This window comes from Devosia riboflavina (genome assembly GCF_000743575.1).
Lineage (GTDB): Bacteria > Pseudomonadota > Alphaproteobacteria > Rhizobiales > Devosiaceae > Devosia > Devosia riboflavina.
In genome coordinates, this window is the sequence record NZ_JQGC01000009.1 from 1 (window position 1) to 111,897 (window position 111,897).

The 111,897-nt window shown below is 62.0% G+C and carries 114 protein-coding genes, 2 tRNA genes, 1 other RNA gene and 4 pseudogenes (1 of these 121 only partly in view); 51 read left to right on the forward strand and 70 right to left on the reverse strand.

The features are described 5' to 3' along the window. Positions 1-162: pseudogene (locus JP75_RS27355) on the forward strand (IS110 family transposase); the annotation flags it as partial. A gap of 90 nt (positions 163-252) precedes the next feature. On the opposite strand, the gene JP75_RS10800 reads toward JP75_RS27355, so the two are convergent. The 3 genes from JP75_RS10800 to uxaC form a co-directional block, all read right to left on the reverse strand. Beyond that, positions 253-762, reverse strand: a complete 510-nt coding sequence (locus JP75_RS10800) for a CAP domain-containing protein (protein ID WP_051960599.1) — start codon at positions 760-762, stop codon at positions 253-255. 19 nt (positions 763-781) lie between these two features. Next, positions 782-1,633 (reverse strand): aminoglycoside phosphotransferase family protein, encoded by an 852-nt coding sequence (locus JP75_RS10805; protein ID WP_160194670.1) that lies wholly within the window; start codon positions 1,631-1,633, stop codon positions 782-784. Between the two features lie 234 nt (positions 1,634-1,867). Further along, positions 1,868-3,286: a glucuronate isomerase gene (gene uxaC / locus JP75_RS10810; RefSeq protein WP_035082643.1), complete on the reverse strand. Its 1,419-nt coding sequence runs from the start codon at positions 3,284-3,286 to the stop codon at positions 1,868-1,870. Positions 3,287-3,504: 218 nt separating this feature from the next. Here uxaC and JP75_RS26535 point away from each other — a divergent pair, with 218 nt between their 5' ends. From JP75_RS26535 to JP75_RS10845, 8 genes are all read left to right on the forward strand, one after another. Continuing rightward, positions 3,505-3,666 carry a hypothetical protein gene (locus JP75_RS26535; protein WP_160194671.1) on the forward strand — a complete coding sequence of 54 codons (162 nt, stop codon included), beginning with the start codon at positions 3,505-3,507 and terminating at the stop codon, positions 3,664-3,666. A gap of 58 nt (positions 3,667-3,724) precedes the next feature. Next, on the forward strand, positions 3,725-4,396 hold the full coding sequence (locus tag JP75_RS10815; protein WP_035082644.1) for a response regulator transcription factor: 672 nt from the start codon (positions 3,725-3,727) through the stop codon (positions 4,394-4,396). A 155-nt stretch (positions 4,397-4,551) separates the two neighbouring features. Next, on the forward strand, positions 4,552-7,005 hold the full coding sequence (locus tag JP75_RS10820; RefSeq protein WP_035082645.1) for a sensor histidine kinase: 2,454 nt from the start codon (positions 4,552-4,554) through the stop codon (positions 7,003-7,005). Positions 7,006-7,209: 204 nt separating this feature from the next. Next, a complete protein-coding gene (dapD, locus tag JP75_RS10825; protein WP_035082646.1) occupies positions 7,210-8,052 on the forward strand; it encodes a 2,3,4,5-tetrahydropyridine-2,6-dicarboxylate N-succinyltransferase in 843 nt (280 codons plus the stop codon). A 104-nt stretch (positions 8,053-8,156) separates the two neighbouring features. After that, a complete protein-coding gene (locus JP75_RS10830; protein ID WP_035082648.1) occupies positions 8,157-8,636 on the forward strand; it encodes a DUF805 domain-containing protein in 480 nt (159 codons plus the stop codon). An 18-nt stretch (positions 8,637-8,654) separates the two neighbouring features. Next, a complete protein-coding gene (gene dapE, locus JP75_RS10835) occupies positions 8,655-9,809 on the forward strand; it encodes a succinyl-diaminopimelate desuccinylase (protein WP_035082650.1) in 1,155 nt (384 codons plus the stop codon). Continuing rightward, positions 9,806-10,351: a hypothetical protein gene (locus JP75_RS10840; protein WP_035082652.1), complete on the forward strand. Its 546-nt coding sequence runs from the start codon at positions 9,806-9,808 to the stop codon at positions 10,349-10,351. Before dapE ends, JP75_RS10840 begins: the two co-directional genes overlap by 4 nt. A gap of 16 nt (positions 10,352-10,367) precedes the next feature. After that, entirely contained in the window at positions 10,368-10,931 is a 564-nt protein-coding gene (locus tag JP75_RS10845) for a hypothetical protein (protein ID WP_035082654.1), read from the forward strand. A 152-nt stretch (positions 10,932-11,083) separates the two neighbouring features. On the opposite strand, the gene truA is transcribed toward JP75_RS10845, so the two are convergent. The 3 genes from truA to def form a co-directional block, all read right to left on the reverse strand. After that, positions 11,084-11,821: a tRNA pseudouridine(38-40) synthase TruA gene (gene truA / locus JP75_RS10850; protein WP_035082658.1), complete on the reverse strand. Its 738-nt coding sequence runs from the start codon at positions 11,819-11,821 to the stop codon at positions 11,084-11,086. 117 nt (positions 11,822-11,938) lie between these two features. After that, positions 11,939-12,862 carry a methionyl-tRNA formyltransferase gene (gene fmt, locus JP75_RS10855; RefSeq protein ID WP_035082660.1) on the reverse strand — a complete coding sequence of 308 codons (924 nt, stop codon included), beginning with the start codon at positions 12,860-12,862 and terminating at the stop codon, positions 11,939-11,941. Between the two features lie 212 nt (positions 12,863-13,074). Next, a complete protein-coding gene (gene def, locus JP75_RS10860) occupies positions 13,075-13,590 on the reverse strand; it encodes a peptide deformylase (protein ID WP_035082663.1) in 516 nt (171 codons plus the stop codon). Between the two features lie 133 nt (positions 13,591-13,723). On the opposite strand from def, the gene JP75_RS10865 reads away from it, so the two are divergent. After that, on the forward strand, positions 13,724-15,148 hold the full coding sequence (locus JP75_RS10865; protein WP_051960601.1) for a DNA recombination protein RmuC: 1,425 nt from the start codon (positions 13,724-13,726) through the stop codon (positions 15,146-15,148). Positions 15,149-15,410: 262 nt separating this feature from the next. Here the strand turns inward: JP75_RS10865 and JP75_RS10870 are convergent, their stop codons facing one another. Next, positions 15,411-15,623: a hypervirulence associated TUDOR domain-containing protein gene (locus JP75_RS10870; RefSeq protein ID WP_035082665.1), complete on the reverse strand. Its 213-nt coding sequence runs from the start codon at positions 15,621-15,623 to the stop codon at positions 15,411-15,413. Between the two features lie 210 nt (positions 15,624-15,833). On the opposite strand from JP75_RS10870, the gene JP75_RS10875 reads away from it, so the two are divergent. The 3 genes from JP75_RS10875 (at position 15,834) to JP75_RS10885 (ending at position 19,583) form a co-directional block, all read left to right on the forward strand. Beyond that, entirely contained in the window at positions 15,834-17,360 is a 1,527-nt protein-coding gene (locus tag JP75_RS10875; protein WP_035082667.1) for a Do family serine endopeptidase, read from the forward strand. Positions 17,361-17,495: 135 nt separating this feature from the next. After that, on the forward strand, positions 17,496-18,167 hold the full coding sequence (locus JP75_RS10880; RefSeq protein ID WP_035082669.1) for a response regulator transcription factor: 672 nt from the start codon (positions 17,496-17,498) through the stop codon (positions 18,165-18,167). Between the two features lie 3 nt (positions 18,168-18,170). Next, positions 18,171-19,583, forward strand: coding sequence for a HAMP domain-containing sensor histidine kinase (locus tag JP75_RS10885; protein WP_035082672.1), 1,413 nt, complete (start codon positions 18,171-18,173; stop codon positions 19,581-19,583). Between the two features lie 192 nt (positions 19,584-19,775). Here the strand turns inward: JP75_RS10885 and JP75_RS10890 are convergent, their stop codons facing one another. Then, positions 19,776-20,639 (reverse strand): LOG family protein, encoded by an 864-nt coding sequence (locus JP75_RS10890; protein WP_035082675.1) that lies wholly within the window; start codon positions 20,637-20,639, stop codon positions 19,776-19,778. 183 nt (positions 20,640-20,822) lie between these two features. Here JP75_RS10890 and ffs point away from each other — a divergent pair. The 4 genes and pseudogenes from ffs to recR all read left to right on the forward strand — a co-directional run bounded on the left by ffs (position 20,823) and on the right by recR (position 23,955). Next, positions 20,823-20,918: signal recognition particle sRNA small type (gene ffs, locus JP75_RS25860), an RNA gene on the forward strand. Positions 20,919-21,030: 112 nt separating this feature from the next. Continuing rightward, a pseudogene (locus JP75_RS10895) lies at positions 21,031-22,851 on the forward strand (DNA polymerase III subunit gamma/tau); the annotation flags it as partial. Beyond that, positions 22,848-23,171, forward strand: coding sequence for a YbaB/EbfC family nucleoid-associated protein (locus JP75_RS10900; RefSeq protein WP_035082681.1), 324 nt, complete (start codon positions 22,848-22,850; stop codon positions 23,169-23,171). The pseudogene JP75_RS10895 and the gene JP75_RS10900, both read left to right, overlap by 4 nt. A gap of 190 nt (positions 23,172-23,361) precedes the next feature. Beyond that, on the forward strand, positions 23,362-23,955 hold the full coding sequence (recR, locus tag JP75_RS10905) for a recombination mediator RecR (protein WP_035082683.1): 594 nt from the start codon (positions 23,362-23,364) through the stop codon (positions 23,953-23,955). Positions 23,956-24,116: 161 nt separating this feature from the next. Here the strand turns inward: recR and JP75_RS10910 are convergent, their stop codons facing one another. Continuing rightward, positions 24,117-24,752: a response regulator transcription factor gene (locus JP75_RS10910; protein ID WP_051960631.1), complete on the reverse strand. Its 636-nt coding sequence runs from the start codon at positions 24,750-24,752 to the stop codon at positions 24,117-24,119. Between the two features lie 260 nt (positions 24,753-25,012). Then, on the reverse strand, positions 25,013-25,405 hold the full coding sequence (gene mscL / locus JP75_RS10915; protein ID WP_035082685.1) for a large-conductance mechanosensitive channel protein MscL: 393 nt from the start codon (positions 25,403-25,405) through the stop codon (positions 25,013-25,015). A 168-nt stretch (positions 25,406-25,573) separates the two neighbouring features. Here mscL and JP75_RS10920 point away from each other — a divergent pair, with 168 nt between their 5' ends. Then, entirely contained in the window at positions 25,574-27,193 is a 1,620-nt protein-coding gene (locus tag JP75_RS10920; protein WP_051960603.1) for an ATP-binding response regulator, read from the forward strand. A gap of 377 nt (positions 27,194-27,570) precedes the next feature. Here JP75_RS10920 and JP75_RS10925 read toward each other — a convergent pair whose 3' ends face one another. After that, complete coding sequence (locus JP75_RS10925; RefSeq protein ID WP_035082688.1) at positions 27,571-27,960, reverse strand: PRC-barrel domain-containing protein; 390 nt, start codon at positions 27,958-27,960, stop codon at positions 27,571-27,573. Positions 27,961-28,037: 77 nt separating this feature from the next. Then, on the reverse strand, positions 28,038-29,648 hold the full coding sequence (locus JP75_RS25280) for an EAL domain-containing protein (protein WP_051960604.1): 1,611 nt from the start codon (positions 29,646-29,648) through the stop codon (positions 28,038-28,040). Between the two features lie 148 nt (positions 29,649-29,796). On the opposite strand from JP75_RS25280, the gene JP75_RS10935 reads away from it, so the two are divergent. Beyond that, positions 29,797-30,054, forward strand: a complete 258-nt coding sequence (locus JP75_RS10935; RefSeq protein ID WP_035082690.1) for a hypothetical protein — start codon at positions 29,797-29,799, stop codon at positions 30,052-30,054. Beyond that, on the forward strand, positions 30,054-30,347 hold the full coding sequence (locus JP75_RS10940) for a hypothetical protein (RefSeq protein ID WP_035082691.1): 294 nt from the start codon (positions 30,054-30,056) through the stop codon (positions 30,345-30,347). The genes JP75_RS10935 and JP75_RS10940 overlap by 1 nt, the downstream gene beginning before the upstream one ends. A gap of 44 nt (positions 30,348-30,391) precedes the next feature. Here the strand turns inward: JP75_RS10940 and JP75_RS10945 are convergent, their stop codons facing one another. The 4 genes from JP75_RS10945 to JP75_RS26250 form a co-directional block, all read right to left on the reverse strand. Continuing rightward, positions 30,392-31,057: a YiaD family glycine zipper/OmpA-like lipoprotein gene (locus tag JP75_RS10945; protein ID WP_035082694.1), complete on the reverse strand. Its 666-nt coding sequence runs from the start codon at positions 31,055-31,057 to the stop codon at positions 30,392-30,394. 124 nt (positions 31,058-31,181) lie between these two features. Continuing rightward, positions 31,182-32,252, reverse strand: coding sequence for a DUF4037 domain-containing protein (locus tag JP75_RS10950; RefSeq protein ID WP_035082696.1), 1,071 nt, complete (start codon positions 32,250-32,252; stop codon positions 31,182-31,184). 8 nt (positions 32,253-32,260) lie between these two features. Then, on the reverse strand, positions 32,261-33,586 hold the full coding sequence (locus tag JP75_RS10955; RefSeq protein ID WP_035082699.1) for a hypothetical protein: 1,326 nt from the start codon (positions 33,584-33,586) through the stop codon (positions 32,261-32,263). Positions 33,587-33,628: 42 nt separating this feature from the next. Continuing rightward, positions 33,629-33,907, reverse strand: a complete 279-nt coding sequence (locus JP75_RS26250) for a hypothetical protein (protein WP_152565810.1) — start codon at positions 33,905-33,907, stop codon at positions 33,629-33,631. 44 nt (positions 33,908-33,951) lie between these two features. Between JP75_RS26250 and hemA the strand changes: the two genes are divergently transcribed. From hemA to JP75_RS26785, 3 genes are all read left to right on the forward strand, one after another. Then, positions 33,952-35,232 carry a 5-aminolevulinate synthase gene (gene hemA / locus JP75_RS10960; RefSeq protein WP_035082701.1) on the forward strand — a complete coding sequence of 427 codons (1,281 nt, stop codon included), beginning with the start codon at positions 33,952-33,954 and terminating at the stop codon, positions 35,230-35,232. Between the two features lie 394 nt (positions 35,233-35,626). Then, complete coding sequence (locus JP75_RS10965; RefSeq protein ID WP_051960632.1) at positions 35,627-36,145, forward strand: GNAT family N-acetyltransferase; 519 nt, start codon at positions 35,627-35,629, stop codon at positions 36,143-36,145. Positions 36,146-36,216: 71 nt separating this feature from the next. Next, positions 36,217-36,387 (forward strand): hypothetical protein, encoded by a 171-nt coding sequence (locus tag JP75_RS26785; RefSeq protein ID WP_169745526.1) that lies wholly within the window; start codon positions 36,217-36,219, stop codon positions 36,385-36,387. A gap of 292 nt (positions 36,388-36,679) precedes the next feature. Here JP75_RS26785 and JP75_RS10970 read toward each other — a convergent pair whose 3' ends face one another. From JP75_RS10970 to arsC, 5 genes are all read right to left on the reverse strand, one after another. Beyond that, positions 36,680-38,227, reverse strand: a complete 1,548-nt coding sequence (locus JP75_RS10970) for a tripartite tricarboxylate transporter permease (protein ID WP_035082703.1) — start codon at positions 38,225-38,227, stop codon at positions 36,680-36,682. 1 nt (position 38,228) lies between these two features. Next, positions 38,229-38,726: a tripartite tricarboxylate transporter TctB family protein gene (locus tag JP75_RS10975; RefSeq protein WP_035082705.1), complete on the reverse strand. Its 498-nt coding sequence runs from the start codon at positions 38,724-38,726 to the stop codon at positions 38,229-38,231. Further along, on the reverse strand, positions 38,723-39,622 hold the full coding sequence (locus tag JP75_RS10980) for a Bug family tripartite tricarboxylate transporter substrate binding protein (protein ID WP_244446300.1): 900 nt from the start codon (positions 39,620-39,622) through the stop codon (positions 38,723-38,725). The genes JP75_RS10975 and JP75_RS10980 overlap by 4 nt, the downstream gene beginning before the upstream one ends. A 155-nt stretch (positions 39,623-39,777) precedes the next feature. Continuing rightward, a complete protein-coding gene (locus JP75_RS10985; protein WP_035082707.1) occupies positions 39,778-41,625 on the reverse strand; it encodes a putative bifunctional diguanylate cyclase/phosphodiesterase in 1,848 nt (615 codons plus the stop codon). Positions 41,626-41,709: 84 nt separating this feature from the next. Beyond that, positions 41,710-42,138: an arsenate reductase (glutaredoxin) gene (arsC, locus tag JP75_RS10990; protein ID WP_035082709.1), complete on the reverse strand. Its 429-nt coding sequence runs from the start codon at positions 42,136-42,138 to the stop codon at positions 41,710-41,712. A gap of 108 nt (positions 42,139-42,246) precedes the next feature. Between arsC and JP75_RS10995 the strand changes: the two genes are divergently transcribed. Genes JP75_RS10995 through JP75_RS11015 form a run of 5 tightly spaced genes read left to right on the forward strand, consistent with a single transcriptional unit; the run spans position 42,247 to position 44,050 of the window. Then, on the forward strand, positions 42,247-42,570 hold the full coding sequence (locus tag JP75_RS10995) for an ArsR/SmtB family transcription factor (RefSeq protein ID WP_035082712.1): 324 nt from the start codon (positions 42,247-42,249) through the stop codon (positions 42,568-42,570). Continuing rightward, a complete protein-coding gene (locus tag JP75_RS11000; protein ID WP_035082713.1) occupies positions 42,567-42,818 on the forward strand; it encodes a hypothetical protein in 252 nt (83 codons plus the stop codon). The genes JP75_RS10995 and JP75_RS11000 overlap by 4 nt, the downstream gene beginning before the upstream one ends. After that, positions 42,818-43,255 carry a DUF1801 domain-containing protein gene (locus JP75_RS11005; RefSeq protein ID WP_035082714.1) on the forward strand — a complete coding sequence of 146 codons (438 nt, stop codon included), beginning with the start codon at positions 42,818-42,820 and terminating at the stop codon, positions 43,253-43,255. Before JP75_RS11000 ends, JP75_RS11005 begins: the two co-directional genes overlap by 1 nt. A gap of 8 nt (positions 43,256-43,263) precedes the next feature. Next, positions 43,264-43,632: a DUF1801 domain-containing protein gene (locus JP75_RS11010; protein WP_035082716.1), complete on the forward strand. Its 369-nt coding sequence runs from the start codon at positions 43,264-43,266 to the stop codon at positions 43,630-43,632. A gap of 7 nt (positions 43,633-43,639) precedes the next feature. Then, positions 43,640-44,050: an SRPBCC family protein gene (locus tag JP75_RS11015; protein ID WP_035082718.1), complete on the forward strand. Its 411-nt coding sequence runs from the start codon at positions 43,640-43,642 to the stop codon at positions 44,048-44,050. Positions 44,051-44,265: 215 nt separating this feature from the next. Here the strand turns inward: JP75_RS11015 and JP75_RS11020 are convergent, their stop codons facing one another. From JP75_RS11020 to JP75_RS11045, 6 genes are all read right to left on the reverse strand, one after another. Next, the gene (locus JP75_RS11020) at positions 44,266-46,674 is read right to left on the reverse strand and encodes a membrane-bound PQQ-dependent dehydrogenase, glucose/quinate/shikimate family (protein WP_051960605.1); all 2,409 of its coding nucleotides are present in this window, start codon (positions 46,672-46,674) and stop codon (positions 44,266-44,268) included. 30 nt (positions 46,675-46,704) lie between these two features. Continuing rightward, entirely contained in the window at positions 46,705-47,190 is a 486-nt protein-coding gene (locus JP75_RS11025) for a MarR family winged helix-turn-helix transcriptional regulator (protein WP_051960606.1), read from the reverse strand. Between the two features lie 253 nt (positions 47,191-47,443). After that, entirely contained in the window at positions 47,444-48,550 is a 1,107-nt protein-coding gene (locus JP75_RS11030) for a hypothetical protein (protein ID WP_051960607.1), read from the reverse strand. Positions 48,551-48,676: 126 nt separating this feature from the next. Then, positions 48,677-49,624 carry a helix-turn-helix transcriptional regulator gene (locus JP75_RS11035; RefSeq protein WP_152565811.1) on the reverse strand — a complete coding sequence of 316 codons (948 nt, stop codon included), beginning with the start codon at positions 49,622-49,624 and terminating at the stop codon, positions 48,677-48,679. A 62-nt stretch (positions 49,625-49,686) separates the two neighbouring features. After that, positions 49,687-50,079: a GFA family protein gene (locus JP75_RS11040; RefSeq protein ID WP_035082722.1), complete on the reverse strand. Its 393-nt coding sequence runs from the start codon at positions 50,077-50,079 to the stop codon at positions 49,687-49,689. A 2-nt stretch (positions 50,080-50,081) separates the two neighbouring features. Continuing rightward, complete coding sequence (locus tag JP75_RS11045; protein ID WP_035082724.1) at positions 50,082-50,951, reverse strand: LysR substrate-binding domain-containing protein; 870 nt, start codon at positions 50,949-50,951, stop codon at positions 50,082-50,084. Between the two features lie 98 nt (positions 50,952-51,049). On the opposite strand from JP75_RS11045, the gene JP75_RS11050 reads away from it, so the two are divergent. Both JP75_RS11050 and JP75_RS11055 read left to right on the forward strand, forming a co-directional pair. Then, positions 51,050-52,054: a YeiH family protein gene (locus JP75_RS11050; RefSeq protein WP_035082726.1), complete on the forward strand. Its 1,005-nt coding sequence runs from the start codon at positions 51,050-51,052 to the stop codon at positions 52,052-52,054. A gap of 364 nt (positions 52,055-52,418) precedes the next feature. Next, positions 52,419-53,057, forward strand: coding sequence for a hypothetical protein (locus JP75_RS11055; protein WP_051960608.1), 639 nt, complete (start codon positions 52,419-52,421; stop codon positions 53,055-53,057). An 84-nt stretch (positions 53,058-53,141) separates the two neighbouring features. On the opposite strand, the gene JP75_RS11060 is transcribed toward JP75_RS11055, so the two are convergent. Beyond that, positions 53,142-53,216, reverse strand: a tRNA-Thr gene (locus JP75_RS11060). Positions 53,217-53,626: 410 nt separating this feature from the next. Here JP75_RS11060 and murA point away from each other — a divergent pair. Continuing rightward, on the forward strand, positions 53,627-54,919 hold the full coding sequence (gene murA, locus JP75_RS11065; protein WP_035082728.1) for a UDP-N-acetylglucosamine 1-carboxyvinyltransferase: 1,293 nt from the start codon (positions 53,627-53,629) through the stop codon (positions 54,917-54,919). Between the two features lie 185 nt (positions 54,920-55,104). Here murA and JP75_RS11070 read toward each other — a convergent pair whose 3' ends face one another. Genes JP75_RS11070 through JP75_RS11085 form a run of 4 tightly spaced genes read right to left on the reverse strand, consistent with a single transcriptional unit; the run spans position 55,105 to position 58,749 of the window. Beyond that, complete coding sequence (locus JP75_RS11070; protein ID WP_035082729.1) at positions 55,105-56,241, reverse strand: ABC transporter permease; 1,137 nt, start codon at positions 56,239-56,241, stop codon at positions 55,105-55,107. Continuing rightward, the gene (locus tag JP75_RS11075) at positions 56,238-57,176 is read right to left on the reverse strand and encodes an ABC transporter ATP-binding protein (protein WP_035082731.1); all 939 of its coding nucleotides are present in this window, start codon (positions 57,174-57,176) and stop codon (positions 56,238-56,240) included. The genes JP75_RS11070 and JP75_RS11075 overlap by 4 nt, the downstream gene beginning before the upstream one ends. Next, positions 57,173-58,108 carry an HlyD family secretion protein gene (locus tag JP75_RS11080; RefSeq protein ID WP_035082733.1) on the reverse strand — a complete coding sequence of 312 codons (936 nt, stop codon included), beginning with the start codon at positions 58,106-58,108 and terminating at the stop codon, positions 57,173-57,175. The genes JP75_RS11075 and JP75_RS11080 overlap by 4 nt, the downstream gene beginning before the upstream one ends. Further along, on the reverse strand, positions 58,105-58,749 hold the full coding sequence (locus JP75_RS11085; RefSeq protein WP_035082735.1) for a TetR/AcrR family transcriptional regulator: 645 nt from the start codon (positions 58,747-58,749) through the stop codon (positions 58,105-58,107). The genes JP75_RS11080 and JP75_RS11085 overlap by 4 nt, the downstream gene beginning before the upstream one ends. 315 nt (positions 58,750-59,064) lie before the next feature. Here JP75_RS11085 and JP75_RS11090 point away from each other — a divergent pair, with 315 nt between their 5' ends. The 8 genes and pseudogenes from JP75_RS11090 to JP75_RS11120 all read left to right on the forward strand — a co-directional run bounded on the left by JP75_RS11090 (position 59,065) and on the right by JP75_RS11120 (position 63,404). Continuing rightward, positions 59,065-59,499, forward strand: a complete 435-nt coding sequence (locus tag JP75_RS11090; protein WP_035082739.1) for a DUF2948 family protein — start codon at positions 59,065-59,067, stop codon at positions 59,497-59,499. 217 nt (positions 59,500-59,716) lie between these two features. Continuing rightward, positions 59,717-61,009: a histidinol dehydrogenase gene (gene hisD, locus JP75_RS11095; RefSeq protein ID WP_035082741.1), complete on the forward strand. Its 1,293-nt coding sequence runs from the start codon at positions 59,717-59,719 to the stop codon at positions 61,007-61,009. Between the two features lie 8 nt (positions 61,010-61,017). Continuing rightward, positions 61,018-61,491: pseudogene (locus JP75_RS27030) on the forward strand (UPF0262 family protein); the annotation flags it as partial. Positions 61,492-61,548: 57 nt separating this feature from the next. Next, positions 61,549-61,977, forward strand: a complete 429-nt coding sequence (locus JP75_RS27035) for an arsenate reductase/protein-tyrosine-phosphatase family protein (RefSeq protein WP_169745527.1) — start codon at positions 61,549-61,551, stop codon at positions 61,975-61,977. 75 nt (positions 61,978-62,052) lie between these two features. After that, positions 62,053-62,271: a translation initiation factor IF-1 gene (gene infA, locus JP75_RS11105; protein WP_035082742.1), complete on the forward strand. Its 219-nt coding sequence runs from the start codon at positions 62,053-62,055 to the stop codon at positions 62,269-62,271. Between the two features lie 114 nt (positions 62,272-62,385). Beyond that, a complete protein-coding gene (locus JP75_RS11110) occupies positions 62,386-63,024 on the forward strand; it encodes a Maf-like protein (protein ID WP_035082744.1) in 639 nt (212 codons plus the stop codon). Next, positions 63,024-63,191, forward strand: coding sequence for a DNA gyrase inhibitor YacG (gene yacG, locus JP75_RS11115; protein WP_035082745.1), 168 nt, complete (start codon positions 63,024-63,026; stop codon positions 63,189-63,191). Before JP75_RS11110 ends, yacG begins: the two co-directional genes overlap by 1 nt. A 137-nt stretch (positions 63,192-63,328) precedes the next feature. Further along, positions 63,329-63,404, forward strand: a tRNA-Phe gene (locus JP75_RS11120). 187 nt (positions 63,405-63,591) lie between these two features. On the opposite strand, the pseudogene JP75_RS27300 reads toward JP75_RS11120, so the two are convergent. Continuing rightward, positions 63,592-64,611: pseudogene (locus JP75_RS27300) on the reverse strand (tyrosine-type recombinase/integrase); the annotation flags it as partial. Positions 64,612-65,108: 497 nt separating this feature from the next. After that, on the reverse strand, positions 65,109-65,255 hold the full coding sequence (locus tag JP75_RS26545; protein ID WP_160194673.1) for a hypothetical protein: 147 nt from the start codon (positions 65,253-65,255) through the stop codon (positions 65,109-65,111). A 119-nt stretch (positions 65,256-65,374) separates the two neighbouring features. On the opposite strand from JP75_RS26545, the gene JP75_RS11135 reads away from it, so the two are divergent. Together JP75_RS11135 and JP75_RS26550 are read left to right on the forward strand one after the other, a co-directional pair. Then, positions 65,375-65,569, forward strand: a complete 195-nt coding sequence (locus JP75_RS11135) for an XRE family transcriptional regulator (protein WP_341872280.1) — start codon at positions 65,375-65,377, stop codon at positions 65,567-65,569. A 391-nt stretch (positions 65,570-65,960) separates the two neighbouring features. Continuing rightward, the gene (locus JP75_RS26550) at positions 65,961-66,122 is read left to right on the forward strand and encodes a hypothetical protein (protein ID WP_160194674.1); all 162 of its coding nucleotides are present in this window, start codon (positions 65,961-65,963) and stop codon (positions 66,120-66,122) included. 812 nt (positions 66,123-66,934) lie between these two features. Here JP75_RS26550 and JP75_RS11150 read toward each other — a convergent pair. The 3 genes from JP75_RS11150 to JP75_RS11160 all read right to left on the reverse strand — a co-directional run bounded on the left by JP75_RS11150 (position 66,935) and on the right by JP75_RS11160 (position 72,447). Then, the gene (locus JP75_RS11150; RefSeq protein WP_035082756.1) at positions 66,935-68,926 is read right to left on the reverse strand and encodes a phage tail tape measure protein; all 1,992 of its coding nucleotides are present in this window, start codon (positions 68,924-68,926) and stop codon (positions 66,935-66,937) included. 3 nt (positions 68,927-68,929) lie between these two features. After that, positions 68,930-69,202, reverse strand: a complete 273-nt coding sequence (locus JP75_RS11155; protein WP_035082759.1) for a phage tail assembly protein — start codon at positions 69,200-69,202, stop codon at positions 68,930-68,932. A gap of 65 nt (positions 69,203-69,267) precedes the next feature. Continuing rightward, the gene (locus JP75_RS11160; RefSeq protein WP_035082762.1) at positions 69,268-72,447 is read right to left on the reverse strand and encodes a DUF4815 domain-containing protein; all 3,180 of its coding nucleotides are present in this window, start codon (positions 72,445-72,447) and stop codon (positions 69,268-69,270) included. Between the two features lie 380 nt (positions 72,448-72,827). Between JP75_RS11160 and JP75_RS11165 the strand changes: the two genes are divergently transcribed. Beyond that, a complete protein-coding gene (locus JP75_RS11165; RefSeq protein WP_035082764.1) occupies positions 72,828-73,499 on the forward strand; it encodes a DUF4145 domain-containing protein in 672 nt (223 codons plus the stop codon). Positions 73,500-73,637: 138 nt separating this feature from the next. Further along, positions 73,638-73,793, forward strand: coding sequence for a hypothetical protein (locus JP75_RS26555; RefSeq protein WP_160194675.1), 156 nt, complete (start codon positions 73,638-73,640; stop codon positions 73,791-73,793). Here the strand turns inward: JP75_RS26555 and JP75_RS11170 are convergent. The 12 genes from JP75_RS11170 to JP75_RS11225 all read right to left on the reverse strand — a co-directional run bounded on the left by JP75_RS11170 (position 73,790) and on the right by JP75_RS11225 (position 83,938). Then, the gene (locus JP75_RS11170) at positions 73,790-74,422 is read right to left on the reverse strand and encodes a hypothetical protein (protein WP_035082766.1); all 633 of its coding nucleotides are present in this window, start codon (positions 74,420-74,422) and stop codon (positions 73,790-73,792) included. The genes JP75_RS26555 and JP75_RS11170 overlap by 4 nt on opposite strands. A gap of 243 nt (positions 74,423-74,665) precedes the next feature. Beyond that, entirely contained in the window at positions 74,666-75,346 is a 681-nt protein-coding gene (locus JP75_RS11175; protein ID WP_035082768.1) for a hypothetical protein, read from the reverse strand. Then, on the reverse strand, positions 75,339-75,917 hold the full coding sequence (locus JP75_RS11180; protein ID WP_035082771.1) for a zinc metalloprotease: 579 nt from the start codon (positions 75,915-75,917) through the stop codon (positions 75,339-75,341). The genes JP75_RS11175 and JP75_RS11180 overlap by 8 nt, the downstream gene beginning before the upstream one ends. Before the next feature lie 44 nt (positions 75,918-75,961). Continuing rightward, the gene (locus JP75_RS11185) at positions 75,962-76,396 is read right to left on the reverse strand and encodes a hypothetical protein (RefSeq protein WP_035082774.1); all 435 of its coding nucleotides are present in this window, start codon (positions 76,394-76,396) and stop codon (positions 75,962-75,964) included. Beyond that, entirely contained in the window at positions 76,393-76,677 is a 285-nt protein-coding gene (locus JP75_RS11190; RefSeq protein ID WP_035082775.1) for a hypothetical protein, read from the reverse strand. The genes JP75_RS11185 and JP75_RS11190 overlap by 4 nt, the downstream gene beginning before the upstream one ends. Beyond that, positions 76,677-77,348, reverse strand: a complete 672-nt coding sequence (locus JP75_RS11195) for an HK97 family phage prohead protease (RefSeq protein ID WP_035082778.1) — start codon at positions 77,346-77,348, stop codon at positions 76,677-76,679. The genes JP75_RS11190 and JP75_RS11195 overlap by 1 nt, the downstream gene beginning before the upstream one ends. Before the next feature lie 143 nt (positions 77,349-77,491). Then, entirely contained in the window at positions 77,492-78,382 is an 891-nt protein-coding gene (locus JP75_RS11200; RefSeq protein WP_035082780.1) for a hypothetical protein, read from the reverse strand. A 733-nt stretch (positions 78,383-79,115) separates the two neighbouring features. After that, the gene (locus JP75_RS27220; RefSeq protein ID WP_280113992.1) at positions 79,116-79,250 is read right to left on the reverse strand and encodes a hypothetical protein; all 135 of its coding nucleotides are present in this window, start codon (positions 79,248-79,250) and stop codon (positions 79,116-79,118) included. 220 nt (positions 79,251-79,470) lie between these two features. Further along, on the reverse strand, positions 79,471-80,667 hold the full coding sequence (locus JP75_RS11205) for an AAA family ATPase (protein ID WP_035082783.1): 1,197 nt from the start codon (positions 80,665-80,667) through the stop codon (positions 79,471-79,473). Next, on the reverse strand, positions 80,657-80,914 hold the full coding sequence (locus JP75_RS11210; protein ID WP_035082785.1) for a hypothetical protein: 258 nt from the start codon (positions 80,912-80,914) through the stop codon (positions 80,657-80,659). Before JP75_RS11210 ends, JP75_RS11205 begins: the two co-directional genes overlap by 11 nt. Before the next feature lie 570 nt (positions 80,915-81,484). After that, positions 81,485-82,957 carry a Si-specific NAD(P)(+) transhydrogenase gene (gene sthA / locus JP75_RS11220; protein ID WP_084587614.1) on the reverse strand — a complete coding sequence of 491 codons (1,473 nt, stop codon included), beginning with the start codon at positions 82,955-82,957 and terminating at the stop codon, positions 81,485-81,487. A 153-nt stretch (positions 82,958-83,110) separates the two neighbouring features. After that, positions 83,111-83,938 carry a prephenate dehydratase gene (locus JP75_RS11225; protein ID WP_035082791.1) on the reverse strand — a complete coding sequence of 276 codons (828 nt, stop codon included), beginning with the start codon at positions 83,936-83,938 and terminating at the stop codon, positions 83,111-83,113. A 253-nt stretch (positions 83,939-84,191) separates the two neighbouring features. Between JP75_RS11225 and JP75_RS11230 the strand changes: the two genes are divergently transcribed. The 3 genes from JP75_RS11230 (at position 84,192) to JP75_RS11240 (ending at position 86,690) form a co-directional block, all read left to right on the forward strand. Then, positions 84,192-84,932, forward strand: a complete 741-nt coding sequence (locus tag JP75_RS11230; protein ID WP_084587615.1) for a c-type cytochrome — start codon at positions 84,192-84,194, stop codon at positions 84,930-84,932. A 74-nt stretch (positions 84,933-85,006) separates the two neighbouring features. Beyond that, on the forward strand, positions 85,007-85,945 hold the full coding sequence (locus JP75_RS11235; RefSeq protein ID WP_035082793.1) for a 2-hydroxyacid dehydrogenase: 939 nt from the start codon (positions 85,007-85,009) through the stop codon (positions 85,943-85,945). A 73-nt stretch (positions 85,946-86,018) separates the two neighbouring features. Beyond that, positions 86,019-86,690 (forward strand): YqaA family protein, encoded by a 672-nt coding sequence (locus JP75_RS11240; protein ID WP_084587616.1) that lies wholly within the window; start codon positions 86,019-86,021, stop codon positions 86,688-86,690. 2 nt (positions 86,691-86,692) lie between these two features. Here JP75_RS11240 and JP75_RS11245 read toward each other — a convergent pair whose 3' ends face one another. Beyond that, positions 86,693-87,619 carry a bifunctional helix-turn-helix transcriptional regulator/GNAT family N-acetyltransferase gene (locus JP75_RS11245; RefSeq protein WP_035082795.1) on the reverse strand — a complete coding sequence of 309 codons (927 nt, stop codon included), beginning with the start codon at positions 87,617-87,619 and terminating at the stop codon, positions 86,693-86,695. Positions 87,620-87,681: 62 nt separating this feature from the next. Then, a complete protein-coding gene (locus JP75_RS11250) occupies positions 87,682-89,031 on the reverse strand; it encodes a leucyl aminopeptidase family protein (RefSeq protein ID WP_035082798.1) in 1,350 nt (449 codons plus the stop codon). A gap of 147 nt (positions 89,032-89,178) precedes the next feature. On the opposite strand from JP75_RS11250, the gene JP75_RS11255 reads away from it, so the two are divergent. Continuing rightward, positions 89,179-89,949 (forward strand): tetratricopeptide repeat protein, encoded by a 771-nt coding sequence (locus tag JP75_RS11255; protein ID WP_160194676.1) that lies wholly within the window; start codon positions 89,179-89,181, stop codon positions 89,947-89,949. 9 nt (positions 89,950-89,958) lie between these two features. Here JP75_RS11255 and JP75_RS11260 read toward each other — a convergent pair whose 3' ends face one another. The 9 genes from JP75_RS11260 to JP75_RS11300 all read right to left on the reverse strand — a co-directional run bounded on the left by JP75_RS11260 (position 89,959) and on the right by JP75_RS11300 (position 98,387). Further along, complete coding sequence (locus JP75_RS11260) at positions 89,959-90,954, reverse strand: type II secretion system F family protein (RefSeq protein ID WP_035082801.1); 996 nt, start codon at positions 90,952-90,954, stop codon at positions 89,959-89,961. An 18-nt stretch (positions 90,955-90,972) separates the two neighbouring features. Then, a complete protein-coding gene (locus JP75_RS11265; RefSeq protein WP_035082803.1) occupies positions 90,973-91,950 on the reverse strand; it encodes a type II secretion system F family protein in 978 nt (325 codons plus the stop codon). A 2-nt stretch (positions 91,951-91,952) separates the two neighbouring features. Further along, positions 91,953-93,452 carry a TadA family conjugal transfer-associated ATPase gene (locus JP75_RS11270; RefSeq protein ID WP_035082806.1) on the reverse strand — a complete coding sequence of 500 codons (1,500 nt, stop codon included), beginning with the start codon at positions 93,450-93,452 and terminating at the stop codon, positions 91,953-91,955. 41 nt (positions 93,453-93,493) lie between these two features. Continuing rightward, complete coding sequence (locus tag JP75_RS11275) at positions 93,494-94,771, reverse strand: CpaE/TadZ family protein (protein ID WP_035082809.1); 1,278 nt, start codon at positions 94,769-94,771, stop codon at positions 93,494-93,496. Positions 94,772-94,798: 27 nt separating this feature from the next. Further along, positions 94,799-96,211 (reverse strand): type II and III secretion system protein family protein, encoded by a 1,413-nt coding sequence (locus JP75_RS11280; protein WP_084587618.1) that lies wholly within the window; start codon positions 96,209-96,211, stop codon positions 94,799-94,801. A 13-nt stretch (positions 96,212-96,224) separates the two neighbouring features. Beyond that, positions 96,225-97,166, reverse strand: coding sequence for a Flp pilus assembly protein CpaB (gene cpaB / locus JP75_RS11285; protein WP_084587619.1), 942 nt, complete (start codon positions 97,164-97,166; stop codon positions 96,225-96,227). A 199-nt stretch (positions 97,167-97,365) separates the two neighbouring features. After that, the gene (locus JP75_RS11290; RefSeq protein WP_035082815.1) at positions 97,366-97,866 is read right to left on the reverse strand and encodes an A24 family peptidase; all 501 of its coding nucleotides are present in this window, start codon (positions 97,864-97,866) and stop codon (positions 97,366-97,368) included. Between the two features lie 4 nt (positions 97,867-97,870). After that, the gene (locus tag JP75_RS11295) at positions 97,871-98,080 is read right to left on the reverse strand and encodes a Flp family type IVb pilin (protein ID WP_035082817.1); all 210 of its coding nucleotides are present in this window, start codon (positions 98,078-98,080) and stop codon (positions 97,871-97,873) included. Positions 98,081-98,195: 115 nt separating this feature from the next. Further along, positions 98,196-98,387 carry a Flp family type IVb pilin gene (locus JP75_RS11300; protein WP_035082820.1) on the reverse strand — a complete coding sequence of 64 codons (192 nt, stop codon included), beginning with the start codon at positions 98,385-98,387 and terminating at the stop codon, positions 98,196-98,198. A 344-nt stretch (positions 98,388-98,731) separates the two neighbouring features. On the opposite strand from JP75_RS11300, the gene JP75_RS11305 reads away from it, so the two are divergent. The 4 genes from JP75_RS11305 (at position 98,732) to JP75_RS11320 (ending at position 101,092) form a co-directional block, all read left to right on the forward strand. Then, positions 98,732-99,175 carry a pilus assembly protein N-terminal domain-containing protein gene (locus JP75_RS11305; protein ID WP_035082823.1) on the forward strand — a complete coding sequence of 148 codons (444 nt, stop codon included), beginning with the start codon at positions 98,732-98,734 and terminating at the stop codon, positions 99,173-99,175. A 120-nt stretch (positions 99,176-99,295) separates the two neighbouring features. Continuing rightward, on the forward strand, positions 99,296-99,823 hold the full coding sequence (locus tag JP75_RS11310; protein ID WP_035082826.1) for a TadE/TadG family type IV pilus assembly protein: 528 nt from the start codon (positions 99,296-99,298) through the stop codon (positions 99,821-99,823). Then, positions 99,823-100,401, forward strand: a complete 579-nt coding sequence (locus JP75_RS11315) for a TadE/TadG family type IV pilus assembly protein (RefSeq protein WP_035082829.1) — start codon at positions 99,823-99,825, stop codon at positions 100,399-100,401. Before JP75_RS11310 ends, JP75_RS11315 begins: the two co-directional genes overlap by 1 nt. 70 nt (positions 100,402-100,471) lie before the next feature. Continuing rightward, complete coding sequence (locus tag JP75_RS11320) at positions 100,472-101,092, forward strand: HAD family hydrolase (protein ID WP_035082832.1); 621 nt, start codon at positions 100,472-100,474, stop codon at positions 101,090-101,092. A gap of 622 nt (positions 101,093-101,714) precedes the next feature. Here JP75_RS11320 and JP75_RS11330 read toward each other — a convergent pair. The 10 genes from JP75_RS11330 to JP75_RS11375 form a co-directional block, all read right to left on the reverse strand. Beyond that, entirely contained in the window at positions 101,715-102,110 is a 396-nt protein-coding gene (locus JP75_RS11330) for a VOC family protein (RefSeq protein ID WP_035082839.1), read from the reverse strand. A gap of 63 nt (positions 102,111-102,173) precedes the next feature. Beyond that, entirely contained in the window at positions 102,174-102,806 is a 633-nt protein-coding gene (upp, locus tag JP75_RS11335; protein WP_035083053.1) for a uracil phosphoribosyltransferase, read from the reverse strand. 26 nt (positions 102,807-102,832) lie between these two features. Beyond that, positions 102,833-104,050 (reverse strand): phosphopentomutase, encoded by a 1,218-nt coding sequence (locus JP75_RS11340; RefSeq protein ID WP_035082841.1) that lies wholly within the window; start codon positions 104,048-104,050, stop codon positions 102,833-102,835. A 4-nt stretch (positions 104,051-104,054) separates the two neighbouring features. Next, entirely contained in the window at positions 104,055-105,377 is a 1,323-nt protein-coding gene (gene deoA, locus JP75_RS11345) for a thymidine phosphorylase (RefSeq protein ID WP_035082843.1), read from the reverse strand. 150 nt (positions 105,378-105,527) lie between these two features. Then, on the reverse strand, positions 105,528-107,894 hold the full coding sequence (locus tag JP75_RS11350) for an aldehyde dehydrogenase family protein (protein ID WP_035082844.1): 2,367 nt from the start codon (positions 107,892-107,894) through the stop codon (positions 105,528-105,530). 8 nt (positions 107,895-107,902) lie between these two features. Beyond that, the gene (deoC, locus tag JP75_RS11355; RefSeq protein ID WP_035082846.1) at positions 107,903-108,895 is read right to left on the reverse strand and encodes a deoxyribose-phosphate aldolase; all 993 of its coding nucleotides are present in this window, start codon (positions 108,893-108,895) and stop codon (positions 107,903-107,905) included. Then, the gene (locus tag JP75_RS11360; RefSeq protein WP_035082848.1) at positions 108,892-109,686 is read right to left on the reverse strand and encodes a purine-nucleoside phosphorylase; all 795 of its coding nucleotides are present in this window, start codon (positions 109,684-109,686) and stop codon (positions 108,892-108,894) included. Before JP75_RS11360 ends, deoC begins: the two co-directional genes overlap by 4 nt. A gap of 196 nt (positions 109,687-109,882) precedes the next feature. Beyond that, the gene (locus tag JP75_RS11365; RefSeq protein ID WP_035083057.1) at positions 109,883-110,287 is read right to left on the reverse strand and encodes a cytidine deaminase; all 405 of its coding nucleotides are present in this window, start codon (positions 110,285-110,287) and stop codon (positions 109,883-109,885) included. A gap of 127 nt (positions 110,288-110,414) precedes the next feature. Next, positions 110,415-111,389: an ABC transporter permease gene (locus tag JP75_RS11370; protein ID WP_035082850.1), complete on the reverse strand. Its 975-nt coding sequence runs from the start codon at positions 111,387-111,389 to the stop codon at positions 110,415-110,417. Continuing rightward, positions 111,389-111,897: the end of an ABC transporter permease gene (locus JP75_RS11375; RefSeq protein ID WP_035082852.1), read on the reverse strand. It continues 580 nt past the right edge of the window; the window shows 509 of its 1,089 coding nt (coding positions 581-1,089); its start codon lies off the right edge, out of view — the gene reads right to left on this strand; the stop codon is at positions 111,389-111,391. The genes JP75_RS11370 and JP75_RS11375 overlap by 1 nt, the downstream gene beginning before the upstream one ends.

Consider the following 111,897-nt stretch of genomic DNA (forward strand, 5'->3'; position numbering starts at 1 on the left):
GTGCTCAGCGCCATCAAAGTGCGCGACCCGGTGCTCGCAGGTTTCTACCAAAGGCTCAGGGCCCGCGGCAAACCATTCAAACTCGCCATGATCGCAACCGTCCGGAAACTCATCACAATCCTCAACGCCATCGCCAGAACCGACATAGCTTTTGCAGACTGATCCACGGTTGCTTGTCCCGGCAATCCATCTCGCCTCCGCATGGACTACCGGGACAAGCCCGGTAGTGACGATCATCGATAGAGTTTTGGCCTACTCGTAGACGCGCCAGGCATCAAAACTGCCGCCGGCGATCATGGCCCAGTAGAGTTTTCCCGAACTGGTCCGCGCCACCGCCAGGCCGAATTCGGTGAATTTTGATGAGAGCAGCGTGTTGCGATGACCCTGGCTTTCGAGCCAGCCGCCGATGACGTCGGGCAAGGTCTTGTAACCCTTGGCGACGTTTTCGCCGACGGCGCCGAGATAGCCGGCTTCGGTGACGCGCTGGCGCAGGGTTACGCCGAGATCGTGGCTGAGCTTGTCCTGGCGGGCCATGAGGCGGGCCTGGGAGAGGGCTGCGGTTTCAAGACGCGGATTGTAGGTCCAGGGCGGAGCGCCATTGGCTTTTCGCGTGGCGTTGATGGCCGAAAGAATTTCGTCGCGCGTCAGGCTTTCCGGCCGGTTGGAGGTTGCGGCCGGCAGCGGCGGGATAGTGGCCGAGCAGGCAGAGAGCAGGCTGGCAGCGCCAAGGGCGAGAACGGCGCGGCGAGAAAAATGAGGCATCGAGAAATTTCCGGGGCGATCAGGCAAGGTCGTAGGCGCTGAGGAGATTAGGGAGGCAGGCCAATTGGCCGATGATGGGTTTGCCCTCTTCGATATCCCAGCAGGCGGAGAGCGCGGCGTGGGCGGCGGCCCAGCCGAGGATGCGCTTGCGATTGTAGCCGAGGCGCTGGGAGAGGATATCGGCGCGGGCGGCGATGCGCTTGGGGTCGGAAGCGATCTTGTCGCCGCGCTCGGGATTGATGAAGATATTGGCGGTTTCGTAGGCGGGGTCGCCGAGGAGCCCTTTGGGGTCGATGGCGAGCCAACCGCGATCGGAACTCATGATATTGTCGTGGTGGAGATCGCCGTGGAGCGGCACGATGGCGCTGGGCTTGTCGAAGAGTTTCAGCGCGATGCCGGCTGAGCGGGCATAGAGGTCGCGGGCCGTGTGGGGCCAGGCGCGGACGTCGGTATCGAAAAGGGTCTGGAAGCGGTCGCGGAGCGGCTCCAGGCCTTCGGGCGCGTCGGGGCGTGGCTTGTGGAGGCTCGCGACGACCGTGGCGATGGCGATGGTGCCTTCGTCGTCCTTCCCGGCGCGGACGGGTTCGCCCAGCGTGCCACCATCGAGCCATTCCATGAAAATTGTATCGCCATGGGTATCAAAGACCGTGGCGGCGCCGTCGCCTTCGTACCATTGCAGGAGGCGGACGCCCCTGCCCTCTTCCTTGGAAGCTTCAGGCTTGATGATTTTCAGCGCCGCGAAATTGCGGCCGTTCTGCTCGACGCGAAAAAGCCAGCTCCGCGGCGTTTCGGCCACGGGTGTGGATTTCGTCAGAGACCAACGGATCATGGCGCGGCTGAGCGCGGTTTCTGCATGGGACTGATTCATCATGGCGCCATTAGAGCAGAAGGCGGCGTGCGATTCGACGGCTTTTGCTGGTGGCGCGAGAAGGTGATGAAAGTGTGGTGGGGCGGGCCACATTATCGTGGCTTCCGCACCCCCTCCCATCCTCCCCGGTCAAGGGGGAGGTGTCATATCCAGTTCTGGACTGGCGCTCGTTCAAACCACCGGCCCGGCACCCTCCCCCTTGCGGGGAGGGTTGGGGAGGGGGGAGTGGGCCGCGATTTACTTGATCTTGTATGCATCCTTGGCCGCCTGATAGCTCAGGTGCTTGGCGATTTCTTCGGCCGAGGACTTGGTCAGCCGGTTCTCGCCGACCCAGCGACCCAGGAAGCCGCAGACTTCGCGGCGCCAGACGTCGTGGCGGGCGGGGATCGAAAGCAAGGCGCGGGTGTCGTCGTTGAAGCCGGCGAGGTTATAAAAACCGGCGGTTTCGACGACCTGGTCGAGATAGCGGCGGATGCCCTGCGGGCTGTCGTGGAACCACCAGGGCGGGCCGATCATCAGGCTGGGCCAATAGCCCGCCATGGGGGCGAGTTCGCGGGCATAGGTGGTTTCGTCGAGGACGAACATGATGAGCCGCAGGTTGGGCTCGTTGCCGCAGCGCGAGAGTAGCGCGCGGAGGCCGCCGACATAGTCGGTGGGGCCGGGAATATCGGCGCCGAGATCGGGGCCGCGTTCGGAAAAGAGCAGCGGATCGGTATTGCGGCGCGAACCGGCATGGATCTGCATGACCATGCCGTCTTCGACCGAGAGCAGCGCCATTTCGGTCATCATCTGGGCGCGGAAGAGCTCCGCATCATTGGCGTCATGCTTGCCAGCGAGAATTTTGTCGAGCAGCGCTTGCTTCTCGACCAGCGGCAGGTCGGCCGTGTTGGCCGTGGGCACGCCGTGGTCGGTGGCGACGGCGCCAAAACGACGGAAATATTCGCGGCGCTTGCGGTGGGCGTTTATGAGGCCATCCCATTTGGAAATGTCTTCGCCGGTCAGCTCGCCGAATTTCTTGAGATTTTCGACGATGGCGGGGCGGCTGGGGTCGGTGACGTCATCGGGGCGATAGGTGGTGCGAACCTGGCCGATGAGGCCCTGCCCTTCCATCGACTGGTGGTGGGTCAGGGGATCGAGCGCGAATTCGGTGGTGGCGATCACCTCGACGTTGAAGCGTTCGAGGATGGCGCGCGGCAGGAGTTCGGGCGCGCCGAGTTTGGCGTCGATGGCGTCAAAGATGCTGTCAGCGGTTTTGCCCGAAAGCTCTTCGGTGATGCCGAAGACGGCGTGGAGCGAGTGATCGACCCAGGTTTTCGAGGGCGTGCCGGCGAAGAGGTAATAATTGTCGGCAAAGAGGCGCCAGGCCTTGCGGCCGTCGGTTTCGACGGGCTTGCCGTCTTTGCGGGGAATGCCCAGCGCGTCGTAGCTGATGCCACGACTCCTCAGCATGCGCAGCACATAGTGATCGGGCGTCAGGAACAGGGCCGTGGGGCTGGCAAAGCGACCATTTTGGGCGAACCACGACGGGTCGGTATGGCCATGCGGGCTGACGATGGGGAGCTCCTTTACCGCCGGGTAGAGATCCCTAGCGATGGACTGCGCGGGCTCGGAAGCGGGGAAGAGGCGATCGGGGTGAAGGTGTGCTGGCTGGGTCATGGCAGAGTTGTGCCATGTTCGGGAGAGGCTTTCAACGTCTTCCATACAAGACGAATATTGTGAAGATTTAAGACAAATTAACTGCTCTCGCAAACTGCAATTCGTCATGAAGCCAAGCGAGGCTATCGTGCTGATGCGGGTGAGAAACAGCTCTCTTCAAGGCGGCTGCCCAATGTCGACTCCTGGCCCGAAGGGCCGGTGCCACATGAGGGATGAGCATGGCCAATCTCGATTTCGAAGCACAGGGACTGAAGCAGGTGCAGCTCGAGGCACGGCGCGGGGCGCATGTGCAGCGGGCGCAGCAGATGCTGATCGCGGCAGGGCTCGCGGCGCTGTGCGTCATTGGTGTGGCCGGGGCGTTTCTGGCGCAGGTGATGTAAGCCGGTTTCGCGCGGCGCAGGCCTTCGATAATATCCCGCGCGGGGAGACGAACCGCGCATGCGAATTTTGCTTGTCGAAGACAATGAGGACCTGGGCGAGGCTATCGAAAGACGGCTGCGCACGGCTGGTCACTCGGTCGACTGGGTGCGCGACGGCGCCGATGTGGTGCCCGCGGCCAAGGGCGAGGATTTTGACGCGGTGGCGCTCGACCTGATGCTGCCCAATCGCGATGGGATCGGGCTGATTGCCGAATTGCGGCGGGAGAAGTTCTCGGCGCCGATCCTTGTCATTACTGCCCGTTCGGAAATCGACGACAAGGTGAGCCTGCTCGATCTGGGGGCGGATGATTATCTCGTAAAGCCGTTTGATCTGCGCGAGCTTGAGGCGCGGTTGCGGGCACTCATTCGACGGACGGGCGGCAAGACCAGCAGCGTTCTGGCGCTGGGGGATCTGGAGCTGGATCTGGCTGGGCTCAATGCCAGCGTTGGTGGCAAAGCGCTGGAGCTGGGGCGGCGGGAGTTTCGGCTGCTTGAGATTTTGCTGACGCACGCGGGCAAGGTGGTGGCCAAGGAGCGGCTGATGAACCAGCTCTTCAATTTCGATGAGACGGTGTCGATCAATGCGCTGGAGCTGCATATTTCAAGGTTGAGGAAGAAGCTGGAGCCGGCGCGGGTCGAGATCGGGACGGTGCGGGGGGTTGGGTACGTGGCGCGGGCGGTGGATGGGTAGTTTTTTCGCCTTGTCCGCCCTGCCCCACGCCAATCCACCGTGTCATTCCCGCGAAAGCGGGAACCCCTGTTCTGAAACGGAGGTCCCCGCTTTCGCGGGGATGACACCGAGAGAACGAAAGCAATTGTGGGCGCCAAACATGCAGGGGCATCGGCGTGCCCACTAAAAAGTCCTTCTCCATCCGCCGGCGCATTCTGGCTCTGGCTACGGTGCTGCTGCTGGCGGCAGCGGTCGCGCTGATTGTGTTCATTCGCGACTATGCGGAGCGGGCGGCGGATCGGGCTTTTGACCGGTTGCTGGCAGCGTCGGCGTTGACGATTGCCGGGGCGGTGCAGGTTGAGGATGAGACCGTCATCGTCGAATTGCCCTTTGCCGCCTTTGCCATGTTTTCCGGGGCTGATCGCGTTTTCTATGCCGTGGAGGGGCCGGATGGGCAGACCGTGACGGGCTATGAAGACCTCGCGGCACAGATGGACGAGACCAGTTCGGCGGAGCCGCGCTTTGCCGATATCCAGTATCGCGGGGAACTGGTGCGTGTGGCGTCGATCGGGCGGTTGATTTCGACGGCGAGCGATACGGGATGGGTGACCATCCATGTCGCCGAGACGCAGAACCAGCGCGAGGCGCTGTCCAATGAAATTCTCTCCAATGCCATTGTGCCGGTGATTGCGCTGACGCTGCTTGCGGTCGGGCTTGTGTGGTTCGGCATTTCGCGCATGTTTGCGCCGCTGACCGAGCTGGAGCACGAATTGGCGGCGCGGCCGCCGGATGATCTGTCGCCGGTGAGCGTGCCGGTGCCGGTGGAGGTCGGGCACCTCGTGGCGGCGCTCAACGGGTTCATGGGGCGGCTGCAAAAGACCATGGAGCGGGTGAGCGGACTCGTGGCCGAGGCGGCGCATGAGGTGCGGACGCCGCTCGCGTCGCTGCGGGCGCAGGCGGAAGTGGCGATGGATGAGCAGGACCTGGAGGCCATGCGGGGCCGGGTCGGGCGCATTCATATGGGGGCCGTGCAGGCGAGCCAGTTGGTCAGCCAGCTTCTTATGGACGCGACGATCTCGCACCGGCTTGAGGCGCAGGACAGCGAGATGGTGGCGCTGTGGGGGATCATCGAGGAAGTGTGCCAAAGGCTCGATGGGGAGCAATTGGAGCGGGTGTCGCTTGAGGCGTCGGACGCGGCGCGGGCGGTGCAGGTGCGCGGGGATCGCGTGGCCTTGCGCGAGATGATGCGCAACCTGATCGACAATGGATTGGTCTATTCCGAGGGGCCGGTGGAGATCGGGGCGGCGATTGCGGCGGACGCGCTTGTTATCACCGTTGGTGATCACGGGCCGGGGATGGACGACGAGGAGAAGGCGAGCGTGCTCGAACGCTTCAAGCGCGGCAAGGCGAGTGCCGGAACGGTGGGCTCGGGGCTGGGGCTTTCCATCGTGTCGCGGGTGGCCGAGGCGCATGGCGGAAAGCTGCGGTTTGGCGATCGCGCGGGGGGCGGGCTTCTGGTCGAGGTGGCGCTGCCGCTGACGCGGGTATCGCGGCGGGCTGGGATGGCGGCGATGGCAGGGCTGGCGCTGGCCGCATTGTTGCTGGTGCCGGGCAATGCCGAAGCAGCATCGACGAACTATCCGGCGCCGGATGGGTCGAGCGGGACTGTGCTTACCATTGTCGGGGTGACGGACACGAAGGTGTTTCAGGCCTTTGTCGCCGGCTTTCAGGCGGAGCGGCCGGAGGTGACGGTCACCTATGAAGAGATGGATTCGCTGCCGCTGTTCCGGCAGTTTTTGGACGGCACACTACCGGTGGCGCCCGATCTGCTGATTTCGTCGGCCTCGGACCTGCAGCTCAAGCTCGCCAATGACGGGCATGCGCTGGCCTATGATAGTCCCTATCTCGGCGCCCTCCCCGATTGGGCGCATTGGCGCAATGAGGTGTTCGGATTCACGTTCGAGCCGGCGGTGATCATCTACAATCCGGACCGTATTGCGCTCGAAGACGTGCCGCGCACGCATCTGAAACTGGCGGAATTGCTGGAGACGGAAACCGAAAAATTCCGCGGGCAGATTGCGACCTATGACATAGCGCTCTCGGGGGTGGGTTATCTGCTGGCGGCGCAGGACCAGACGATTTCGTCGACCTTTTGGCGGCTGGCGACGGCGTTCGGGCGGGCGGGGGCGCAGTTTTCGGGGTCGAGCCCGGCGATTTTGAATGGCGTGGCCGAGGGGTCGCTGGCGTTGGGGTATAATGTGCTGGGGTCCTATGCCTTTGCGCGGCAGGCGGAGGGGGCCAATATCGAGATCGTGGTGCCGGACGATTATGTGCTGGTGCTGACGCGCTCGATGCTCATTCCGCGGGACGCGAAAGAGGTCGATCTGGCGCGGGCGTTTGTGGATTTTGCCCTCTCGCCCGCGGGGCAGGGAATCGCGGCCAGCGGTACGGCGCTGGGGTCGGTGGTACCGGGATCGACCGGGGATTGGACCAGCGAGGCGATTGCGGCGCGGGGGCGCGGGGTGATCCAGGCCATTCCGCTGGGGCCGAGCCTGCTTGTCGCGCTCGATACGCTGCGGCGGCAACGGTTTCTCGATACGTGGAAAGAGATCGTGTCGCCGAAATTGTAGGGTGCAGAGGTTGCCGAACCCCCACCCTTGATCCCTCCCCACAAGAGGGAGGGAGACGATGGAACCGGGACATTGAGGCTGGCGCCTCCCTCCCCCTTGTGGGGAGGGAATGAGGGTGGGGGTGGCGGGCGCGATACCTGCATTCAAGTTGACACTCCGCCCTGCCCCGCTATGGTCCGCGCCAGCATTTCCGTAGGAGCCGTCATGTCGAACGCCCAGCTTTCCACCGTCATCGAAACCGCCTTTGAGAACCGGGCCGAGATCAATTTCTCGACCAAAGGCGAAGTGCGCGATGCAGTGGAAACGGCGCTGAACCTGCTCGATAGCGGACAGGCGCGCGTGGCCGAGAAGGTCGATGGCAATTGGCAGGTCAATCAGTGGCTGAAGAAGGCCGTGCTGCTCTCGTTCCGCCTCAATGACAATGTGCTCATCGAAGGCGCTCCGGGCGGAGCCAACTGGTTCGACAAGGTGCCGAGCAAGTTCCAAGGCTGGGGCGAAAACCAGTATCGCGCCGCCGGTTTCCGGTCGGTGCCGGGTTCGGTGGTGCGCCAGTCGGCATTCATCGGCAAGGGTGTCATCCTGATGCCGAGCTTTGTGAATCTCGGCGCCTATGTCGATGAAAACACCATGGTCGATACCTGGGCCACGGTCGGGTCCTGCGCGCAGATCGGCAAGAATGTGCACCTGTCGGGCGGCGTCGGCATTGGCGGTGTGCTGGAGCCGCTGCAGGCCAATCCGACCATCATCGAAGACAATTGCTTTGTCGGGGCGCGCTCGGAAGTCGTCGAAGGCGTGATCGTGGGCGAAGGCTCGGTGATTTCCATGGGCGTCTTCATCGGCGCTTCGACGAAGATCATCAATCGCGCCACCGGCGAGGTGCATATGGGCAAGGTGCCGCCCTATTCCGTCGTCGTTTCCGGTTCGCTGCCCGGCAAGCCGTTGCCGGATGGCACGCCGGGACCGAGCCTCTATTGCGCTGTGATAGTCAAAACCGTCGATGCGCAGACGCGCTCGAAGACCGGTATCAACGAACTGCTGCGCGACTAGGTCCGGGGTTCGGTCGGCATAATAGGCGGCGCTGGCTCTTGCCGCGCCGTCATCCTACTCTTCGCTCTGCGCCGGAATGATTCCGGGCCAATGTGGGGGAAGTCATGGATAAAATCGTTGCACTATTGACCACGTCTGAAGGCCGCATCGGCCGCCAGCAATGGTGGATCGGCGTGCTCGCCGTTTTCGTCATCGCGCTTATTGCCAGCATCGTCCTGAACCTGATTGCCTTTGGCAATTTCACCGTCCTGTCCTGGCTCTATGTGCTGCTGAACCTGGCCCTGCTGTGGCCGAGCTACAATATCGGCATGAAGCGCCGGCACGACCGGGACAGCGATGGCATGGACCTCAAGATCCTGCTCGGCGCCAGCGTGCTGCTCAATCTGCTTACGGCGACCGGCATCGGCTTTTCGGTGGTCGATATCGGAGGTGGCGTGATGCTGCCGCAGCCGCCGTTCTGGCTGACCGCGCTCAATCTTATCTTCGGCATTTTTGCCATCTACATGCTCGTGCAGCTCGGTTTTCTCAAGGGCACCACGGGCTCCAACTCCTATGGTGCCGACCCCGTCGGCGCCGCTGCCTGACTTTTAGGACTTTTTCCGTTGACCATCGACCCGCAGAACCTGCTCGAACGCCTTATTGCCTGCCCCTCGGTGACGCCGGAGGCGGCGGGAGCGCTCGACCTTTTGGCGAAAGAGCTGGAAGCGATCGGCTTTGCCGTGACGCATCTGCGGTTCGATGGTGACGGGTCCTATCCCGTCGACAATCTCTTTGCGACGCGCGGCACGGGGGGGCGGAAGCTGCTCTTTGCCGGGCATACGGACGTCGTGCCGCCGGGCGACCGGGCGCAATGGACGAGCGATCCATTCGAGCCGCGGGTCGAGGGCGGCAAGCTTTTTGGGCGCGGGGCGGCCGATATGAAATCGGGCGTGGCGGCGTTTGTGGCGGCCTGCGCCGCCATTCCGACAGAGGCGGGCACGATCCAACTCGCCATTACCAATGACGAAGAGGCCGATGCCATCAATGGCACGGAGAAGCTGGTGCGCTGGATGGCCGATAATGGCCACAACTTCGACTTTGCCCTGGTGGGCGAGCCGAGTTCGGCCGAAGCGCTGGGCGACAGCATCAAGATCGGGCGGCGCGGATCGTTTTCGGGCGTGGTGACGGTCAGGGGAGTGCAGGGGCATGTCGCCTATCCGCACAAGGCCAATAATCCGTTGCCGGTGCTGGCCGCGGTTTTGACGGCGCTGAGCACGACGCGGCTTGATGATGGCACGGAACATTTTCCGGCCAGCAATCTCGAAGTGACGACGGTGGATGTGGGCAATCCCACCGGCAATGTCATTCCCGGCTCCGGCACGCTGAAATTCAATATCCGCTATAATGACATCTGGACGCCGGACAGTTTGGCTGAGTGGGTGAAGGCGCGGATCGCATCGGTCGATGCGCATGGCACCGAAGTGATCTTCGAGATTGCCGGCGTGCCGTCGCGCTCTTTCCTGTCGCCGCTTTCCGACGATATCGACACGCTGTCCGATGCCATCGAGGACGTCACCGGGCGCCGCCCTGAATATTCGACCGGTGGCGGCACGTCGGATGCGCGCTTTATCGCGCAATATGGGCCGGTGGTGGAATGTGGGCTCGTTGGCCCCTCCATGCACAAGGCCGACGAGCATATCGCCATTACCGATCTCGTCGGGCTGACGGCGATCTACGAAAGCTTTATGGAAAAATTCTTCGCGGGCGACGACGAATGAAGATTTTCGCGGCGCTGAAGGAGGCACTGGCTGGCTGGATCGCACTGATCCGCGGCGAGGCCGATTGGATCGGGCATTTTGCGATTTCGGCGGCGGGACTGACGACGGCGCTGGTGCTGTTTTTCTTTTTTGCGCTGCTCTCGATTGCGCTGGCGACGGCCGACGTCGGCATTCCGAATTTCTTCGGCCTCCTCATCGCGCTGCTGGTGCAGAGCCTTTCCATTCTCGCGCTGCTCATCGGCGTGCTTGTGACCCGGCGCATGGTGCCGGGCGAGGCACGGATGATGAACCTGATGGTGCCGGGGATTTATGCGCTGATCGCCTATCTCGTGGTTGGCACCATCCTCTCGCTGATTGCCGGGCCAGTGCTGATCCTCTTATGGATCGGCCTCGCCTTCCTGCTGTTTGAGCTGGGCTGGCGGGCCGGCGGCTGGAATATTGGCGTTGCTGCGGCATTTGCGGTTTTGACCATGGTGCTGCTTGTCGGTATGCCAGTGACGCTCTACATGGTGCTTGGCCCCGTGGCCGCGCCCACACCTTGAGACGAGATCCACGCCCTTGGCCCAGCCTAATTCTCCTTTTTTCGAAGAAGCCGCGAGCGCCATTCGGGGCTGTGTTGCCCTGATCACCGGCAAGCGCGACGCTTCGACCTATTTCGATTTTTCCCAGCGCGGCCTTGTCGGCAGCCTGATCGCGGCAGTCGTTGCCGTCATGCTGGCCGGCTTTGGGCCGGTGCTGTTCGGCATCAACATGCCGGCCGGGGCGGCGACGCAGTCGGTCATCGTCAATGCGGTGCTGTTCGTGGCGCAGGCGGGCATGGCTGCCCTCGTGCTGCGGCAAATGGGCCGGCAGGACGGGTTTATTCCCTATCTCGTGGCCAGCAATTGGGTAACGCTGGTTTCGGCGGTGCTGCTGCTGGTTTCGACGCTGTTCGGCGAAGCCGGCATCGTGCTGCTGCTCGGCATTGCCATCGTGGCGCTGCTGACTTTTATCAATATCGGCCGGTTCATCGTGACGCTGGCGCCGTTGCAGATTGGGCTCTTGTTCGTATCGCAGGCGGTGGGTGTGTTTCTGGCGCTCGGCATTGTCGCCATGTTCCTGCCGGCGCCGGCGCTGACGTAACAGGCGCCCAAGTAGCCCTCATGGTGAGGTGGGAGGCGCAGCCGACCCTCGAACCACGAGGGCGTGGCAACGCATCATCGGGGGCACGCCCTCGTCCTTCGAGGCTCCGCTTCGCTCCACACCTCAGGATGAGGTCTACTGGGAGGCCTCGGCTAGTAATCCGCCCGGACAAAGTACAGCCCCGTCGATGGCGCCATGGCGCCGCAGCGGCTGCGATCGGCGGCATCGAGCGCGGCGCGGAAATCGGCCGGGGTCCATTTGCCTTCGCCCACGAGTTTGAGCGAGCCGACCATGGAACGCACCTGATGGTGCAGGAAGCTGCGGGCGCTGGCGGTGACGACGACATGATCGAGTTCGCGGCGCACGGCAAAGTGGTCGAGCGTGCGGATGGGCGAATTGGCCTGGCACTCGGAGGAGCGGAAGGTCGTAAAATCGTGGCGGCCGAGGATTTTTTGCGCGGCTTCGTGCATGCGATCGGCATCGAGCGGCATGGGGACGTGCCAGACCTGATGGCGCTCGAGCGCCGCGGGGGCGCGGCGATTGAGGATGCGATATTCGTAGTGGCGCGCAAGGGCGGAGAAGCGGGCCTCGAACGTGTCGGGGGCGATTTCGCACTCGATGACGGCGGCCGGATGCGGGCGCAGGTGATAGTTCAGCGCCTCGCGCACGCGAAAGGGGTCGCGATCGGTCGAAAGGTCGAAATGGACGACCTGGCCGAGAGCGTGCACGCCGGCATCGGTGCGGCCGGAGGCTTGGGTGGTCACCATCTCGCCCGAGAAGCGGAAGATGGCTTCTTCAAGGGCCTGTTGCACGCTCATGCGATCGGCCTGACGCTGCCAGCCGCAGAAGGGCGTGCCGTCATATTCGAGGGTGATTTTATAGCGGGGCAATCGTGAGATACCCCCACCCTTGATCCCTCCCCACAAGGGGGAGGGAGACGATGGAACCGTGACACTCAGGCAAGCGCCTCCCTCCCCCTTGTGGGGAGGGAATGAGGGTGGGGGTGCTCAAACCACCCGCTCCGGCAAGGTCCCTGCCCCGCGCAGGAACGTTGCGGCATCCATGGCGCCCTTGCCTTCGCGCTGCACCTGGGTGAGGCGGACGGCGCCGGAGCCGCAAGCGATGGTCATGTCGGGGCCGATCAATGTGCCGGGGGTGGCATTGCCGGAGGCGATTGTGGAGCGCAGCGCCTTGATGCGGGTGGGCTTGCCGCCGAGGTCAAGTTCGAACCAGGCGCCGGGGAAGGGCGAGAGGCCGCGAATGGTATTGTGCACCTCTTCGGCGGATTTGGAGAAATCGAGCTTGGCTTCGGCCTTTTCGATCTTTGCCGCATAGGTGACACCCTCTTCGGGCTGGGGCGTGAAATCGAGGCTGCCGCGTTCGAGCGCGGCGAGGGCGCGGCCCATGAGATCGGCGCCGAGGCGCATCATCTGGTCGTGCAATTCGCCCGCGGTCATGTCGGGGCCGATGGGGATGATTTCCGTCGGGCCCATGGCGCCGGTATCGAGGCCTTCATCCATGTTCATGACGACGATGCCGGTCTGCTTGTCGCCGGCCATGATGGCGCGCTGCATGGGCGCGGCGCCGCGCCAACGCGGGAGCAAGGAGCCATGGAGATTGAGGCAGCCTTCGGTGGGCGCTTCGAGAATGGCTTTGGGCAGGATCAGGCCATAGGCGACCACGACGGCGACATCGGCGCCGAGCGAGGCGAACTGGAGCTGTTCGGCTTCGTTGCGGAGGCTTTTGGGTGTGAAGACAGGAATGCCGAAATTTTCGGCGGCTTCATGCACGGGGCTTTTGCGCTCGGCCTGGCCGCGACCGGCAGGCTTTGGGGCGCGGGTATAGACGGCGAGGACTTCGTGGCCGGAAGCGACGATCTCGGTCAGCGTCGGCACGGAAAATTCGGGCGTGCCCATGAAGACGACGCGCATATCACTGCTCCTGTCTTCCTTCTCCCCTTGCGAGAGAAGGTGCCCGAAGGGGCACCGAATTCGCGTTTGCGAATTCGGTTGGGATGAGGGGTCAGCGATATCTGCGCTGACACTGAGCGTGGGGAGAGAACCCCTCACCCTGATTTTCTGCTGAACGCAGAAAATCTGTCCCTCTCCCGCAAGGGGCGAGGGGAAGTCCAGTGGCTCACCAGCTATCGCGCGGCCAGCTTGGCCTGCTTGTCGAACTTCTTGATAACGCGGTCGCGCTTCAGGCGGCTGAGGTAGTCGATGTAGAGCACGCCATCGAGGTGGTCGAGTTCGTGCTGGATGCAGACGGCGAGCTTGCCATCGGCGTCCTTGGTGACTTGCTGGCCGTCGAGATCGGTGTATTTCACCGTGACCGTCGAGGGACGCTCGACTTCGTAGTAGAGCTCGGGAATCGAGAGGCAGCCTTCCTCGGTCACCTGGATTTCGTCGCCGAATTTGGTGATTTCGGGATTGATCATGACGAGCGGCGCGGCGGGCTCGTTCTCGCCGGCCAGATCCATGACGACGATGCGCTTCATCACCCCGATCTGGGGCGCGGCAAGGCCAATGCCCGGCGCGTCATACATGGTGTCGAGCATGTCCTTGGCCAGGGTCTTGATCTCTTCGTCGACCTCGACGATCGGATCGGCAACTGCGCGCAGGCGCGCGTCGGGAATGATGAGTATCGGGCGGATGGCCATGGCAAAGGTCCGGCAATATCTGGATTTGCCAGTGATATGGCGTTTTGAGGCCCTGCGGTCAACTGCGCAGGGGGTTTGCGCACCACGCAGAATAGAACATTTTAAGAACAGAAGAATCGGGTAGAGTGCACCCATGAGTGAACTCGACACTATTCTGTTCGTGATCGGCGATCTGCCGGTGAGCCTGGGCCTTGCGCTTGTCGTCGGCATTGTGGTGCTGCTGGCGACAGGCGTTTTTCTCCTTGTCGGCTCGGCCCGCGCCAATGCGCAGCGGGCCGACGAAGTGGCGCGGGAAGCGAGCGAAAGCCTCAAGGCGAGTTTTCTCGAACAGATCGCCCAGCGCGACATGCGCATTCGCGATCTCGATTTGAACCTAGTGCGCGAGCGCGAACGGGCGGGCGAGCTGATCGACAATGAGCGGGAGAAGAACAGCGAGCTGATGGCGGAGCTCGCGGCCATGCGGACGCGGCTTGATGAGCAGGCGCGGCAGAACGAAGCCAATATGAAGCGCTTTGTCGACGCGCGGCAGCAGATGACCGACGAGTTCAAGGCCATTGCCGGCGATGTGCTCAAGAGTCACGGCGAGACGTTTTCCAAGCAGAACCGGGAGCAGGTCGACATGCTCCTAAAACCGCTGCACGAAAAAATCGTCGAATTCCAGGGCGGCATGTTGCGCGATCGGGCGGCGATGGGTGAGCAGATCCGCGCGCTGGCCGAGAGCAACCTGACGATTACGACCGAGGCACAGAACCTGACGCGGGCGCTCAAGGGCTCGTCGCAGACGCAGGGCGCCTGGGGCGAGATGATTTTGGCGACCATTCTCGAACGCTCGGGGCTGCGCGAGGGCGAACAATATCTCACCCAGACGAGCCATGCGGGCGAGGACGGGGCACGGCTCAGGACCGACGTCGAGGTGCTGATGCCCAATGACGACCGGTTGGTGATCGATTCAAAGGTCTCGCTGACGGCGTTTGAGGCCTATACCAATGCCGAAGAGGATGTGCGCGAGCAGTTCTTGCAGGCGCATATTGTTTCGATCCGGACCCATGTGAAAACGCTTGGGGACAAGAATTATCATCGCCATGCCAAGTCGAGCCTCGACTATGTGATGATGTTCGTGCCCATCGAGGGCGCGCTGTCGGCGGCGATCAAGGCCGATCCCAATCTTTTTGAATATGGCATGAGCCAGGGCGTGATGCTGACGACGCCGACGACGCTGATGACGGTGTTGCGGACGGTGCGGAATGTCTGGGATATCGAGAAGCGGCATCGGAACGCGGAAGAAATCGCCGAGCGTGCCGGGGCGCTTTACGAAAAGGTCGCCGGGTTTTTGGGGACCATGGACAGGGTCGGGAACAGCCTCGACGCGGCGCAACAGCAGTTTGCCAAGGCCAAGGATCAACTTTCTACCGGGCGTGGGAACGTGGTGCGGCAGGTGGAAATGTTGCGCGAGCTTGGCGCGAAATCGGGGAAGAGCCTGCCGGCAGGATGGGATGGTGGCGCGGATGAGCAGCCGGCGCTGCGGCTGGTGGGTGAGGAGCCGGGGGATCGGAATTAGCGTTTTTCCCGCAGGTCATCCTCGGGCTTGACCCGAGGACACGTCACTTAACGATGACGCGGCAAGTGCAGGGCCCTCGGGTTAAGCCCGAGGGTGACGCTTTGTGTTGCGATGTCCCCTCTCGTCGTCATTGCCGGGCTTGTCCCGGCAATCCATTTTCGCCGTAACCTGCCATCCTGCGGATGGCTTGGACCACCGGGACAAGCCCGGTGGTGACGAAGGAGCGGAGGGAGCAGGGTTAGTGAGTAGGGGCGGCGCAGCCCTACCCCGCCCGCAATTCGCTTCGGCTCTTCAGCACCAGATCGCCGTCTTGCGGCTCGATGAGAAAAGCCGGTTCCTGGCGGCTCGCTTCGCGCGTCACTTCCCCACCCTTGATGGTGCGGGTGACACGGCTCGTAAAACGCTCGATGATCTTGCCGCTCGCCTGGTGTGCGCCCCAGGTCCAGCTAACCTTTGAACCTTGCCGAAATGCCATGAAAACCTCCTTCGGGAGGCAATGGTTGACCGTCCGGAGGGTTGCAAAAGGCCTAATTTTGCTGGGATTGTGGCGGCGAGATAAAGGCTGCCGCAATGACGCCAGCAACATTGCCAAACATTAATGCTGGCGCAACTTCTCAGAAAGGCGGACCGTTCCATATCTAGTGCCACAAGCTGTTGAGAGCTTTTTCGAAGGAGACTTTTCCTTATGCGTCCCACTCTTCTTTCGCGTACGCGCCGTTGGCTTGGAGCTTCGGCCCTGGCGCTTCTGGTGGGTATCGGCGGCGTATCCACGGCCTTTGTGCTGACGGGTCAGGCAGCCAATGCCCAGGTGCGCAATGTCGCCCAGATCGCCGTGCCACAGGTGAACCAGCAGCAGGGCTTTGCCGACCTCGTGGATGCCGTCAAGCCGGCAGTGGTTTCCATTCTCGTTGAAGCCCAGGAACCAGCCCGCACGGTGCAGCGCGGCGGCGATTTCGAGTTCAACTTCCCCGATCTTCCCGAAGGCCACCCCTTCCGTGACTTCTTCGACCAGTTCGGTGGCCCCGGCGGCCCGCGTGGTCAGGGTGGCGATGCCAAGCCGCGCCAGTTCATGGCAGCCGGCTCGGGCTTCATCATTTCCGAAGACGGCTATGTGGTCACCAATAACCACGTCGTTTCCGACGCCACCAAGGTCACCGTGATCTTTGAAGACGGCTCCGAACAGGTTGCCACGGTTGTCGGCACCGACGAGCGCACCGACCTTGCCGTATTGAAGATCGAAGGCAAGGACCTGCCCTTCGTGACCTTCGAAGACACGCCGAGCCGCGTGGGCGACTGGGTGGTCGCCGTGGGTAATCCATTCGGCCTCGGTGGTACCGTGACCGTGGGCGTCATTTCCGGCGCCGGCCGCAATATCGGCGGCTCGAGCTATGGCGACTTCCTGCAGATCGACGCGGCCGTGAATACCGGTAACTCGGGCGGCCCGGCCTTCAACACCAATGGCGAAGTGGTCGGCGTCAATACCGCCATCTACTCCCCCAATGGCGGCAATGTCGGTATCGCCTTTGCCATCCCGGCCCACACGGTCAAGCAGATCGTCGATCAGTTGATCAACAATGGCTCGGTGACCCGCGGCTATCTCGGCGTCTCCATCCAGGACGTGACCAAGGACATTGCCGATAGCGTTGGCCTTGCCAATGCCCGCGGCGCCATTGTCCGCGAGCCGGCTTCCGATGGCCCTGCCGGCGATGCCGGCGTCAAGTCGGGCGACATCATCACGCATGTCGATGGCGACCAGATCGACGACGCGCTCGACCTCAGCCGCACCATTGCCAGCAAGGCACCGGGTTCGGATGTCGAACTGACCATCTGGCGCGATGGCGCGGAAACCAAGCTGACCGTCAAGCTGACCGAGCTGACCGAACAGGCTGCTCCGACCGAGGACCAGGCTCCGGTGCCGCCGGCCGACGTTCCGGAAAGCACGTCGAGCCTGGGCATGACCCTGGTTCCCAATGGTGACGGTTCGGGTGGGCTTCTGATCCAGGACGTCGAAGCAGACAGCACTGCGGCCCAGCGTGGCCTCGCCGTTGGCGACGTGCTGCTCGAAATCGACAACAAGCCGCTGAGCACGATTGCCGATTACGATGCCGCTATATCGGGCGTGCAGAGCAAGGGCCTCGATACGGCTCTGGTCAAGGTTGCCCGTAACGGCGAAGCCCGCTTCATCGGCCTGCCGCTCGGCGAAGAAGGCTAAGACCACGATCGCGCTTTTGATTGCCTAGCGGCTCGAAAGCGCCCTATGGGCTCCGGGGTTTCCCTCCCCCCGGAGCCTTTCACATAAGGGCATGTCTTTGTCCCGAAACCGGGGCCACTTTGGCGGAGCGTCGGCGTGAAGATTCTGTTGATCGAAGATGACCGGGAGGCCGCCAGTTACCTGATCCAGGCGCTGGACGAAGCGGGCCACGTGACGCACCATGCCAGCGATGGCGAAACCGGCTATGCCATGGCCTCGGGCATGGATTACGACGTGCTCATCGTCGATCGCATGCTGCCGCGGCGCGATGGTCTCTCCATCATCGAGAGCCTCAGGGCCGAGGGCGACAAGACGCCCGTGCTCATTCTTTCCGCGCTTGGCGAAGTGGACGACCGGGTGACGGGTCTGCGGGCCGGGGGCGATGATTATCTCACCAAACCCTATGCCTTTACCGAACTCCTGGCGCGCATCGAAGTGTTGGCGCGACGGTCGAGCCCGGCCGAGGCCGCGACCAATTACAGTGTCGGCGGGCTGTCGCTCGATCGGCTCAGCCGCAAGGTAGAACGCGACGGCGAGGCCATTCTTTTGCAGCCGCGCGAATTTCGGCTGCTCGAATATCTGATGAAGCATGCCGGCAAGGTGGTGACGCGCACCATGCTGCTCGAAAATGTCTGGGACTATCATTTCGACCCCCAGACCAATGTCATCGACGTCCATATGTCGCGCCTGCGCTCGAAGATCGACAAGGGGTACGACAACCCCCTGCTCCATACGGTGCGCGGCGCCGGCTACATGATCCGGGACTAGCACGTGAGCCGCTTCGCCCAGGTCTGGCGGACGTCCACCGTTCGCCTCACGGCCACCTTCATCGCCATTTTCGTCGTTTTCGCCATCCTGTTGATGGGCTTTATCGGCTGGCAGTCGAGCGTGCAGATACAGCGCCAGCAAACCGACGATATCGACCGCGAGGTCAGGCTGTTCCAGCGCATCGAAGCGACGCAGGGCATTCGCGCGCTGGCTTTTGCGCTCAATCGCCTCTCCGGGCAGCCGGGGCCGGGTGTCTATTATCTCGGCGATGCTTCGGGGCAATATCTCCTGGGTAATATGAGCGATGTGCCGCCCGATGTGCTGATCGATCCCGGCGTCTATAGCTTTGACTATGACCGGCCTGATCCCCTGGGCGAAGATGCAGTGGGACTGCCGGACCGGCCGAAACGGTCGGGCGTTGCCGTGGTGCGCTCGATTGAATTGGGCAATGGTATGCGGCTGGTCGTCGGGCGCGATGTGGTCGAGCGGCGCGGCTATTCGGCCATTATCCTGCAAAGTTTTCTCGTCGGCGTCGTCGGCATCATTTTGTTCTCCGTCGTCGCCGGCGGGGTGACGGCGCGGCGGGTGCTCAAGCGCATCGACACGATTCGAGATACCTCGACAAAAATCATGTCGGGCAATCTTTCCGAGCGCGTGCCAATTACCAAGCGCAATGACGAATTCGACGGGCTGGCGCGCAATCTCAATGCCATGCTCGACCGTATCGAACAGCTCTTGCAGGGGCTCAAGGAAGTCACCGACAATGTGGCGCATGACCTGAAGACGCCGCTGACACGGCTGCGCAACCAGGCCGAGGGCGCGCTGCGCGATACGGCAAGCCCGGAAACGCGCGAAAAGGCGCTGGAGACAGTGATCGCGGAAAGCGACAAGCTGATCCAGACGTTCAATGCGCTGCTGATGATTGCCCGCGTCGAAGCCGGGGCGCCTTCGGGGGCGCTGTCGGAGATCGATGTCAGCGCCATCGTTGCCGATGTGGCCGAGCTTTATACGCCTGTTGCCGAAGACGAAGGCATCGAGATTTCAACCGATATTGCCGAGGGTGTGAGCCTCAGGGCCAATCGCGAACTGATCGGCCAGGCCATGGTGAACCTGCTCGAAAACGCCATAAAATATGCCAAGCCCGAGGATGGCAGCGCCGGCAAGATTGCCGTGAGCCTCAAGCGCGCGAGCGGCAATGTCGCGATCGTCGTGGCGGATAATGGCCCCGGCATTGCCGAAGCCGATCGGAGCCGCGTGCTGGAGCGCTTCGTGCGGCTCGAAAAGAGCCGATCGGAGCCCGGCTCGGGGCTGGGGCTGGCGCTGGTCAATGCCGTGGCGCGCCTGCACGGCGGCAGTTTCCGCATCGAGGACAATGGGCCGGGCGTGCGGGCGGTGCTCGAGGTGCCGGGGAGTTAAAGCTTTTCATGCTTTGAACCGCTGCCCAGTAGACCTCATCCTGAGGCGCGGAGCGAAGCGAAGCCTCGAAGGGCGAGGGCGTGGCACTATGGCGCTGGCTTGCCCGACCTCGTGGTTCGAGGCTTCGCTACGCTTAGCACCTCACCATGAGGTCTTCTAAGCTTTTCAGTTTCAAAGCAAAGCTGAGATACTCTAGCCCCCAAGCCAGTCCGGCTCTTCGGTTTCCGGCAGCTTGTAGAAATCCCGGACCACGGCCCAGCCTTCCTCGGCGGTATCGACGATGGAGAACAGTTCCGGATCGGTCGGGGAAATGGTGCCAGCCTCGGCGAGGGCCTGCAAGTTGATCACCTTGTCCCAAAAATGCTTGCCGAAGAGCACGACCGGAATGCGGTCCATGCGGCCGGTCTGGATCAGGGTCAGGGTTTCGAAAAATTCGTCCAGCGTGCCAAAGCCGCCGGGGAAGACCGCGACTGCCTTGGCCCGCAGCAGGAAGTGGATTTTTCGCGTCGCGAAATAGTGGAAATTGAAGGAGAGGTCGGGCGTCACGTAGAGATTGGGCGCCTGTTCGTGCGGCAGCACGATATTGAGCCCGATGGAGGGTGCGCCCATATCGGCGGCACCGCGATTGCCTGCTTCCATGACGCCGGGACCACCGCCGGTGACCACCACATATTCGGTGAAATTGCTCGCGGCCGAGGTTTGGCTCGCAAGCTGGGCGAAGCGCCGGGCCTCGTCATAATAGCGTGAGGCAGCTTCGAGATTGCGCTTCTGCACCTCATTCTTGGCGGCCCAGGCCGGCTTGCCCGGCTCGGGAATGCGGGCGCCGCCGAAGAGCACGACGGTCGAAACGATACCGCGCTCGCGCAGGCGGAATTCGGTCTTGAGATATTCGAGCTGGAAACGGACGCCGCGGGTGTCTTCCGAGGTCATGAAGTCGTCATCGGCAAAGGCGAGCCGATAGGCGGGATTCTCCGTCTGCGCCGTCTGCGGCGCTTTCTTGGCGGCGGCAATGTCCTGCTTGGACGTGCGCAGCGAGGTCGGGTGGCGTCTGGCCAAATGGCTTCTCCCATCGGCGCGCCACAATTCGGCGCATTGCAAGAGGGCATAACCAGTGCGCTGCGCCGGGGCAAGGGCGGGCTGAGTGGTTCGGTTCACGAGTGTGGAAGCGAACCGGACATCAGGAACTCTTCGCGCCCTGCCCCCTTGCTTTCGACACCATTTGTTCGCATATAGCCGGTCGGGAGGTTGGCGCGGACGTGTTCCTCGCCAACCGGGTCAGGTCCGGAAGGAAGCAGCCCCAACGAGATCCTCACGGGTCGATGCCAGCCTCCTACTCAATTCTCTGTTCGTATCTGGCAATTTGAGCCGCAGGCTTTTGCGGGACGAACGTCATTGCCCTATGGTCGGATCATGACCCAAGGCAGATTCCCCAAGGCACCGGCAAGGAAGGGCAAAAATGGCTGAATCCCAGACCACGCCCTATCTGGTGCTGGCCCGCAAATATCGCCCGCGCGACTTCTCGACCCTGGTCGGGCAGGACGCCATGGTGCAGACGCTGGGCAATGCCTTTGCGCAGAACCGCATCCACCACGCTTTCATTATGACCGGCGTGCGCGGCGTGGGCAAAACCACGACGGCGCGTATCCTCGCCCGTGCCTTCAACTATGAAGACGAAAACGGCCGCCGCCCGACGCTCGATCTCGAGAAAGAAGGCATGCACTGCCGCGCCATTATCGAGGGGCGACATGTCGACGTCATCGAAATGGACGCCGCCAGCAATACCGGCATCAATGACATCCGCGAGATCATCGACTCGGTGAAGTATGGCCCGGCCTCGGCGCCCTACAAGGTCTATGTGATCGACGAAGTTCACATGCTGTCCACGGCGGCCTTCAACGGGCTCCTCAAGACGCTCGAAGAGCCGCCGCCCTATGTGAAATTCATCTTCGCGACGACCGAAATCCGCAAGGTGCCGGTCACCATCCTGTCGCGCTGCCAGCGGTTCGATCTTCGGCGCATCCCTGCCGATATCATGACGGCCTACCTCGAAAAGATTCTCGGGCAGGAAGGCATCGGCTTCGAGCCTGATGCCCTCGCCATGATCGTTCGCGCCGGCGAAGGCTCGGCGCGCGATAGCCTGTCGCTGCTCGACCAGGCCATTGCCCATGGCGGTGGGTCGGTTTCGGCGGCGACGGTGAAGACCATGCTGGGTCTCGGGGATCGCGCCAGGATCATCGACCTCTTCGAAGATGTGATGGGCGGCCGTGTCGCCGAAGCGCTGACGGCTTTGCGCGAGCTTTATGATCTTGGCGCCGATCCGCAGACCATGCTGGCGGACCTGGCTGAATTCACCCATCTCGTGACCCGCATAAAGGTCGTGCCTGCGGCGGCCGACGATGCGTCGCTGACGCCGGACGAACGCAGCCGCGGCCGCGATCTGGCGCAACGCCTGCCGATGCGGGCGCTGACGCGGGCCTGGCAAATTCTCTTCAAGGGCAATGAAGAAACCGGACGCGCCGGCAATGCCTTGCAGGCGGCGGAAATGACGTTGATCCGCCTCGCCTACGCTGCCGATCTGCCGAGCCCGGACGAGGTGATTTCAAAGCTTTCGGGCCAGGTGCTGGCCAATGCGCCGCTGACGCCCCCTACCCCGCGCCTGCCGCCTAATGGCGGAGGCGGCGGCGCTACGGCATTGCGCGTTGAGGCGCCGATGTCAGCGCAGCCGCAGGCTGTCGCCTCAGCGCAGCCGCAGGCTGTCGCGACGCAGGCGATTGCCTCAGCGCAACCACAGGCTATGGCCGAAACTGCGCCCGTCACGCGGCCGCAGGCGGTTGTGGCGCCGGCCTTGGCGACTGTCGCGACCTACAAGGACCTCATTGCCCTCGCCACGGCCAAGCGTGACGTGCTCGTAAAACTGGCGCTCGAATCGCAAATGCGGCCGATTTCCTTCGAACAGGGCCGCATCGAGGTGGCGCTGGCCGATGGCGCCGATCCGGGCATGATCGCGACGCTTTCGGCGCGACTGCAGACATGGACCGGTCAGCGCTGGCTGGTCATGGTTTCGACCAAGCCGCCCGAGGGCCTGACCATCCGGCAGGAGCGCGAGCAGCGCAAGGAAGCGGCGACCGCGGCGGCCCATGAGGACCCGCTGGTCAAAGCCATTCTTGAAACCTTTCCCGGGGCCAAGGTCGTTAACGTCTCCGTCAGGGATGACGAAGCCGCCATTCCCGAAATCGCCCCCGCACCAATCGAAGAGGACGACGAATGAAAGACATCATGGGCATGATGAAGGCCGCCAGCGAAATGAAAGGCAAGATGGAGGCCATGCAGGCCGAGCTTGCCGAGATGGTGGTTGAAGGCCGCTCCGGTGGTGGTCTCGTCACTGTGGCGCTGTCGGGCAAGGGTGATCTGCGCGGGCTCAAGATCGATCCTTCGCTCGTCAACCCTTCCGAGATCGAAGTGCTGGAAGACCTGATCGTTGCCGCTTTCAACGACGCCAAGGGCAAGAGCGAAACCGAAGTGCAGCGCCGCATGAGCGAAGTCACCGCCGGCCTGCCGATCCCGCCGGGGATGAAGTTTCCGTTTTAAGGCGAGCCACGATCTTCCCTTCTCCCCTTGCGGGAGAAGGTGCCCGAAGGGCGGATGAGGGGTATGCGACCCTTCCCTGCCAACTAAGCGTGGGGAGAGCACCCCTCACCCTGGAAAATCTGCTGGACGCAGATTTTCCTGTCCCTCTCCCGCAAGGGGCGAGGGAAGGCCGCGGTGCGAGGGACGAAACATGCCATCCGGCGGACCTGAAATCGAGCAATTGATCCAGCTTCTGGCCCGCCTGCCGGGCCTGGGGCCGCGTTCGGCGCGGCGGGCTGTGCTGCATATGATCAAGAAGAAGGAGCAGCTTATGCTGCCCCTTTCGGCGGCGCTCGACCGGGCCGTGGCGGCGGTAAAGACCTGCGAAATCTGCGGCAATGTGGATACGGTCAGCCCCTGCTCGATCTGTTCGGACCCACGCCGGGGCGATAGCGGTATTCTTATCGTCGTCGAGGACGTCTCCGACCTCTGGGCGATGGAGCGCGCTGCGCCCGGACAGGTGCGCTACCATGTGCTGGGCGGCGTGTTGTCGCCACTCGATGGCGTGAGGCCCGATGACCTCAATCTAGACATGCTGATTTCGCGCGCGCCGGATTATTCGGAAATCGTGCTGGCCATGAATGCCACGGTCGATGGGCAGACGACGGCACATTACATCACCGACCGGCTGGGGCCGGGAACCAAGGTGACAAGGCTCGCCCATGGCGTGCCGATCGGCGGGGAACTCGATTATCTCGACGAGGGCACGCTGAGCCAGGCGCTGCGGGCGCGGACGCAGATTTAGGTTTTTGCCACTCCATCGCTGGAGTGGCCCCACCCCCTGAACGTCATCCTCGGGCTTGACCCGAGGACACTTTACTCACGCAACTCGGCTGCAAGTGCAGGGCCCTCGGGTCAAGCCCGAGGGTGACGGCTGAGTGGTTTGGCCGAGGAATTTTTTCTTACCTAACTGGTCAACACGATCCGCATCAAATCCGCCGTGTTCTTGGCGCCGAGTTTTTCCATGACGCGGGCGCGGTGGACTTCGATGGTGCGGGGCGAAATGCCCAGTTTGCGGCCCGCTTCCTTGTTGGATTGCCCATTGGTGATGAGCTGGAGCACTTCGCGCTCGCGCGGGGTCAACTGAGAGAAACCCCGTACCTCCACGGGGCGCCTCCCACCCTGCATGGCGCCCAGATGCACGTCGCGGCGCAAGGCGTCGCGGATGATGCCGAGCAGGTGTTCGCTATCGATGGGTTTTGGCACCACATCGGTCGCGCCCAGTTTCATGGCGGTGACGGCGGCTTCGAGCTGGGGAGAATTGGTCAGCATGACCACCGGCGTGCCGGTATGCATCGTCTTGACGCGCCGCAGCAGTGGCAAGCCGCTTTCCTGGCCGATGACCAGGTTGACCACCGCCACATCGACCCGTCGCCGCTCGAGCGAGGCGAGGAAATGCCCGGCCTCGAGCGAGAACATGGTCTGAAAACCTTCGAGGCGGAACAGCACGCTCAGCCCCTCGCAGATGGCGGGATCGTCGTCCACGATATGGATCACACGGTCCCGATTGAGAAAAGAATGATAATAGGTGTCGTCGCTCATCGTGCCCAAAGCCCCTTTGGCAAGGTTCGCATTACCCTCGGGCCGGAGCCGCATGACAGCGGAAAAAACGCATCCACCGCCCTCCGTCCCACTCACCCCGGTAGTTTGCTCTAAGTGGTCATGCCGTCCGATAGAGAGAATACTTAGGTGTCACTACGCACTTGTTAGGTATATTTGCCTAGTTTGAAATGGTCAACAGATATTATTCCTAGATCATAGACACAAAAAAGCCGGCCTCTGCAAGCCGGCTTTCGGTGACGTCAGACGCGGGGATTAGCGCGCAGGGCGTCGCGGATTTCGGTGAGCAGGATTTCTTCCTTGGTCGGGGCGGGCGTGGTCTCGACCGGCTCCTGGGCCGCTTCGCGCTTGAGGCTGTTGATGGCCTTGACCACGAGGAAGAGCACGAAGGCGACGATGGCGAATTTGACCACGGCATTGATGAAGAGGCCGACATTGACCCGCGCCTCGCCCACGGTCAGCACGATGCCGGAAAAATCGATGCCACCGATGATGATGCCGATGATCGGCATGAAGATATCGTCGACGATGGAGGACACGATGGCCCCGAAGGCGGCGCCGATGATCACGCCGATGGCGAGGTCGATCATGTTGCCCTTGACGGCGAAATCACGGAATTCCTTAACAAAGCTCATAGGTTCGACCCTCTTCAAACTGGAAAGCGGCCTCCGGTCAGGACGTTAACGGAGGGATAACCAACATTTCCGACCTTTCGGCAATTTGCAATGGTCCCTCAGTCGAACTTGCGCCGCCGGGGCTGGGAGCGGATAACGGCAGGCGAACCAGAGCTTGTCTTAAAATCCATGGCGCTTTCCTCTGCCGACAGTGCAGCCAGTCTCCGGCTGGCGATCGACTATCTGCCGCAAGGCATTGCCGTGTTCGATGCCGGGCTGCGGCTCGTCGTGTCGAACCGGCGCTATAATCTGCTGCTCGCTTTGCCCGAGGACCTGATCCGCGAGGGCACGGCGCTTTTCGACATTGCACTGTTCCTCGCCGAGCGCGGCGATCTCGGCGCGGGCGATGCGGCGCGGCTCGCCATCGAGCGCATCAACCTGCTTACCGAAGCGCCGATAACGGTGACCCAGCGCCTCGGCAATGCCGGGCAGACGCTAGAATTTCATTCGAGCCGGCTCTCGGATGGCGGACTCGTCATCACCTTTTCCGACGTGACCGCGCGGGTGAAGGCGGAGCGCGAACTGGAGCGGGTCAATTTTTCGCTCGAAGGTCGCGTCGAAGAGCGCACGGCGGACCTGACGCGCGTCAATGCCGAGCTGGAGATAGCGCGCGCCAAGGCCGATGCGGCCAATCACGACAAGACGCGCTTTCTCGCCGCCGCCAGCCACGATCTGCTGCAGCCGCTCAATGCGGCGCGGCTCTATACGTCCACATTGATCGAGCGGGCCAAATCGACCGCCTTTGCCGAACTGGCGACCTCCATCGAAGCCTCCTTGACGGCGGTAGAAGAGATCATGTCGGCACTGCTCGATATTTCGCGCATCGATAGCGGAGCGCTCAAGCCCGCGCCGGCGCCGGTAGCGGCGCAGGACCTGTTGCGCAAGGCAGAGGTGGAATTTGCTCCCCTCGCCCGCGAGCACGATGTGACGCTGCGCATCGTCAAGACGGCAGCGACGGTGATGGCGGATCGCTCGCTCGTAGGGCGCATCGTGCAGAACCTTGTTTCCAACGCGATCAAATATACCCCGGCGGGCGGCAAGGTGCTGGTGGGGCTGCGGCGGCGCGGCAATCGCTTGCGGCTCGATGTGATCGATACCGGAATAGGCTTCAATCGGGATCAGCACCGGCTGGTCTTCGCCGAATTTTCCCGGCTCGACCGGGCGGCGCGCATGGCGCAGGGGCTCGGGCTCGGGCTCTCCATCGTGCAGCGCCTCATCGCGGCTATGGACCTGACGCTGGAACTCGACAGCAAGGAAGGGCGCGGCTCGCGCTTTTCGCTCTACCTCCCCGTGGTGCGCAATGCGCGGCCGGCGCAGGGCGAAGCCTGGCCGATGGTGGAGAGCAATGTCGGCACACTCAATTTGAAGGTGCTGTGCGTCGACAATGAGAAGGCCATTCTCGAGGCCATGCAGGGCCTGCTTGAGCATTGGGGCTGCGATGTGCGCGTGGCGCTTTCGCTCAAGCAGATCGACAGGGAGCGCCTGCTGGAGGGTTGGTATCCCGATCTCGTGCTGATGGACTATCACCTCGACCAGACTTCGGGCCTCGATGCCATCGAATGGCTGCGGCACAATCTCGGCGGGCATCTGCCGGCGGCGCTGGTCACGGCCGATCGCAGCCCGGCGGTGCGGGCGCTGGCCGAGGATCGCGGCATCTTGGTGGTGACAAAGCCGGTCAAGCCCGCGGCCTTGCGGGCAACGATCAGCGGACTTGCCAATCAATCGGGGCGAGGGACGCGGGCTGGGTAGGAGGGGAAGGCTCTCACCCGCCGGCTTCCTCAGGGGACTGTTCACTAGAGAGCACCGCACCCCCACCCTTGATCCCTCCCCACAAGGGGGAGGGGGACGATAGAGCTGGGAGATCGAGGCAAGCGCCTCCCTCCCCCTTGTGGGGAGGGAATGAGGGTGGGGGTGAGGGGGGCCACAAAGCTGCTAAAATGACCGCTGTTCGGCCCGCAGGGCCGTAAGTGTAGGGTCTTCCGAGATCCAAAAGCCCAAAACCAAAAAGGCCGGCACCCGGAAGGGGCCGACCCGATGCAGTATCATTTGTTTGAAAATGGCTGCCTGAAAAGTCTCTGGTGCTGAAAGCCGGTCGGTGCCCGGGTTTTCCCGAGCACCGGAAAGGGTCAGATCCAGTAGGGCGTCACGCCATAATAGTCGTAGACGCGGCGACCGTTTTCTTCGGTAAAGTAGTCGTCTTCTTCGCGTTCATAGCGCGGGGCACCTTCGAGCTGGTCCTTGGTCACATCGACGCGGTAGCCGCCGAGGCTTTCGTCATAGTTCAGCTTCGACCAGGGCAGCGGATAGTGTTCGTGCCCCATGCCGAGGAAGCCGCCGAAGCTCAGCACCGCGTAGGAAACCTGGCCGGAGCGCTTTTCGACGAGAATGCGTTCGATCGAGCCGATATGCTCGCCCATGGGGTCGTAGACCTTGGTGCCTTCCACCTTGTCGGAAGCGATCAGATCGTGGGTTTCCTTGATGTCGGCGTCTGCCTTGCGAACGTCATCATAGGCCATTTCGGTCCTCCTGGGTTTGTCCATGGCCGAGCAACGCCGCGTGGCGCGAAGCGGTTGCCCGGCTTGAGCAAATGTGATCAGGCAACCAATCGCGGCCGGGCGCTGGGACGCGGCCCGCGTTCGGCGATGAAGCGGGCAAAGGCCTCGCGGTCGAGGGGGCGGGAAATATAGTAGCCCTGGGCGAAGTGAACCTTGCCCGAGGCCTTGAGTTCGCCGAGGCGCGCGGCGGTCTCGACGCCCTCGACGACGATCTTGCGGCCCGAATCCTGCACCATGTCGATGGCGTGATCGAGCATGCGGGCCATGACCGATTCATCGGGGGCCATGGCAAAGCTGCGGTCGAGCTTGACCCCATCGACCGAGAGGCCCGCTAGCGTGTGCATGGACGAATAACCGGCGCCGAAATCGTCGATATAGATGTGCACGCCCGCATCGCGCAGGCGCTCGATCTCACCCTGGGCCGTCTCGAGGTCGAGGGCGCCGGTCTCGACGATTTCAATTGTCAGATCGAAGCGCGAAGCGGAGCCGAGAAAGGGCGCAAAGATGTCGAGCAGCACGGAGGCATCGAGATCTCTTGGAAAAATATTGAAATTGACCTGCATGCGCTTGCCCAGGGGCACGAGCGGCAGCAATTCGGCATGGGCGCGCTCGACGATGAGGCGCGTGAAGGGCTGAGTCAGGCCATGCTCTTCGACAATGGGAATGAAGCGATCGGGATAGATCAGGGTGCCATCGACATCGTGCCAGCGCGCCAGGACTTCGCAGCCGGTGACGAGGTCCTTTTCGAGATCGAGCAGGGGCTGGTAGGCGCAGGTGACCCCGCGCGACTGGAAGCGGCGGAGGAAGCGGGATTCGAAGGACCAGTGGCGCGCCAGCAGCGCATAGAACTTGCTCGATAGCCAGGCCGAGACGATGCCGCAGACGATGAGGCTGAGGGCGGCGACGGCCCCGCCGAGGCCCAGCAACTGCCCGATCGTGGTGCGGGCGGCGATGCAGTGAAGCCCCGCCGGATCGCATTGAATGGTGGTGAGCGCGCCTTCTCGCAGGCCCATGGGGCCATCGGGCTCGGTTATGCTGGCGGCATAGAGTCCGGGCTCGCCCGAGGCATGCCACCAGCGCCCGTCATGGGCCCGGATCACCACTTCGAATTGCAGCCATTTCGATGCGGTGGCTTCCACCGGCGTCGTCGGGACGACCATGCCGTGATTGCCGCGCACGGCAAAGGCCCCCTTGAGCCCGCCGAGGCCGAGGTCTTCAAGATTGCGATTGAGCCAGAGGGTGACGGTAAAGCCGTTGGCGGGGAGAATATCGGGCTCGCCAAGATCGATCGGCTTGGGCAGAAGGCCGTTATTGGCGGTGCAGATGATCTTGCCGCTTTCGAAGAAGAACAGCTCGTTCATGCCATCGGGCAGAAAGGCGACGCGACGCTGCTGGGCCGCATAATCGGCCGAGCAGGGATCGGCGGTAAGCTGCTGGTCCATGATGTCGAGGGTCGAGATCACATTGGTGCGCACGCGCGTATAGGTCTGCATGACCCGCGCGACTTCGGCATCCATGCTGACATGCAACTCGCGCAGGATGAACCAGGCGCTGCCCGACAGGAGCGCGAGGAAGCAGACGATCCAAAGCACCGACTTGACCTTGTTCTGGTGCCTTGCCGCTATGAGAAACGATATAACTGTATTCATCAGCGCCCCCCGCCGAGCGGAATGATGCGCAAGGACCTCTCAAGGCCGCGTTAATCCCCAGCCTTGCCAATTCGTCTCAAATGGAACTGTCGCCTTCGACAGGCATTTTTCCTTGAGGGTCTTAAGCGCATGAGACGAGGAGGGAAAAATGGTTTTCGGCAATCTTGAAGAAGAGATCATGAACCGGGACAACCTGACCCCGATGCAGATTGCCCAGCACAGCCTTTTCACCGCGCGCGAAAAACTCGACCTCCTGCAACAATTGCGGGCCGATGCTGCCGGCGCCGCGGCCGAGGGCCGTGAATTCGGCTTCACCGCGGGCGAGATCGACGAGGCCATCGCCCATGTGCATAGAGGTGTGCAGGATGGGGTGGGGACGGAAACGGCATTCAAGGGAGATTACTGATGGCCAATGACAAGGACGGGCCGGCGCCCAGCGTCGCCAAGGTGGATTTTCTCATCGACGAGAAGGGTTCCAGGATCGACGTGCCCGACGGCTCGGACCTGCGCCCGACCGGCGACATCGAAACTGCCATGGGCGGCACGAGCCCGGCGCAGTGGTGGCTCTATGGCGTGGTGGCGATCGTGGTCGTCGCCGCGATCGTCTTGGCGATGCAGATATTTTCGGGTGCACCGGGCACTGCGGTGCAGCCGGGATCGCCAACTGCGGCACCGGTGACCGAAACCACCACGCAATAAAAAACGGCCCCGAAGGGCCGCTTTTCAGATCGTAAATGACCGGTTTAGCCGCGGATCGGCGAAATCTGGATTTCGACGCGACGGTTCTGGGCGCGGCCGGCTTCGGTGGCGTTGGACGCGATCGGGCTCGACGCGCCCTTGCCTTCGATGAAGAAGCGGCGCTGGTCGATGCCCTGATTGGCAAGGATAGTGGCGACGGAAACGGCGCGGCGCTGGCTGAGTTCGAGATTGTGCGCAGCGCTGCCGGTAGAGTCGGTGTGGCCATACACATCGACAATGGTCTTGTCGAACTTGCGCAGGACGAGGCCAACGGAAACCAGCGTCTGGTTGAACTGCGGCTGCACGGTAGCCTGGTCGGTGGCGAAGGTGATGTTGGAGGGCATGTTGAGGATGACCTGGTCGCCGACGCGGGTCACGGAAACGCCGGTGCCCTGGAGCTGGGCGCGGAGTTCGGCTTCCTGCTGGTCCATATAGGAACCGATGGCAGCGCCGCTGAGGCCGCCGACACCAGCGCCGATCAGCGCGCCGACGCGCGGGTCGCCGCCCACGGCAGCGCCCACGATGGCACCGGCAATGGCGCCGCCGCCAGCGCCGAGCAGCGTGCCGCCGGCGGTGTTGGAAAGCTGGGACTGGCCAGTATAGGGATTGGTGGTGGTGCAGGCAGAAAGTGCCAGAGTGGCGGCAAGCGCGACGAGAACCTTGGTCTTCATGTTTTCCCCCGAAGGAATCTGAACAGTGGCCTTTGATTGACCTTCATTACGGCAGGAGCGTGATGAGGGAAAGATGCTGAACGATGGATGAATAAGACCGGACGTATTGACGGCTTCAGTTCGCCTACTTGCCCAGCACCTGCCTGATGACGGCGCGCGTCTTGCCCGGATCGGTCAGAAGCGGCGTCAGGTCGCTGACCTGATCGATGGCGCCCACGACCGGCAGCGCCGAGAGTGCGGGATCGGCGATGGCTGATATGGCGCTGGCCACGGCGTCATCGGTATTGATGGTCAAAAAGGGCCGGTCGAAATAGGGCCCGACAACCGACTCGAAGGGCGCGATATTTTTCGATGTTTGCCACTGTGCCAGTGCCAGATAGGCGGATGCCAGGGCCTCGCCCCGCGCCTGCCAGGCCTCGGCGCGGAGGGCAGTGTCGAGATGCGGGATAAGCGTCTTGGCGATGGGCAGGCGCGAAAAGCCGGTGCCGAACCATTTGGGATAGGGCGCATAGCGCCGCTCCAGCAGGAAACCCATGGCCATGACATCGCGGCACAAGCGGGCGGCGATGACGCGGGAGCCGAGATCGTCGCCGGCCTGCCCGGCGCGGCCGACAAAGGCCTGCTCCTCGGCAATGCGGCGCCACTGGCAGGCGATCTTGTAGAGCCAGACATCGCGCGGGAAATAGGCGAGCGTTTTTCGCAGGGCTTCGAGCCGGCCGCCATCGTCGCGAAAAACGGCGCCGGCCGTGAAGGCGAGGAGGCTTTGTTCGGGCAGGCCCAGCCAGTCGAGTGGCATCAGATTTTCGAGCGAGCGGAGGCCGGTATGGGCCTGCAAGCGGCCTTCGAAAGTGTGAAATTCCAGCCCATGCTCCATGGCGCCGACGGCATCGGGGCCATTGGCGGCCGGATGCGGGCGACTGCGCCAGCCTGCGGGTTCGCCGAGGAAGGTTTTGGGCACTACCGCGGCGAAATCGGCCAGCAGGCGGGCGGCGTGAGCCGCGAAATCGCGCGCGTCGAGATAGATATGGACCCGCGGCCCCCAATTGTGGTCCCGGGAGGTCTCGTCGTCAAAACCCAGCAATTCCGAGCCGTAGCCGATCAGCGCGGCGGAATGCGGCAGGTCGGGCGCGGCGCGGGAAAGCCAGGGCGCGACGATATCGCCGTAAAAGCGGCGCGAGAGTTCGATGCCCTGCATATTTGCCCTCAGCGCAGGCGCTCGACCGACGGCGCCATCTTGTGCGGCGCGACATCGCGGGCCTCCACTTCGTCGAGCAGGCGCAGGATTTTTTCGACATTGGCAATGTGGCGCTGCTCCATGGAGAAATTCAGCGTCACGTAATCGCGGCCGGGGCAGAAGGTGCAGATATTCACCGCCGCGTGCCAGGCGCCGCAATAGAGCGGCTCGACCATGCCATGGGTCATGGGCCCATAGGTGCGGTGCGGGGGAACGAGGGTGAGCACGATGTGCATGCCGCCGTTGAAGCGCCAGAAGCGCTTGTTGGGGAGGCCCGGGAAGACGCGATTGAGCGCGCGCATAGCCCGGAACATGGACATGATCACCACCTGGAAGGAAGTGATGTCCTTCTGCTCGATGCCGGCCACGGTGTCGTCGACGGCGCGGACATAGGCGACGAAATCGTCCATCACCTTGAACTTGGCTTCGAGCGCACGGACGCGGAAGAAGTCGTCGTCGGTATTGTTCCGCTTGGTGTCGAGCATGGTATAGGCCGCGCCGATCACCTTCTTGCTCATCAGCTTTTCCGCGCCCTCGCCATTGAGGGCATGGGTGACGAGCGCGAACATCAGCGAGCGCTGGCGCACGCCGAGCTTGTTGGCAAGCTGGCGCAGGCGATGCCGCTCGATGGCAAGGGTCTTGAAACCCCAGGACTGCTCGGGGGGCGCGAAAACATTGGCGAGCACGAGATAGATGAAGGCCGTCATGCCGCCGCGGAAAGCGCTCTTGACCCGATCAAAGAGCGGCAGCTTGTTGCCCTTGTCCGACTGCACGCCGTGGCCGGCCGAGGCGGAACGCGTGAGAAGCGCCGAATCCGAGCCTTCGAGAAGCGCATGGCTCGAGCGCACCTGCAGCACCGAAGCGCGGCCCTCGGCATCCGGCCCGCCCCGGCGCACCGCCACCATCAGGCGAAAGAGCGGCAGATCCCTGCGCTCAAAAATGTCGTCGGATTTGCTCAGCCACTTGTCGGGATAGCCGTCGAATTCGTCGACCACTTCGACCGAGGTGATGGCATCGAGCAGGTGTTTTGGAAAGGGCTGTCCGGGCTGGGCGCCGACAAAGCCATGGGTGAGTTGCGGAGCCAGGGCCACCATTTCGGCGACCACATTGCCCAGGCTTTCCTTGTCGTAGCTCTCGGTCGAAAAGGCGGTGAAAAAGACCGTGTCGTGGCCCTGATAGAGGAACCACTGGAAATCGGTGAACAGAGCCTGCGGATCGCGCTTTACGGCGGCGCTCGCCAGGGCCATCGCATCGGCGTGCTGGCCCGCGAAAGAAGACGAAGAAAAACTCTTCACTTGATACCCCCCTCGTACCGTATCCCCCCGGCAGAGGTTGATCTAAGCGCACTCTTTATTAACCGGCAATGACTTGGAACCGCGCCGGTTAATGCGCGGCGGCGCAAAACGCACGATTTTGTCGATTTGTGACATTATTTTCAGGCCTCGGGCCTGCTCACCAGCGGCATCAAGCGGTGCGACGATCTGCAGTTGGCAGAGGCCCGAGGAAACTTTAGAATGGTTCTTGAAATCATCGCCGGAGAGTCTCCGGCTGCGCGTCGAATTGACATATATCAATGCGGTTGCCGCCCCAATATGTAGGGTGCCATGCAGCCGCATCGGCATCCCTGCCGGGCCCGCGGCAGGCGTAAAGGAACGGCCCCATGGACTATCGCGGTATCTTCGAGGATGCAGTGGACACGCTGCGGGCGGAAAAACGCTATCGCGTTTTTGCCGATCTCGAGCGCGTCGCCGGGCGCTTTCCCAAGGCCATCTATCGCGACGATGCGGACAATGCCCGCGAAATCACCATCTGGTGCTCCAACGATTATCTCGGCATGGGCCAGCACGAAAAGGTCGTGAGGGCGATGCAGGATACGGCCGGCTCGATGGGCGTCGGCGCCGGTGGTACGCGCAATATTTCGGGCACCAACCGCCCGCTGGTCGAGCTTGAGCGCTCGCTCGCCGACCTCCACCGCAAGGAAGCGGCCCTCGTCTTCACTTCGGGCTTTGTGTCGAATGAAGCCGCAATCTCGACCATTGCCCGGCTCCTGCCTGATTGCATCATTTTCTCGGACCAGCTCAACCACGCCTCGATGATCCAGGGCGTGCGCCAGTCGGGCATGGAAAAGAAGATTTTCCGGCACAATGACGTCGCGCATCTGCGCGAACTCCTGAGCCAGGTCGATCGCAAGCGCCCGAAACTGATCGCCTTTGAATCCGTCTATTCGATGGATGGCGATATCGCCCCGATCAAGGAAATCTGCGACCTTGCCGAAGAGTTCGGCGCGCTGACCTATATCGACGAAGTCCACGCCGTGGGCATGTATGGCCCGCGCGGCGGCGGCATTGCCGAGCGCGAGGGGCTGATGGACCGGATCGATGTCATCGAAGGCACGTTGGCCAAGGGTTTTGGCGTGATGGGCGGCTATATCGCCGCCAATAAGGCGATCATCGATGCGGTGCGCTCCTATGCGCCCGAATTCATTTTTACCACCGCCCTACCCCCGGCCCTTTGCGCCGCCGCGCGTGCTTCCATCGAGCACCTCAAGGGCAATGGCCATGAGCGCATGATGCACCAGCGCCAGGCGCGGCTGACCAAGGCGATCCTTGCCGATGCCGGCCTGCCGGTGATGGAAACCTCCACCCATATCGTGCCGCTGATCGTGGGCGATGCGCGTGCGGTGAAAGCTGCCAGCGACATGCTGCTTGAAAAGCACAATATCTATATCCAGCCGATCAACTACCCGACCGTGCCCAAGGGCACCGAGCGGCTGCGCATCACGCCGACCCCGCTCCATACTGACGAGATGGTGTTCGAACTGCGCCATGCTCTGGTCAGCGTCTGGACGAGCCTCGAACTGCCACGCGAGAAGGCGGATGCGGCGATTACGGCAAGCAAGCTGACCTCGGGCGATTTGACCCTGCCGAGCTTGGGTGGCTGATTTTTTGCTCCATCCAACACGACGTCATCCCCGCGAAGGCGGGGATTTCTGTTTGTGGCTTGGTGCATCCTCAACCCCTGAACGTCATCCTCGGGCCTGACCCGAGGACACTTCACTTTTTTCGGCATCGCAAGTGTAGAGCCCTCGGGTCAAGCCCGAGGGTGACGCGCCGTAGAGGCCCTGCCCACCGCCCCCCTTGACCAAAATCCCGCGCCGCGACAATTATTTGTCATGATGCATCCCGCACCCAAACTCCGACGTTGTGGCTTCCAGTCCCATGTGGACGGGGGCTTTGCGCCTGGGCGACGAAAAGGCTGAGTTTTATCACGCCGTCATCGACTCAACGCATACCTGCCTCCGCCCGGTTGGCAGGTTTTTTGTTTTCGGATTAGTGATGCCTCCTCATTTCGTCGCCTTCAGAACGGCCACCGCGGCAGACGTACCGGCCATTCGCGCGCTTGTGCGCGCGGCCTATTCCAAATGGATCCCCATTATCGGCCGCGAGCCGCGCCCCATGCTCGCCGACTATGCCGAGGCCATCCACGATTTCCGCTTCGACCTGCTCACCGTCGACGGACAGGTGGCCGGCGTGCTGCAGACCTGCCTTTGCGCCGATCACCTCTGGATCGAGAACGTCGCCGTGCACCCGCATCACCAGCGCCGCGGCCATGGCCAGGCGCTGCTGGTGCTGGCCGAACAGCTTGCGCGCCATGCCGGGCTCGGCGCCCTGCGCCTCCTCACCAATGCGGCCTTTGCCAGCAATGTCGCGCTCTACCAGAAGCTCGGCTACGAAATCGAGCAGAGCGAAGCCTTCATGGGCGGCACGACGCTCTACCTGACGCGCCAGCTCGCCCCTGCCGCTCCCATTCGCCCAGCGCATGGCTGGAATAACGAGAGCCGCACTACCGCTTGAGGCGGACAAGGATCATTTAGGGGTCATGGAAGCGAGCCGGGATCGTCCCGGGTCCGACAGAGGAGACCACCATGAGCACCCCCCGCAAGAACAAGTTCTTTGCGACCCTCGACACCTTCGTCACCGTTTTCGGCAGCGCCGCAGCGGTTTCGGCAGCAGTTGAGGCCGGCCGGGCGCCCAAGGCGAAGCACCTCACGGCCCTCGGTATCGAACCCACCGCCTTCCGCTCGATCGGCCGCTAACAGCCGCGCGGGCCGCTGCTCCCTCCCGGCGTTTTGCCTCCCAAAACGCCTAGCGGCCTGATGCGCTAGAAGCCGACACAAAAGCCCGGATGCCAGTTTCCCTCCCTGGCCTCCGGGCTTTTTCTATTTTTGGGCTTTTTGGCCATGCGTGGGCTGCATGGCGGGCGGACTTCTCACCCACCGGCTGTCATCCCGGCGAAGGCCGGGACCCATCTTGAGATCTCGGGATGGGCCCCGGCCTGAAGCCGGGGTGACAATCGAGTGTTGGAAGGTTTCAGCGAATAGCTGATTCTCAGTCCTCGTCGCTCGCCAATTGCCCGAGCACAGCACCCTTGCCACGCATGCGCATGATGATGGGCAGCACCACGGCAATGATGGCCACGGCATAGAGCACCAGCGAAATCGGCGAGTGGAACAGCACGGCCGGGTCGCCCTGGCTGATCGAGAGGGCGCGGCGCAATTGCTGTTCGGCCATGGGGCCGAGGATGAGCCCCACCACCACCGGCGCGATCGGATAGCCGAAGCGGCGGAGGAGATAGCCGAGGACGCCGAAGACCAGCAGCAGCACCAGCTCGAACGAGATGCGCATGGAGCCAAAGCCCATGGACATGGCCCCGTTGGCGCCCAGCGTGCCGAGCGTCGCAAAGGTCAGGATGCCGGCATAGAGCCAGGGTTTCGGAATGGTGAGGAGTTTCACCCAAAGCCCGATCAGCGGCAGGTTCAGGACCAGCAGCATGAAATTGGCGACGAGCAGGCTTGCGATCAGGGCCCAGACCAGCGAGGAATTGTTGGCGAAGAGCAAGGGGCCTGGCTGAAGACCGAATTGCTGGAAGCCGGCGAGCATGATGGCCGCGGTTGCCGTGGTCGGCAGGCCGAGCGTCAGCAGAGGCACGAGCGTGCCGGCAGCCGAAGCATTGTTGGCCGCTTCAGGCCCCGCAACGCCTTCGATGGCGCCGTGGCCGAATTCCTCGGGCTTTTTAGCAAAGCTCTTTTCGGCGCTGTAGGAGAGGAAGCTGGCGATATCGGCGCCGCCCGCCGGCATGGCGCCGATGGGGAAGCCGATAAAGGTGCCGCGCAGCCAGGAACCCCAGCTCCGCTTCCAGTCGTCCAGCGTCATCCAGACCGATCCCTTTACGGCCATGACCGAGGCTTCGACCTGTTCGCGGTCGGCAGCGGTCTTCAGCGTTTCGCCGATGGCGAAGAGCGCGACCGCGAGGGTCGTCACCTCGATGCCGTCGAGAAGGTCCAAAATACCGAAGGCAAGGCGCGTCTGGCCGGTCTGTTGGTCGATGCCGATAATGCCAAGGCCAAGGCCGATGAAGAGCGCGGTGAGGCCACGTAGCGGGCTATCGCCAAAGGCGGCGGAGACCGTGATGAAGGCCAAAACCATCAGCGCAAAATAATCGGCCGGGCCGAAGGAGAGCGCGAATTTTACGACGAAGGGCGCGACGAAGGCGAGGCCCAGCGTGGCGATCAGCCCGGCGATGAAGGAGCCGATGGCGGCCGTTGCGAGGGCGGGGCCGCCCCTGCCCTGCCGGGCCATCTTGTTGCCTTCGAGCGCGGTGACGATCGAGGCGCTTTCGCCGGGCGTGTTGAGCAGAATGGACGTGGTCGAGCCGCCATACATGCCGCCATAATAGATGCCGGCGAACATGATGAGCGAGCCGGCCGGGTCGAGATTGTAGGTGACCGGCAGCAGCAGCGCGACCGTAAGCGCCGGTCCGATGCCGGGCAGGACGCCGACGGCCGTGCCGAGGGTAACGCCAATAAGCGCATAGAGCAGGTTCTGCACCTGCAAGGCGGCGATGAGACCCTGGCCGAGAAGTTCAAAAGTGTTCATCTCAGAAGCTCCCCGTCACGATGAAGCGTTCCACCGGCCCCTGCGGCAGCGAGAGTTGCAGGCCGCGCGCAAAAATGAACCAGACGATGAAGGAAAAAACGATCCCGATGGGAATGGTCTGCCACAGCGGGCCACGCCCAAATCCCTTGGCGGTCAGCGCAAAGAGCACGCCGGTTGCCACCGAGAAGCCAGCCGTCGAGAGCAGCAGGATCTGCGCCACGAGGCCGCCGACGATCCAGGCGATGGGCGCATAGTCATCCTTGCTGCGGGCCGGAAAGCCATTACGCAGGGCCGAGACCAGCGTGCCCAAAGCGAGGAGGCCGAGGCCGCTGGCGACGATATAGGGGAAGACGGTCGGGCCGACGCGCTGCTGGATGGGCGGCACGCGCATCTGGCTCGTCTGCCAGAAGATGATGATCGAAATGGCGGCGAGGATCACCGCGATGACGAGCGCCGCCCCATCGGGGCGGCGCGTGCTGTTGGATTGGCCAGCGCTCATTGCACGAGGCCGATATCTTTCAGGATGGTCTCGGTCGCGGCGATATCGGCAGCAAGCTGCGCATCAAAGGCTTCACCGTCGAGATAGGTGTCGACCCAGCCCTTGGTTTCGAGCGCGGTCTGCCAGGAAGCCGAGGTTGCCAGCGCCTTCACGTCGGCAGTGATGGCGGCCTTCTGCTCGGGCGTGATGCCGGGAGCAGCGGCAACCATGCGCCAGTTTTCGACGGCGAGATCAATACCGGATTCCTTGAGCGTCGGGCCATCGACGCCGGGGACGCGCTCTTCAGACGACACGGCGAGGAGACGCAGTTCGCCGGCCTCAATCTGCGAAGCAAATTCGCTGATGCCGGAAATGCCAACCGTCACCTGGCCGCCGAGAATAGCCGCAAGGGCTTCGCCACCCCCGGAATAGGCGATGTAATTGACCTGGGTCGGATCGACGCCAATGGTTTTTGCGATCAGGCCCGCCGTGATGTGGTCGACACCACCGGCGGAGCCACCAGCCCAGGAAACGGCACCGGTATTCTCCTTGAGCTTGGCGACGAGATCATCAAGCGTCTGGATATCGGAGGCGGCCGGCACGACGATGGCGACGGCTTCACCGGTGAGGCGCGCAATCGGGGTCACATCGGCGAGGGTCACCGGCGACATATTGGTCAGGATGGCCCCGACCATCACATAGCCACCGACGATCAGGGCATTGGGATTGCCGGCGTCCTGATTGGCAAACTGGGCGAGGCCGATGGTGCCGCCGGCGCCGGGAACGTTGGTCACCTGCACATTGCCCGAAATGCCTTCGGCGGTGAACGCTTCCTGCATGGTACGGGCGGTCTGGTCCCAGCCACCGCCGGGCGCGGCGGGCGCCAGGATTGTATAGTCGGCAGCGAAAGCGGGCATGGAAAGGGCGCCAGAAACCAGCGCCGCGAGAAGCAGCTTGTTCAAAAGATCCTCCCAGAACAAAGGCGAACGTCGTTGCGTTCGTGCCCTTACTGTAGGGAGGCTCCCTGTCATCGTCCTGTCACGGGACTTTTGGTCGGTCCGGGACGAAAAACCTAAGCGCTGCGGCGGTTTAGGATGTTGGCGCCGTTCGCACGCCCCTGTGCATAGGCCTCGAGGAGGCGCGTGCATTGGGCAGCGGAAACGGGCTTGGAATAAAGATAACCCTGCGCCAGACGGCAGCCGAAACGACGCAGGGCATCGGCCTGCGCCTCATATTCCACCCCTTCGGCGACGATGCGCATGCCAAGCTTTTTGACGATATCGACCAGACCGGAAACCACCGTTTCGCTGGGTCCATCGACACCGAGCTTGGTAACGAAAGATCGGTCGATCTTGATGACATCGACGGGGAAGGACAGGAGGTGCGTGAGCGAGGCAAAGCCGGTGCCGAAATCGTCCAGGGCGACGAGAATGCCGCGGCTGCGCAGCGCTTCGACCGCATGGGGCACGCTTCTGTCGCTGCCACCGACAAAGACGGCTTCATTGACTTCGAGCACGATATGGCTCAGCGGCACATCGGCCCAGCCAAAGATGTCGATGATGCGCTCGGCCAGATCTCCTCGCTGGAAATCGCCCGTGGTCACATTGACCCCGACATGCTGGAAATCGATGCCCGCATCGAGCCAGCCGCGCATGTCCTGCGCCACCTGTTCGAGCATTTTACCGGTCAGTTCGCAGGCAAGGCGCGGATCGGTCAGGGCCAGATGATATTCGCCCACCGACACCATTTCACCGCCAATACGCAGCCGCGCCAGGGCTTCGAGCCCGACGATCTCATTGGTCTCGAGATTGACGATGGGCTGGTAATAGGGCTCCACCAGATTTTCGGAAAGCGCCTGATCGAGCTGGCGCACCAGGGCGATGCGATGCGTCATTTCGGTGCGCAGGTCGGCCTCAAAGGCCATATAGCCGCCGCGGCGCGCTTCCTTGGCGTGGTAGAGCGCAAAATCGGCATTTTGCGACAGCGTATCGGCATCGGTGCCATCGACGCCGAAGACCGCGCCGCCCATGGTGACATGGGCCTCAAAGGACTGGCCGGACATTTCGACCATGCCGGTGGTCGCATCGCTCACGAGGCTCGCCCAGTGTTCGAGCATATCGTGGCTGGCGCAGCCGCGGGCGATGATGGCGAATTCGTCTCCGCCGAGGCGACAGGGAATGAGGGTGGGATGCACGGCACTGAGCCGCGCGCCGACCGTGGCGATCAGCCGGTCGCCAGCCGCATGGCCGATCGTGTCATTGACGGATTTGAGGTGATCGATATCGAGCAGGATCAGGCCAAAAGGCTGGTCCATGCCGATATGCTCGCTCAAAAGCTCGTTGTAGCGGCCACGATTGGGCAGGCCCGTCAGCACATCGTAATAGGCGAGGCGGAAATTGCGGTCGCGGATGCGCTCATGCTCGATGGCGAGAGCGCAGAGATGGGCACAGGTTTCGACGATATTGCGCTCGGTAGCACTGGGGCCGCGGCACGAGCGGAAATAGAAGGCGAAGGTCGCGATCACCTCCCCGGCGGGATTCTTGATGGGCGTCGACCAGCAGGCTTTCAGACCCAGCGGCAGGATCAGGGCGCGAAAATCGTCCCAGAGCGGGTCGATGGCAATATCGGTGACGACGACTTCCTGCTTGCGATAGGCCGCGGTGCCGCAGGAGCCGGCCTTGGGCCCGGCTTTCATGCCATTGATGGCGGAAGAATAGAATTTGGGCAGGCTGGGCGCGGCCAGCGCACGCACGGTGCTGTGCTCATCGACCAGCAGGATGGAACAGATGGCTTCGGGCGCGAGTTGTTCGGCCCGCTGGCACAGCAGGCGTCCAATGGCCGGCAGGGCTTCGCCCTGGGCCACCGCCTCCAACACTTCGGTCTGCAACCGCAAAAGTTGCTCTGTCTCGCCGCCGGTCATCACCGTTTCTCCGGGATTCCAGAGGAGAATGCGCGAGCCGGGTAAAAGGAGCGTTCTGGGATTGCTGGCTATTGCATAAAATTGTCAGTTATCGCCGACCCGCCTGCCTTCGCCATCGATAACCACTTCGCCGTCTTCCTTGGTGAAAGGGCCGATATCGGGATTTTCCAGAATATCGAGAACCAGTTCCGAGGGTCGGCAGAGGCGCGTGCCGAGCGGGGTCACCACAAAGGGCCGGTTGAGCAGAATGGGGAAGCGCATGACGGCGTCGAGCAGTTCATTATCGCCCCTGGCCAGATCGCCCAGCCCGAGCGCGTCGAAGGGCGTATCCTTCTGCCTCAGGGCCTGACGCAGGCTCAGCCCGGCATCGGCGACCAGCCGCAGCACCGTCGCCCGGTCCGGTGGCGTCTGCAGATATTCAACGATTTCGGGCTCGACCCCGCTCTGGCGGATCATGGCCAGCGTGTTGCGCGAGGTGCCGCAATCGGGGTTGTGATAGATGGTCACGGCCATGGCTGCGCTCCGTTTCGCGGTTGCGGCACTTTCCATAGCATTCCCCGCTTGACTCTCAAATAGCCATGGAGCTATGAATTAACTCATAGCCAACGAGGTATTGATCCAATGCAGCCGGGACCAGACACGGTATTCAAGGCGCTGGCCGACCCGACACGACGGGCGCTGTTCGAGCGTCTTTGTCGCGAGGGCGAACATACCGTGGCCGTGCTGACCGCTGGCGCGGGCGTGTCCCAGCCGGTGGTCTCAAAGCATCTCGGCGTCTTGAAGGATGCCGGGCTCGTGCGCGGACGGATCGATGGACGGCAAACCCACTATAGCGCCCAACTGGCCGCGCTTGGTCCCCTGGTCGATTGGACCAAGGAAATGGCGGGGTTTTGGGAAGACCGATTTGATGCCCTGGAAGATCTGTTGAGGAGAATGGACCAATGAGCGAAATCACCACCACACCATCCCGTTCTGCCTGGCCGCGCTGGGTCCGGCAATCGCACCGCTGGATTTCGGTCGCCTTCGTTTTGAGCGTGATCGCCACCTCGATCGCGCTGGCGCAGCCGGAGCCGATCATTTGGGTGTCCTATGTGCCGCTCCTTCCGCTTCTGCTGCTGTTTTTGACCGGCACCTATCTCTTCGCCCTGCCCTATTTTGCCAAGTGGCATCGGCGCGGCCGGGATGTCGCCTGATGACGGAGAGAAAGCCGCTCAAGCCCAACAAGGATGGCGTCGTGCTGCTTTCGGGCGACAATCCGCAAATCGCCAAGGGTTTTGGCGATGAACCGGTATCAGCCTATCTCGACGCCGTGCCCGGCTGGAAACAAAGCGTCTGCCGCGAGATTGATGCGCTGGTCGTGAAAACCGTGCCAGGGGTGAAAAAGGCGGTCAAATGGAACACGCCGCTTTATGGGCTCGATGGCGAAACGTGGTTTTTAAGCATGCACTGCTTCAACTCCTATGTGCGCCTGACCTTCTTCAAGGGCACGGAACTTGAGCCCATGCCGGCCAAGGAATCCAAAGTTGCCGGCGTGCGTTACTATGACGTCACCGAGGCGGCCGGGATCGACGAAAAGCAGTTCGTCGCCTGGGTGAAGCAGGCCGTGCTGCTGCCGGGCGAAAAGATGTGAGGGTGAAAATGACAGACAAGAGTGCTGCCGAAAAAATCGATGCCCGCATTGCTGAACTCAGCGGCTGGCGCGGCGAAATGCTGGCAAACATCCGCAGGCTGATTAGGGAGGCCGATCCCGAGGTCGTCGAGGAGTGGAAATGGGAGAATCCGGTCTGGTCGCATGGCGGTATCATCTGCACCGGCGAGGCCTATAAGGCGGCGATAAAGACCACCTTTCCCAAGGGGGCAGCCCTTGCCGACCCGTCCGGCATCTTCAATTCGAGCCTGACCGGCGGCACGCGCCGGGCGATCGATTTCCGCGAGGGCGACGCGATCGACGAAGCTGGTTTCAAGGCGCTGATCCACGCCGCCATTGTCCAAAATCATTCGAAATAGGTTTGCCATGACCGAAGCCACGCCTGAAATCCGCACCGTCGTCGTTGAACGCGATTTTTCCCATAGGCCGGAAAAGCTCTGGTGGGCGCTGACCCAGCCGCACTTGATCAAGGAATGGCTGATGAGCAGCGATTTTGCGCCTGACCTCGGCCACAAGTTCAAGTTCACCGCCGATTGGGGCGCCATTGATTGCGAGGTCAAGGAGATCGAGCCCAATCGCACGCTGGCCTATTCCTGGGACGCCTATGGGCTTGAAAGCGTGGTCACCTGGACGCTGACGCCCATCGCCTCGGGCACGCAATTGCGCATGGAACAGACCGGTTTCCGGCCCGACCAGAACCAGGCCTATCACGGCGCGCGGATGGGTTGGCAGGACTACTTTGGCAAGCTCGATGATGCGCTTGGCCGGATGGAGTAAACGGAGCGGCAGCTATTGGGCTTGCCGCGCCACCCCTCACCCTAACCCTCTCCCCGCAGGGGCGAGGGGATTGGGCCGGTGAGTTGTGCAAGATAGTGCCAAATACTCGATCTGATCCCCTCGCCCCTTCGGGGAGAGGGTCAGGGTGAGGGGCCCGGCAATAACTACAATCAAAGCCCGGCCGCGAGCCAATTCGCGCGGCCGGAACCTTCACCTCAATCCGGCAGCTTGAACGCCACGACCTTGGTCGAGAAGCGCGACTGGATGGCGCCCTGCCCACCGGCAACGACGGCGATATATTGCTTGCCATCGAGCGTGTAGCTGATCGGCGCGCCACCGGCGGCCGGCAGTTCGGTCTTCCAGACTTCCCGCCCGCTCGCCAGTTCATAGGCCCGCAGCATGTTGTCCTTGGCCGCCGCGATGAACACCAGGCCACTGGCGGTGATCATCGAGCCGCCATGCGTCGGGGTGCCCATGGTCCAATCGAACGGCAGGGTGATGCCGAGCGCGCCGCTGCCCTTGGAGGTGCCAAACGGCTGGGTCCAGAGCATCTTGCCGGTATTGAGATCGACCGCGCTCAGATAGCTGTAGGGTGGATCGATGCAGGGCACGTTGAGCGCGGTGAGCCAGAAATAGGGCGCCGCGGCATAGGGCACATTGGCCTGGGCCACGAGGCCGCCGACTTCACGACGATCGCCCCATTCGCCCTGTGGCTTGGCGCCGCGCGCATCCGCCTCGTCGCGGGTGAGCAATTGCACATAGCTCGCAAAGCGGTTGGAATTGACCACCATGATGCCGCGCAGCGGGTCGACGGAGACGCCGCCCCAGTTCATCGCCCCGAAGGTACTGGGGGTCTGGATCGAGGGCGTGAGCCCCGGTGGGGTATTGGTGCCCTCGTAGCGCGCTTCCTTGAATTTTACGCGGCAATAGAGCTGGTCGAAGGGTGACACGCCCCACATATCCGCCTCGGTCAGCGTCGCCATGCGGAAGGATGGCAGGCTGTTCGAAAGGGGCTGGGTGGGTGAATTGCGCTCTTCGGGCACGACGCCATCCTGCGGCATCGGGGTTTCGGTAACCGGGAAGATCGGCTCGCCCGTGTTGCGATCGAGCACAAAGACTTCGCCGGCCTTGGTCGGCTGCACCAGCGCCTTGCGCATCGTGCCCGAAGCATCGGGCAGGTCGATGAGCGAGGCCGGTGAAGCCACGTCATGGTCCCAGATGTCGTGATGCTTGGTCTGGAAGGACCAGCGCAGGCGACCGGTTTCGGCATCGAGCGCCACGACCGAGGAATTGAACTGATCGTCGAACTCGCGGCGCTGGCCGCCGAAGAAATCGGGGGTGGCATTGCCGGTTGGCAGATAGACGAGACCCAGTTCTTCGTCGGCAACGGCCGGGGCCCAGCTATTGGGGGTGGCGACCGTATAGCTTTCGCCATCGGGCGGCAGGCCGGTGCGATCCTGGCGGCCCAGATCCCAGGCCCAGGACATTTCGCCCGTCACCGCGTCAAAGGCGCGGATGACGCCCGAAGCTTCGCCCCAATATTGGCCATCGGTGACCCAGCCGCCGACCACGACCTTGCCGCGCACAAAGGTGGGCGCCGAGGTGATGGAATAGTAGCCGCCGATGATCTTGCCTTCAAAGTCGTGCATGCCGACCAGAAGGTCGACGCGGCCGCCCTCGCCGAAATCGGCGCAGAGCTCGCCGGTCCTGGCATCGAGGGCGATCAGCTTGGCCGTGGCCGTGCCATAGAGCACGCGTTCGGCACAGGCGCCGGTCATGCCCGGAACCTTGTAGTAGCTCACGCCGCGGCAGGTGCCGCCATGGCCTTCCGAGCCGTCATAGGTCCAGCGCTCGGCGCCGGTCGCCGCATCGAGGGCAAAGGCCTGGCTGAAGCCGTTGCACATATAGATGCTGTCATCGATCTTGAGCGGGGTCGAATTGTTGGCGGGAATGCGACCCACATCCACCGACCAGGCGACTTCCAGATTTTCGACATTGTCGAGGGTGATCTCCTCGAGCGGGGTATATTTTTGGCCGCCCTGATCACCACCAAAATAGGGCCAATCGGCGCCGGTCTGGCCGAGGGCCGCCGCACCATTGGGCTCGGTGGGATAGGCGCCAAAGCCGGTCTGGAAGCGCGGGTCCTGTGGTAGGCTCGGGGCGCTGATGGCATAGAGCCCGGCGCCAAGCGCCACCGAAACGACGGCGGTCGAAGCGATGAGGCCTGCGGCACCGAAGGGCACGCGCTTCGTCAGATCAAGCGTGCCGGAAAGGGCATGCTGGCTCCAGGGCAGCAGCAGCCAGATACCAAAGGCGACCGGGATCATCAGGCGCGGCAAGAGAGCCCAGCCATCGAAGCCGACTTCCCAGATGGCCCAGATGATGGTGAGCGCCAGCGTCAACCCGAAAATCCAGGCGCCGAGGCGCTGGCCACGGAACAGCAGCACGGCGGCAACGAGGAACAGAAGACCCGAAACCAGGTAATAAAGCGAGCCGCCAAGCACCGCGAGATAGGCGCCTCCGCCCACGAAAATCAGGGCTATGACGCCCAGGACAACGGCGAAGAGGCCCATCAGGCCGCGTTCGACGATGTGAGGCGCCCTCGCCTCACCTCCACTACTCATAGTCTTCCTCCCTTGGGATTGTTGTATTGCTTACGAGGCCGCCCTGATGGGGGCCTTGGGTGCGTAGAGCGCCTCGTTGAGTTCGGCCGAGAGCCCTTCGATGCGTTTGAGAAATTTGGCGATGGCGACGAGATCGCTGTCGGAGAATTCGGCCGTTCCGACCTGATATTCGGTGCGAATATGCTCGTGGAGCGCCAGCGGCTCGGCGGCGGCCTCCGTGTCGAGCACGATGAGCACGCTGCGCCGGTCGTCGGGATGGCGGGCGCGCATGATGTAGCCGGCGCTTTCCAGCCGATCGAGCAGCGCCGTACCGGCGCCCGAAGTCAGGCCCAGATGAGTGATGATGTCGCCGGGACTGACCGGCTCACCCTTGAGATACAAATAGCCCAGGCAGCGGAAATCGGTGGGGTGCATGCCCTGCGCCCGCGCCGCGCGCTCCTGCGCTTCCTCGGCCCGGCGGATCATGAGGGTAAGCGCCGACCCGACCCGGTTTTCCAGCTCCGTTCGCGTGTCCATCATTATCCCCATGACAAAGAATCTTGACCATAAAGATATTTGTCATCGAAACCTCTGGCAAGCGGGCATGCAAGCAAAAGGGCGCAGCCGAAGCCGCGCCCTTTTGGGGGGTAATATCGTGGTGGGCCCGCCGAAAAGCGGGCAGACACAGATTGTCATCCCGGCGCAGGCCGGGATCCATCTTGAGATCTCAAGCTGGGCCCCGGCTTTCGCCGGAGTGACAGTCCGGGGACTTAAACCGTGTCAGCATTCGCTAAATCTGCCCCTCAAGGTCCTCGGGCGTTTCGATGGTCCGCATCCATTTGAGCGATTTGATTTCCCAAGCCGGATCTGACTTCTGCAGATCGTCGAGCAGACCCGGCAAGTGCCCGGCGCCATAGGTAATGAAAATCTTGTCGTCGGCGCTGGTCTCGATACGCTCGGCAAGCTTTTCATTGCGGAAGTCGAGAATGACCGGATCGAGCGCCGATGGCGCCGTCTTGGCGCCCAGCATCATGGTCATCCAGCCGCGGCAGGCGAGGCCGAGGATTTTTCGCTGACCGGGCGTGGCCTTGGCAAGCCAATCGAACAATTGCGTCATCTGGTCGGCCTCGCCATCATCGGAAGGGGCCGGCTTGGGTTGTGCGTTCGCTGCGGCAAATCCGGGGTCGGTTTCCGTGAGCCGCTGATATTCGTGCATCATGTCGGCCGTCGAAACGTCGGCCTCGATATGGCGCTCGGGGCGAGCCTTGATATCGGCGGCCAGCAGCTGGAAATAGGGGCCCTGGAACTGCAGGCCGCAGGCATCCCCAAAAGTCTCGTAATTGCTATTGAGATCGCCGCCGCCGGCCAGCGTTTCGGAAAACCATTTGTCGCCCGCCGGATCGCCGCGCACGCCTTCATAATAGATGGCATAGCCGTCGCTCAGCGCCTTTTCGAGATCGTAGACGACAGTCTTGTAAAAGCCCTCCGAGCCGATGTGCATCATGCCCTGGAACACCACCGTCTTCTTGCCATTCGACAGGACTGCCTGCGGCACGGTGAGCGGGGTCAGGTCGGTACGGAAGGCGAGATAGTAGAGAGGCGCGGCGATCAGCACGGTGATGGCGAAAACCAGCGCCAGGAAGGCCTTGATATAGCTCCAGAGCCTGCTCTGGCGGCGCTGCCCCGCAAAGACGCGGCGCACCAGCCAGGCCGCGGGGAAGGCAAGAAGCAGCGCCAGCACGACCACTGCGACAAGCAGCAGGACATGCACATCGAGCAGCACCGGCAGGCCGAGCAGAAAGCCCACGCCCAAGAGAAACCAGATTATTGTCGAGAGACGCAGTTTGAAGCGCTCTCCCCAGGCAAGGCTCTTCGTCGATGTGGAAGCTATGGCCATGTCGTCCCCCAGACGTATTGCTGGCGCTCCGCATGGCGCCAAGGCCGAAGCTAGCCGCTGGCCCGCGGCAAAGCCAGTCCCGGAGGCGTGGATTGGCCAGCGAAAATATCGTGCGGTTCTAGCGGTCTAGCTCGCCTGCCGCGCATCGCCGGGCGCTATGCCATAGACATTGCGGAAGACGCGATAGAAGGTGGCAAGGCTTTCAAAGCCACTGGCATAAGCCACCTGCGACACGGTCAGGTCCGGCTGCGTAATGAGCAGCCTTTGTGCCTCGCCGACACGCATCAGCATAAGCGTGCGGCTAAACGTGTTTTCGGCGTCTTCGAACAGCATATGCAGGTGCCGCACCGAAAGGCCGAGGCTGCGCGCCACCAAAGCCGGCGTCAGGTCGATCTGGTGATACTGGGCCGCCATGATATCGAGGGCGAGGTAACGCAGGCCGGCGCGGATGGCGCCGCGCACCTCGGGCAGACTGTCGGGCAGCCGCCCGCGCGCCGCCAGCCCCAGAAGGGCAATATGGGCGATATCGCGCTCCGGATCGGCCGAGGCGCGTTTGCTCGAGGTCAGAACGTCGAGCAGGGCCCGCAGCGGACGCAGCGTCCTGCTCCCTTCCAGGGGCCTGGCCGCAACCAGATCGGTTACGGACCGGCCCAGCGTCAGCTCGTCGGTCACCGGAATCTTGAGCATGCGGAACTGGAAACCGCCATCGGTCCCGGGCGTCGCGTCATAGGGCAGATCGGAATGATTGATGATCATGTCGCCATTGGCGATCATCTCGCTGCGCCCCGAACCGGTATCGAGCCGTCCCGGCCCGCGCACCTGCAGGCCCAGGCACAGGCTATTGCCCGCGACCCGCGCAATATCGGCTTCGGTGCGGCGAATGACATAGGCGGAGGCGGCAATGTGCGAGACCACCGCCGTGCCGAATCTTTCGGCGCGAAACGACCCCTCGAAGGCGGCGCGGCGCTCTGCGGGCACTTCGATGGTGACGCCGAAGAGACCCCTGCTCCGCACTTCGCGCCACTGCTCGAAACGGTCCCGGGGGGCCACGTCATCGGTCGAAAAATTCAGCATTTTGCCCCCTCCCCTCCATGGCGCGCACGGAACAGGATTTGAGGCAAAAGGTCAACTTTTAGCTATTTTTCCGTCCGCCCTTCGCTTGTGCGATCGCGCTCATAGTGCCGCGCCAGCGGAAAGGGCGGCAGCCAGGCCTCGCGGCGAATGGTCCAGAGTTCGTAAGTGGGCCGGAACTGATCCGGCGCATCGAGCGAACCGAGATTGATTTCCATCTCGTCGCCGCTGCGCGAAAACACCGACGAGCCGCAGCGGGGGCAGAAGCAACGCCCGGCATAGTCGCCCACCGCGCCCGAAATCGTCACGGCGCTTTCCGGAAAAATCGCCGAGGCATGAAACAGCGCGCCATGATGCTTGCGGCAATCCATGCAGTGGCAGATGCCGACCCGAAACGGCCGGCCCCTCGCCACGAAGCGCACGGCGCCGCAGAGGCACCCGCCCGCAACCTCCTCCATGCCTAGCTCCCTTCCACAAGACAAAGATCGCGAAACGCCTTCACCGCCGCCGAAGGCCGGCGCTCGCGATGGTAGAGCAGGCTAAAATTGCGCTGCGGCAATTGAAAGGGCAGGATCGCCAGGCGCCCCGCCGCAACGAGCGGCGCCACCACCATTTCCGACAGCACCGCCGCGCAATCACTGTTGAGAACGGCATTGAGCACCGCCTCATTGGTCGGCAGCGACAGGGCGACAGTCAGCGTCGCCGGATCGACGCCAAGGCCCAAAAGCCCGGCGACGAATTCGGCCCGCGTTCCCGAACCCGGCTCGCGCATGATCCAGCGAAAATCCGAAAAGCGCGGCTTGGCAAGAGCGACGGCCGGCACGGAGACCGCAACCAGCCGATCCCTGCCGATGGGACGCACGGCCAGCACCGGCGCATCGACATGACCTTCGACAATGCCCAGTTCGGCCGCGCCCGATATGACCGCCTCGGCCACATCATTGGTATTGGCCGCGGCAAAATTGATGGCAATCCCCGGATGCGCCGAGGCAAAGGCGAGGAGGCGCGAGGGCAGCCAATAGTTGGCCACCGTCTGGCTCGCCATGACATCGAGCGTGCCGCGCCTGAGACCGCCGAGATCGTTGAGCGCCTGTTCGGCCTGGCGGATGCGCGCCAGCGTCTGCCGCGCCTCTTCGAGAAAGGCCATGCCGTCGCGGGTCAATTCGATCCGCCTTCCGACGCGATCGAAGAGGCGCACGGAATGAAAGGCTTCAAGCGCCTTGATCGCCGCGCTGGCGGCCGAAGGCGTCAGCCCGACCGCCGCCGCGCCTTGCGTCAGATGCTGGCGCTCCGCCACGGCGATGAAGATGGCCAATTGCTCGATGGTCACAATCTATACGAATTTTTCGCATGAAACATGCTGGATTATGCGATGGATTCTAACGAATGCAAGTCTCATCCTCCAATGCACCCGTGTTGGAGTAAATCATGCTTCCGTTGTCGCAATTTCGGCAACTCGTTCCCGGCCTAGGCCTCTCTCTCGCCATTGCCATTCCAGCCCTTGGCCTCGAACGCTTGCAGCGGCATTTTCTGGGCTGGGTTGCGCTCGATGGCCTCGTGGTCGCGATCATGGCCGGGATTGCCCTCCATAGCCTTTTCGGGATCGCGGAGCGTTTTCGTGCCGGCGTCACGTTTGCGGCCAAGACCGTGCTCGAGGTGGCCATCGTTCTGCTCGGCGGCACGATCAGCGCCGCTGCCGTGCTGCAGATTGGCCCCGTAGTGATCGCCGCCATCATGCTGGTCGTCGTGGTCGCCCTGGGCCTCAGCTATGGCATAGGCCGCGCTTTGGGTCTTGATGCACGCCTTGCCACGCTCGTTGCCTGCGGCAATTCCATTTGCGGCAATTCTGCCATCATGGCGACGGCGCCCGTCATCGAGGCGCCGGCCGAAGATGTCGCCGCCTCGATCGCCTTTACCGCGGCGCTGGGCGTGCTGGTCGTCCTGCTCCTGCCGCTCGGCGTGCGGCTGCTCGGGATCAGCGAATGGCAATATGGCGTCATTGCCGGCCTCAGCGTCTATGCCGTGCCGCAGGTCCTTGCCGCCACAGTGCCGGTCGGGGTGATGAGCACGCAGATCGGCACCCTCGTCAAACTGATCCGCGTGCTGATGCTCGGCCCGGTCGTGCTCGGCCTTGGCGTCTTGCAGAAAAATCGCACGCGCGACACCCTGCCCTTCTCGGCGCTCGTCCCCTGGTTCATTCTAGGTTTCGTTGCCATGATGGGCGCAAGATCACTCGGCCTCCTGCCCGAAGCCGCCATCCCGGCGCTGCACGGCGCCTCGACCCAGCTCACCCTCGTCGCCATGGCGGCGCTCGGCCTTTCGGTCGACCTCCGCTCGGTCATGGCCTCGGGCGGCCGCGTGCTGGCGGCGGGCTTTCTATCGATCGCAATGCTCATCCTGCTCGCGACGGCAACCGCCTTAATCCTGGCCTAGGGCACGGTTGCGGCTCTCAAAGCCAGCCAGATTTCGCCATAATTGGACCAGCGACCACCAGACCTGTTACCGGCAACTCCGACGAGTTGCGGGCTGCCCGCAAACCAATATCCGGGGTCGGTGAGTGTTTTAGTTGCGCCGCCTGCGCCTGGATTCGAAGCTTTCCGATAGGTTAACAGACGTTCACAAATCGGCCTGCTTCTCAGTGTTCCCTCTACACATCGGCGTGATCAAGAGTTTTCACGAACGATCCTCGTTGCAGGTGCAGAGTCGCGAGGGGCGGCAGCGACAACAACATCAGTAGAAATTTTTTCAATTCAGCCCACATCGCGGCTGAAGGCGAATTTCTATGCAAGGAGACATCTTGGATATTTCGCACATTCTGATCGACCCAACCTTTTTCAAGGGCGGCATCCGCATCGTTCACTTCATCGGCCTGGCCCTGGGCCTCGGCACGGCGACCTTTCTCGACCTGATGATCATGCGCTTCATGCTGCGCAACAAGATCCGCCGCTCGCATGCCGAAGCCTTCGAATTCGGCACCAAGGTGGTGACGGCCGGGCTCGTTATGCTCTGGATCAGCGGCCTCGGCTTTCTCATCTACTATTGGGCTTTCGACCCGGAAAAGCTGGGCAATCCAAAAATCTGGGCCAAACTCTGCATTGTCGGCGTGCTCACGGCCAATGCCGTCTACCTGCACAAGCTGGTGCTCCCCATGGTGCAATCGCAGGTTTCCAAAACCCTCTTCGGCGGCCTCACGCTGGGCCAGCGCCTGCAAATGGTGATTGGCGGCACGACCTCGGTCACCGCCTGGTACGTGCCCGTGGCGCTCGCCACCATTCCACAATTCAACAACTCGATCGCCGCCCAACACCTCTGGGCCATCTTCTGCGGCCTGCTTATCCTCGCCAACGCCCTGTCGGCCGGCACCCTATTGGCGCTCGAAAGCATCCGCCTGCGCGATCAACGCCAAAACGCCCGAGGCGAAATGCTGGCGGGGTGACGCGCGTTTCCCCGATAAGGCGCGTCACTCGCGCAACAAAATCGTCCCGACGTGCGGGATAAGCGACAAATAAGGAAGAAAAACTGGTGCTGCCGGACAGGATTGAACTGTCGGCCTCTCCCTTACCAAGGGAGTGCTCTACCACTGAGCTACGGCAGCATCGTAAAGGGCGCCGGCAGGTTTCTGCGGCGACGGGCGCTCTACTGCCATAGGGATTCACTCGACGCAAGCGCAAAAAACGCCTATCAACGCCCTCTGTGAATCACCGATTGCCAGGAAGGCGATGAGTAAGTCGAACGAAGCTGCTGCCCGCGAGCAAAGATTAGCCGCAAAGCTTCGCGAGAACCTCAAGCGTCGAAAGGATCAGGCCAGGGCTCGCGCTGCCCGGGATGATGCTCCGGCACCCGAAACGATCGCGGTCAAGAAACCGTAAATCATTTTCGGGCGTATTCAGGAACGTCACATATTCGCATGAGCGCGGCTGGTCTGGCTTACGTGGCAACGAAGACCTCGCCTACCTCCTCCACAGGTAGAAGGCCCAGATAGGGCCGGTTCAGAGGAACCATTTCATGGATCGTATTCGTTTGGTCGGCGGCAATCCGCTCAACGGGGATATCGTCATTTCGGGCGCCAAGAATGCCGCCCTGCCCCTGATGATCGCATCGCTGCTGACCGATGAGCCGCTAGTGCTCACCAATGTTCCCCGTCTTGCCGACGTCAAGCAGCTCGAACGCATACTCGAGAATCACGGCGTCGATATCGCCGTGCACGGTCGCCGTCGCGGCGAATCGGATGGCGTCGGCCAGCGCATGACCTTTCATGCCGCCGATATCGTCGATACTACCGCGCCTTATGATCTCGTCTCAAAAATGCGCGCCAGTTTCTGGGTCATCGGGCCGCTGCTGGCCCGCTGCCACGAGGCCCGCGTGTCTCTCCCTGGCGGTTGTGCCATCGGCACGCGCCCGGTCGATCTCTTTCTCTTTGGCCTGAAGGAACTCGGCGCCGAGATCGATATCGACGAGGGCTATGTGGTGGCCCGCGCGCCCAAGGGCGGCCTTGTCGGCAATCGCATCGTGTTCCCCAAGGTGTCGGTGGGCGCGACGCACACGCTGCTGATGGCTGCGACCCTCGCCAAGGGCACGACGGTCATCGAGAATGCGGCGCAGGAGCCTGAGATCACCAATGTCGCCGAGTGCCTCGTTGCCATGGGCGCCAAGATTTCGGGCATCGGCACGCGCACGCTGACCATTGAAGGCGTCGAAAAGCTGCATGGCGCGAGCGTGGAAGTCATTCCCGACCGCATCGAGACCGGTACCTTTGCCATGGCTGCGGCCATGACCGGCGGCGACGTGCTGCTGCGTGGCGCGCGCCCCGAGCACCTGCAATCGGCGCTCGATATCCTGGCTCGCACCGGCGTCGACCTGACCACGGAAGCCGACGGTATCCGCGTCAAGCGCAATGGCAATGGCATCCAGCCGGTCGATATCGAAACCCACCCCTTCCCGGGTTTCCCGACCGACTTGCAGGCCCAGTTCATGGCCTTGATGACCATGAGCCAGGGCACGAGCCATGTGCGCGAGACCATTTTCGAGAACCGCTACATGCACGTGGCCGAACTCGCCCGTTTTGGAGCCGATATTGCCGTCGATGGACAAGTGGCGACCATTCAGGGCAAGTCCCAGCTCAAGGGCGCGCAGGTGATGGCGACCGATCTTCGCGCTTCGGTGTCGCTGGTGATTGCCGGCCTCGCCGCCAAGGGCGAAACCATCGTCAACCGCATCTATCACCTCGATCGCGGCTTTGAACGGCTCGAAGACAAGCTGTCGCGCTGTGGCGCGGAGATCGAGCGGCTCGCTGGCTAAGGCCTGACGACAACGCCGATTTTTGGGGCTTCCGGTACGCGCCGGAAGCCCCTTTGTTTTTCGGGGCACGACCACCGTTCAGTCGTCACCACCGGGCTTGTCCCGGTGGTCCATGCGGAGGCGAGATGGATTGCCGGGACAAGCCCGGCAATGACGACAGGAAGAGGGAGGCTTCGTTACCTCGCTCAGTCCAGCGTCTGCCGATAGCGCAGCATGGCGATGACGGTGATCACCAGCACGATCACCCCCAGCGCCGTCAGTTCCGCCGTCACATCGAACGTCCCAGCGCCCTTCAGCATCACCTTGCGGATCAGCCGGATGAAATGCGTCGCCGGCACGCCGGTGCCGATGGCCTGGGCCCAGCCGGGCATGCCGGCGAAGGGGAACATGAAGCCCGAAAGCAGGATCGAGGGCAAAATGGTGAAAAAGCTCAACTGCATGGCCTGCATCTGGTTTTTCGCCACGGTGGAGATGAGAAACCCCAGCGCCAGATTGCCCAGCACGAAGAGATTGAAGCCGAAGAAGAAGGCGCTGAACGTGCCGGTGAACGGCACCTGGAACACAGCGAAGGCGGCGACGAGAAAAACCGCGGTCTGCACATAGCCGACAAAGACATAGGGCAGGATTTTGCCCAGCATGACTTCCAGCGGCGTCACCGGTGTGGAAATCAGCATTTCCATGGTGCCGCGCTCGCGCTCCTTGACGATGGCGACGGCCGTGATCATCACCATGGTCATGGAGAGGATGATGGCGAGCAGCCCCGGGACGATATTGGTCGAGGTTTTGCCCTCGGGATTATATTGCCGATGGACGATCACCTCAAAAGGCAGCGGCGCGCCGGCGGCGGGGGAGAGCGGGCCGGTGAGGGTCTGGGCGATGGCGCCATTGACGATGCCGCTCATGGCCGCCGCGGCGCCGCTGACGGCTGAGGGGTCGGAAGCATCGGCGGCGATAAGAAGATTGGGCCGCAAACCGCGCACCACGTCGCGCTCGAAATCGGCGGGGATGACGACGACGAAATTCGCTTCGCCCCGCCGCAGTGCTTCCTCGCCGGCATCGGGACCACGCACCTGGCCGATGAAATCGAAATAGCCCGACGTATCCATACCCGCGAGCAACGCCCGGGTCAGTGGACCATCGTCGTTGACCTCCACCAGCGTCGGCAGGTGTCGCGGATCGGCGTTGATGGCGAAGCCGAAGAGCATGAGCTGGATGATGGGCAGGCCGATCATCATCCCAAAAGTGACGCGGTCGCGCCGCATCTGGATGAACTCTTTCCAGAGAACGGCAACGAAGCGGCTCAATGAGAAGCGCAGGTTCATGCCGCGTCCCGCGAGAAATTGTCCCGCGCCCCCGCCATGAGATAGATGAAGGCCTCTTCAAGCCCCGCCGGCACCTCGCTCCAGCGCTGTCTTTTGTGATTTTGGAATTTTGCAACGGTAGCGGCCAGGGCCGCAGCATCGGTGCCCGAGACATGCAGCGCCGAGCCGAACCGTGCCACCTGATCGACGCCCGGCTGGCCCTTGAGCGCATCTTCCAGCGCTACCAGTTCCGGCCCCTCCGCCCGCCAGGTGGTCAGCCCCACCATGGTCGGAATTTCCGTCGCCCGCCCGTCGATCAGCTTTTTGCCATAGGCGATATAGGTGATGAAATCGCACTGGATGGCTTCGTCCATGTAGTGCGTCGAGACCAGCACGGTCACGCCGGCCTTGGAAAGCCGCCGGATTTCGTCCCAGAAATCGCGTCGCGCCTTCGGGTCGACACCCGCCGTCGGCTCATCGAGCAGCAGCAGTTTGGGATCGTGAATGAGGCACGCCGCCAGCGCCAGCCGCTGCTTCCAGCCACCCGACAGCGTTCCGGCCAATTGCCCCGCGCGGTCAGCCAGCCCGAGATCGGCCAGCGCGCCATCGACGCGGCTCTTGCGATCCTTCACCCGATACATCCGCGCCACAAAATCGAGATTCTCGCGGATCGTCAGATCCTCATAAAGGCTGAATTTCTGGGTCATGTAGCCCACCTCAGCCTTGATCTTCCCCGCCTCGCGCCGCACGTCAAAGCCTAGGCATTGCCCCTCGCCCTCGTCGGGCAGCAGCAGGCCGCAGAGCATGCGAATGGTCGTGGTCTTGCCCGAGCCGTTGGGCCCCAAAAATCCATAAATGGCGCCCTTGGACACGGCGATGTCGAAATGATCGACCACCGTCTTGTCGCCAAACCGCTTGGTCAGCCCGCGCACGTCGATGACGCGTTCCTCGCTCATGGCAGCACGGTCACCGGCTGGCCCGGCTGCAGCTTTGCTGCATCGTCGAGCCGTGCTTCGACGAGATAGACAAGCCGACTGCGCTCCTCGGTCGAATAGATCACAGGCGGCGTCGTCTGCGCTTCGCTCGCGATATGCACCACGGTCGCCGCCATATCCGCGCAGCCATCGCAGGTGACCGTCACCGCCTGCCCAACGGAAAGCGCGGACCGCGCCGTCTCGGGCACGAAGAACCGCGCCTCGAGCGCGTGAGCCGGCAGAATGGAGGCAATCGGTGTGCCCACGGCCGCCACTTCGCCCACGGCATAATAGAGTTTTTCGATTGTTCCCGCCGCGGGCGCATGCACCTGCCGTTCGCCGAGATCAAGCCGCGCGCCCTCGGCATCGGCCTCCGCCGCGGCGAGATTTGCTTCCGCCGCCACCTGCTGGCCTGAGCGCGCCGGCAGTTCGGCCACCGCCAGTTGCGCCTTCAATTGGCTCACCTGCGACTCGGCCGAAGCCAGCGCATTGCGATCCACCTCCACCTTCGCCGCCGAAACCGTGCCCGCCTTTTCAAGCTGCTCGCTGCGCGCGAGGTTGGTCCGCGCCAGCCCCAGATCCGCCTCAGCCTTGCTCAGCGAGGCGCGAATGACATCCAGTTCTTCGCTGCGGCTGCCGGTTTCGAGATTTTCGAGCGTCGCCCGCGCCGCCGCCACCCGCGCCTCGGCCGCCGATAGCAGGGCCTGCTGCTGGCTCTGGTCGAGCACCAGCAAGAGGTCGCCTTCGGCCACCGCCTGCCCTTCGGCCACGGCGATCTGCGTGATCCGCCCAGCGCTTACCGGCGCCACATAGACATAGTCGGCCTCAATATAGCCGGTGAAGCCGGCGGGGTCAGCCGACGGGGAAAAGAAAGCCAGGATCGCAGCGAAAAGTCCGCCGAAAAAGTCGCTCATGGCGTCTCCTCTCCGCCCGCGGGCGAAATGCCGTGAAAGAGAATGTCGAGGTGGTTTTCCACCAGCCGGTCGAGCGCGAGGCCCTCTTCGGGCCGCACCCCAAAGACTTCGCTCAGCGCCACATGGGCCACGATCGGCCCGACGATCGAGCGCACCGTCATTTCGGGATCGACCTTTCGCAGTTGCCCCGAAGCGACGCCGCGCGCCACCAGCGCCGTCAGCGCCGGGATCACCTTGCCCAGCACTTCGCGCCGATAGAGTTCGGCAATGGCCGGGAAATTCATGATCTCGCGCAGGATCAGCCGCGGCACGGCGAGATTGTTGGGATCGGAAAGCAGGTTTTGTAGCGTGTGCACCAGCATGGCGATGGGCAGACGCGGATCGCCTTCGAACTGCGCCATATCCGGCAACGCCCGCTCGGCAATCGGCGCCACTGCGCGCCGCACAATCCCCTCCATCAGCGCTTCCTTGGAGGGGAAGTAGAGGTAGACAGTTCCCTTCGACACACCGGCGCGCCGCGCCACCTCGTCGACCTTCGTGGCGGCAAAACCCTTTTCGGCGAACACGGCCAAAGCCGCATCCAGCATCTCGTCCGGCCGCGCCTCGGCCCGCCGGCGGAATTTTTTGTCGGTGCTGTTCATGGGGTGATTATAACTGACTGACTGGTCAGTTATCAAGAGACAATCACCGACCTTCCCCTCTCCCCTTGCGGGAGAGGGACAGACCAACTTTGCGTTCAGCAAATTGGTCAGGGTGAGGGGTATCCATCCTCCGCAGAGGAGCTTGCGACGACACCGCATACCCCTCATCCGCCCCTTCGGGGCACCTTCTCCCGCAAGGGGAGAAGGGGAACCGGTGCGTGAGACAAGAGCCCCCACTTCCCCCCGAACCCTCAAGCTTGTAGATCAGCTTCCGCATGACCAAATGTGGCAGAACCAATTTCGCGAGCTGACCCTATGACCGACCTCAAGCTTCTGGCGCTTGATACTGAAGATCTCGCCGTGCTTTCCGCCCATGTGCAGGATGCCGTCGTGCGCACCGTCGACATGGGCTATGCCCGCGGCGACCGGCGCTTTGCGCTCTTGATGAACCGCTACGACTGGACCGACGACAAGCCGCGCAGCAAGGGCCTCCGCAAGCGCTCTGGGCTGCATTTCGACCGCGTCGAGAATGTCGCCTATGCCGGCTTCGATCCGGCCTCGCCGGAAGGCGTGCTCAACCTCCTGGCGCTGACCTTTACGCCGGCCCCCGATGGCGTTTCCGGCGTGGTGGAAATCACCTTTGCCGGCGGCGGCACGGTGCGATTGACGGTGGAGGTGCTCGAGGCACGGCTGGCCGATCTTGGTTCCGCCTGGGCCGCGGCGGCAAAGCCGGCACATAAGCTCGACTAACAATGGGGGCTCCCGTACCCCCACCCTTGATCCCTCCCCACAAGGGGGAGGGAGACGAAGGAACCGTGAAGGCTGAGGCTTGCGCCTCCCTCCCCCTTGTGGGGAGGGAATGAGGGTGGGGGTTGAGAGCCACGAACCCCATTCCCCCTTGCGATCAACCGCCCCATAAGGGATAGATCGCACCATCACGAAATTCCGACGCTATCCCGGACCGCCAATGCCTCTACGCCTCGACAGCGCCGCTTCTGATTTCGAATCCCGCTTCGTCGAGCTGCTTGCCAGCAAGCGCGAGGCCTCCCAGGAAGTGGGTGATATCGTCGCCGGGATCATTGCCGATGTCCGCGCCCGTGGCGATGAGGCCGTGGCCGAGCTGACCAACAAGTTCGACAAGGCTGGCGTCACCCCGGAAACCCTGCGTTTCTCCGAAGCAGAAATTGCCGAAGCCGCCGCCCGCGTCACCCCCGATGTCCGCGAAGCGCTGCAGACCGCGCATGACCGCATCAAGTCGCATCACGAGCGGCAGATGCCCAAGGACGATATCTATACCGATGCGCTCGGCGTCACCCTCGGCTCGCGCTGGACCGCCATCGATGCCGTCGGCATCTATGTCCCCGGCGGGCTCGCCTCCTACCCCTCATCGGTGCTGATGAATGCCGTGCCGGCCAAAGTCGCCGGCGTCTCGCGCATCGCCATGGTCGTGCCCACGCCCAATGGGCAACTGGCCTCGGCCATTCTCTGCGCCGCGCAGATTGCCGGCGTGACGGAAATCTATCGCGTCGGCGGCGCCCAGGCCGTTGCCGCCCTTGCCTATGGCACCGACGCCATCGCCCGCGTCGACAAGATCATGGGCCCCGGCAATGCCTTCGTTGCCGCCGCCAAGCGCCAGGTCTTTGGTCAGGTCGGCATCGATCTGATCGCCGGTCCCTCGGAAGTGCTGGTGATAGCAGACCACTCCGCAAACCCCGCCTGGGTCGCAGCCGATCTCATCGCTCAGGCCGAGCATGGCGGCGGCGCGCAGTCGATTCTTGTGACGACCGACGAAAGATTGGCTGACGCCGTAGAGGCCGAAGTCGACCGCCAGTTGAGCCTGCTTCCCAAGGAGTCCATCGGTAGGGAAGGCTGGGACGAGTTCGGTGCCATCATCACTGTCGATTCGCTCGAAACGGCGACCAACCTCGCCAATCGCATCGCTTCCGAGCACGTGGAACTGGCCGTGGACGACCCGCAGTCACTGGTCCCGGCCATCCGCCACGCCGGTGCGATCTTTCTGGGCCACCACACGCCGGAAGCCATCGGCGACTATGTCGGCGGCTCCAACCATGTCCTGCCGACCGCCCGCTCGGCGCGCTTCGCCTCGGGCCTCGGCGTGCTCGATTTTGTCAAGCGCACCTCAATCCTCGGCTGCACGCCCTCCTCGCTCTCGGCCCTTGCCGAAGCGGCCGTGACAATCGCCGAAGTCGAAGCGCTCGACGGACACGGGCGCTCCATTTCGATTCGGCTCAACCGTTGAGCATTTCCATGGGCACAAGCGAGGCGGCATCCAGCACCAATCGTCTGGTCACCGTCACGCTCGACCCCAATACCATCACCTCGATCAACCCCGACGAAGTGCATGAATGGCGCATTGCCATTTATGACCTCCTCGAATCCAACAGTTTCAGGCCCGCCCGCGTCGCCGCCGAAGGCCCCTATGCGCTCCACGTCTCGATCATCGGCAATTCCATCGTGCTCGACGTGCGCCACCCCGAAACCTTTCAGCCGATCGCCGCGCACTACATCTCGCTGACCCCGTTCCGCCGGCTGATCCGCGATTATTTCCGCATTCGCGACGCCTATTACGAGGCGATCCGCTCGGCGCAGCCCTTCCAGATCGAGACCGTCGATATGGCGCGGCGCGGCATGCACAACGAGGCGGCCGAACTTTTGCGCACGCGGCTCCACAACAAGATCATCATCGATCTCAATACCGCGCGCCGCCTCTTCACCCTCATCTGCGCCGTGCAGCCCTATGCGAGCCGCATTGACGAAGCGACGAGCGAACTGCCCTCCGTGCTCTTCGTCTGCTCGATGAATTCGGTCCGCTCGCCGATTGCCGCCGCGCTCGCCCGCCAGGCCTTTCCCGGCCGCATCATCGCCCGCTCGGTGGGCGTCAATGGCGGCAAGGCCGACCAGTTCGTGCATGAGGTGATGGAAGAGATCGGCATTGATATGTCGGTCCACACGCCCCATATTCTCGATGAGCTCGTTGCCAATCGCTTCGATCTCGTCATCACCCTGTCCGATGACGCTCCCGATGCCGTGGCCAAAAAGGGTCTCGAGGCGGGCGAAATCGAACAATGGACGGTGCCGGACCCCTCGCTCGTCGAGGGTAGTCGCGAGGTAGTTCTGTCGGCCTATCGTGAACTTCGCGATGGTCTCAGACGCCGCGTTCGTACTCGTTTGGAGCCACTGGTTTCCGGTAGTTCACAAAGCCACTGATTTGCAGTAGGTTCCGCCAAAATTTGCGGCCGCCGCCGAGCAATTTCGCACACGGGGGTCTTCCCAGGAGAAAGTATGGCCAAAGAAGAAGTGCTCGAATTCCCGGGCGTGGTCACTGAATTGCTTCCCAACGCGACCTTCCGGGTCAAGCTGGAAAACGAACACGAGATCATCGCTCACACCGCTGGCCGCATGCGCAAGAACCGTATCCGCGTTCTCGCCGGCGACAAGGTGCTGTGCGAAATGACTCCGTACGACCTGACCAAGGGTCGCATCACCTATCGTTTCAAGTAAGGTTTGGCGCGACCACCTGAAGGGTGGTCAAAACGCTCCAGTGGAGCGTTTTGAGCGACAAACGCCCTGAGCCATGCGAAGGGCCGTCCTGTTTCAGCGGAGCGCGACGTCATCATGGCCTCAAGGCCCGAATTAATATTGGCCTCCGCCTCGCCGCGCCGGCTTGCCCTGCTCAATCAGATCGGCATCGAGCCTGAGCATCTAGTTCCGGCCCATGTCGACGAGACTCCCGAAAAGGGCGAATTGCCGCGCAAGCTTGCCGGCCGCCTTGCCGAGTTGAAAGCCCTCACCGCCCAGCACAAGGCCCGCGTCGCCGGTTTCGGCTCCGACGCCCTCGTCCTTGCTGCCGATACGGTGGTGGCCGTCGGCCGTCGCATCCTGCCCAAGGCCGAGACCATGGAAGAGGCATCCGATTGCCTCCGCCTGCTCTCGGGCCGAGCGCACCGCGTCTATACCGGCGTGACGCTCCTCACACCCTCCGGCGCCAAGCGGCAACGGGTCGTTGAAACACGCCTGCGGTTCAAGCGCCTCTCGACCCGCGAAATGGAAGCCTATCTCGCCAGCGCCGAATGGCGCGACAAGGCGGGTGGCTATGCCATCCAGGGCATTGCCGGCTCGTTCGTCGTCAAACTCAGCGGTTCCTATTCCGGCGTCGTCGGCCTGCCGCTTCATGAAGTGACCCAGCTTCTCGCCGGCGAGGGCTATCCCGTGCATTTCAACTGGCTCAACCAGTCGAGCCTGACGGGCGTCTGATGGCCGCCGAAAAGAAATGCCCGATTTGCGGCAAGCCAGTGGTCGAAAAGTACAAGCCCTTCTGCTCGAAGCGCTGTGCCGATGTCGATCTCAACCGCTGGCTCACCGGCTCCTATGTCATCCCCGCCAGGGATGACGAGCCGCCTGCCGAAAACGATGACGAATAGGCGTCTTGGTGGGCTTCAAGGGTAGCAGTCTGCTAACAAACTAGCCTCTTTATCCACATAGCGTTTTCGCGCTTGCGCCATCAAAAACGATTGCCTATAAGGCCCGTGGCTCGCAGCCGAAGGCTAGCGAAAAAGATGCCCAGATAGCTCAGTTGGTAGAGCAGCGGATTGAAAATCCGCGTGTCGCTGGTTCGATTCCGGCTCTGGGCACCATTTCCTCCATTTTCTTGTTGTTTGTCAGCGGCTTAGTTGCAGCTTTTGTCCCACCGTCATAATGCGCCGGGAAAAGTGGGACTTTTGGATCCGGTGACACGTCGAAAGCCTGTGCCGCCAGTACTCTTTGCTGTGCCGCTTTAGTGTAACGGTCGACCTCCTTGAGCGTCGTGTGGCCGGTAATCGCCATGATCTGGTGACCGCTCCGATTGCTCTCGGCAAGACGACGGGCGGCGGCTTTTCGGAGACCGTGAGAGGCACAATGTTTAAGGTCGGCCTCATCGCAGCGATCCCGAAACCAGTTGCCAAAGCCATTCGCCGTAAAGGGCCGGCCGAACTCGTTGACCAGGAACGTGTCCTTACCTAGTGGGCTCGCGTCGAGAACCGATTGCAGCTCCGGGCGGATTGGAATTTGCAGAGTGATGGGTTTGCGTTCCCTGTTCTTCTGCTGGGTGAAATGCAGCCAGCCATCCTGAACATGGGACGGGCCGAAAAGCACAATGTCGCTCCGGCGCTGGCTGGTGAATAGAAGCAGCGATAAGGCAAGACGGGCCTTGGTGCCTATGGGGTGCCGGCGCTCGAACTGCGCGACCTCGGTGTCGGTCCAGCTATGGTGACCGTCGCCCTTTGCATCAAGGTATGGCACATCCTTAGCCGGGTTGCGTTCTGCCAGCTCCACGCCAGGCTGCACCGCCCAGCCAAAAACAGCGCGCAGCGCCTTCACCATGCCGTTCGCGGATTCGGGGAAATCGGATTTCATGTCGCGCGCCCGCCGAATATGGCGCGCCTCGAGCAGCTTGTATGGCTTCGATCCATCGGTTTTGAGCACGTGACCGAGAATAAGTTTGCGAACGTGCTGAGTGCGCGCGTTCAGGCCCTTAAACTCGGCAGATTCATAATATCGTTCACAGAGCCAGGTCAGGCTCTCAGGATTGGTCGGCGGCTTGGGTGCTCGCTTCGGCGCGATCTCACCATTTGCGGCACGACGGTACTCCAGCAGGAATGCGTCGGTTCCCGGCTTTTCTAGTAGCCGGACTTTTGGGTGACCGGGCTTGCGGTAATAGACGCGCACATTGCCATGGCGGTCGGTGTCTTCAATGACATGCTTGAGTTGGATATCGCCAGAGCCATCGCTGAGCTTAAACCGTGCCAAAAGCGTCATCCCATGGATTTGCAGCGCCCTTGACAGGAAGCGCATCGAAAGCATCGTCTAGTTGGAGTCTGTCCCATACGGTTCGACTGTTCACAAGCCGCGGCTTTGGAGCGCGACCATCTCGCACGAGCTCATCGAAAAGTGCCGGCGAGACGCCAAAATAAGCAGAGGCCTCGCGCCTGTTCAATCCTCGGGGTGCCACACCATAAGGAAGTGCGGACACTCGGACAGAGTTCAAAGAAGAACCATTGTCATTGGCTGGTTGCATAGGCACCTCCGTGTAATGCCCCCCCGCTTTCGCTGGGGGCGTAGGCATTAATGCGCAGATGATTGCCTGCGATTAGCTCTTGTGTACGCCGCGCTCGCCGGTCAAAGCAGGCGGCATCATTTTCGGAAGCCCCGCGCCTGTGTTTGCCGGTGGTGACAGCGGGCGCGGGGCTGGTGTCGGATGGTGAGGCCGGCAAACGTGGAGCGCAGGGCAGGGCTCGAACCTGCATTGATCCGGTTACGGCCAGAGGCTTAGAAGACCCCGCCGATACCCGCGCAACTCTCTAGGCAGCGTCGAGCGCCATGATCTTTTCGAGAATGGCCTGTTGCAGGTCCTTCGGACGCTCTTCCAGGAGAAGGAACAGTTCGCCCCAGGTGACCGGCGTGTTTGCGCCACAGGGCTTGGTTACTGCCACTGGCTTCTTTACCATGATCGCGACCTCTCCTTGGATTCAACATTTAATGTTGATAATCACTAGGTAGCAATCATTGAAAAGAAGGTCAACATAAAATGTTGATAACGCCGGCCGTTTGTCGCGCGGCCAGAGCCTTGATCGATTGGAAGCAACCGGAATTGGCCAATGCCGCGGGGCTCGGCCTATCCACCATTGTAGACTTTGAGAAGGAACGCAGGACGGTATCTGCGGATGCAATTGCCGCCATCTTCGCCGCCCTAGAAGCCGCCGGCGTGCAGTTTCTTGAACCTGGCGACACGGCCGGTGGTGCAGGCGTAGCATTGAAATGACCGACAAGCCCAAAAGGCGCAAGGGCGAGGCTCTTCCGCACAGCCTGCCGCCCATTGGCCTCTCTCGTGAGGTGGCGGCAGCATACATCGACCTGTCCCCGGCTAAGTTTGATGAGCTCGTGCGAGACGGCCGTATGCCCCGGCCAAAACAGATAGATGGTCGGCGCGTGTGGTCTAGGGTGGCAATAGAGAAGGCGTTCTATGCACTCCCTGGGGGCGAGAACGGGGATGAAGGGCCAGACAAATGGGCCGATTTTGGATGAGCCCATTAGCCGCGTTCGCGCGCGCGGCTTGTCGTTGACAAATCAAAGTGTGTTTTGGCACCATCGAATTGGCGGGACCGAAAGCGCCATTCCCGCGCCTGACCAGCGCACCTATGATGGAGTTCAACATGGATTATGTTGGCAACCGCGTTTGGTCTAACTCGTTCGGCGAATATGTCGTCACGCTTCTGTACAAGGATCGGGTCACAGGAGCCGAGCTACCTTTGAGGCGTGTCTATGCGAACGCAATAGAAGCGTTCACCGACGAAGCGCCTTCCGAAATGGCGTGAAGTTACTCGCCCCTCCGGTTGGGTATTGGCTGGTCATCGCGTTTTTCGAGACGATTTTGCTTCGCCGGCCTGCCGACCCCTTGAGGTCGGTGGGAGCTAGATGTTGTGCAAATAACCCTGTGGATAACCTACAGAGTGTGTTTTTGCTTAGGTTTTCTGCTAAAATGAGAGCGCTCACTGTCTCGCATCGGCAGACAGCTTCCAACTGGACCGAAACAAGACGGTGAGCGCAGTTACCCTTCGTTAAAAGGATAGCCACTCATGGCAAACAGCCTACCTCTTTTCAACCCCCTAAATGCACCTGGCATTATGCGTGCTCGACCTCCGCTCGGTCCGATTGGGCAGGGCCCCGCCAGGCCGGTGGCGCCTCCACCCCTTCCGCCTCTGCCCGTGCCTGACCTCTGGTTCACGGATAGCGCGGGCAATCCCTACCGCTTCCTTTTGTGCTCTGCGGGTCACCCGCCCAGAGCTGAATTCGCGCTTTACGCTATGGTCAACTGGCAGAATGTTGTCGGTTACATCGGAAAGGCCAAAGAGGCTCAGAATCGGCTCGCCGGCCATGAGCGGTTGGATGAAGCGATGCGGAAGGGGTACGTCCGGCTCTTCGCATATGAGACTCGCTGGAGCGACCCGTTTTACGAGGATCTCGAAAAGGACCTGATCCACAAGTACAGCCCTCCGCTCAACCTTCATCACAACCCGATGCGCAGCGTTGCTGCAGCTCTAGCGTCTCGAGGCACCGGTATTGCGGGCATGTTCGGTTAGGCCGATCGACTGAGCAGACTTGGCGGGGCTTCACGGCCCCGCCTTCCTCAATCCATACCTCCGTTGCTGTGCGCTGCTCGCACCCGGTCAGCGACTTCCTGACCGACCTGCCGGCCAATCTGCTGGGGGTTCGCATTGGTTGGATTCTGAACAATGACGCTGACATCGCCGACGGTTGTGGTGTTGCCAGCGGGTGGCTGTGCACCGATACGCGGACCAGGCGGCGGCGCGATAGCGCCAAGGTTTGGGCCTCCCATCGAGATGGGAATGGACACACCCTGCGCCGCCATGAAGCGCAACTGCTCCATCAGTGCGCCAAACTGGATCGTGACCGCCGAGCCGCTGGCAGCAAGTTCGGCCTCCATCCTGGCGAGGGTTTCGGCCAGGCGAGCGCGCCGCTCTTCCATGCCTTCTTCCGGCCACTCGGCGATCTCAGCGTCGAGTGTGGCGATCTCAGCTTTCATCGCCTCGATCTGGCCGCTTGTTGCGCCGGTGTAGCCGCCGCCAATGCCGCCTTGCGGATTGTTGATGTTCTGCTGGACGGCGTCACCAAAATCAATCCCGAAGAGGCTATTCGGATTAAGCCTGCCGTTCGCCAGATCATTGCGAATGCTGTTGCGTAGGTTTTCACTTGGCGAAAGGGCGGGATCAGTAGGAGTGTCGCCCCCATAGACCCCCTTGCCGCCGATATAGACCTGCGACGCTATCGCTGCGGTAGTTGCCGTGAATGGCAACGACGCGCCCGTTGCAGCAGTGGTGGCTACTGTGGCCGCGGTGCCGCCTAATCCCGCCAGCCAAGCAGCCATCCCGCCGGCGGCGCCCAGCATTCGCAGACCGATCAGCGCGGCAGTCACTTGGACGACCGCGGCAACAAGCTCTTCGTTGGCCGTTACGAACTTGGAGACGCCATCGATCATCGGGGTGACAGATTCGATGAACTCCGTAAGCTTTGGCAGGAGCGCACCGCCCACTGCCAAGTTCAGTTCTTCGACAGAGGCCTCGAACCTTGCCAGCACGCCGCCGCTGGTTCCCATTCGGCTGTTGAAGTCGGCTTGCACCACGCCATCGGCGCCAAGGGCTTCTGCTCGAATTTCGCGATAGAGCTCCAGATTCTGGATCATCGGCCGGATGAACTTTTGCACCTCGGCGTCGGCGAAGTACTTGCCCAGCAGGTCCTGCTTGCCGCCATCGGTCAGTCGGTCGAGAATGCCGATGGTATGCTCGATGGGGCTCTGCCCTTCGGCAATGGCCTGGTTGACCGATCCAACGATGTCGACACCGGCTTCACCGAATTTCTTGATCGCGTCCGGGGCCATCAGCTTCGACATGTAATTCGAAAGGTTCGTTACGGCCTGTGAGCCCGATCCCGCGCCCATGCGCGCGACCTGCAGAGCTGCGGTCAGGTCGGCCAGCCCTTCCTTGCCGGAAATCCGAAGTGATTGCGCGGATGCGGTTACTTCTTCGAAAGAGCCGGCCATGTCCGAAAGCTCGAACCGGCCCAGCTTGCCGCCGGTGGACATGACGTCGAACGCGCCCTCGATGTCAGCCGCGGCGATGTCCATGTTGGTGAGCAACGCGGTCGAAAGGCTGACCATCTCCTGCACATCCGCTTCGTACGCCGTGGCGACCTTTCCGATGGGGCTGGCAACGGCAAGGGACGTTTGCGTATCGAGCCCGCCCGCCATTAGCCCGTCCAGCGCTTCGGCCATCTGCGTGGCTCCCACGGCGGTGTCAACGCCAAGCTCTCGGGCCGCGGCGCCGATCTCGGCTAGACCCTCTTTGGTTGTGCCGACCTTTTGGTTAATGTCTTCAAGCTTGGACTCGAAGTCGATAGCCGACTGGATTGGAACCCGCACCGCCTGCGCCAGCGCAAACGCAGCAACGGCGGTTGAGGCTAAAGCATTGCGGTGATCAACAAACGCCTGCTGATTGCGGAGGTGATGCTGCCGCATATTTTCGAGGTTCTGGTTTAGTCGCCGCGCCGGGCCGGAAACGTGATCGGTAAGCCCGAGCACCAGCTCGGAATGTAAGCGTGCCATGGGCTATGCCTCCACGGCAGGAGGTAGGGCAAGGATCGGGTAAACAAGGTCGTTGAGAGTGATCTGGTCTTCGATGGAGAGAGCGGCGATGACGCCCACCGGTACGCCGGCCAGACTGGCGTTTATAGCTCGGGTCTTTTCGGCCGCGTCGGTGATTGGCTCAACCGTCAGCACATCGACCAAGTTGACCGGCCTTACAAAGGTCAAGCGGCGGTAAGTGTTGCCCTCAAACTCGACGGGCGATGATGGGCTGAAAACAATTGGGAATTCGACCACGCGGGCCTCCTTTGGATATGAAAAAGCCCGCGCGAGGCGGGCTAGAATGGGTAGGATGGCAAAAACTACATTACGCCAGCCCCAAGGTCGGCGACGCGCGGCCGCGCAGATGCGCCGCCGGTCAAAGTGATCATGAGTTGGATTAGGTCGCCGGAGAGCGTACCCGCCCGATAGTTCTGCTCGACCCATGCGGGGTCAGGCGAAATCTCGGTGGCGGTCACGGGCAAGTCGACCCACGAACCAGCGTCCAGTTTGTACTTGAGCGCACAAGTCGAACCGCTCGGCAGGGACTGCTTTAGGTATGCAGAGATGCGATCGGCCGTCGAAAAGTCGAACGCCCGGGTAACGTACGTCGCCTCAGTCTCAATGCGTCCGGCGATCAATTCGACCGGGGCATAGAGGATGGGCGACATCGTGTTTGTGCCGGTGAGTACGGCGCGCAGTTCGACAGTTTCGGTGATCCACTCATTGAGCTGCAGAACCTGGGAAGGTAGCAGCCGATAGATGGTGCCGTTGGTGCGCTCGACTTCGAACACCACCGAGCAAGCCGAATTTGGCAAGTCGACTGCGGCGCGAACCTGAAGGTCAGAGCAAGCGACCAGCGAGAAGCTGCCTAAATCAACCGTCTTGGTCGTCACGGGGTAGCGTGCTGCGACAAGGTCGAACGTCAGTGCTTCGCCCTGGTGCGCCGACCACGAACGCGCGTTCACCGAATCCAGCCTAGGACCGATGGGATACGGATGCGTCGTCACCGGCTTTTGCAATTCGGCGTCGAAACCGCCAAGGGCAGCAATCGAAATCGAGTGGTTGCCGTCGTCGGTCTTTATGACGAAGGCGCGATCCCGACCTGCGGGGGTTGTTACAGGCAGGCGATAACGTGCCTGTTTTGGGCCGACGACAGCGCCAGTCATGGAAACGAAAGCCTCCGCCTCAAGTCCGACGGTCGGAACGCCGTTCTCCACCGTCACCTGATGGACAAGGATATGGTTCGTGGTGTCGCCAATTGCGCAGAGATGGAAGTTTACGCCCACCAACTGTCTGGTCGTTGGCAGCATGAAGTTCTGTGCCTGCGGATCGGAGCCGCTTGGCGCCTGCACCGGCGGTGCGACCCACTGGTTGATCGTCGTGACGCGTCGCATCACATCAACAGCAATCGTGCCCTGCCCTGCAAATAGCGCTTCGGCAATCGTGCCGCCCCGCCCTACGGCGCGAACCGTCTTTGTTCCAGCCGGAACATTTGGCGGGATCGTGAAGGTGCCGGAGATTTCGCCGTTAGCATCGGCCGCAGCCAACCCGCCGGGCATAACGTCGATGCCATCGAACGTCAGCTCCTCAAGGATCTCGTTCTCAAAAAAGCCAGAGACGGTGAAGTCCACCGAGCGCTGCCGAAGGAATGGAAGCGCTTCGTTTCGGCTAGGCGCGGCCTGCTCAGTGCTGACCGATGAAGTCTGCATCGGCCCGCCCCAATTGATGCCGCGCTGGAATTCCAGCGTGACCGGCGAAGTCCATTGCGTCGTGCGTTCGGTCCAGAAGTCGACGGCCGGTGTCAGGGCGAGGTCGCCCGGAAGCGGAGTGAAATTCTGGTACGGGTTGATCTTCACGCAGCCGGTCTTCAGCGGCTGAGAAACGATGACCTCTTCGACCCAGTCCAGCATGACCGGTGAAGTCAGCGTGGCGTCGTAGAACGTCGGCTCGATGGCAAGTTGCAGAATACGGTTGCCGACGGCGCCGGTCTGAGGCACGCCCTGATCGCGGTAATAGTCCGTCTCGAACGGGTCGACGAACATGTTCTTTTTCGCGGCAGGGTCGCGACGGTCTACTTCGGAACGCATGCGTTCCAATTGCAGCAAACGCTGCATGTCTTCCTGTTGGTTGAGATGGCGGCGCAGCTCGGCCACCGTCACCAGTCGCATGCCAGTGCGTTCGCCATCCACGACGATCTCCGGCGTGCCCATCCAAGAGTTGTGGACCTCGCACAGCGGCAGCACGTTGCCAGGCGGAACTGGCATGACCGGATTGGACCTTGCCGAAACACCGTAGATATAAACCGGCGAACCATTGGGCAGCAGGCCGATGATATCGATCCGCGGCAACTTGTAGGTATAGGCAATGATGATGTCGCCGCCCGTTGCGCCGCCGGAGACGGTGATGCTCGTGTCGGTGAAGCTATCGGCCGTGACCGAAGCGCGGTAGCGATAGGTCACCGTATAGCTAGAGCCCGATGCGGGCTCGGCACCGGCTGGCGCCCAATCCACCCCGTTGCCGGTCCGGATGAAGTCGGTATTGGCGACATAGGTTGTGCCACCCTGCGTCACCGAACTGATCGAAATCACCGACGTGTCGGGAAGTCCGTCAATGCCGTTGGCCAGCACGCCGCGCGTCACTGTGACGGTCTTTTGCTTCGTCAGAAGGATCGACGTAATGGCGTCGATAGGAAACTGTGCAACCGCCACCGTCTGGCTGGCGCCGCCGGTATAGGTGTGGGTTTCACCCGGCACCGCGCCAACATCCCAATCCTCGGTCTCGGAAATGCGCAGCGCTGCATGCCGGACATTCTTGCGCCCGGAAATGTTAGCCTCGCCTTCCTCGATCGAGAAGTGCTGTGCACCGGCATTGGCGCCAAGAGCAGTCACCCGGTTGCCCGAAACAATGTAGTGGCCATGCGGCGCGTCATAGATCGCCAGCGCCTGCATAATGCCGTTCAGCGCGGGCGGCGGGGTCTGATCGAGAATTGTGCCGTCCTGAAGGACGTAGACCTGATGGAACTCGCCCTCACCGTCGTCATCGCCAAGAGCCCATGCGATGGTAGCGACTTCACGCGCGGCGCCATCCTCACCTTCGGCCAGTGAGCCGGGCAGCAGACCGCGCAGTGTCGGGTCGTCCTCGCCGGTCACATATGACCGAACAAGACGCACGCCGATTTCGACGCGGCCGGTCATGGCAACATCAGTAAGCGTAGCCTCTGCAACGGGGAACACATCACCCGCCACGACAATCTTGCCGGCGGTCAGGATGACCGTGCCAGTGCCAATGTCCACGACCGCATCAGCACCTTCGAACCGATCACCGTCCTTTGCCACGAGGCGGCCAAGGCGGTTCTGCCGATTACGCATGATGTCTTGCAGGTCGTTGAGCTCGCGGCCCTGAATGAGTGCACGGCGGCCGTGAAAAACGACGGACTGTTGCTCTTGGCCGTTGGTACTCTGGAATGAGTCCGGCAAGCCGCTGGGGTGCTCGAAAGCCATCAAAGCTCCTATCGATATGAAAAAGCCCGCGCGAGGCGGGCTAGATGGTGACTAGGGGTGAAGGGTTGCGGCGTGCGCGCGAACAGTGATCGCGCTGACGCACACGGGGCTTTCGTCATTGCCCCTCACTTTGCCGGTCCAGTCAAGAAAAGCCCAAGCAGCTCGGGCCTCTCAGCCATAGTCACCGGCGAAAGCGAAATGCATTTAAAAAATGCTGTACCTAGACAAAACTCGCGGCAGCGCTCCCGCAGGGTGTCGGGAGGGGCCAGAAACCCAATCCGGGGTCGACAAAAACGCGGGTGACCTGAGCTTTACTTTTGGTTTGTGCTTGCCACTCGTCTGGATTTGCTGAACATCAATTGTAGCTTTGGGAGTGACTTATGCCGTTCATAGTGAAGGATTGCGTGCGCTGCGGCGTCAAAAACATCCAGATGATTGTGGTAGGTCAGATTTCCCATGAGCCTAACGAATGGGAAGTCAGCGCCGCTTGTACCGACTGCAAGCAACTCAGCATCTGGTTATGGCGAAGCAGGAGCGGAGCTGAGCCAATGAAAATTGGCGGCAATCTAGAGAAGACGGACTATCCTGCCGATGTACGAGGCCCCGTTCGCATAGCCACCGTTGCGGTCGACCTATCTGAACATATTCCAGCACGAATTGCTGACTTGTTCCGCGAGGCGAATGAATGCCGTCAGATGACTTGGTATGAGGCAGCTGGCGCGATTTACCGCAAGACGGTGGATGTGGCGACGAAGCACATCTACGCCACCGATCAGCGACTGGCCGACAAAAAACCAGCTGACGCGCTGCGAGTGAGGATCAAGTCACTCGGCGAAATGAAAATATTGGAAGCAGACATTGTTGAACTGGCCGACGTAGCAGCGCTCGACGGGAATGATGCCGCACATGACGTCGATCCATACACAGCGGAAGAGGCTGAGGCTTTGGAAGATATCACGATGGACCTGCTGGACAGGCTCTTCGTTAGGCCAGCTCGTTTTGCAGCGGTGAAAGCCAAGCAGATTGCTTCGGGTCAGAGGAAGCCTGACTGACCCTCAACATTTAATTGAGGAAATGCGCAAACAGGCGGTACACGAAATCGCTTGGCCGGCGACTCTCGACTTACCCCTTCCTGGCCTAGACTCGATCAGGCCGCATGATCTACTCTTTGTGATCTAAGCGAGGGTAACATGAGCGAAACCGACAAGCCGACAACGAAGCGCGTCTTCATCAGGGATAGTTATACACCGACCGTTGAGGAGAAGGGCAGCCTGACGCCCAAGGTTGAGCCGGTTAGGACTACGAGCCAGGGCGACAGCCCGCCACCTGCCCCTGACAAGGATTAGGCCGTCTTGGGTCGCCTTCTGTAGTCGACGCGGACTATCTGGGAGGCTGGAATGTATGTGGCCTCATAGCCCCATTCGGGATGGTAGGCGGAGTTGGTTTCGACCCATGGTTGTTTCGGCTTTTTCGTATGTGTGACGTACATAACTATGTCGCCGGCGCCGCCCAGCACGCACGGGCCGTTCGGAGCTGACCCGAACTCCCGAAGATCATCGCACTTGAGCCAGGTGTCGTCAGTCAGCTTGACGTGTAGCTGGCGGCCCCAAACATCCGTCACGCTGAACATATTCAGCCAGGCGCTAGGAAGTTCGTCGGTGTGACTTACATCGTTCTGCCGGAGCATTTTGGTCAGCCATTTTCTACCCCGTTTACTCCACCATGCGCCAATAAATGCAGCAGATGCAAATGCGATTAGGGGAGCCAGAACCGACCCAAGCCAGTGCCCTGCGAAGGTCATAAGGGTCACTAGGTAAGACAAGGTAGAGAAAAAGCCAAAAACCAACGTAGAGAACGTGATGTCGATCGTCTTGTGGTGCTCACGAAGGCCAACGTTCGCAACGTAGTAGCCGGAATACCCTGAAGCCAATGTGATCAAAGTGAGCCACGGCAAACTCACCAAATCGAAATCCATGACGAGGTCTCCTAGGGCAGAGGGCAGGGCTTCACGCGTTTAGCCGCAACACGGCACGATCTTAACGTACAAATCACGCCATCGCGACCGTCGTTGAACTTCGCACAACCATGCCATCAACCACTCAATCCGGTGCGCGGTCCGTCCATAACGCTGGCATAAGCAAGGCCCTTGGTGCATAGCAGCGAGGGGGCCTTTGCGTGGACGCTCCGGCCATCTGCGCTATGCCGGCTTGCCCACGGGCTACTCCTCCGGCGTCCAACGAAGGCCCACATCCATTTGTCGCTTAGCATGTGACGATGGGTGAGCCTTATCGGAAAGGACATAACCTTTGGTGTGCGTGGTCCATCGTCCAGCATCGCCAAACCCGCCGAAGTCTTCGACCGGCGGCAGGCTCACAGCCTCATAAAAGGGCGACGTGGTGGCAAACTCGTCAAACCAACCGAGGCGTGCTCCAACAGGATCGATAAGGGTCGATTCATCTGGATCAGAGATCCAGTCATCATTCCAAGCGAGTGCGGCGGCGTCGGCGGCCTTCGCCATGCGGGCAAGCTCTACAATTTTCCGAGCCAGGCTCGGATACTCAGCCTCGATCCTCGCAACGGCGGCTTCGACCGCCTGTTGCGCGTCAGCACGAAGGGCTGCGAAATTCGCTTTCCTTTCGGCGATTTCGGCATCGACACGACGTCTATCAATTTCCTCAATCATGACATGGCCGCGCTCGAGATTAACGCGAGCTACATCAACCTGGCGCTCAGCGTCGAGGACGTTCTCGACGCTACCGTCGAGCAACGCCGCGGCACGCCTGTTGCGTGCTGCAGCGAGAGACGCCTCAAGCGTGGCAATATCGACCTCCGCAGCCAGCGCGCCGATTTCCGTTGATGTTCTGGCTAGGCCAAGGAGACCCTTGAGTTTTTCAAGCATGTGCGGTTCTTCCAAAAGGTACAAAGGCATCAATGATCTCTCGGGCATCAGTGCCGAGGATGGACCGGCGGTCGACTAGCTCGGTGGCTAGGGCCGCGATGGCCGCGCGGATATTGGGACGCGCGACCATTTCGTTGGCTCGGGCTTCACCCTCGCGGAACACTTCGCGCCGGTCGCGACCGTCCAGGTCGGCGCTAGCGGTGGCGTGAAGGGCGGCGCGGCATTCGTCGCAACCTCCGAATTGCGCCGCATCAACGCGCTCGAAAAACTCATCCAGTTCTGCTTCCTGCAACGTGCCAACGGCGCGAGAATAAGCGCGCTGCGCGGCAGGCCCGGCCAGAAGCATGGCGATGGCGGCTACGCCCGATAGCGGGTCAGTTCCGATCACAGAGGCTTGGCCATCAAGCTCAATGCGCTGGTGAGCCGCGCCAAAGGCGTGCGCGACGACGGCGTGACCGCCCTCATGCCAGGCCGTGTCTTCGCTGCCGGTCGGTGGCTCGGCAAGCGCTGCCAGAACCGGCGATTCCGAGCCATTCCAGAAGCGTTCCCGCGGCGCGGTCTCCGTTGACACGACGGCACCAGCAGGGCGTCTACAACATGCTCGCAATGTGCAAGTCATCGGCCGCCTCGTGCCGCTGCGCGTGCGGCAATATCGGTCCAGATCATTCCGATTGGGATGCTGATCGTCGACCGAGACTGGCCGGGCACGGACCAAGAGGTCCGGTCATTGGCGATGCCTGAGCCGGCCGGCGGCGCGATCTGCGCAAGCTGTGCCGGCGTCCCGGTAAGGACGGCATCGCTTTCGGGAGCCCGATGCATGACAATCGCACCGATGCGCGCGGCAAGAGGAGTAGGAAAGGCCATGCGAACTAGGTCTCGAGCGACGGCAAATCCGGCTATATCGCGCGTGGAGTAGCGGACGGCATACCCGTCCTTGGTTCCGAAAAAGCGATTGAATCCGCAGTGGTGCCAATGCCGAATGCGGGCTTCGCGCTCGCCGACCAGCTCGGCAACGTCCGAAGAGGTGAATTGTGGTTCATCCAGCGTCATGTCGACCTCGTCACATAGAATGGATCGGCTGCATCGGCGCGAGCCAACGTGCGGTCGCGGCGGACAAGCCGCCCGCCGCGGTCGGCGATTTGATCGAGCTCGAATTCAGCTGCGTCGGTGATTTCCAGTCGCGTGGCGCCGAGGCGTTCCGCACATCCGCCGATAGTATCGGGCAGTACGGCCAGGAGACGCGGCGCGAGTTCCTGCAACCGACCCAGCGGGGTCGACAGATTTTGGGCGCGAATGATCATGCGGTCATTGATTTGTGTGCTGTCGATCATCAAGTCTCCTCGACCATTGGCCAGAATTCATCGGGAATGAATGCAGGAGTGCGGCCCATCTGGCACACCTCCTCTGGCGTTGCCCTGCGAAGGCACAGTGCTAATCCGACTTCGTCTTGGCGCCGCTGCATCCTTGCGCGTGCGGCCTCTGGGCTGTCATCGCGGCCAAAGCCACGAAATCGAGAGCCAGCGTCTGCTGGGATCGGAACCGCGGAAATCTCCAGCGGTTCCCAATCGATTGCCGTCCGCGTTTCTTCAGCGCCGCCGGTTCCTGCCGACGTTTGGATGGCGTGCGTCCTGTAGCCCACTGAGATATGGCGGATAATTCCGTCGGCGATCTTGCCGACTATCTCGGCATCGTCCTCGGACCGGGAAAGCTGGATCGTCGCTATGCCGACCCCATTCTCAATGCGGGCTGTGCCGGGCACTACCGAACCGAGAACTGATGCGAGACGTCGGTCGTCGTGTGCGTCGAGCAAGGGGGCGCCGGCATTCAGCCGATCAAGCCGCACATGGCCAGGCGCCAGGGATAAAACTTCATCGAACAAGGTATCGGTTAGATAATCCCGACGGCGCACCGCTGCGCCCGTTGTCCAGACCACCTCGACGGTGTTTTTGTCGGCGTCAAATGTCGCTGGCCGCAGGTCGGCAGCGCGAACGTGTTTGTCCATTTTTGTTTTCCAGGAACCAGAAATGTTGGGGCAAAAGAAAAGGCCCCGCCGAAGCGGAGCCGAGTGTGGGCACCTGTGGGTGCCGCCCAAGGGTGCAGGAAAGCGATAGTCGCCCCTGTTACTGTGTAGGCGTCAGCCGCATTTTAGGGACACCAGGTGTCGGCAAGGGAAACCAAAGCAAGGTCTACCGCCTCGATTCCGCGGCGCTCGGCTGTCTTGCCGGTTTGTCCGAGATACTCCCCAATCGACTTCGCGGTCGATGGGCCGCAAGCGAGTTCCAGCACTTCGGCATTACTCTCGCCGACGCGCTGAATGACCAAGCGCCGCTCTCCTGCGGCCTCAATATGCGCTATCGTTGTGCCGGAGTCCGCCGGCTGTGGCAGCCCCTGGGGTGGAAGCACCGCCGGCCTGCGATGTACCCGCACCTCGCGAGGGCGCTCAACCTTGGAACCTGGTTGGCATCGGAAGGTGTCGAGCCAGTTTCGATGGTCGAACGTCAGGCCGCCAACGGCTTTTCGTACCGCTCGCTCACCATTTCTATAGGCATGAGCGGCGCAAACAATGGGCCGGTTTGATGTGCGCCAGCGTGCAGCACGGCAAAGCTCAGATATTGTCGGACGGATTTGCAGGCGGTCATCGGCAGCGTCTTCCGCAAAAGCCTCCTCGCTTTCGTCGGACTCGTACTCGATTCCGTTATCGTTTGCTGGGGTCAGCATCGCCAAGTCAGAGAGTGCCCGCCAGCGATAGAGCAGGCGTAGGTCAGATACTCGATCGTTGCGCAGGAGTCGTTCTGCGGTCGGCCAAGCCAAAAGGTGCCGCCCGTCCCAGTTGTCGCCGATGGCCTGCCTGGATGCTAGCTTAGTTCTCAACTCGGCTATTGAAGGCCCGGCAGAGATTGACGGCCGCTTTGCCTGAAACGGCTGACACCTCAATGGATTCTGAAGTCTCGCTGGCACGACGCGAACGATGGAGCCGTCTGTGTCGAATTCGATATAGGCGCGCGAATTATCATTCGCAGGCGAGCGGAAGGTCATGGTTTCTCCTGGGCGGCGAGGAGGTGATGTCTGGGGTTGGTGCAGATCTACGGCTGCTTTTATTGCTCTCTTGTGCACGGGGTCGCGCTTGGTCTAGGGCGCCGGCCAAATTTCCTTTCCGCCCAAGACTTCCTTTTCCGCCAGTCGTTTCAGACGCCAAAAATCCAACTGTGTCATTTGGTTGAACAGTTCTCGACACTCGTTGAAAGGAAGGAAACGGCCTAGCAAAAAACTTGCAGCGTGCGAGGAATCGCGGCGGCGTACCCGCAGGGTGTCGGGAGGGGCCGGGAGGACCCAATCCGGGGGTGGCGGTGCTAGGGCCGGCTGGTCTAGACATGCGGCCGGTCACAAGGCGCGCGCCGCATGGGCCTCCTCCCCTGGGCAAACGATCTTTAAGACCTCCCCACCCGCTACGGGAGCACTGCCGCGATATCTGTCTAGTCACAGCATTTTTTAAATGCATTTCGCTTTCGCCGGTCGCCTTCCCGAAAGGCCATGATTTGCAGGGGTTTCGAGATATTGAGTGGGAAAGTCGGTGAGTTTGGGTGGGATCGTCAGGAGACTTTTTCGCTCCGATCCATATCGGGCCGCCGGGTGGGGGAAGCTTCAAGCTGTGTATTATCATTGGCCGGCCGGAGGTCTGGGCGCATGGAATAGAACTGGTTCCAGCTCAGACGGCGGCCGCGGTATGGTCGGTTCGTGTCGGTGGTGGGAAGGTGAGTGGCACGGCTGGTCATTGCTGGCGCTCCATATGACGTTCGTCACGGAGGGCGCGAACATCGACTTCAACCTTCCTCATATTTGGTCGGCCTGTGGTGTCGGCGATCTTGGCAACACCGTGCCAAGGTTCGATAGAAATCATATTCAACGTGGCCTCCTGGGGTATTACGGCTAGGCGTATTTTTGGGGGGAGATTTTCCTCGCTAGTCACCAGCGAAATCAAACGGGGCACCTGTAACGCCGAACATGTAACATAACGCCCCCTCTAAGAGGGGGGCTGTTACGTGTTGCGTTGTTACGGGGTTTGCCTAGTCCCGTCGTGAAAGTGTAACGTAACAAAAACATGTTCTGTTACGGGGTCTGTTACGTTACACTTGTTCTGTTGCGCTCCATGTTCCGTCGCCAGACACGACGATCAGCCCCTTCTCCAATAGCGACTTCTTGGACCTCGAAAAGCGCATACGGTGGTTGGCTGATGTGACATCACTAGCCTTGGCATCATCATATGCGGCACGCCATGCCTCTTCTGTTGAAGGCTCACCCAGACCCACAAGGGCGTCTAGGACGGGCTGCTCGGCTTTGGTCGCGATCTTTGGCATCGTCACCTTCTCTACCTTGGGAAGCGATTGTCTCTTGAGCTTGGCGGCAGTGTGTTCGTCGGCCGGCACCACGACGGGCGCCGTTGTCTCGCGGCCGGTCAGTTCATCGGTATGGACGACCCGGCTCTTGAGAGTGTAGGCAAACGCGGGCTTTTCGGCTTCTGGAGTGTCGTTGTCCTTCAAGACCGTGGCCAGCGAACCGTTCGCCTTCTTCTGGACGCGCACCGTCATGTCGAAAGCGGCCAGCAAGTTGCCGTGGCCCCGAAGCCGGCTATCGTCGCCGATCGGCGTATGATGGACCAGGGCGATATGAGCGCCGGTGAATCTCAGGGTTCGTTCCAGATGGCGCGCGACCTTGGCCGTCTCCTCGCCGCCGCTGTCCGAGCCGGAACCGAAGGTCCGCGCCAGAGTGTCGATGACGATCAAGTCGATGCTGTAGCCATCCTCGCCCGCGGGGTGCTCCACTGCGCAGCTTTCGTGTTCAACCATATCCACGATCTGGCTCAGTCGGTCACTCTCGTCGCCGACAAAATCCAGCGGGCCATTCCACACTGCAATCTTTAGCGGCTGCTGCAGGTCGTGCTCGTCGGTGAATGCCTCGATGCGCCGCTGGACCTGAGCCCCGCGTTCCAATGCAACGTAGAGCACCGACGACGGGCGCCAGTGCTCGGGATCTATCTCGCCGCTGGGGTAGCGGTGCGCAGGAACTCGAACGCCAGTCGGCCGCCCCATCCAAGGGATGCCACCGGCGACGTGACAGGCGATGCCAAGCGCCAATGCGCTCTTGGTCGCGCCCGGCTCGCCGAACCAGCAGGAGACCTCGCCTTTGGCCAGCAGACCGTCGATAACGAAATCCTTGGGCTTGATCGGCTCGAAGGTACGATGGAAGGCGAACTTGGCAGGCTTGCCGGTAAGGATGGGGAGCGCGTTGGTGTCGTGAGTGAAGTAGTCAACATCAAGCGGCATGTGCATGCTCCCCGAACGCGTCTAGGGCGAGCGCGGTAATCCGCTCGGCAAGAGCGGGGGAAAAGGTCGCCGCCAGATTCTTCCCGGCATATGGTGCAACTGATCGGAACCGGCCGTCACGCATGCGCAGCAGCGCGATCTTGTAGAGACGAACGTTGGAGCTAAGCTCAAGGTCAAAAAAGCCAAGGCACGTGTGCCCGGTCCGATGGCCGGAAGGGGCCATCAGATGCGTTTGGATAACGCGCATCCGTATCTCCTGATTACGCCATCAAGGGCGCGGGCAGTCGAGCACCGGCGTCGTGCCGGTGCGGGCAGTGGTGTGGTGGAGCGCCGCGCAGGCGCTCCTGGGGTTAGGTGCGTGTAGGCCCAATACGTTCGCCGCCGAGCTCAAGTTGCACCGCCGCGACCAGACGCGCCCGTGCATCCGGGTCTATCATTGCGGTTGGTGAGCCGCCCTTCGCGGCGGGCGAGTATATGGTCCAGCCACCGGTGGAAGTGCGTTTGAGCTGCCAATTGAAAAGGCGAATGCCCGGTGCGATCAGCACATCGAACATCGCGCCCGCGGCCGAGGGCCGAAGGTTAGAATATGCATAGGGGTTCCTATGGGGTGTGGTGGGGCGGAGCGCCCGAAGGCGCGTCGAAATCCTGTTGTCACGGTGGGACAGGAAACCGAAGAAGTGCAGTAAAATGCAGGACAGAAAACCGTCCCACTTCTCTCTAACTATTTGTTTTCGTTAGATTTACGTGTTCCGGCTCTGGGCACCATTTCCCCTCCCCGTACGAAAATCCAACGATTTTTCCGCATGTAGCGGGAGCTTTACGCCCCCGCCTTGCCCTTCTGCGCCTTGAGGCGAGCGGCTTCAAGGTCGGTCACTTCCGCCGTCGGGGCCGCAGTCTGACTGCGCGGCATGCGGTTCCAGGCGTCGAGCGCGGCGATCTTGTAGGCCTCGGCAAGTGTCGGATAATTAAAGGCATTCTCGACGAAATAGTCCAAAGTGCCGCCAAGGTTCAGCACCGCCTGACCGATATGGATCAGCTCGGTGGCGCCCTCGCCCACGATATGGACACCGAGGAGTTTGCGGGTGTCGAGCGCGAAGATCATCTTCATCATGCCCGACTGCAGGCCCATGATGTGGCCGCGCGAGGTTTCGCGGAAACGGGCAATGCCGGCTTCGTAGGGAATGTTCTGGGCTCTAACCTGCTGTTCCGTCAGGCCAACCGTCGAAATCTCCGGCACGGCGTAAATGCCATAGGGGAAGAATTCCGGCGCCGGCGGCATCTGCGCGCCACAAGCGTGCAGCGCGGCAATGCGTCCCTGCTCCATCGAGGTTGAGGCAAGCGAGGGCCAGCCAATGACGTCGCCAGCGGCATAAATGTTGCGCACTTCGGTCTGGAAAGTCACCGGGTCGACCTTCAGGCGACCGCGATCGACCGGCGTTATCCCGGCATTTTCGAGCCCCAGATTGGCCGTGGCGCCGGAACGGCCGGCTGCGTAGAGCAGCATATCAGTGCGGATGCGGCGGCCGTCGGCGAGGATGGATACGGCCCATCCCTGCTCGTCGATCTCGACTTTTTCGACCTTGGTGCCGAGCCGCAGGGTGACGCCGCGCTGGCGCAGATCGTGGGTGAATTCCTCGATGATTTCGCGGTCGATGAAATCGAGAATGCTGTCCTTGGGCTCGACAATGGTCACCGGCACGTCAAGCGCCGAGAAAATCGTGGCATATTCAATGCCGATGACCCCGGCACCCACCACCGTCAGGCTGCGCGGCACGCGCGGTTCGGAGACGAGGCTATCGCTGTCAAGCACCGAATGGTCATTGAATGGAATATTGGCCGGGCGATAGGGTGCAGTGCCAACCGCAATCACGGCATGGTCGAAACCGAAACGCGTCTCGTCGCCATCGGGGGCCACCACCGCGATGTGGTTTTGATCGAGAAAGCGCGCCATGCCGCCGAAAGTGCGCACGCCATTGCGATTGAACTGGTGTTCCAGAACCTCGATCTCGTGGTTGAGCGTCATCCGCAGGCGGGCGCCGAGGTCCTTGCCTTCGATGTCCTTCTTGACCCGATAGGAAAGGCCATAAAAGCCGCGCTCGCGCCAACCGGAGAGGTTAAGGACGGTTTCGCGCAGGGTCTTTGACGGGATGGTGCCGGTATGAACGGAGACGCCGCCGAGGCGCAGGCGGTTTTCCACCACCAGGACCGATTTACCCAGCTTTGCCGCCTGCACGGCGGCGCGGCGGCCTGCGGGACCAGAACCGATGACGATGAGATTGAAATGTTCCAACGAAAGGCCCCTGGATCGGACGCGTGCAGCCTAAGCCGCAGATATGACAACACGAATGCGGCAAATCTGACAGCACCGCGGAGGGCTGGCAGATATGCGCAGAGGGCACACTAGCCCACATGTGTTACCAATCGTTTCGGAGCCGGGAGCCTATCAACCCTGTTCAGAGGCTGGGTAGACGCCTAGTATACTGAACTGGTCGGTGAAGAACTTCAGCTCGTCAAAGGCATGCTGCACGCCGATATCGTCCGGGTGGCCTTCGATATCGGCATAGAACTGAGTGGCCGTGAAAGCGCCGCCGACCATATAGCTTTCGAGCTTGGTCATGTTGACGCCATTGGTGGCAAAGCCGCCCATGGCCTTGTAGAGCGCGGCCGGCACGTTGCGCACGCGGAAGATGAAGGTGGTCTTCACCTTGCCCTCTTGCGGGGCAAGTTTTTCCTTGGGCGAAAGCACCAGGAAGCGCGTCGTATTGTGATCGGCGTCCTCGATATTGCTGGCGAGAACATTGAGGCCATAGATTTCGCCGGCAAAGCGCGAGGCGATGGCGGCGACGGATTTGTCGGCCTTCTGGGCGACTTCACGAGCCGAGCCCGCCGTATCGACGGCATTGATGGTGCGGAAGCCGTTCTCGGAGATGAAGCGGCGGCACTGGCCGAGGGCGACGGACAGCGACTGCACCGCCTTGACGTCCTCCAGCGTTGCGCCCGGCACGCCGAGCAGGTTCATTTCGACGCGGAGATAGGTTTCGCCGATGATGAAGAGGCCGCTTTCCGGAAGTAGGTGGTGAATATCGGTAATGCGCCCATAGAGCGAGTTTTCGACCGGAACCACGGCAAAATCGGCCTTGCCGGACTGCACGGCATTGAGCGTTTCTTCGAAAGTTACGCAGCCCACGAACTCTTCGCCGGGAAACACATTGGCGGCCGCGGCATGGCTGAAGGCGCCGGGTTCACCTTGAAAGGCTATTTTCTTGCTCATGGGATGTCCGTTCATCTGGCTCAGCGGGCTTTAGTCCCGGGGCCGGAGGGTGTCAATCGGAGGTTGCCAAGGCTAAATTGGCATGACATTGGGGGAATTGTCGCATGGGGGGATTGCCCTGTTGCGCCTCGCGAGGCGTAATACTATCTTCCGCGCGCGTCGGACCGGGCTTGTTGAGGCAGGCTTTTCCTGAAAGCCAGTTGGGCTCGGTTCGTTCAATGTCCACCCGGGGATGGACCGGTAGAGAGACCAAATGGATTCGTTCGAGCTAAACAAGATCATGGGCGCCGTCCTTGGCACACTTATGTTTGTCATGGGCGTGGGCTTCCTGGCTGAGGCCATCTACCACCCAATCGAAGACCGCGGCCCGGGCTATGCCCTGCCCGAACTCGAAGTGGCTGAAGCCGGCGGCGCTGAAGAAGCTGCCCCGGAAGTTCCGCTTGGGGTTCTGCTCGCCAGCGCCAGTGCCGAACGCGGCGCCGCTGCCGTGCGCAAGTGCCAGTCCTGCCACAATTTTGGCGAAGGCGAACCCAACAAGCAGGGTCCGAACCTCTACCACATAGTGGGCTCGAGCGAAGCGCACCTCGATAATTTCGCCTATTCCGATGCGCTCCTGGCGCACAAGGCTGCCGGCGACACCTGGACCTATGAGAACCTCAATACGTTCCTGACCAATCCCAAGGCCTATGCCCCGGGCACCAAGATGACCTTTGCCGGCGTCCGTTCGCCCGAAGAGCGCGCCGACATCCTGGCCTATCTCCAGAGCCTGTCGCCCGATCCGGTGCCCTTCCCCGCCGCCGAGGCAGCCCCGGCCGAATCACCGGCTGAAGGCGAAGCCGCGCCCGCCGCCGAAGGCGCGGAACCCGCAGCACCCGCCGCCGCAACCGAAACGCCGACGACGACCGCGCCCGAAACAAATGTCGAGGGCACGCCGGCCGCCGGTGGCGAAGCCACCCAGGCTCCCGCCGCTGCGCCTGCGACCACCACGCACTGAGGCCTGTCCGGTTTCGATCCGAATGCATAAGCCGCGCCACAAGCGCGGCTTTTTTCTTGAAAGAGCCCGCTACCATGATGCTTCTGCACGTGACCGATGTCGACGAGGCCAGTTGGGCCGAATCCTTCCGCAAGACCCTGGCGCCCTATCCGGTGGTGCGGCGCGGCGATGATTTCGATCCCGCCGATGTGCGCTACATCTTCGTCTGGAAGCCGCAGGCGGACGCCTTTGACGGGCTGACCGGGCTCGAAGTCATCCTGTCGCGCGGGGCGGGCGTCGATGCCCTGTTGCAGCATCCGCGCCTCCCCGATGTGCCGATCGTGCGCTTTGTCGACGAGGATCTCAGCCAGCGCATGAGCGACTATGTCGTTGCCCATGTGACCATGCACCACCGGCAATATACCCGCTTCCACCGGGACCAGCAGGCGCGCCGCTGGAGCCAGTATTATCCGCCGGCGGCGAGCGAAACCACGGTTGGCATCATGGGCATGGGCGTTTTGGGGCAGGACGCGGTGCGTCGCCTCAAGCCGCTGGGCTTTTCGCTCCGTAGCTGGAGCCGCACGCCCAAAGCCATCGAGGGCATCGAGTGCTTTGCCGGCGACGAGGGTTTTGAACCGTTTCTTGGCGGCACCGACGTCCTGGTCAACCTGCTGCCCCTGACGCCAGACACAACGGGCATCCTCAACACCGATACGTTCTCGAAACTGCGGCGGGGCCATTTCGAGGGTGGGCCGGTGGTCATCAATGCCGCGCGGGGCGGACATCAGCGCGAGGCCGATATCGTCAAGGCGCTGACCGATGGCACGCTGGGCGCGGCCAGTCTCGATGTGTTCGAGACCGAGCCCCTGCCGCAGAGCAGCCCGCTCTGGGATATCGAAAACTGCTATATCACGCCGCATATCGCGGCGATATCAGACGAAAAGAGCGGCGTGCGCTACTTTACCGATATCGTCAGGGAGCATCAGGCGGGCAGACCGCTGATCAATGTTGTCGACAGGTCGCGCGGCTATTGACGGAAATTTCACTGGCCCGCTTCGAAAATCCCCCTAAACCTTGTCGCACAAGCGATTTCGTCACGGGGACTGCATGACCGAAACTGCACCGGTAGCCAAACTCGGCTTCTACGATCGGCTCAAGCTCGCCACAAAGCATCGTCTGGCCGAGCCCATTCTGGCCCTGTTGTGCTTCCTGGAAGCGATGATCATTCCGGTGTTTCCGGAAATCATGCTGGCGCCGATGATCATAGCCGACCGCATGCGGGCCTGGCGCCTTGCCGCGATCTGCACCGTGGCTTCGGTCACCGGGGGCCTTGCCGGCTACGCAATCGGCTATTTCCTCTTCGACAGCATCGGCAAGGGCATCATCGAATTCTATGGCGCCGCCAATGGCTTTGAATCGCTGCGCCAGAGTTTTAACGACAATGGCCCGCTGATGATCCTGATCGGCGCGCTCTCACCCATTCCCTACAAGGTGATTACCATCACCTCGGGTGTCGCCGGGCTCGATATCTGGACCTTTGTCATCTATGGCATTATCGGGCGCGGCCTCAGATATTTCGTGCCCTGCGGGCTCTTCTACTTCTTCGGGCCGCTGGCCGGCGAGTTCATCGAGAAGCACAAGAAATGGGCTGGCTGGGGCATGGTGGCCCTGGTCGTCATCGGCTTTGCCATGGCGCCGCTGCTGTTTCCCAAGGGCAATGCCAGCCTCGACCCAACGCCCAACCATGCCGAGATCGAGGACATCAATCCCGAGGGCTGAGCCTAAAGCTCCAGCACCCAATATTGCCCATTGAGATCGGCGCCAAAGGAGTGGTGCCGTTCTTCCTTGGCAAGGACGAAACCGGCCTTCTGATAGATCGAGCGGGCCGAGGCGAGGCAATCCTGCGTCCAGAGCATGATGCGCTTGTAGCCTGACGCCTTGGCGAAGGTGATGGCTTCGGCGACGAGTCTGGCGCCGATGCCGCGACCGCGGAACATGGGTTCGACATAGAGCATGCGCAATTGCGCGGTGCCCTCCTCTCCATCCTCGGCGGGCAGGACAAAGACCGAGCCGGCCACTTCGCCCTCGATTTCGGCGACCCATAGCTGCTTGCTTGGCGCGCTGGGCGCTGCTTCGAAGTCGGCATAGATACGGGTTATGAGCGTTTCGAATTCGCCATTCCAGCCCTGTTCGAGATGATAGAGCACGGCCTGGCGATGAATGAGCCAGCCAATCTCGCCGACGCGCGGCTGACGGAGGACGAGCGTTGCGTCCTCGGGTTCGGCGAGCAGCGCCGAAATGCGGCGCATGGCGCCGACGAGATCCCGCTGCTCGAATGGGGTCAGTGGATCAAGCAGGGTTTCGGCTGCCTTGGCGTCGCTCATGGCATTGAAGTGCTTTGCCACTTCGCGGCCCTCGCGCGTCAGCGCCAGCGGCACCGAACGCTTGTCGCCGGCGCGGGGCAGCACGGCGACAATATCCTGGCTGACGAGCTTACCGACCAGTCGGCTCAGTTGTGCCCGGTCCATGCCCAAGGTCTCGGCCACCATGGCGGATGTGGTCGTGCCGGCCTTGTCGAGTTCATAGATCACCCGCGCTTCCGAGAGGGTATGCAAGGTCTGATGCATACCCTCTTCGAGGAGGCCGATGATCCGGGTGTAGAAGCGATTGAAGGTGCGCACTTGCGCAATGTCGGCTGGTTCGGCCATGACAAGACTCCTGAATTCTTGATTTAATCAAGCATTCAGTTGTTAAAGTCAACTATTTCAATCTATGCGCCGAAACGCTGGCGAATGACCGAGAATAGGGCGCGAATGCCTTGGTCGGTAGCGCCCACCGGGCGGCCGGGCCGGGCTTCGGGGGCCCAGGCGAGAATGTCGAGGTGCACCCAGGCCTTGGCCTTGCCGACAAAGCGGCGCAGGAAGAGGGCAGCGATGACCGAGCCGGCATAGCCGCCCGCGCCGGTATTGTTCATGTCGGCGATTTTCGAGGAGAGCTGGCCATCGTAAGGCGACCAGAGCGGCATGGGCCAGAAGGGGTCTTCCACCGCGAGGCCGGCGGCGGTGATCTCGGCGGCCAGGGCATTGTCGGTCGAATAAAGCGGCGGCAATTCCGGGCCGAGCGCCACGCGGGCGGCGCCGGTCAGCGTTGCCATATCGACGATGAGATCGGGGCTTTCCTCGTCGGCGAGCGCGAGGGCATCGGCCAGGATCAGGCGGCCTTCGGCATCGGTATTGCCGATTTCGACGGTAATGCCGCGGCGCGAATGGAGCACGTCGCCGGGCCGGAAAGCATTGCCGGAAATGGCGTTTTCAACCACCGGCAGAAGAACGCGCAGGCGCACCGGCAGTTTTGCGGAGACGATAGCGTGGGCAAGCCCCAGAATATTGGCGCCGCCGCCCATATCCTTTTTCATCATCAGCATGCCGGCCGCGGTCTTGATGTCGAGCCCGCCGGTATCGAAGGTGACGCCCTTGCCCACCAAGGTCACCTTGGGATGGCTCTCATCGCCCCAGGTGAGATCGAGGAGGCGCGGCGCTTGTGCGCTGGCGCGGCCGACCGCGTGGATCATCGGGAAATTTTCGGCAAGGAGATCGTCGCCGACGATAGCCTTGAAATTCATCCCGCGCTCGGACGCGAAACGTTCGACCTCCTTGTGGAGGTTATCGGGACCGAGATCGCTCGAGGGCGTGTTGACGAGATCGCGCGCCAGCGTAGCTGCGGTGACGTGGCGGTCGACTTCCCCGGCATCGGCACCCTCGGGCAGGACCAGCGTCGGCACGGGCTTGGCTTCGCGATAGCGATCAAAGCGATAGGCGCCGAGGCGGAAGGCGATGGCGGCGAGGGTCGGATCGCCAAGCTCGCCTTCAAGACGATATTCGGCGGCGGGCAGCGCTGTAGCAGCGAGCCCAGCGACAAAGGCCGGACGACCTTCCGCAGCGCCGATGCCGAAGAGATAGCCGGCAAGGCCATCACCCTCGCCCGGCAGAGCCAGCAGCTTGCCCCGCTGGCCGGAAAAGCCGTTGGCTTCGGCCCAACCGCGCTGCCGCGCGGTCAGTTGGCCGCCATCGAGCCCCCCTTCGCCGACGAAAATGACGGGGATCGGGGATGGGGTGGACATGAGGCGGCTCCAGATTGGCTTTGCCTCATAACTAGACCTCTGCCCCTCGTTCGGCAATCGGCCAGAACCCCACTTTAACCGGCTGTTAGGGTTAATGATTTATTGCTGGAAGGGATGAGGGACACCGTCCCCGGCAGGAGTTCAGCCTTGTTGCGTGTCGTTTCCATGAGCCGTTCCATGCGCTGCCTGCTTCTGGCCGGCGTGGCGGCACTGAGCCTTTCGGCCTGCGCTTCCAATCGCGGGCAGCTCGGGGCGACCGACTATGCCGCCCTGCCCCAGGAACAGCGCCAGCAGACCCTGGCGGAACTGACCGGCCGCTACAAGGCCAATCCGCGCGACCGCAATGTCGTCATTCATTATGCCGCCGCCTTGCGCGCCGCGGGCCAGCCGCAGCAGGCCGCTGCCGCATTGGAACAGGCGATGGGCGCCTATCCCAATGATGTCGAACTCTCGGTCGCCTATGCCAAGGCGCTCGCCTCCATGGGCAGTTTCGATCAGTCCATTGCCGTGCTCGACCGGGCGATCCGACCCGATGCGCCAGACTGGAACGCATTGCTGGTCAAGGGCGCATCGCTCGACCAGATGGGCCGGCATGGCGAAGCGCGCGCGCTTTATGGCCAGGCGGCGACCATCGCGCCCGGCGAAGCGGGTATCGAGACCAATCTTGGCCTCTCCTATGCCATGACCAATGAGTTGCCCCTGGCCGAGCAGCACCTGCGCCGTGCCGTGCAAATGCGCGGTGCGACCACGCAGACCCGGCAGAATCTGGCGCTCGTCGTTGGTTTGCAGGGGCGTTTCGAAGAGTGCCGCGCGATCTATGCGGCGGAACTGCCGCCGGAACAGGTCGAATCCAACATGGCCTATGTGCGCGCCCTGCTCACCCAGCAGAACCGCTGGGACATGATCGACAAGGGTTGATCTCCTGGATCAACCGCCGCCCATCATGCCGTTGCTCATCACCTTGAGGATGGCGGGCGCCATGATGACGATGAACAGCACCGGCAGGAAGAACAGGATCAGCGGCACAGTCAGCTTTGGCGGCAGGGCGGCAGCCTTCTTTTCGGCTTCCATCATGCGCGCCTCGCGACCTTCCTCGGCCATGACGCGCAGCGCCTGACCCACGGACGTACCATAGCGGTCGGCCTGAATGAGAGCCGTCATCACCGCCTTGACGTTGTCGAGCCCCGTGCGGCGGCCGAGATTTTCATAGGCACGGGTGCGGTCTTCGAGGAAGGACAGTTCCGCCGTCGTCAGCGTCAGCTCTTCGGCCAGCTCGGCGCTTTGCTGGCCGATCTCCTTGCCGACGCGCTTGAGCGCGTGTTCCATCGACATGCCGGATTCAACGCAGAGCAGCAGCAGATCGAGGCAATCGGACCAGGAGCGACGGATGGAAGACTGCCGCTTCTGCGTGGCATTCTTGAGCATCAGGACAGGGAAATAGGACCCGATGAGCCCGGCGCCGATGGCGTAGACGAGATTGAGGAAAACGGGCCGGTCGCCAGGAATGAGGAAGACCAGGTAGACCGCGGCAATGGCAAAGACCACGAAAGGCGTCGCAAAGCGCTGGAAGAGGAACGTCGTCAGGTGCCCCTGGCCGCGATAACCGGCCATAGCCAGCTTGTCGACGGTGCTGTCGTCCTGAAAGGCCTTTTTGAGGTCGAAGCGATCGACCGCCCGCTTCATATAGGTCTTGGTCTCGGTGCCGCGGCGGATCGAACTGCGTCCGTCGGCGGCCGGACCACCACGCAGGCGCGACATCTCTTCGGCCCGCATGCGATCACGCTCGACGGCGACGCGCTTGATGCGGACGCGCATGTCCTGCTTGACGATCATCGAGGAGCCGAAGGTGAAAACCACCGCCGCCGCAGAAATCGCCGCCAGGATCGCGATGAGGAATTCGCGCGATGTGAGCATCTCGACCATGTGATGGAGCTCCCCGGGCTAGATTTCGAATTGAATCATGCGGTTCATGACGAAGGCGCCCATGCACATCATGAGGGCCGCCACGCCGAGCCAGATATTGCCGATGGGCGTCGAAATCAGTGGCGAGAGATATTCGGGCGAGATCACCGACACCATGATGGCAACGAAAACCGGCAGCGAGCCGATGATGCCGGCGGAAGCCTTGGCTTCCGAGGACATGGCGGCGACCTTCTGCTTCATCTTCTTGCGGTTGCGCAGCACGCGCGCGAGGTTACCCAGCGCCTCGGAGAGATTGCCGCCGGCCTGCTGCTGCACGGAAATGACCACGACGAAGAAATTGACCTCGGGCAGCGGCACGCGATCGAGCAGGATCTGCACGGACTCGGTCATGGAAAAGCCGAAGGACTGCTGATCGAGCACGCGGCCGAATTCGGATTTCACCGGTTCCTTGGTGTCCTTGGCGACGACGCGCATGGAATCGTTGAGCGGCAGGCCGGTCTTGACGCCGCGCACGATGGCTTCGACGGCATTGGGCAGCTCGTCGAGGAACTGGTTCTGGTACTTCTTGCGCCGCCGCTTCACATACATGCGCGGCAGCAGATAGGCGCCCGCCACGGCAAAGATGGCGGCAAAATAATAGGGGACCTGCGTGACCAGCAGCACGACAAACAGAAGGCCGCCGAAAATGCAGCTATTGCGGATGAAGGCGCCCGGCGAAATCGTCATGCCGGCCTGAAAGATGAGGTCGGGCAGCGTCACGCGCTTTCTTGCATTGATCTCGTCGGTCTGAGCTTTTAGCGCCTGCTGAACGGTCTTGCGGCGCGCATCGCGCGTGCGGTTGACGTCCATTTCGCGGCGCGTCGTGCGAATGTCGCCCTGATAGGCCTTGAGGCGCTTGTCGGCGCGGCTATTGCCCAGGGCCGAAGGGACCAGGGCGAAACCGGCAGCACCGACGGCGATAACGGCCAGGACAGCGAGCAGGATGGTGATGAGCATATCTAGCGCCCCATCAGCTCGTGCTGTTCGGTATTGGCCTTTTCCAGCGCTTCGACCAGATTGGCCTCTTCGTTGAAATAGCGGGCCCGCTCGGTGAAATTGGGCTTGGTGATGCCGGTCGAGCGGTGCTTGCCGAGCAGCATGCCGTTCGCATCTTCGCCCATGATGTCGTAGACGAAGACGTCCTGGGTGACGATGACGTCGCCTTCCATGCCCAGCACTTCGGAAATGTGGGTGATGCGGCGCGAACCATCGCGCAGGCGCGCGGCCTGCACGATGACGTCGATCGAGGAGACGATCATTTCGCGGATGGTGCGGCTCGGCAGGGAATAGCCGCCCATGGTGATCATGGATTCGAGACGGCTGAGGGCTTCGCGTGGGCTATTGGCGTGCAGCGTGCCCATGGAACCGTCGTGGCCCGTATTCATGGCCTGGAGAAGGTCAAAGCTCTCCGGGCCGCGGACTTCGCCGACGATGATGCGTTCGGGACGCATACGCAGGCAATTCTTGATGAGATCGCGCATGGTGATCTCGCCTTCGCCTTCCAGGTTCGGCGGGCGGGTTTCAAGGCGCACCACATGCGGCTGCTGGAGCTGAAGTTCGGCGGAGTCTTCGCAGGTGATGACGCGCTCGTCCTTCTCGATGAAGGCGGTGAGGCAATTGAGCAGCGTGGTCTTGCCCGAGCCAGTACCGCCCGAGATCAGCACATTGGCGCGCACACGGCCGAGAATGCGCAGCACCTCGGCGCCTTCGGGCGAGATGGAACCGTATTTGACGAGCTGCTGCAGGGTCAGCTTGTCTTTCTTGAATTTACGGATGGTGAGGGCCGCGCCATCGATGGCGAGCGGCGGGGCGATGACATTGACGCGCGAACCATCGGGAAGGCGGGCGTCGCAGATGGGCGAGCCTTCGTCGACGCGGCGACCAACCTGGGACACGATGCGCTGGCAGACATTCATCAGATGCGCGTCGTCGCGGAAGCGCACATTGGTGAGACGCACCTTGCCGCCGACTTCGATGTAGCACTTCTGGCTACCGTTCACCATGATATCGGCGATGTCGTCGCGGGCCAGGAGCGGTTCGAGCGGGCCATAGCCGAGCACGTCGTTACAGATGTCCTCAAGCAGGTCTTCCTGCTCGGAAATCGACATGACGATCGACTTGAGCGCGATGATTTCCCCGACGATGTCGCGGATTTCCTCGCGCGCCGACTGCTGCTCCATCGTCGCCAATTGGCTGAGATCAATGGAATCGATCAGGGCGTTGAAGATGGCCGACTTGGTCTGGAAATATTCCTTGTCGCGCTGTGCATCGACGGGATTGCGCACATCGAGCACTTCGTCGGTGGTGCGCTGGCGCGCGCCCATGCCATCGCTGTCCGAAGCCCGGCGCTGCACCGGCTGGGCTTGTGCAGGCTCGGGCCGGGCCGCGCTCGGAATCGGCCGTGGGACTTCGCCCACGCCTGGCGTATTGCCGCCGAATGTCGTCCGCTTACCAAACATGCTCGCCTCGTTCGTCTTCCTTCCTGTCCTCTAAAGCCGGCTTATGCCCGCTTCTTGAGGAAGGACGGCAGTTTCATCAGCCCCGCCGGCTTGCCGGCACCATGCGACGGCTGGCGTCCGGTCACCTGCATGCCGATACTGCGGTAGACCTCATTGACCTTATTGTTGGCCGCGACCTCCGCCACCATCTGCCCGTTATTGGCCGCAGTGCCGAAAAGCGCAGCGTCGAAGCCGATCTGTCCGATAAGGTTGCACTCGACCGACGAGGCAAATTCCGCGGCGCCGATTTCGGGACGGCGGGCCACGCCCTGGCGGTTGATCACTAGGCTCGGCGCCTTTTCGGTCGGCCGCAGGGCCTTGATCGTGTCGGCCAGGTTCTTGGCATTGCGCAGATTGGCAAGGTCGGGCTCGGCGACGATCACCACCTCATCGATGGTCGAGAGCGTGTGCCGCACCCAGGCATTCCAGGCGTGCGGAATGTCGAGGATGATCACCGGCACCGACTTCTGGCAGATTTCGACGATCTGCTCGAACTCGCGCTCTTCGAAATCCCAGGTACGGTCCAGCATGGCCGGGGCGGTAAGCAGGTTGATGTGATTGGCCGCCTTGCTCATCAGGCGATCGAGCATGGTCTGATCGACCTTCTGATTGGCCAGCAGCGCATCGGCCACGCCATGAGGCGGGTCCTGGTTGAAATTGAGGCCAGCCGTGCCGAAGGCGAGATCCATGTCGATGATCAGGCAATCCTGCCGTAGCACCGTGGCAATAGACCAGGCGACATTGTGGGCGACGGTGGAGCCGCCGGCCCCGCCCTTGGCGGAGACAAAGCCAATCGTGCGGCCGATGGGTGCGGCGCCCTCGCCGGCAAAAAGCTCGGTAATGGCGGTGACGATGATCTGCGCGGTGGACGGTAGCACGATATATTCGGAAATGCCCGAGCGGATCAGCTCGCGATAGAGCAGCACGTCATTGACGTGGCCGAGCACGATGACGCGCGTCGTCGCATCGCAAACCTCGGCCAGGCGCTCCAGCGCTCCCGGGATTTCCTCGGGCGGCAGCGAGGTTTCGACGATGATGAGATTGGGCGTGGGATTGGTCTTGTAGGTTTCGACCGCACCATCGATGCCGCCATTATGCGTCGTCAACGCCACCTTGGACATGCGCCGGTCATGCACCGCGCTTTCGACGAGTTGCGCGGTCTGGGAATGTTCGCAAAAGGCCTGGATGGTGACGCGCGGCACAAGGCGCGCGCCGGGCGCGATCTCTGCTGCCGGCTCTTCCTGCTTTGCCGGTTCATCCGAGGTCAGGAAACTCTTCATTGTACTACTCCTTGCACCATCGAACGCTCAGTCGAGCACGAAACCGACCGACCCGCTGAACCCGCCCCGCATGCCGCTACTGCCGGCGACGCCATATTGATTTTCGAGCTTGCCGAGGAAGATCGCTTCCGCATCGCTTGCCGGGGTCGAAAAGTCGGTCGGCACGGCGATAGTGCCGGCGGGAACGGGATTGACGAGATAGGGCGTGACCAGGATGACCAGTTCGGTTTCCTCGGTCTGGAAGTCGCGAGACCGGAAGAGAGCCCCCAGGATCGGGATGTCGCCGAGCCAGGGGAACTGGTTGATCTGCTGGGACGAACGCTCCTGCAGCAGCCCGCCGATAGCCAGCGTCATGCCGCTCGGGACTTCGACCGAAGTATTGGCCTGGCGCTTGGTGATCGACAGGTCGGCCTGCGGTTCCGACACGGAGGTGTCCACGGTCAGGGCGATTGCACCGTTCGACTTGACGACCGGGGTGAAGGCAAGCTCGACGCCATAGGGCTTGAACAAAACCGTACGGGTTTTGCTGCCGTCATCGTCTTCGTCATAGGTGTAATAGGGCAATTCGCCGCCGGCGAGGAACTTGGCCGCCTGGCCCGAGATCGCGGTCAACGTGGGCTGTGCGAGGACGCGCAGCGCCCCGCGCCCTTCGAGCGCCCGAATGGCGGCGCTGACCTGGTTGCCATTGGCGCCGAAAGACGCGTCGATACCGTCGGTCGGGAAAGCATCGGTCAAGAGGCCATTGGCAAAGCTCAGCAGATTCGTGGTGCCGACATTGACGATGGCGCCGAAATTGATGCCGAACTGCTTGGCCACGTCACGCTTCACTTCCGAGACGGTGACCTGCAGCATGACCTGCTGGGCGCCGGCCACGTCGAGAATGTTGGCGACGTTTTCTGGCGAGCCGGCAAACTGGACGGCGACCTGCCCGGCCCGATCCTTGTCGTCCGAAGACAGAACCGTGCCCGTCAGAACCACACGATTGGTCGAGTCCCCGATGGTGACCGATTCAACCGCGATCCGCGAACCCGGAATGACGCGCGCCAGTGCCTCTTCGAGCGCATTGCCGACCTGGGACGGCTCCTTGATGACGCGCAGGTCCAGCACCTGGATGGTGCGGCCGGCATCGTCGATGAAGAAGATATTGGTATTGCCGCCACCGATCCCCTGCACGATGGCGCGGGTACGGGTGCGCATGATGGCCGCAGCGACATTGGGCTGGGACACCACGACCTCAGCGACGCCGGCCGGCAGGTCGACGATGATCGACTTGTTGAGCTCGATATCGAGATTGCGCTGGGCGCCATAGGCGGTCGATGCGACCGTAATCTGCGATTGGGCAAGGGCCGGCAAGGCCAGCCCGAGGGTTGCCAACGATAGCGTGCCGGCCAGGGCCAGCAAGCGGAGGGGGCGAAATGCCGTCTGCATTGTCGTTGTCATTCTGCTCTCCCGCCTATTGCGGCATCAACTGCGGTTCGACCGCGTCGACCTGGATTTCCATTTCGTCTTCGGAGAAACCGCCTTCGGGGACGAACTCATTGACCGGCGTGAATTCCGTACCGGAGCCTGTCTGGGCCACCGCGCCGGCCATCACGCTCTGCTCCTTGCCGAAGCGGATGACACGAACGGCCTGGCTGGTGCTGGCAGGACGCTGCGCATCGGCGCCCTTGCCGAAATCGGTGATCGAACGCAGCGTCAGGCTCAACTGGCCGCGCATGGAAGCGTTGATCAGCGTTTCCGCCTGCCCCGGCGTCAGTTCGAGCGTTGCCACGGTGCTCTTGTCGAAGGTCTCGGGTGTGGGGCTGTCGCTCTCGGCTTTCTCGTCGCCACCGCTCACACCCATTTCGCCGAGGCGCTTGCCGATGGCGAGGACGCGCACATTGGACAGCACGACCTCGGACTGCTGGCCCGTCGGCGTGGATGTGGTCAGGAGCACGTCGACATGGTCGTTGGGAACAACGAAGCCGCCAGCACTCGAGAGGGCATTGACCCCCACTGCCACGCCGCGCATGCCCGAAGCCAGCACAGCCGAAAGATAGCCCTGATCTGACCGGACGAGCTTTTGTTCGCGGATCGGCTCGCCGGGAAAGAATTCAAAGCGGGCAACGGCGCCGGTGAGTTCCGCGGGCGCGTCCGGCATGGCCGAGATGGTGACATATTCCGGACGCACGGCCCCTTCGGGCCAATCCTGCCATTCCAGTGTCTCGGGCTTGAGCCGCTCACCGATGCCGATCGGCGCCTTGGCGACGAGCACTTGCGTCTTCTGCTCTTGCACGACCTGGGTGACGACTTCGGCGGATGGCGCCGGCGCACGGCCCATGCGCATAACCAGGAATGCGGCGAGGCCACCTGCGACCAGGGCCACTACTACCAGGATTATGCGTGCTGGTCTCATGACCCACTCCGGCTCTACCGGGCGCTCGCGCCCAATTCCACGGGTGAACTATGAAAGCAAAGGGTCAAGGTTTGGTTAATCGGGCGCTAAGGCTTGCGGTTAACAGTTTATGAATACTTGCGATTTGCGAGGCCGCGACAAAAAACAAGGCCCCGGCGGAAAGTGCCGAGGCCTCGATATTTCGTAAGAATGAGACGGATCAGGCCGCAAGGCGCTCGAAAATGGCAGAGTTCGAATAGACCGTGATGCCGGCGACGGCCAAGGCGATGCCATAGGGGATGCCGGAGCGCTTGTTGTGCAGGCGCGCTACCCAACCGAAACGGGCGAGTGCGGGATTGAGCGGGATACCGCGCACCACCAGGATCAGGATGGTCAGCACGCCGCCGAACAGGGCGGCATAGGCGAGGTAAGGCAATGTCATGCCAAAACCCAGCCAGAGGGTCGTGGCCGCAGCGAGCTTGGCGTCGCCGCCGCCGATAAGGCGCAGCGCAAAGAGGCCAAAGGCGACTGCGAGCACGATGAGCGCACAAAGCACATGCATGGCGAATTGCTGCAGCGGCAGATTTATCGCGATGGCGACGATGAAGAAGGCAACGGTGAGGAGCAGCACCAGCTTGTTGGAAATGCGCATGGTGAAGAGATCGGACGACGCCGCGATCGCCATGGCAACAGGGAAGAAGAAAAGGGCAATAGTACTCATCGGATCACTCTTCGTCCGGCATCGGGGTGCCATTGAGCGCTGGCACGATATAGCTTTGGATAGTTTGGTAAACCTCGGTCAGGCTGCCGTTAATGGTGCCAACGGCGCCGATTATGACAATGGAAAGCAATGAGGCGATAAGAGCATACTCTATTGCCGTCGCCCCTGAGCGATCGGCAATAAATGTTCTCAGTAAGCTCTTCAACTGCGACATGCCTTTTGTCCCGCTCTTAACGCCCTGAGATTGCCATCGATAAGTTAAGCAAAGACCAAAACGAAGAAGGCCCCCTTTCGGAGGCCTTCCAAGACATTATGACGAACTGAAGGAATTACTCTTCAGCGCAAGCAGCGTTTTCTACGCCGGTCAAACAGTCATTGATGTTGCCAAACACTGTCTGAAGGTTGCCGCCAAGTGCGGCAACAGCGCCGATGATGACGACAGAGATAAGAGCGGCGATGAGGCCGTATTCGATTGCAGTGGCGCCGGATTCGTCCTGCGCGAAACGTGCGAAAATGTTCATGTCCCAGGCTCCTTTTTTACACGTCCTCGAGTGACGCCTCACGGCCAGTCACACAGCGAAGATGGGCTCAGCCTAGCCAGCAGTGATTGCAAATGAGTTAATCGAAGTATTTCCAAACAGCCGAATTCGTCCAAAAAAATCTATGCTTTTCAACGAATTAACGAGATCGATTGCATTCTAACAAATGCCGAACCCTATACCCTCGCATGCCGTTATTTCAAGTTTGCATTCAACAACTTGGAGGCATCTTCTTTTATTCTTAACCACGCCAAAACCCTCTCGTTTGCCAAGTGTTTACCATTCCGCGCGATCCTTGAGGTCGAGTTTTCATGTGGATGGGTCCAATGCGTCGCCTTTCATTCCTTGCGGGCCTTTGTCTCGCTCTTGCCGGCACTGCCTTGGCGGGAGCGCAGGACAACGCGCCAATCGACGTGAAAGTGAATATGGCGCGCGTGCTGCGCATCAGCTCTCCCGCCGCGACGGTTATCGTCGGCAATCCCGGCATCGCGGATGTCACGATACAGGATCCGCAGACGCTGATCCTGACGGGCAAGAGCTTTGGCCAGACCAATCTCATCGTGCTCGATAGCCTGGGCGAACCCATCGCCGATACGCTTATCGAAGTCGTACAGATGCAGGCCGGGGTCACGACGGTCTATCAGGGGCAGTTGCGCACCACCCTCGCCTGCGCTCCGGTCTGCCAGCCGACGGTCATGATCGGCGATGACAATAACTTTACCAGCCAGGCGCTGGCATCCTCGCAACTGGTTCAATCGGCGGCGAACTAGATCAAGGTTTCCTTAACCAGCGGCTGCATTTAAGCCAGCAAGCTAACGAAACCTTAGCGTTGAACCGTCAACGTCCCGTTCATGAGGAGTGCAACCAGCTCTCCCGGACAGGAACGAGGCATGTCACGCTGGCGGCTCAAATCCCTGGCGCGCGATACGCGCGGGGCGACGGTGATCGAGTTCGCCCTTCTGGCGCCGATTTTCTTCGCCATCCTGACGGCCATTCTCCAAACCTCCGTACAGTATTTTGCGGCGCAGGTTCTGGAAAGCGGCGTCTATGACGCCAGCCGCACCATTCGCGTCGGCCAGGCCCAGCGCGACGGCTGGACGGCGGCCGACTACAAGGAAAATGTCTGCAGCCGGCTCTATGGGCTCTTCGGCGATTGCGCTGATATGCACGTCAATGTGCGGACGATCAACGATTTCCAGTCGGCCGATTATTCCGTCCCGCTCGATCTCAATTGCGTGGAAGACTGCGATTGGACCGAGGATGAGGTCTGGACGCCAGGCGGCTCCTCGGGGGTCGTGCTGGTGCAGGTCTATTATCGCTACCCCGCCATTTTGCAGTTCCCTTATGCACCCAATAAGCTTCCGGACGGGCGTATCCTACTGAGCGCTGCCACCGTTTTCCGAAACGAGCCCTTCTGATGCGCGCGACCGGAAAAACCTTCCTGAACACGCTGCGCGCATTTGTCCGCCGGGAGACCGGCGTCGCGGCGGTAGAGTTTGCACTGGTCGTGCCGCTCATGCTCAGCGTCTATCTCGGCTGTACCGAGGCGGCCACGCTGCTGACCGCCGACCGCAAGGTGCAGTCGGTGGCAGGGGCCATTGGCGACCTCGTGGCGCGGTCCAACAAGACGCTCGCACAGGCGCAACTGGAAGACTATTTCCTCGCCGCTACCAGCATCATGACGCCCTATGATGCCTCGGGTCTGGTGCAGACGATCACCGCCGTATCAGTTGACGACGAAGGCGAAGCGACCATCCTATGGTCGGCGCGCTATGAGAATGGCACGCTCTCCAGGACTGTCGCCGGCCACGCCACGGGTGATCCCTATGAGTTGCCGGCCGAGATGACGGCCATTGCCACCGATCAGACCGTGATTGCCGCCGAGGTCGAGTATAGCTATCGCCCCCTGCTCGGCATCGTGTTCAAGGAAGCGCTCGACCTCAATCGCTCGGCCCTGTTCATGCCGCGCTTCGGCGGGGCCATTACCCTCAACTGATCTGCAGCGCTTGCCGCCCTTGCGCGGCCATGCCACAAGCAAAACTCCTTCCTCCGACCCCATCACGAGCATGAACGACACCATCATCCCCGTCTTCGACCTGGGCGGCGTTTTCGTCGACTGGAACCCGATGTATCTGTTCCGCAAGCTTTTTGAGAGCGAAGAGGACGCGCTCTGGTTTCACCAGAATATCTGCACCAGCGATTGGAATCTCGAATTCGACGCCGGCGAAATCTATGCCGAGGGCGTTGCCAAGCTGATCACGCGCTTCCCGAAATATTGGCGCGAAATCCAGGCCTTTGACCTCAGGTGGAAGGAAACCCTGGGCGACTTCATCCACGGTACGGTCGACATCCACAATGAGCTGATCGAGCAGGATATCCCGACCTTTGCCATCACTAACTTCTCCTGGGAAAAGTGGGTGAGCTGCCTCGGCGAATGGCCATTCCTCGAAAAGTTCGATGGCGTCATCGTTTCGGGCCTCGAAGGCCTCGTAAAACCCGATCCGCGCATCTATCGCGTGTTCTGCGAGCGCTACGGCTTTGCGCCCGATAGCTGCGTCTTCATCGATGACAGCGAGCCCAATATCGTCGCCGCCCGCAAATTCGGCATGCATGGCATTCACTTCAAGGAGCCGGCGCAGCTCCGGGCCGAGCTGATCGCCCTCGGCCTGCCACTCAAGGCAAAGTAAGTCTTCGTACCGAACCCAACTCGCCTATCCTTTCAATGGAAGGCGGGTTGGCGCATGTCTCCCGAAAGTGGGTACCGGTTTCGGGGTAAAGACATGCGTAACACCAAGGACCTAAAGCGCAAGGAGCGAATCCTTTGGATCGCGACGCGCTTTAGGACGGCGCGCAGGCCGAAACTTATCCATCTTATCCCCGCCCCCCTCGTCTCATGCCATTCTCTGGGCATTCCCGCCATGACACGCGGCGCCGACGAAGCGTCGGGCGGGGAGATGGGCCACTCGGGGTCGCCTGGGTGGGTGCGTGGACGCTGACCACCGGTCAAGCGGCAGTGAGCCCCCGTTGCATCGCAGGATGCTTCCGACGGCAATCTGGACCGTAAAACCTCAAAAGGGGACCGCTCGATGCGTGCGCAAAAAATCCCGATCGTGTGAAGCGGCTTTCGCCTCTTCCTTCTATCCAAATTTCGAGGCGAAAGCCGCTTCCACCGTGCGCCCCAAGGGCGTCGCGTCCGTGCGCCCAAAGGGCGTCGCGTCCGTGCGCCAGAAGGGCGTCGCGACCGTGCAACCGCGAGGCGATCAGGCCGGGGCGGCAATCGGCATTGGCACGGCGGGAAGGTTGGGAAAGCTACTGGAAGCGGCCGCCCTTCTGGATGACTTCGACCTTGTAGCCATCGGGATCGGTGACAAAGAAGAAGCGCGCGACCGGCACATTGCCGTTCTTGAAATCCACGAGCTTGCCGACGGTAAATCCCTCGGCATTGAGGCGGTCGTATTCGGCCTGCAGATTGTCGACGACCACCGCGAGATGGCCATAGCCATCGCCGAGATCATAGGGCTCGGTGCGGCCCTTGTTGATGGTCAGTTCAAGCTCGAAGCCATCCAGCTCCTGAGCCAGGTAGACCAGCGTAAACTCCGCGAATTCGAGACGATTGACGATCTCGAGCCCAAAGGCGCGGCGATAGAAATCGACGGAGCGATCTTCGTCGATGACGCGGATCATCGAGTGAGCAAGTCTGGCCATTTTCCTGGACCTCGTAATCTGGAATGGGCGAGCGAAGCCAAGACCTCGCGCGCGTAAAGACCGTTACTTCGTCCCGTACATGCGGTCGCCGGCGTCGCCGAGGCCGGGGATGATGTAGCCCTTCTCGTTGAGATGGCTGTCGATGGAGGCCGTGTAGACGGGCACATCCGGATGGGCCTTCGAAAAATTCTCGATGCCTTCGGGTGCGGCGAGGAGACAAAGAAAGCGGATATTGTTGGCGCCGCGCTCCTTGAGCTTTTCCATCGCCGCGGTCGCCGAATTGCCGGTGGCCAGCATGGGATCGACGACGATGATCAGGCGGTCTTCGAGATTGGACGGCGCCTTGAAATAGTATTCGACCGGCTCGAGAGTCTCGTGGTCGCGATAGATGCCGATATGGGCAACGCGCGCCGCTGGAACGAGATCGAGCATGCCATCGAGAAGACCATTGCCGGCGCGCAGGATGGAGGCGAAGACCAGCTTCTTGCCCTTGATCGCAGGCGAGTCCATCGCCGCCATTGGCGTCTCGATCGGGATCATTTCCAGTTCGAGATCGCGCGTGACTTCGTAGCACATGAGGTGGGCGATTTCGCGCAGGAGCCGCCGGAAGCCGGCGATGGACGTCTCCTTGTTGCGCATGATCGTCAGCTTGTGCTGGATCAGCGGGTGATCGATGACCGTGACATTGCCAACCATCTTGCTCATATCGATCACCTTGTTGATTACAGAAAAGACTTGCCGTGGCGGCCAGGCGCGAGGCCCAGCCAGGCGGCTATGCTTTCGCCAATATCTGCGAAGGTGGAGCGAATGCCAATCTCCCCCTTGGGCAGGGCTGGGGAAAAGACCAGGATCGGCACCTGTTCACGCGTGTGATCGGTGCCCGGCCAGGTCGGATCATTGCCGTGGTCGGCCGTCAGGACGAGCAGATCGTCGTGACGCATCTTTGCGATCAGTTCGGGCAGGCGGGAATCGAAGAGTTCGAGCGCAGCGGCATAGCCGGGCACGTCACGGCGATGGCCATATTCGCTATCGAAATCGACGAAATTGGTCATGATAAAAGCGCGGTCATCAGCCATTTCCATGGCGTCGAGCGTCTTGTCGAAGAGCTGCGGAATGCCGGTGCCCTTGAGCTTATGGGTGACGCCGGAGCCGGCATAAATGTCCGAGATTTTGCCGATCGCATAGACCTGATTGCCGGCCATTTCATTGCGATCAAGCAGGGTTGGTTCGGGCGGCGAAATAGCAAAATCGCGGCGATTACCGGTGCGCTTGAAGGTCTCTGCAGTTTCGCCGACAAAGGGCCGGGCGATGACACGCCCGATATTGAGTGGGGCGGTCAGTTCAAAGGCTTGTCTACAGATCTCGTAGAGGCGTTCGAGGCCAAAGTGGCTTTCATGCGCGGCGATCTGGAAGACGCTATCGATGGAGGTGTAGCAGATCGGCTTGCCGGTGCGGATGTGCTCCTCGCCCAGTTCAGCGATGATGGTGGTGCCTGAGGCGTGCTTGTCGCCCAAAATGCCGGGCAAATTGGCGCGGCGGATGAATTCCTCGATCAAATCGGGCGGAAAGGTCGGTTCGGTCTGCGGGAAATAGCCCCAGTCGAAGGGCACGGGCACACCAGCGATTTCCCAATGGCCCGAAGGCGTGTCCTTGCCCTTGGACACTTCGCGGCCAACGCCGAAGCGGCCGCCCTTCGGCGTGTCGGAGAGACCAGGCGGCAAGGTGCCAGTGGACAGTTTTATGGCGGCGCCGAGGCCCATGGCATCCATGTTCGGGACATGGAGCGGACCAGAGCGCAGGCCCGGGCGGTCGGCCTTTCCGGCAGCCGCCCATTCGGCGATATGGCCGGCGGTGTTGGAGCCGACATCGCCATAGGCGGCGGCGTCGGGTGCACCGCCGATACCGACGCTGTCGAGAAGGCAGACAATGGCGCGGGGCATGGCGCTACTCCGTGGGGGTAATGCGGTCGGCGATGAGCGGGAATTCGGGCGCGCTGTGGCCAAAGCGATAGGCGGCGCGCAGACGATTTTCGGCATCCACTGCCGACGCCTCGTCACGGGCATGGATGCGGGCGATGGGCGTTTTGGGATCGACGACGGCGCCAAGGCCAAGCAGGCGATCAAAACCGACGCGGTGATCGATCCTGTCGGTTGGCGTGGTACGGCCGCCACCAAGGGCGACGACAGCCATGCCGACACCGCGCGTGTCGATTTCGGCGACGGTGCCCTGCCCTTCGGCGAAGACATCACGGATAATCGGGGCCGGGGTGAGATAGCCGTCGATGCGCTCGGCGAAGTCGAAGGGACCACCGAGGACCATCACCATCTTGGAAAACTGTTCGAGCGCCTGACCGCTATCGAGGGCTTGCTCGACCTTGATGCGCGCTGCGCCAATAGATTCCGCCATCCCCGTCATCATCGCAATTTCGGCGCAGAGGGCGAGCGTGACCTCCTTGAGGCGGGGATCCTGGTGCGTGCCGGCGAGAAAATCGACGGCATTGCGGATTTCGAGGCCATTGCCCGCGGCGCTGGCGAGAGGCTCGTTCATGTCGGTGATCAGAGCGCCGGTTTTCAAGCCTGCACCATTGGCGACGCTCACGAGGCTCTTGGCGAGATCGCGCGAGGCTTCAAGGGTCGGCATAAAGGCGCCGGAGCCTGTCTTCACGTCGAGGATCAGCGCGCCGAGGCCAGCCGCCAATTTCTTCGACAGGATCGAGGCCGTGATCAGCGAAATGGATTCGACGGTGCCGGTGACGTCACGGATGGCGTAGAGCGTCTTGTCGGCAGGTGCCAGGTCAGCGGTCTGTCCGATAACGGCGCAACCGGCTTGCTTCACTGCAGTGCGGAACAGGGCGTTGTCGGGCTGGGTCTGATAGCCGGGGATGGAATCGAACTTGTCGAGCGTTCCACCCGTGTGGCCGAGGCCGCGGCCGGAAATCATCGGCACATAGATACCGACGGCAGCCAGGATCGGCGCGAGCATGAGCGAAACATTGTCCCCGACACCGCCGGTCGAATGCTTGTCGGCCACCGGACCGTCAAGGTCGGACCAATCGAGCACCGTGCCAGAATCCCGCATGGCGAGGGTGAGCGCCACGCGCTCGTCCATGCTCATATCCCTAAAATAGACCGCCATGGCGAAGGCGGCGGCCTGGGCGTGGGACACGGTGCCTTCGGCAAAGCCGGCGATGAAACGGGCGATATCGTCCTTGGGAAGCTTTTCGCCATTGCGCTTTTTTAGGATTACTTCCTGGGGGAGGAAGACCATTTTCGGGCCCTTTGCGATTTGCGCGCTTGTTGCTCCACCCCTCCCCACCGCCTAACGCGGGAGAGGTGTTGCCTCGAGTTTCAGCTCGATTTGTCTACGGGGCTTCGGCCGACACGCTCGTTCCCGAGATATGCCGGCCGATGGAACGGATCAGGCCCCGTAGGGAATCCAGACGTTCTTCACTTGCGTTGCCTTGCTGAGGAAATAGTCCCCGGCAAAGCGTGGATCGGCGAGATCATAATAGAGGCCACGGCTCGTCCAGGTCTGCTTGAGATTGCCCACCGAGGCCTTTTCGACCATGGCGGAAGCTTCGGCAGGACCAGCAAACCAGAGCCCATCGACGCCGTCATGCTCTGCCAAGGTCTTGGCGAGGCCGACACTTTCACCGGTGACGATGTTGACGACGCCCGAGGGCATGTCGGAGGTTTCGAGCACTTGGTAGAAATCGGTCATCGAGAGCGGCGAACGGTCGGACGGGACCAGCACCACGGCATTGCCCATGGCGAGGGCCGGGGCGATCAGGGCAATAGAGCCAAGCAGCGGGCGCGAGGGCGGCGCGACAATGCCGATGACACCGAGTGGTTCGACCATAGCGGCCGCGACGGCGCGCATGGGCGGATTGTGGACGGCGCCATCATACTTGTCGGCCCAGCCCGCAAAGGCGAAGAGGCGTTCGACGGACTGGGCGACTTCCCTGGAACCGTCTTCGCCGGTCTGCGCCTTGATGCGGGCAGCGAATTCGTCGCGGCGGTAGTCGAGATTTTCGGCAAGGAAATAAAGCACTTGCGCGCGGGAGTGGGCCGCGGTCGTGCCCCAGCCTAGAGCGGCACGGGCGGCTTCGACGGCGTTGCGGATGTCCTTGCGATTGCCGTCGCCGACCTCGCCGACGAGGTCATCCTTGGGCCCATGGACGGGACGGTTGTAGCCGCTATCGGGGCGGGCCTGCTTGCCGCCGATATACATCTTTGCCGTCTGGTCGAGGTGACCAGCATCGAGCGGATTCGTGGCTTTGGCGGAGACGGACTTGGCAGCAGGAGCGGGCTTAAGATCCTTTTCCCACTTGGGTTTGAGGTAAGCCCCCATGCCTTCGCGGCCACCTTCGCGGCCATAGCCGGATTCCTTATAGCCGCCGAAGCCGACGGCAGCGTCGAACTGGTTGGTGCCGTTGATCCAGATGACGCCGGCTTTGAGCTTGGGAGCGATATCGAGAGCGAGATTGATGTTCTCGCTCCAGAGCGTGGCGGCGAGGCCGTAGCGGGTGTTGTTGGCGAGAGCCACGGCTTCTTCGGGCGTACGGAAGCTCATGGCGACCAGCACGGGGCCAAAAATCTCTTCGGCTACAAGGGTGTTAGCCGGGGATACATTGGTGACGAGGGCGGGTTTCAGGAAGCAACCGTTGGACGGTACGGCGCCATCGGGCTCATAGACGACGGCGCCTTCGGCAACGCCCTTTTTCATCAGGTCGCGGATGCGTTCGACCTGAACCGGGGCGACCAGCGCGCCGATATCGACTGATTTATCAAGGGGATCGCCGACGCGCAGATTGGCCATGCGCTTCTTCACCTTGGCGATGAAGCGCTCTTCGATGGACTCTTGGACCAGAAGGCGCGAACCGGCGCAGCAGACCTGGCCCTGGTTGAACCAGATGGCTTCCACCAAGCCTTCCACGGCGCTGTCGAGGTCGGCGTCTTCGAAGACGATGTAGGGCGACTTGCCACCCAGTTCGAGTGAGAGGCCCTTGCCCGATCCAGCCGTCGCGGCGCGAATGATCTTGCCGACCTCGGTCGAGCCGGTGAAAGCGATTTTGTCAACGTCAGAATGGTTTACCAGCGCTGCGCCGGTGTCGCCTTCGCCCGTAACGATGTTGACGACGCCCTTGGGAAGGCCGACGCGTTCGCAGATTTCGGCGAACAAGAGCGCGGTGAGCGAGGTGAATTCGGCGGGTTTGAGGACCACCGTATTGCCGGCGGCGAGGGCCGGGGCGATCTTCCACGCCAGCATCAGGAGCGGGAAATTCCAGGGGATGATCTGGCCGCAGACGCCGTAGGGGACGTGGTCGGGGAACTCGCGTTCGAGGTGCGTGGCCCAGCCGGCGTGATGGTAAAAATGCCGTGCTACCAAGGGGATATCGACATCGCGGCTTTCGCGGATGGGTTTGCCATTGTCCATGGTTTCGAGCACGGCGAAAAGACGGCTGTGCTTCTGGATCATGCGGGCGATAGAGTACAGAAATTTCCCACGCTCATAACCACTTAGCCCGCTCCAGAGTGGGAAGGCGGTGCGGGCGGCTTTGACGGCCAAATCGACATCGGCAGAGGTGCCGTCGGTGATTTCGGCGAGTTTTTCGCCATTGGCCGGATTGGTAGAGGGGAAGGTTTTCCCCGGGGCAGTCCAAGCGCCGTTGATGAAGTGACCAAAAACACGGTTTTTGCTGTCGAGCCAGGCGTTTGCCTGATCCGGGGTTTCGGGTGCGGGGCCGTATTCGAGGGTTTCGAAGATTTGCGCGATCTTGTTCATTTGGGGCCTCACACCATCGGCTGACGGTAATCTGCAGCGTAGTGGCCGGTTAACCCGTGCTCTAGCTGACGCTCGATATCGGTTAGCAGACTGCTAGCACCGAAGCGGAACAAATGGGGAGTTAGGTAACGGGTGCCTAACTCCTCCTTCATCAGCGCCATATATTTCAGCGCGTCGCCCGCCGTGGCGATGCCGCCGGCTGGTTTGTAGCCGATTTCGATGCCGGTCTCTTCGCCGAACCAGCGGATCATGCGGATCATGGTCAGCGAGGTGACGAGATTGGCGTTGACCTTTTCCTTGCCGGTGGAGGTCTTGATGAAATCGGCGCCGGCCAGCATGCAGACGAGCGAGGCCTTGGCGATGTTGGTCTGGGTGGCGAGTTCGCCGGTGCCCAAGATGGTCTTGATGTGCGCGTCGCCGCAGGCCTTGCGGAAAGCGCGGACCTGATCGTAGAGCGCCTGCCAGTCACCGCGCAGGACCATGCCGCGCTCGATGACGATGTCTATTTCCTGGGCGCCGTCTTTCACCGAGGCTTCGATTTCGGCGATCTTGGTTTCGACGGGGGCGAGGCCGTGCGGGAAAGCGGTCGAGACGGCGGCGACGGGGATGCCCGTGCCCTCGAGGGCATCGACGGCGGTCTTGACGAAGGTGTGGTAGACGCAGACGGCGCCGGGGAGGATGCGAAGGTCCTGCACGCCCAGCTTTTCGACGATGTCGCTGCGCAGCGGATTGCGGGCCTTGGCGCAGAGGCGTTCGACGCGGCCGGCGGTGTCGTCGGCATTGAGGGTCGTGAGGTCGATCAGCGTGATCGCCTTGAGGAGCCAGGCGAGCTGGTAGTCCTTTTTCACCGTGCGGCGCGCGCCGATGGAGCCGGCGCGGCGCTCAAGGGCCGAGCGGTTCATGCGGACGCGTTCGACCCAATCGAGATCGAGGGGGTAGCCGGGATTGCGCTTGTGGGCCGGGGCGTGGCTCACGGTGCTGTCGACGACTTTGAGACTCATAGCTCCTCCACCAGGACGGGGATCAGCTTTTGCAGCTTTGCCGCCCCTTGCACCGCCATGGTTTTGGTATGTTCATGGCTGATGTTTTCGCTCGAAAGACCTGCGCCCATATTGGTGATGGACGAGCAGGCCCAGACTTTTAATCCAAGGAACCGCCCCACGATCACTTCCGGGACGGTCGACATACCGACGGCGTTGGCACCGAGGCGAATGGCCATCTGGATTTCGGCCGGCGTTTCGAAACTCGGGCCAGAATACCAGAAATATACGCCTTCACCGAGGGAAATGCCCAGGCGCTCCGCTGCGGCTTTTGCCTTGGCGCGGTAGTCGGGGTTGTAGCAGTCGACCATGTTGACAAAACGACGGTCGGTCGGCTCGCCGATCAGGGGATTGAGGCCATTGTAATTGATGTGGTCCGAGATCAGCATCAGGTCGCCGGGGGCGAAGCGCTGATCGAGAGAGCCGGCCGAATTGGTCAGCAGCAGGGTTTCCGCGCCGAGCTCGGCCATGGTTTCAAGCGCGGGGCGCATGGCGGCTGGGTTGCCATGCTCATAATAGTGCTCGCGGCCGGTGAGGATGGCGATGCGCTTGCCGCCCATGATGCCGAGGACGAGATCGCGGCCATGGCCGGAAACGCCAGCGCCCGGAAAGTCCTTGAGCTCGGAATACGGAATGGTGACCTTGTCTTCGAGCGTATCGGCGATGGCGGAAAGGCCAGAGCCGAGAACCAGCGCTGCGGCGATGGGGTCTTTGCCGGCGATCTTCTGGATGGTTTTGGCGGCTTTGGTCATGGGGCGGATTCCCATTCACGAGAGCTTGGGCCTGGGTGGGGCTGAAGACCCCTCACCCTAGCCCTCTCCCCAGAGGGGCGAGGGGACGATGGGCGGGCGGGCGGTGCTTTTACGGGTACATCGCTATCGGCTCCTGCGTCCCCTCGCCCCTCCGGGGAGAGGGTCAGGGTGAGGGGTTCGATGCCTCGGAAATCTCTCATTTGCCCAAAAACTCCGGCCCAAAGCTGTGCGGCAGCAATTGCCCAAGGGTTTGCACCAACGGTTCGCCATCGACGCCGTGGGAGATGACTTCCACGTCGAGGTCGGCGAATTCGCGGATGCGCTGGCGGCAGCCACCGCAGGGGGTGACGGGTGCGAGACCGGGGCCGGTGACGTAGATGCGCTTGATGCGATGGGCACCGCCCGCGATCATGGCCGCGATGGCCGAGGTCTCGGCGCAATTGCCCTGCGGATAGGCGGCGTTCTCGATATTGCAGCCGGCGTAGATTTTTCCGTCGTCGGCGAGGATGGCGGCGCCGACGTGGAATTTGGAATAGGGCGCATAGGCCTTTGCGCGAATGGCTTCGGCGGCCGCAAACAGGGCCTCGTCAGAATCGGTCATGCTCATTTTACTCAGTAGACCTCATGGTGAGCCTGTCGAACCACGAGGGCGTGGCAGGCTAGCTCCACTCGCTCGACCTCGTCCTTCGACAGGCTCAGGATGAGGTCTTCAAAACGTCGAGCACGCCCTAGCGCTCCTTCGTGTAAGGAATGCCCGAAGCTTTTGGCGCCACGGCGCGGCCGATGAAGCCGGCGAGGAGGATCACCGTCAGGATGTAGGGCAGAGCCTGGATGGCCTGAACCGGGACTTCGCCGATGATGGGGAAGACCTGGCCCTGGATACGGAACTGCACCGCATCGAGGAAGCCGAACATCAGACAGACCAGCAAAGCCGGACCCGGACGCCACTTGGCAAAGATCAGCGCCGCAAGCGCGATATAGCCACGGCCGGCGGACATGTTGTTGTTGAAGCCGGCGGACTGGGCGATCGAGAGATAGGCGCCGCCGATACCAACCAAAACGGCGGTGATGATCAGGGCCTGATAGCGGAGGCGCGTCACCGAGATGCCGGCCGTGTCGATGGCCTTGGGGTTTTCGCCCACGGCGCGGAGGCGGAGGCCAAAGCGGGTGCGGAAGAGGACCCAAGCGGTGACCGGCACGGCGATGAAGGCAAAATAGGTGATGATGTTGTGGCCCGAGATCAGCTCAAAATAGATTTGGCCGAGGATCGGGACCTCGCGCAACTGCTCGGCAAAGGGCAGCGTGATCGGGTTGAAACGCTGATCGCCCGAGAGCTGGGGCGTATAGCCGCCGCGCTTGAACCAGGACTGGCCAAGGAAGGTGGTGAGGCCCGCAGCGAGGAAGTTGAGCGCCACGCCGGAAATGGTCTGATTGCCCTTGAAATTGATCGAGGCGAGGCCGTGGATGCCCGAGAACATCAGGGCTGCGCCAATGCCGGCGAGAAGGCCGAGCCAGGCCGAGCCGGTGACGGCGGACATGGAGGCGGCGGCGAATGCGCCGGCGAGGAGCTTGCCCTCGAGACCGATGTCGACGATGCCGGCACGCTCGGAATAGAGACCGGCGAGACAGGCAAGGATCAGCGGGACCGCGAGGCGGACCGTCGAGTCGAGGATCAGGGTGATATCGACGAGATAGCTTTCCATCACTTGGCTCCCGTCGGGCTACTGGATCGAGCCAGCAATCGTGCCAGCGGCGCACGCAACATGTCGCCCATGGCGCCGGTGAAGAGAATGACGAGGGCCTGAATCGTGACGATCATTTCGCGGGTGATGCCCGGCATCTGGAAGGCGAGTTCCTGGCCGCCCTGGTACAGGATACCGAAGAGAAGGGCGGAAAGGCCGACGCCGACGGGGTGACCGCGGCCCATGAAGGCGACGGCAATGCCGACGAAGCCGGCGCCATTGACGAAGTTGAGGATGAGGCGGCCCTGGACGCCGCCGACATTGTTGACCGCGACCATGGCGGCGAGAACGCCGGACATGGCCATGACGATCATGATCATCTTCTGGTTGGAAATGCCGGCATAGTTGGCGGCAACCGGGTTTTGGCCCAGGGCGCGGACGGCATAGCCGAACTTGGTGCGCCAGATCAGCCAATAGATGAAGAACAGCGCGATGATGGCGAGGAAGAAGGTCAGGTTAACCGGCGAAT

Excerpts from the sequence above, each read along its gene's own strand:
- JP75_RS10900 (WP_035082681.1), top strand. The coding sequence starts at position 22,848 with ATGAAAGACATCATGGGCATGATGAAGGCCGCCAGCGAAATGAAAGGC.
- mscL (WP_035082685.1), bottom strand. The coding sequence starts at position 25,405 with ATGAGCTTTGTTAAGGAATTCCGTGATTTCGCCGTCAAGGGCAACATG.
- JP75_RS10940 (WP_035082691.1), top strand. The coding sequence starts at position 30,054 with ATGGCCAATGACAAGGACGGGCCGGCGCCCAGCGTCGCCAAGGTGGAT.
- JP75_RS11175 (WP_035082768.1), bottom strand. The coding sequence starts at position 75,346 with ATGCTTGAAAAACTCAAGGGTCTCCTTGGCCTAGCCAGAACATCAACG.
- JP75_RS26550 (WP_160194674.1), top strand. The coding sequence starts at position 65,961 with ATGGATTATGTTGGCAACCGCGTTTGGTCTAACTCGTTCGGCGAATAT.
- JP75_RS11210 (WP_035082785.1), bottom strand. The coding sequence starts at position 80,914 with ATGCGCGTTATCCAAACGCATCTGATGGCCCCTTCCGGCCATCGGACC.
- def (WP_035082663.1), bottom strand. The coding sequence starts at position 13,590 with ATGGCCATCCGCCCGATACTCATCATTCCCGACGCGCGCCTGCGCGCA.
- JP75_RS11165 (WP_035082764.1), top strand. The coding sequence starts at position 72,828 with ATGCCGTTCATAGTGAAGGATTGCGTGCGCTGCGGCGTCAAAAACATC.
- JP75_RS11360 (WP_035082848.1), bottom strand. The coding sequence starts at position 109,686 with ATGACCAAAGCCGCCAAAACCATCCAGAAGATCGCCGGCAAAGACCCC.
- murA (WP_035082728.1), top strand. The coding sequence starts at position 53,627 with ATGGATCGTATTCGTTTGGTCGGCGGCAATCCGCTCAACGGGGATATC.
- JP75_RS10980 (WP_244446300.1), bottom strand. The coding sequence starts at position 39,622 with ATGCCCGCTTTCGCTGCCGACTATACAATCCTGGCGCCCGCCGCGCCC.
- JP75_RS11205 (WP_035082783.1), bottom strand. The coding sequence starts at position 80,667 with ATGCCGCTTGATGTTGACTACTTCACTCACGACACCAACGCGCTCCCC.
- JP75_RS11290 (WP_035082815.1), bottom strand. The coding sequence starts at position 97,866 with ATGAGTACTATTGCCCTTTTCTTCTTCCCTGTTGCCATGGCGATCGCG.
- JP75_RS11150 (WP_035082756.1), bottom strand. The coding sequence starts at position 68,926 with ATGGCACGCTTACATTCCGAGCTGGTGCTCGGGCTTACCGATCACGTT.
- deoA (WP_035082843.1), bottom strand. The coding sequence starts at position 105,377 with ATGGTCTTCCTCCCCCAGGAAGTAATCCTAAAAAAGCGCAATGGCGAA.
- JP75_RS11240 (WP_084587616.1), top strand. The coding sequence starts at position 86,019 with ATGACCGAAACTGCACCGGTAGCCAAACTCGGCTTCTACGATCGGCTC.
- JP75_RS10935 (WP_035082690.1), top strand. The coding sequence starts at position 29,797 with ATGGTTTTCGGCAATCTTGAAGAAGAGATCATGAACCGGGACAACCTG.
- JP75_RS11085 (WP_035082735.1), bottom strand. The coding sequence starts at position 58,749 with ATGAACAGCACCGACAAAAAATTCCGCCGGCGGGCCGAGGCGCGGCCG.
- hisD (WP_035082741.1), top strand. The coding sequence starts at position 59,717 with ATGCCTCTACGCCTCGACAGCGCCGCTTCTGATTTCGAATCCCGCTTC.
- JP75_RS11160 (WP_035082762.1), bottom strand. The coding sequence starts at position 72,447 with ATGGCTTTCGAGCACCCCAGCGGCTTGCCGGACTCATTCCAGAGTACC.
- JP75_RS10875 (WP_035082667.1), top strand. The coding sequence starts at position 15,834 with ATGCGTCCCACTCTTCTTTCGCGTACGCGCCGTTGGCTTGGAGCTTCG.
- JP75_RS11040 (WP_035082722.1), bottom strand. The coding sequence starts at position 50,079 with ATGGAGGAGGTTGCGGGCGGGTGCCTCTGCGGCGCCGTGCGCTTCGTG.
- JP75_RS10975 (WP_035082705.1), bottom strand. The coding sequence starts at position 38,726 with ATGAGCGCTGGCCAATCCAACAGCACGCGCCGCCCCGATGGGGCGGCG.
- JP75_RS10805 (WP_160194670.1), bottom strand. The coding sequence starts at position 1,633 with ATGATGAATCAGTCCCATGCAGAAACCGCGCTCAGCCGCGCCATGATC.
- JP75_RS11245 (WP_035082795.1), bottom strand. The coding sequence starts at position 87,619 with ATGGCCGAACCAGCCGACATTGCGCAAGTGCGCACCTTCAATCGCTTC.
- JP75_RS11370 (WP_035082850.1), bottom strand. The coding sequence starts at position 111,389 with ATGGAAAGCTATCTCGTCGATATCACCCTGATCCTCGACTCGACGGTC.
- JP75_RS11090 (WP_035082739.1), top strand. The coding sequence starts at position 59,065 with ATGACCGACCTCAAGCTTCTGGCGCTTGATACTGAAGATCTCGCCGTG.
- JP75_RS11010 (WP_035082716.1), top strand. The coding sequence starts at position 43,264 with ATGACAGACAAGAGTGCTGCCGAAAAAATCGATGCCCGCATTGCTGAA.
- JP75_RS26545 (WP_160194673.1), bottom strand. The coding sequence starts at position 65,255 with ATGGTAAAGAAGCCAGTGGCAGTAACCAAGCCCTGTGGCGCAAACACG.
- JP75_RS10945 (WP_035082694.1), bottom strand. The coding sequence starts at position 31,057 with ATGAAGACCAAGGTTCTCGTCGCGCTTGCCGCCACTCTGGCACTTTCT.
- JP75_RS11190 (WP_035082775.1), bottom strand. The coding sequence starts at position 76,677 with ATGATCGACAGCACACAAATCAATGACCGCATGATCATTCGCGCCCAA.
- JP75_RS11070 (WP_035082729.1), bottom strand. The coding sequence starts at position 56,241 with ATGAACCTGCGCTTCTCATTGAGCCGCTTCGTTGCCGTTCTCTGGAAA.
- JP75_RS11170 (WP_035082766.1), bottom strand. The coding sequence starts at position 74,422 with ATGGATTTCGATTTGGTGAGTTTGCCGTGGCTCACTTTGATCACATTG.
- recR (WP_035082683.1), top strand. The coding sequence starts at position 23,362 with ATGCCATCCGGCGGACCTGAAATCGAGCAATTGATCCAGCTTCTGGCC.
- JP75_RS11005 (WP_035082714.1), top strand. The coding sequence starts at position 42,818 with ATGACGGAGAGAAAGCCGCTCAAGCCCAACAAGGATGGCGTCGTGCTG.
- JP75_RS25280 (WP_051960604.1), bottom strand. The coding sequence starts at position 29,648 with ATGAATACAGTTATATCGTTTCTCATAGCGGCAAGGCACCAGAACAAG.
- JP75_RS11185 (WP_035082774.1), bottom strand. The coding sequence starts at position 76,396 with ATGACGCTGGATGAACCACAATTCACCTCTTCGGACGTTGCCGAGCTG.
- JP75_RS26535 (WP_160194671.1), top strand. The coding sequence starts at position 3,505 with ATGGCCAATCTCGATTTCGAAGCACAGGGACTGAAGCAGGTGCAGCTC.
- JP75_RS26785 (WP_169745526.1), top strand. The coding sequence starts at position 36,217 with ATGAGCACCCCCCGCAAGAACAAGTTCTTTGCGACCCTCGACACCTTC.
- JP75_RS10865 (WP_051960601.1), top strand. The coding sequence starts at position 13,724 with ATGAGTGAACTCGACACTATTCTGTTCGTGATCGGCGATCTGCCGGTG.
- JP75_RS10925 (WP_035082688.1), bottom strand. The coding sequence starts at position 27,960 with ATGGCCTATGATGACGTTCGCAAGGCAGACGCCGACATCAAGGAAACC.
- JP75_RS10985 (WP_035082707.1), bottom strand. The coding sequence starts at position 41,625 with ATGACCGGCGGCGAGACAGAGCAACTTTTGCGGTTGCAGACCGAAGTG.
- JP75_RS10970 (WP_035082703.1), bottom strand. The coding sequence starts at position 38,227 with ATGAACACTTTTGAACTTCTCGGCCAGGGTCTCATCGCCGCCTTGCAG.
- JP75_RS11000 (WP_035082713.1), top strand. The coding sequence starts at position 42,567 with ATGAGCGAAATCACCACCACACCATCCCGTTCTGCCTGGCCGCGCTGG.
- JP75_RS10830 (WP_035082648.1), top strand. The coding sequence starts at position 8,157 with ATGGATAAAATCGTTGCACTATTGACCACGTCTGAAGGCCGCATCGGC.
- JP75_RS11295 (WP_035082817.1), bottom strand. The coding sequence starts at position 98,080 with ATGTCGCAGTTGAAGAGCTTACTGAGAACATTTATTGCCGATCGCTCA.
- JP75_RS10800 (WP_051960599.1), bottom strand. The coding sequence starts at position 762 with ATGCCTCATTTTTCTCGCCGCGCCGTTCTCGCCCTTGGCGCTGCCAGC.
- JP75_RS11300 (WP_035082820.1), bottom strand. The coding sequence starts at position 98,387 with ATGAACATTTTCGCACGTTTCGCGCAGGACGAATCCGGCGCCACTGCA.
- JP75_RS11310 (WP_035082826.1), top strand. The coding sequence starts at position 99,296 with ATGTCACGCTGGCGGCTCAAATCCCTGGCGCGCGATACGCGCGGGGCG.
- arsC (WP_035082709.1), bottom strand. The coding sequence starts at position 42,138 with ATGGCCGTGACCATCTATCACAACCCCGATTGCGGCACCTCGCGCAAC.
- JP75_RS11200 (WP_035082780.1), bottom strand. The coding sequence starts at position 78,382 with ATGACCTTCCGCTCGCCTGCGAATGATAATTCGCGCGCCTATATCGAA.
- JP75_RS11015 (WP_035082718.1), top strand. The coding sequence starts at position 43,640 with ATGACCGAAGCCACGCCTGAAATCCGCACCGTCGTCGTTGAACGCGAT.
- JP75_RS11020 (WP_051960605.1), bottom strand. The coding sequence starts at position 46,674 with ATGAGTAGTGGAGGTGAGGCGAGGGCGCCTCACATCGTCGAACGCGGC.
- JP75_RS11365 (WP_035083057.1), bottom strand. The coding sequence starts at position 110,287 with ATGACCGATTCTGACGAGGCCCTGTTTGCGGCCGCCGAAGCCATTCGC.
- JP75_RS11110 (WP_035082744.1), top strand. The coding sequence starts at position 62,386 with ATGGCCTCAAGGCCCGAATTAATATTGGCCTCCGCCTCGCCGCGCCGG.
- JP75_RS11195 (WP_035082778.1), bottom strand. The coding sequence starts at position 77,348 with ATGGACAAACACGTTCGCGCTGCCGACCTGCGGCCAGCGACATTTGAC.
- JP75_RS11265 (WP_035082803.1), bottom strand. The coding sequence starts at position 91,950 with ATGCTCATCACCATCCTGCTCGCTGTCCTGGCCGTTATCGCCGTCGGT.
- JP75_RS11230 (WP_084587615.1), top strand. The coding sequence starts at position 84,192 with ATGGATTCGTTCGAGCTAAACAAGATCATGGGCGCCGTCCTTGGCACA.
- JP75_RS11080 (WP_035082733.1), bottom strand. The coding sequence starts at position 58,108 with ATGAGCGACTTTTTCGGCGGACTTTTCGCTGCGATCCTGGCTTTCTTT.
- JP75_RS10815 (WP_035082644.1), top strand. The coding sequence starts at position 3,725 with ATGCGAATTTTGCTTGTCGAAGACAATGAGGACCTGGGCGAGGCTATC.
- JP75_RS11225 (WP_035082791.1), bottom strand. The coding sequence starts at position 83,938 with ATGAGCAAGAAAATAGCCTTTCAAGGTGAACCCGGCGCCTTCAGCCAT.
- JP75_RS11235 (WP_035082793.1), top strand. The coding sequence starts at position 85,007 with ATGATGCTTCTGCACGTGACCGATGTCGACGAGGCCAGTTGGGCCGAA.
- fmt (WP_035082660.1), bottom strand. The coding sequence starts at position 12,862 with ATGCGCGTCGTCTTCATGGGCACGCCCGAATTTTCCGTGCCGACGCTG.
- upp (WP_035083053.1), bottom strand. The coding sequence starts at position 102,806 with ATGGTTGGCAATGTCACGGTCATCGATCACCCGCTGATCCAGCACAAG.
- JP75_RS11340 (WP_035082841.1), bottom strand. The coding sequence starts at position 104,050 with ATGCCCCGCGCCATTGTCTGCCTTCTCGACAGCGTCGGTATCGGCGGT.
- JP75_RS11320 (WP_035082832.1), top strand. The coding sequence starts at position 100,472 with ATGAACGACACCATCATCCCCGTCTTCGACCTGGGCGGCGTTTTCGTC.
- JP75_RS10965 (WP_051960632.1), top strand. The coding sequence starts at position 35,627 with ATGCCTCCTCATTTCGTCGCCTTCAGAACGGCCACCGCGGCAGACGTA.
- JP75_RS10910 (WP_051960631.1), bottom strand. The coding sequence starts at position 24,752 with ATGAGCGACGACACCTATTATCATTCTTTTCTCAATCGGGACCGTGTG.
- JP75_RS10920 (WP_051960603.1), top strand. The coding sequence starts at position 25,574 with ATGGCGCTTTCCTCTGCCGACAGTGCAGCCAGTCTCCGGCTGGCGATC.
- JP75_RS11075 (WP_035082731.1), bottom strand. The coding sequence starts at position 57,176 with ATGAGCGAGGAACGCGTCATCGACGTGCGCGGGCTGACCAAGCGGTTT.
- JP75_RS10870 (WP_035082665.1), bottom strand. The coding sequence starts at position 15,623 with ATGGCATTTCGGCAAGGTTCAAAGGTTAGCTGGACCTGGGGCGCACAC.
- JP75_RS11315 (WP_035082829.1), top strand. The coding sequence starts at position 99,823 with ATGCGCGCGACCGGAAAAACCTTCCTGAACACGCTGCGCGCATTTGTC.
- JP75_RS11030 (WP_051960607.1), bottom strand. The coding sequence starts at position 48,550 with ATGGCCATAGCTTCCACATCGACGAAGAGCCTTGCCTGGGGAGAGCGC.
- uxaC (WP_035082643.1), bottom strand. The coding sequence starts at position 3,286 with ATGACCCAGCCAGCACACCTTCACCCCGATCGCCTCTTCCCCGCTTCC.
- hemA (WP_035082701.1), top strand. The coding sequence starts at position 33,952 with ATGGACTATCGCGGTATCTTCGAGGATGCAGTGGACACGCTGCGGGCG.
- JP75_RS26250 (WP_152565810.1), bottom strand. The coding sequence starts at position 33,907 with ATGCGGCTGCATGGCACCCTACATATTGGGGCGGCAACCGCATTGATA.
- JP75_RS10995 (WP_035082712.1), top strand. The coding sequence starts at position 42,247 with ATGCAGCCGGGACCAGACACGGTATTCAAGGCGCTGGCCGACCCGACA.
- JP75_RS11035 (WP_152565811.1), bottom strand. The coding sequence starts at position 49,624 with ATGCTGAATTTTTCGACCGATGACGTGGCCCCCCGGGACCGTTTCGAG.
- JP75_RS11270 (WP_035082806.1), bottom strand. The coding sequence starts at position 93,452 with ATGTTTGGTAAGCGGACGACATTCGGCGGCAATACGCCAGGCGTGGGC.
- cpaB (WP_084587619.1), bottom strand. The coding sequence starts at position 97,166 with ATGAGACCAGCACGCATAATCCTGGTAGTAGTGGCCCTGGTCGCAGGT.
- JP75_RS11280 (WP_084587618.1), bottom strand. The coding sequence starts at position 96,211 with ATGACAACGACAATGCAGACGGCATTTCGCCCCCTCCGCTTGCTGGCC.
- dapD (WP_035082646.1), top strand. The coding sequence starts at position 7,210 with ATGTCGAACGCCCAGCTTTCCACCGTCATCGAAACCGCCTTTGAGAAC.
- JP75_RS10840 (WP_035082652.1), top strand. The coding sequence starts at position 9,806 with ATGAAGATTTTCGCGGCGCTGAAGGAGGCACTGGCTGGCTGGATCGCA.
- JP75_RS11330 (WP_035082839.1), bottom strand. The coding sequence starts at position 102,110 with ATGGCCAGACTTGCTCACTCGATGATCCGCGTCATCGACGAAGATCGC.
- JP75_RS11050 (WP_035082726.1), top strand. The coding sequence starts at position 51,050 with ATGCTTCCGTTGTCGCAATTTCGGCAACTCGTTCCCGGCCTAGGCCTC.
- JP75_RS11260 (WP_035082801.1), bottom strand. The coding sequence starts at position 90,954 with ATGGTCGAGATGCTCACATCGCGCGAATTCCTCATCGCGATCCTGGCG.
- infA (WP_035082742.1), top strand. The coding sequence starts at position 62,053 with ATGGCCAAAGAAGAAGTGCTCGAATTCCCGGGCGTGGTCACTGAATTG.
- deoC (WP_035082846.1), bottom strand. The coding sequence starts at position 108,895 with ATGAGTCTCAAAGTCGTCGACAGCACCGTGAGCCACGCCCCGGCCCAC.
- yacG (WP_035082745.1), top strand. The coding sequence starts at position 63,024 with ATGGCCGCCGAAAAGAAATGCCCGATTTGCGGCAAGCCAGTGGTCGAA.
- JP75_RS11025 (WP_051960606.1), bottom strand. The coding sequence starts at position 47,190 with ATGGACACGCGAACGGAGCTGGAAAACCGGGTCGGGTCGGCGCTTACC.
- JP75_RS11275 (WP_035082809.1), bottom strand. The coding sequence starts at position 94,771 with ATGAAGAGTTTCCTGACCTCGGATGAACCGGCAAAGCAGGAAGAGCCG.
- JP75_RS11305 (WP_035082823.1), top strand. The coding sequence starts at position 98,732 with ATGCGTCGCCTTTCATTCCTTGCGGGCCTTTGTCTCGCTCTTGCCGGC.
- JP75_RS10950 (WP_035082696.1), bottom strand. The coding sequence starts at position 32,252 with ATGCAGGGCATCGAACTCTCGCGCCGCTTTTACGGCGATATCGTCGCG.
- JP75_RS26555 (WP_160194675.1), top strand. The coding sequence starts at position 73,638 with ATGAGCGAAACCGACAAGCCGACAACGAAGCGCGTCTTCATCAGGGAT.
- JP75_RS11250 (WP_035082798.1), bottom strand. The coding sequence starts at position 89,031 with ATGTCCACCCCATCCCCGATCCCCGTCATTTTCGTCGGCGAAGGGGGG.
- JP75_RS11350 (WP_035082844.1), bottom strand. The coding sequence starts at position 107,894 with ATGAACAAGATCGCGCAAATCTTCGAAACCCTCGAATACGGCCCCGCA.